At 53.3% G+C, this 91,275-nt stretch carries 81 protein-coding genes, 1 other RNA gene and 1 pseudogene (1 of these 83 cut by a window edge); 75 read left to right on the forward strand and 8 right to left on the reverse strand.

Annotated elements, in window-relative coordinates; translation table 11 throughout:
* From dnaG to rnpB, 6 genes are all read left to right on the forward strand, one after another.
* Positions 1-1,417: the 3' portion of a DNA primase gene (gene dnaG / locus K1558_RS24625; RefSeq protein ID WP_274528812.1), read on the forward strand. The gene continues 419 nt to the left of window position 1, outside the view; only the last 1,417 of its 1,836 coding nucleotides appear in the window; the start codon falls outside the window, past its left edge; the stop codon is at positions 1,415-1,417.
* 40 nt (positions 1,418-1,457) lie between these two features.
* A complete protein-coding gene (gene rpoD, locus K1558_RS24630) occupies positions 1,458-2,591 on the forward strand; it encodes an RNA polymerase sigma factor RpoD (RefSeq protein ID WP_238654605.1) in 1,134 nt (377 codons plus the stop codon).
* A 126-nt stretch (positions 2,592-2,717) separates the two neighbouring features.
* Positions 2,718-3,542 carry a hypothetical protein gene (locus K1558_RS24635; protein ID WP_238654606.1) on the forward strand — a complete coding sequence of 275 codons (825 nt, stop codon included), beginning with the start codon at positions 2,718-2,720 and terminating at the stop codon, positions 3,540-3,542.
* A gap of 5 nt (positions 3,543-3,547) precedes the next feature.
* A complete protein-coding gene (locus K1558_RS24640) occupies positions 3,548-4,315 on the forward strand; it encodes a tRNA (adenine(22)-N(1))-methyltransferase (RefSeq protein ID WP_238654680.1) in 768 nt (255 codons plus the stop codon).
* Entirely contained in the window at positions 4,291-5,406 is a 1,116-nt protein-coding gene (locus K1558_RS24645) for a Nif3-like dinuclear metal center hexameric protein (RefSeq protein WP_238654607.1), read from the forward strand. The genes K1558_RS24640 and K1558_RS24645 overlap by 25 nt, the downstream gene beginning before the upstream one ends.
* Before the next feature lie 62 nt (positions 5,407-5,468).
* An RNA gene (gene rnpB / locus K1558_RS24650) (RNase P RNA component class A) lies at positions 5,469-5,880 on the forward strand.
* Positions 5,881-5,985: 105 nt separating this feature from the next.
* On the opposite strand, the gene K1558_RS24655 is transcribed toward rnpB, so the two are convergent.
* Positions 5,986-7,200, reverse strand: coding sequence for an aminotransferase-like domain-containing protein (locus K1558_RS24655; protein ID WP_238654608.1), 1,215 nt, complete (start codon positions 7,198-7,200; stop codon positions 5,986-5,988).
* Positions 7,201-7,295: 95 nt separating this feature from the next.
* On the opposite strand from K1558_RS24655, the gene pdxR reads away from it, so the two are divergent.
* On the forward strand, positions 7,296-8,738 hold the full coding sequence (gene pdxR, locus K1558_RS24660; RefSeq protein WP_238654609.1) for a MocR-like pyridoxine biosynthesis transcription factor PdxR: 1,443 nt from the start codon (positions 7,296-7,298) through the stop codon (positions 8,736-8,738).
* 17 nt (positions 8,739-8,755) lie between these two features.
* Here the strand turns inward: pdxR and K1558_RS24665 are convergent, their stop codons facing one another.
* Entirely contained in the window at positions 8,756-10,624 is a 1,869-nt protein-coding gene (locus K1558_RS24665; RefSeq protein WP_238654610.1) for a S8 family peptidase, read from the reverse strand.
* 250 nt (positions 10,625-10,874) lie between these two features.
* Here K1558_RS24665 and K1558_RS24670 point away from each other — a divergent pair, with 250 nt between their 5' ends.
* The 12 genes from K1558_RS24670 (at position 10,875) to K1558_RS24725 (ending at position 21,452) form a co-directional block, all read left to right on the forward strand.
* Positions 10,875-11,372 (forward strand): YpuI family protein, encoded by a 498-nt coding sequence (locus K1558_RS24670; RefSeq protein WP_238654611.1) that lies wholly within the window; start codon positions 10,875-10,877, stop codon positions 11,370-11,372.
* 162 nt (positions 11,373-11,534) lie between these two features.
* On the forward strand, positions 11,535-11,759 hold the full coding sequence (locus tag K1558_RS24675) for a DUF1540 domain-containing protein (protein ID WP_238654612.1): 225 nt from the start codon (positions 11,535-11,537) through the stop codon (positions 11,757-11,759).
* Between the two features lie 13 nt (positions 11,760-11,772).
* Complete coding sequence (locus K1558_RS24680) at positions 11,773-12,180, forward strand: DUF5353 domain-containing protein (protein ID WP_238654613.1); 408 nt, start codon at positions 11,773-11,775, stop codon at positions 12,178-12,180.
* A 192-nt stretch (positions 12,181-12,372) separates the two neighbouring features.
* The gene (locus K1558_RS24685) at positions 12,373-13,089 is read left to right on the forward strand and encodes a lytic transglycosylase domain-containing protein (protein ID WP_238654614.1); all 717 of its coding nucleotides are present in this window, start codon (positions 12,373-12,375) and stop codon (positions 13,087-13,089) included.
* Positions 13,090-13,206: 117 nt separating this feature from the next.
* Positions 13,207-14,358 carry a cysteine desulfurase family protein gene (locus tag K1558_RS24690; RefSeq protein WP_238654615.1) on the forward strand — a complete coding sequence of 384 codons (1,152 nt, stop codon included), beginning with the start codon at positions 13,207-13,209 and terminating at the stop codon, positions 14,356-14,358.
* A 3-nt stretch (positions 14,359-14,361) separates the two neighbouring features.
* The gene (thiI, locus tag K1558_RS24695) at positions 14,362-15,618 is read left to right on the forward strand and encodes a tRNA uracil 4-sulfurtransferase ThiI (RefSeq protein ID WP_420800467.1); all 1,257 of its coding nucleotides are present in this window, start codon (positions 14,362-14,364) and stop codon (positions 15,616-15,618) included.
* Between the two features lie 94 nt (positions 15,619-15,712).
* On the forward strand, positions 15,713-16,372 hold the full coding sequence (locus K1558_RS24700; protein WP_238654616.1) for a TerC family protein: 660 nt from the start codon (positions 15,713-15,715) through the stop codon (positions 16,370-16,372).
* A 268-nt stretch (positions 16,373-16,640) separates the two neighbouring features.
* Positions 16,641-17,153 (forward strand): hypothetical protein, encoded by a 513-nt coding sequence (locus K1558_RS24705; protein WP_238654617.1) that lies wholly within the window; start codon positions 16,641-16,643, stop codon positions 17,151-17,153.
* 254 nt (positions 17,154-17,407) lie between these two features.
* The gene (gene typA / locus K1558_RS24710; RefSeq protein ID WP_238654618.1) at positions 17,408-19,252 is read left to right on the forward strand and encodes a translational GTPase TypA; all 1,845 of its coding nucleotides are present in this window, start codon (positions 17,408-17,410) and stop codon (positions 19,250-19,252) included.
* 156 nt (positions 19,253-19,408) lie between these two features.
* Positions 19,409-19,711 carry a YlaH-like family protein gene (locus K1558_RS24715; protein WP_238654619.1) on the forward strand — a complete coding sequence of 101 codons (303 nt, stop codon included), beginning with the start codon at positions 19,409-19,411 and terminating at the stop codon, positions 19,709-19,711.
* 81 nt (positions 19,712-19,792) lie between these two features.
* On the forward strand, positions 19,793-20,908 hold the full coding sequence (locus tag K1558_RS24720) for an LCP family protein (RefSeq protein WP_238654620.1): 1,116 nt from the start codon (positions 19,793-19,795) through the stop codon (positions 20,906-20,908).
* 91 nt (positions 20,909-20,999) lie between these two features.
* Positions 21,000-21,452 (forward strand): PNPOx family protein, encoded by a 453-nt coding sequence (locus tag K1558_RS24725; protein ID WP_238654621.1) that lies wholly within the window; start codon positions 21,000-21,002, stop codon positions 21,450-21,452.
* A 38-nt stretch (positions 21,453-21,490) separates the two neighbouring features.
* Here K1558_RS24725 and K1558_RS24730 read toward each other — a convergent pair whose 3' ends face one another.
* Positions 21,491-22,066, reverse strand: a complete 576-nt coding sequence (locus K1558_RS24730) for a YhcN/YlaJ family sporulation lipoprotein (protein WP_238654622.1) — start codon at positions 22,064-22,066, stop codon at positions 21,491-21,493.
* A 101-nt stretch (positions 22,067-22,167) separates the two neighbouring features.
* Between K1558_RS24730 and K1558_RS24735 the strand changes: the two genes are divergently transcribed.
* Together K1558_RS24735 and K1558_RS24740 are read left to right on the forward strand one after the other, a co-directional pair.
* A complete protein-coding gene (locus K1558_RS24735; RefSeq protein ID WP_238654623.1) occupies positions 22,168-23,499 on the forward strand; it encodes a PhoH family protein in 1,332 nt (443 codons plus the stop codon).
* A gap of 395 nt (positions 23,500-23,894) precedes the next feature.
* Positions 23,895-25,127 carry an extracellular solute-binding protein gene (locus K1558_RS24740; protein WP_238654624.1) on the forward strand — a complete coding sequence of 411 codons (1,233 nt, stop codon included), beginning with the start codon at positions 23,895-23,897 and terminating at the stop codon, positions 25,125-25,127.
* Here the strand turns inward: K1558_RS24740 and K1558_RS24745 are convergent.
* Positions 25,119-26,237, reverse strand: coding sequence for a coiled-coil domain-containing protein (locus K1558_RS24745; protein ID WP_238654625.1), 1,119 nt, complete (start codon positions 26,235-26,237; stop codon positions 25,119-25,121). The two genes, K1558_RS24740 and K1558_RS24745, sit on opposite strands and share 9 nt — an antisense overlap.
* 177 nt (positions 26,238-26,414) lie before the next feature.
* Positions 26,415-26,651: a DUF2626 domain-containing protein gene (locus K1558_RS24750; RefSeq protein ID WP_238654626.1), complete on the reverse strand. Its 237-nt coding sequence runs from the start codon at positions 26,649-26,651 to the stop codon at positions 26,415-26,417.
* A 343-nt stretch (positions 26,652-26,994) separates the two neighbouring features.
* Between K1558_RS24750 and K1558_RS24755 the strand changes: the two genes are divergently transcribed.
* The 39 genes and pseudogenes from K1558_RS24755 (at position 26,995) to K1558_RS24945 (ending at position 69,696) form a co-directional block, all read left to right on the forward strand.
* On the forward strand, positions 26,995-27,642 hold the full coding sequence (locus K1558_RS24755; protein ID WP_238654627.1) for an RsfA family transcriptional regulator: 648 nt from the start codon (positions 26,995-26,997) through the stop codon (positions 27,640-27,642).
* Positions 27,643-27,773: 131 nt separating this feature from the next.
* A complete protein-coding gene (locus tag K1558_RS24760) occupies positions 27,774-28,754 on the forward strand; it encodes a ketopantoate reductase family protein (protein WP_238654628.1) in 981 nt (326 codons plus the stop codon).
* Positions 28,755-28,760: 6 nt separating this feature from the next.
* Positions 28,761-29,147 carry a DUF3397 domain-containing protein gene (locus K1558_RS24765; protein WP_238654629.1) on the forward strand — a complete coding sequence of 129 codons (387 nt, stop codon included), beginning with the start codon at positions 28,761-28,763 and terminating at the stop codon, positions 29,145-29,147.
* 150 nt (positions 29,148-29,297) lie between these two features.
* The gene (locus K1558_RS24770; RefSeq protein ID WP_238654630.1) at positions 29,298-31,013 is read left to right on the forward strand and encodes a peptide ABC transporter substrate-binding protein; all 1,716 of its coding nucleotides are present in this window, start codon (positions 29,298-29,300) and stop codon (positions 31,011-31,013) included.
* A 226-nt stretch (positions 31,014-31,239) separates the two neighbouring features.
* Positions 31,240-32,172: an ABC transporter permease gene (locus K1558_RS24775; protein WP_238654631.1), complete on the forward strand. Its 933-nt coding sequence runs from the start codon at positions 31,240-31,242 to the stop codon at positions 32,170-32,172.
* Positions 32,173-32,175: 3 nt separating this feature from the next.
* Positions 32,176-33,126 carry an ABC transporter permease gene (locus K1558_RS24780; RefSeq protein ID WP_274528823.1) on the forward strand — a complete coding sequence of 317 codons (951 nt, stop codon included), beginning with the start codon at positions 32,176-32,178 and terminating at the stop codon, positions 33,124-33,126.
* Positions 33,125-33,337: pseudogene (locus K1558_RS24785) on the forward strand (peptide ABC transporter ATP-binding protein); the annotation flags it as partial. The gene K1558_RS24780 and the pseudogene K1558_RS24785, both read left to right, overlap by 2 nt.
* A 70-nt stretch (positions 33,338-33,407) precedes the next feature.
* Complete coding sequence (locus K1558_RS24790; protein ID WP_238654632.1) at positions 33,408-34,340, forward strand: ABC transporter ATP-binding protein; 933 nt, start codon at positions 33,408-33,410, stop codon at positions 34,338-34,340.
* A gap of 176 nt (positions 34,341-34,516) precedes the next feature.
* Positions 34,517-36,148, forward strand: a complete 1,632-nt coding sequence (bshC, locus tag K1558_RS24795) for a bacillithiol biosynthesis cysteine-adding enzyme BshC (RefSeq protein ID WP_238654633.1) — start codon at positions 34,517-34,519, stop codon at positions 36,146-36,148.
* A 55-nt stretch (positions 36,149-36,203) separates the two neighbouring features.
* Positions 36,204-37,475 (forward strand): adenosylhomocysteinase, encoded by a 1,272-nt coding sequence (locus tag K1558_RS24800; RefSeq protein WP_238654634.1) that lies wholly within the window; start codon positions 36,204-36,206, stop codon positions 37,473-37,475.
* Positions 37,476-37,680: 205 nt separating this feature from the next.
* Entirely contained in the window at positions 37,681-38,118 is a 438-nt protein-coding gene (gene mraZ, locus K1558_RS24805; RefSeq protein ID WP_238654635.1) for a division/cell wall cluster transcriptional repressor MraZ, read from the forward strand.
* Between the two features lie 40 nt (positions 38,119-38,158).
* Positions 38,159-39,112 (forward strand): 16S rRNA (cytosine(1402)-N(4))-methyltransferase RsmH, encoded by a 954-nt coding sequence (rsmH, locus tag K1558_RS24810; protein WP_238654636.1) that lies wholly within the window; start codon positions 38,159-38,161, stop codon positions 39,110-39,112.
* Positions 39,113-39,135: 23 nt separating this feature from the next.
* Positions 39,136-39,531, forward strand: a complete 396-nt coding sequence (locus tag K1558_RS24815) for a hypothetical protein (RefSeq protein WP_238654637.1) — start codon at positions 39,136-39,138, stop codon at positions 39,529-39,531.
* Between the two features lie 140 nt (positions 39,532-39,671).
* Positions 39,672-41,813, forward strand: coding sequence for a penicillin-binding transpeptidase domain-containing protein (locus tag K1558_RS24820; RefSeq protein WP_238654638.1), 2,142 nt, complete (start codon positions 39,672-39,674; stop codon positions 41,811-41,813).
* 93 nt (positions 41,814-41,906) lie between these two features.
* Positions 41,907-43,835, forward strand: a complete 1,929-nt coding sequence (locus tag K1558_RS24825; protein ID WP_238654639.1) for a stage V sporulation protein D — start codon at positions 41,907-41,909, stop codon at positions 43,833-43,835.
* 51 nt (positions 43,836-43,886) lie between these two features.
* Entirely contained in the window at positions 43,887-45,374 is a 1,488-nt protein-coding gene (locus K1558_RS24830; RefSeq protein ID WP_238654640.1) for a UDP-N-acetylmuramoyl-L-alanyl-D-glutamate--2,6-diaminopimelate ligase, read from the forward strand.
* Entirely contained in the window at positions 45,371-46,783 is a 1,413-nt protein-coding gene (locus K1558_RS24835) for a UDP-N-acetylmuramoyl-tripeptide--D-alanyl-D-alanine ligase (RefSeq protein WP_274528828.1), read from the forward strand. Before K1558_RS24830 ends, K1558_RS24835 begins: the two co-directional genes overlap by 4 nt.
* 16 nt (positions 46,784-46,799) lie before the next feature.
* A complete protein-coding gene (gene mraY, locus K1558_RS24840; RefSeq protein WP_238654641.1) occupies positions 46,800-47,765 on the forward strand; it encodes a phospho-N-acetylmuramoyl-pentapeptide-transferase in 966 nt (321 codons plus the stop codon).
* Positions 47,766-47,768: 3 nt separating this feature from the next.
* The gene (gene murD, locus K1558_RS24845; protein WP_238654642.1) at positions 47,769-49,190 is read left to right on the forward strand and encodes a UDP-N-acetylmuramoyl-L-alanine--D-glutamate ligase; all 1,422 of its coding nucleotides are present in this window, start codon (positions 47,769-47,771) and stop codon (positions 49,188-49,190) included.
* Between the two features lie 49 nt (positions 49,191-49,239).
* On the forward strand, positions 49,240-50,337 hold the full coding sequence (gene spoVE, locus K1558_RS24850; protein ID WP_238654643.1) for a stage V sporulation protein E: 1,098 nt from the start codon (positions 49,240-49,242) through the stop codon (positions 50,335-50,337).
* Between the two features lie 5 nt (positions 50,338-50,342).
* On the forward strand, positions 50,343-51,458 hold the full coding sequence (gene murG, locus K1558_RS24855) for an undecaprenyldiphospho-muramoylpentapeptide beta-N-acetylglucosaminyltransferase (RefSeq protein WP_238654644.1): 1,116 nt from the start codon (positions 50,343-50,345) through the stop codon (positions 51,456-51,458).
* Between the two features lie 180 nt (positions 51,459-51,638).
* The gene (murA, locus tag K1558_RS24860; protein ID WP_238654645.1) at positions 51,639-52,922 is read left to right on the forward strand and encodes a UDP-N-acetylglucosamine 1-carboxyvinyltransferase; all 1,284 of its coding nucleotides are present in this window, start codon (positions 51,639-51,641) and stop codon (positions 52,920-52,922) included.
* A 67-nt stretch (positions 52,923-52,989) separates the two neighbouring features.
* Positions 52,990-53,754 carry a cell division protein FtsQ/DivIB gene (locus tag K1558_RS24865; protein ID WP_238654646.1) on the forward strand — a complete coding sequence of 255 codons (765 nt, stop codon included), beginning with the start codon at positions 52,990-52,992 and terminating at the stop codon, positions 53,752-53,754.
* A gap of 350 nt (positions 53,755-54,104) precedes the next feature.
* Positions 54,105-55,367 carry a cell division protein FtsA gene (gene ftsA / locus K1558_RS24870; protein ID WP_238654647.1) on the forward strand — a complete coding sequence of 421 codons (1,263 nt, stop codon included), beginning with the start codon at positions 54,105-54,107 and terminating at the stop codon, positions 55,365-55,367.
* A gap of 64 nt (positions 55,368-55,431) precedes the next feature.
* Entirely contained in the window at positions 55,432-56,565 is a 1,134-nt protein-coding gene (gene ftsZ, locus K1558_RS24875; RefSeq protein WP_238654648.1) for a cell division protein FtsZ, read from the forward strand.
* Between the two features lie 130 nt (positions 56,566-56,695).
* Entirely contained in the window at positions 56,696-57,616 is a 921-nt protein-coding gene (locus K1558_RS24880) for an Rpn family recombination-promoting nuclease/putative transposase (RefSeq protein WP_238654649.1), read from the forward strand.
* A 298-nt stretch (positions 57,617-57,914) separates the two neighbouring features.
* Positions 57,915-58,871 (forward strand): sigma-E processing peptidase SpoIIGA, encoded by a 957-nt coding sequence (spoIIGA, locus tag K1558_RS24885; protein ID WP_238654650.1) that lies wholly within the window; start codon positions 57,915-57,917, stop codon positions 58,869-58,871.
* A 20-nt stretch (positions 58,872-58,891) separates the two neighbouring features.
* Positions 58,892-59,614, forward strand: a complete 723-nt coding sequence (gene sigE, locus K1558_RS24890) for an RNA polymerase sporulation sigma factor SigE (protein WP_036690190.1) — start codon at positions 58,892-58,894, stop codon at positions 59,612-59,614.
* Positions 59,615-60,156: 542 nt separating this feature from the next.
* The gene (locus K1558_RS24895; RefSeq protein WP_238654651.1) at positions 60,157-61,542 is read left to right on the forward strand and encodes a radical SAM protein; all 1,386 of its coding nucleotides are present in this window, start codon (positions 60,157-60,159) and stop codon (positions 61,540-61,542) included.
* A 46-nt stretch (positions 61,543-61,588) separates the two neighbouring features.
* Positions 61,589-62,794, forward strand: a complete 1,206-nt coding sequence (locus tag K1558_RS24900) for a hypothetical protein (protein ID WP_238654652.1) — start codon at positions 61,589-61,591, stop codon at positions 62,792-62,794.
* A 29-nt stretch (positions 62,795-62,823) separates the two neighbouring features.
* Entirely contained in the window at positions 62,824-64,494 is a 1,671-nt protein-coding gene (locus K1558_RS24905; protein WP_238654653.1) for an ABC transporter ATP-binding protein, read from the forward strand.
* A gap of 124 nt (positions 64,495-64,618) precedes the next feature.
* Complete coding sequence (gene sigG, locus K1558_RS24910; RefSeq protein ID WP_036690188.1) at positions 64,619-65,401, forward strand: RNA polymerase sporulation sigma factor SigG; 783 nt, start codon at positions 64,619-64,621, stop codon at positions 65,399-65,401.
* Between the two features lie 164 nt (positions 65,402-65,565).
* A complete protein-coding gene (locus K1558_RS24915; protein WP_238654654.1) occupies positions 65,566-65,910 on the forward strand; it encodes a YlmC/YmxH family sporulation protein in 345 nt (114 codons plus the stop codon).
* A 77-nt stretch (positions 65,911-65,987) separates the two neighbouring features.
* Entirely contained in the window at positions 65,988-66,842 is an 855-nt protein-coding gene (gene pgeF, locus K1558_RS24920; protein WP_238654655.1) for a peptidoglycan editing factor PgeF, read from the forward strand.
* 2 nt (positions 66,843-66,844) lie between these two features.
* Entirely contained in the window at positions 66,845-67,540 is a 696-nt protein-coding gene (locus K1558_RS24925; protein ID WP_238654656.1) for a YggS family pyridoxal phosphate-dependent enzyme, read from the forward strand.
* Positions 67,540-67,983 (forward strand): cell division protein SepF, encoded by a 444-nt coding sequence (locus K1558_RS24930; RefSeq protein ID WP_238654657.1) that lies wholly within the window; start codon positions 67,540-67,542, stop codon positions 67,981-67,983. The genes K1558_RS24925 and K1558_RS24930 overlap by 1 nt, the downstream gene beginning before the upstream one ends.
* Positions 67,984-67,990: 7 nt before the next feature.
* Positions 67,991-68,260 (forward strand): YggT family protein, encoded by a 270-nt coding sequence (locus K1558_RS24935; protein ID WP_274528839.1) that lies wholly within the window; start codon positions 67,991-67,993, stop codon positions 68,258-68,260.
* 4 nt (positions 68,261-68,264) lie between these two features.
* Positions 68,265-69,047 carry a YlmH family RNA-binding protein gene (locus tag K1558_RS24940; protein ID WP_238654658.1) on the forward strand — a complete coding sequence of 261 codons (783 nt, stop codon included), beginning with the start codon at positions 68,265-68,267 and terminating at the stop codon, positions 69,045-69,047.
* A 163-nt stretch (positions 69,048-69,210) separates the two neighbouring features.
* Positions 69,211-69,696 carry a DivIVA domain-containing protein gene (locus tag K1558_RS24945; protein ID WP_238654659.1) on the forward strand — a complete coding sequence of 162 codons (486 nt, stop codon included), beginning with the start codon at positions 69,211-69,213 and terminating at the stop codon, positions 69,694-69,696.
* Between the two features lie 103 nt (positions 69,697-69,799).
* On the opposite strand, the gene K1558_RS24950 is transcribed toward K1558_RS24945, so the two are convergent.
* A complete protein-coding gene (locus K1558_RS24950) occupies positions 69,800-70,237 on the reverse strand; it encodes a hypothetical protein (RefSeq protein ID WP_238654660.1) in 438 nt (145 codons plus the stop codon).
* Positions 70,238-70,348: 111 nt separating this feature from the next.
* On the opposite strand from K1558_RS24950, the gene K1558_RS24955 reads away from it, so the two are divergent.
* The 12 genes from K1558_RS24955 (at position 70,349) to K1558_RS25010 (ending at position 86,388) form a co-directional block, all read left to right on the forward strand.
* Entirely contained in the window at positions 70,349-71,323 is a 975-nt protein-coding gene (locus K1558_RS24955; protein ID WP_238654661.1) for a CgeB family protein, read from the forward strand.
* A gap of 161 nt (positions 71,324-71,484) precedes the next feature.
* Positions 71,485-72,258, forward strand: coding sequence for a glycosyltransferase family 2 protein (locus K1558_RS24960; protein ID WP_238654662.1), 774 nt, complete (start codon positions 71,485-71,487; stop codon positions 72,256-72,258).
* 41 nt (positions 72,259-72,299) lie between these two features.
* On the forward strand, positions 72,300-73,724 hold the full coding sequence (locus tag K1558_RS24965; RefSeq protein ID WP_238654663.1) for a CDP-glycerol glycerophosphotransferase family protein: 1,425 nt from the start codon (positions 72,300-72,302) through the stop codon (positions 73,722-73,724).
* Positions 73,721-74,740, forward strand: a complete 1,020-nt coding sequence (locus tag K1558_RS24970; protein ID WP_238654664.1) for an SDR family NAD(P)-dependent oxidoreductase — start codon at positions 73,721-73,723, stop codon at positions 74,738-74,740. The genes K1558_RS24965 and K1558_RS24970 overlap by 4 nt, the downstream gene beginning before the upstream one ends.
* A gap of 11 nt (positions 74,741-74,751) precedes the next feature.
* Complete coding sequence (locus K1558_RS24975; RefSeq protein ID WP_238654665.1) at positions 74,752-75,726, forward strand: NAD-dependent epimerase/dehydratase family protein; 975 nt, start codon at positions 74,752-74,754, stop codon at positions 75,724-75,726.
* A complete protein-coding gene (gene pseC, locus K1558_RS24980) occupies positions 75,713-76,912 on the forward strand; it encodes a UDP-4-amino-4,6-dideoxy-N-acetyl-beta-L-altrosamine transaminase (RefSeq protein WP_238654666.1) in 1,200 nt (399 codons plus the stop codon). Before K1558_RS24975 ends, pseC begins: the two co-directional genes overlap by 14 nt.
* Positions 76,913-76,928: 16 nt before the next feature.
* A complete protein-coding gene (locus K1558_RS24985) occupies positions 76,929-78,728 on the forward strand; it encodes an N-acetylneuraminate synthase family protein (protein WP_238654667.1) in 1,800 nt (599 codons plus the stop codon).
* Positions 78,718-79,830 (forward strand): UDP-2,4-diacetamido-2,4,6-trideoxy-beta-L-altropyranose hydrolase, encoded by a 1,113-nt coding sequence (pseG, locus tag K1558_RS24990; protein ID WP_238654668.1) that lies wholly within the window; start codon positions 78,718-78,720, stop codon positions 79,828-79,830. Before K1558_RS24985 ends, pseG begins: the two co-directional genes overlap by 11 nt.
* Before the next feature lie 2 nt (positions 79,831-79,832).
* Complete coding sequence (pseH, locus tag K1558_RS24995; RefSeq protein WP_238654669.1) at positions 79,833-80,390, forward strand: UDP-4-amino-4,6-dideoxy-N-acetyl-beta-L-altrosamine N-acetyltransferase; 558 nt, start codon at positions 79,833-79,835, stop codon at positions 80,388-80,390.
* Positions 80,383-81,435, forward strand: a complete 1,053-nt coding sequence (gene pseI, locus K1558_RS25000; protein ID WP_238654670.1) for a pseudaminic acid synthase — start codon at positions 80,383-80,385, stop codon at positions 81,433-81,435. Before pseH ends, pseI begins: the two co-directional genes overlap by 8 nt.
* A gap of 1,161 nt (positions 81,436-82,596) precedes the next feature.
* Entirely contained in the window at positions 82,597-85,689 is a 3,093-nt protein-coding gene (ileS, locus tag K1558_RS25005) for an isoleucine--tRNA ligase (protein WP_238654671.1), read from the forward strand.
* A 387-nt stretch (positions 85,690-86,076) separates the two neighbouring features.
* Positions 86,077-86,388: a DUF5665 domain-containing protein gene (locus K1558_RS25010; RefSeq protein ID WP_238654685.1), complete on the forward strand. Its 312-nt coding sequence runs from the start codon at positions 86,077-86,079 to the stop codon at positions 86,386-86,388.
* 3 nt (positions 86,389-86,391) lie between these two features.
* On the opposite strand, the gene K1558_RS25015 is transcribed toward K1558_RS25010, so the two are convergent.
* Complete coding sequence (locus K1558_RS25015) at positions 86,392-87,120, reverse strand: TraR/DksA C4-type zinc finger protein (protein WP_238654672.1); 729 nt, start codon at positions 87,118-87,120, stop codon at positions 86,392-86,394.
* Positions 87,121-87,359: 239 nt separating this feature from the next.
* Between K1558_RS25015 and lspA the strand changes: the two genes are divergently transcribed.
* The 3 genes from lspA to K1558_RS25030 all read left to right on the forward strand — a co-directional run bounded on the left by lspA (position 87,360) and on the right by K1558_RS25030 (position 90,142).
* Positions 87,360-87,863: a signal peptidase II gene (gene lspA, locus K1558_RS25020; protein WP_238654673.1), complete on the forward strand. Its 504-nt coding sequence runs from the start codon at positions 87,360-87,362 to the stop codon at positions 87,861-87,863.
* The gene (locus K1558_RS25025) at positions 87,856-88,788 is read left to right on the forward strand and encodes an RluA family pseudouridine synthase (protein ID WP_238654674.1); all 933 of its coding nucleotides are present in this window, start codon (positions 87,856-87,858) and stop codon (positions 88,786-88,788) included. The genes lspA and K1558_RS25025 overlap by 8 nt, the downstream gene beginning before the upstream one ends.
* Before the next feature lie 100 nt (positions 88,789-88,888).
* A complete protein-coding gene (locus K1558_RS25030) occupies positions 88,889-90,142 on the forward strand; it encodes an LL-diaminopimelate aminotransferase (RefSeq protein WP_238654675.1) in 1,254 nt (417 codons plus the stop codon).
* A gap of 301 nt (positions 90,143-90,443) precedes the next feature.
* Here the strand turns inward: K1558_RS25030 and K1558_RS25035 are convergent, their stop codons facing one another.
* Positions 90,444-91,007 (reverse strand): GNAT family N-acetyltransferase, encoded by a 564-nt coding sequence (locus K1558_RS25035; protein WP_238654676.1) that lies wholly within the window; start codon positions 91,005-91,007, stop codon positions 90,444-90,446.
* Between the last annotated feature and the right edge of the window lie 268 nt (positions 91,008-91,275).

Consider the following 91,275-nt stretch of genomic DNA (forward strand, 5'->3'; position numbering starts at 1 on the left):
CACGGAATACGGCACAGCTGCCATGGATTATCTAAGAGGCCGGGGGTTCAGCGACAGAATGATAGACCAGTTCCAGATCGGTTATGCACCTGACCGCTGGGACACACTGCTGCAGTTCCTGGAGAAACGCAGCTTCGATCTCGCCGAGATGGAGAAGGGCGGGCTGCTGTCTGCCAGGGGAGAAGGCAAGGGATATCTGGACCGCTTCCGCGGCCGGGTGATCTTCCCGATTGCCAACCGGATGGGCAAAACCATTGCCTTCGCCGGACGTATTCTCGGAGACGGACAGCCGAAGTATCTGAATTCCCCGGAGAGCCGGCTGTTCAACAAGAGCCGGATTCTGTACAATCTGCACCAGTCCAAAGCATCCATCCGCAAATCGCGGCAAATCGTACTGTTCGAGGGATACGGTGATGTCATTTCGGCCTGGGAAGCAGGTGTGCATAACGGGGTGGCAACAATGGGGACATCGCTCACCGAGAGTCATGTGGCACTGATGAAGAGCCTCGGGGATGAGATTGTTCTTGCTTATGATGGAGACAAGGCTGGACAAGCTGCCGCAATCAAGGCAATTCCTGTGCTTGAAGAGAGTGGTCTGCGCGTTAAGGTCGCGCTGCTTCCAAGCGGAATGGACCCGGATGAATTCATCTCCCGGCATGGCGGGGAACGGTTCAAGGAACAGGTGATTGACTCCGCAGTGTCATCCATCAAATTTAAGCTTATATATCTCAAAAAAAACCATATACTCCTAGAGGAAGACGGCAAAATTGCCTATGTCAAGGAGGCGCTGGAGGTTATTGCCGGGCTCCATTCTTCGACGGAGCGGGAAGTCTACCTGCGCGAAATCTCCTCAGAACTGGAACTGTCTTATGACAGCCTTAAGCAGGATTGCAATTTACTTCGGGCCTCCATGCAAAAAAACAACCCCGAAGGGGATAATAACGATAAAAGGTGGAATAATGGTAGGCATAAAAAAGGGCAAGTGCAGACACCTACACTGCTGCCTGCTTACCATGTTGCGGAACGGCGTCTGTTATCGCTGATGATTCAGGACCCGGAAGCGGCAGCCTATGTAGGTGAACGGCTCGGGGAAGAGTTCAATATTGATGATCATGCGGCAATCGCCGCTTATCTATATGCTTATTATGCGCAAGGCAAACCACCCGGCATCAGCCGGTTTCTGTCATCGCTTCAGGATGACCGTCTGGAGAAGACCGCAACAGCCATCTCCATGATGGATACCCCTCCGGACTGGAGTCCCCAGGTTCTGGACGATTATATTCGTGAAGTGCGGAAGTATCCCCTGCAGCGCAAAATTGAGCTTAAGCGTGAAGAGATGATTCAGGCGGAGAAATCTGGTGACTTTTTGCGTGCAGCACAAATAGCAAGTGAAATTTTAGCCCTAGAGAGACAATGAGCAGTTGACAGGATGTACCTAGGGAGGAGGGAGTCGAATTATGGCGAACGATCAGCACACTGAACTGGAAGCGGAATTTACTCTGGATCAGGTTAAGGATCAGCTTATTGATCACGGCAAGAAAAGATCATCACTGAATTACAAAGATATTATGGAGAAGCTATCGCCGTTCGATCAGGATCCCGAGCAGATGGAGGAGTTCTATGAACAGCTCAGCGATCTGGGGATTGAGGTTGTCAATGAGAACGATGAAGAGGTGAACAGCCTCCGGCCCAGCGATGATAATGAGGATAAGGAAGGCGATGATTTCAGCTTCGACGACGACCTCTCGCTGCCTCCGGGCATCAAGATCAACGACCCTGTACGGATGTATCTGAAGGAGATCGGCCGTGTGCCGCTGTTGTCGGCTGACGATGAGGTTGAGCTGGCCATGCGGATTAAGAACGGTGATGAGGAAGCCAAACGCAGACTGGCGGAAGCGAACCTGCGGCTCGTGGTCAGTATCGCCAAGCGTTATGTCGGCCGCGGCATGCTGTTCCTGGATCTGATTCAGGAAGGCAATATGGGTCTGATCAAAGCGGTAGAGAAGTTCGACCACAATAAAGGCTTCAAATTCAGTACGTATGCCACCTGGTGGATTCGTCAGGCCATCACCCGTGCGATTGCCGACCAGGCGCGGACGATTCGTATCCCTGTGCACATGGTGGAGACGATCAATAAGCTGATCCGGGTCTCCCGCCAGCTGCTGCAGGAACTCGGCCGCGAGCCGTCGCCGGAAGAGATTGCGGCGGAGATGGAGCTTACGGTGGAGAAGGTCAGAGAGATTATGAAGATTGCCCAGGAGCCGGTATCTCTGGAGACGCCGATCGGGGAAGAAGACGATTCGCATCTCGGAGATTTCATTGAGGATCAGGAGGCGCTTGCGCCTGCGGATGCAGCGGCATATGAGCTGCTGAAGGAACAGCTGGAGGATGTGCTGGACACGCTCACTGAGCGTGAGGAGAACGTGCTGCGTCTGCGCTTCGGACTGGATGACGGCCGTACGCGGACGCTGGAGGAAGTGGGCAAGGTGTTCGGCGTAACCCGCGAGCGGATCCGCCAGATTGAAGCCAAAGCGCTGCGCAAGCTGCGCCATCCGAGCCGCAGTAAGCGGCTGAAGGATTTCCTCGAATAGATCTTACAACCGGACCTTCTGCTGCATAGTGGCAGGAGGTCTTTTCTGTGATGAGGGTTAACCCGGTCATAGAGACTGGTATGTCTGAGACAGAATGAAGTCCAGTTCCGGAAAGAGGGATGCCGCTTGAATCTGGAGAAGCGTGACACAATATTAAGAGAAATTCAGTATTGGAGAAGAAGCAAGCTGCTGCCGGAGCAGTATTGTGACTTCCTGACCAACCTGTATGATGACGAGGCAGACCTGAAGGACAGCAACCCGGTCTCGCTGCGGAATCTCCAGCAGGGCAGCGTCAAAGTCTGGCTGTTTGGTTTTGGAATAATTTCCTTGATTTTCTTGATCAGTCTTTATTTTAGCGTTTTTCCCTGGCCTTTGCAACTGGCTACGGCCCTCTGTGTCCTCATTGTGTGTTACGGTTATTCGGCCGTGTATCTGGACCGCAACAAGATGATCAGTCTGATGCTGGCCGGAATCGGGAGTGTGCTTACCCTTGGCTTCGGCCTCTGGCTGATCTCTCTGCATGAGCTGGATCCCGGCTTATGGAGGCCGCTGCTTATTGCGTTCTGCGGCCTGTTGTGGTGTGTACTCGGGTTCTTCCTGCGCATGGGACTTCTGCATTTCTGCGGATATGCCTTCTGGGCACTGCTCTATGCGGGCTTCTTCGGCCAGGAACGGCCGGATGCTTCGATCCTTGAGCTGGAGCTGCTCTGGCTTCCGCTGTGTGTGCTGATGATCTGGCTGAGCTGGCTGCTGTATCACCGGGTCAGCGGGGTCTCAGGCGTGTATCTGGGAGTCGGTGTCTCGCTCTGGCTGATGCCGGAGGTGGATGCGCTGTGGCTCCGCTCCGGGTTTCCGGAATGGACTTCGCTTGTATTAATCCTGAAGGTTGCGGTGGGCCTGGCGCTGCTGTTCCTCTTCAGAAAAAAATGGATAACGTGGGTGGCCTCATGAACAACATCAAATTATCAGACCGGCTCCAGCTGCTGCTGGAGCAGGTGCCCGAAGGCAGCAGACTTGCCGATATTGGTTCAGACCATGCGCTCTTGCCGGTAGCTGCCGTGCAGAGCGGAAGAGCTGCATCCGCTATTGCCGGAGAAGTGAACGCCGGCCCGTATGAAGCAGCGATCAGAGGAGTAGCGGAAGCGGGCCTCAGCAGCCGGATTGCGGTCCGGCGCGGTGACGGGCTTGAAGTACTGGAGCCCGGGGAGGCGGATTGCATCACCATTGCCGGCATGGGCGGGTCGCTGATTGCGGCGATTCTGGAACGCGGGCAGAAGCTCGGGAAGCTGGCGGGAGTGATGACGCTGGCTCTTCAGCCGAACGTCGGCGAGGATATCCTGCGCCGCTGGCTGCTGGGCAGCGGCTGGGTGCTGACTGCAGAGCATATTCTGGAAGAAGACGGCAAGATCTATGAGATACTGACGGCTGTACCGGAAGGCGAAGCAGCACGGACGAATGAAGAGCTGTACAGCAGCCGTACCCTGTTCGGCGGCAAGGTGGAATGTGATCAGAACCTGCTGCTGCAGATGGGACCGTGGCTGCTGCAGTCACCGAATCGGGTGTTTGCGGCGAAATGGCAGGGAGAAATCTCCAAGCTGGAAGGGATTCTGGCGGCGCTGGCCCGTTCAGAGCTGGAAGCGGCCGAAGAAAAGCGCAGCAAGGTGATGCTGCAGATTAAGCGGATCAGGGAGGTGCTGGAATGTTTGCCAAAGGACAGACTGTAGTCGGATATATGGAGCAGCTGGCCCCGAAGCATCTGGCGGAGGAATGGGATAATGTCGGACTGCAGATAGGCACTCTATCGAAGGAGATTACCGGTGTGCTGGTCGCGCTGGATGTCAATGAGCAAGTTGTGGACGAAGCGGTGGCTAAGGGCTGTAACCTGATTATTGCCCATCATGCGGTGATTTTCCGGCCGATTAAGGGCATCCTCACGGATACGCCGATGGGCCGCCTGTATGAGAAGCTGATCAAGCATGACATTGCCGTCTATATCAGCCATACGAATCTGGATGTGGCCGAAGGCGGAATGAATGACTGGATGGCAGAGGCGCTCGGCATTGAGAACGGTGCGCCGATTAAGGACATTCATACGGAGCAGCTGTCCAAGCTGGTCGTGTTCGTGCCGAAGGATCATCATCAGAAGGTGCTGGACGCCATTCTTAACGCCGGGGCAGGCCACATCGGCAATTACAGCCATTGCAGCTTCAATATCGAAGGCTACGGCACCTTCGTTCCGCAGGAGGGGACAGACCCTTATATCGGTAAGCCCGGTAAGATGGAGCGGGCAGAAGAAATCCGCATCGAGACGATTGTGCCGGCACCGATCCGTAATAAGGTCGTCCAGGCGATGCTGAAGGCTCATCCGTATGAGGAGGTTGCCTATGATCTGTATTCCATGGATCTCAAAGGACGCAGCCTGGGACTGGGAAGAGTCGGGAAGCTGAAGGAGCCTACTACGCTGGAAGCATTCATCGAAACGGTCAAGTCCGGGCTGAATGTGCCTAGTGTGCGGGTGGTCGGAGAATTAGACCGCCCGATCCGCAAGGCTGCGGTGATGGGCGGGTCCGGCGCCAAGTATTACAGCAGCGCCATCTTCAAAGGGGCGGATGTGCTGGTCACCGGGGACATTGATTACCATACTGCCCAGGATGCGTACCTTGCCGGCATTGCTCTAATCGATCCGGGCCACAATGCGGAGAAGATTATGAAGGAGAAAGTAGCGGAGTATCTCGCCGATAAGCTGGCTGCGAACAAATACGGCACCGTGGTTCATGCCTCGCAGCCTGATACCGAGCCCTTTCAATTCCTGTAAATGTAATGATTAGCTCTTGTGCGGGCGGGTACATCTCTGTATAATATACAATGTTGTATCGGAAAGTTTGACAGACAATCGCCGGTATACGTAAGTATACGGGAGGAAAGTCCGGGCTCCACAAGGCAGGGTGCTGGATAACGTCCAGTCGGCGCGAGCCGAAGGATAGTGCCACAGAAATGGACCGCCGATGGCCGCCTGCGGGCGGCACAGGCAAGGATGGAACCGAGGTGTAAGAGACCCCGAGGAACGCTGGTGACTTCGTTCCTGGTAAACCCCATCTGGAGCAAGACCTAATGAGACGCAGCGTCTTCTTCACGGAAGCCGCAGCCTTCGCCTGAGGCGTGTCTAGGTTGGTCGCTGGAGCCATACAGTAATGTATGGCCTAGATAGATGATTGTCGCTTATGGTGGGAGGGTAGTTCCCGTCTGAACCACAACGAGCACAGAACCCGGCTTACGGCAAACTTTCCTAACTGACAACACTGAGCTGATAAGTATAGTTATATTATCCAATAGAGGGGTGTCCCGGAGGCCATAATTATGGCTTCCGGGACACCCCTTCTTGTTCTTCACAGATTTATAGCGCTTGAACAGACTCCTCATAACGGGATAATGCGGTCCCGAGCCGCTGCACTGCCAGCGGCAGCTGCTCCGGCCGGGTGTGGGTGAAGTTGAGCCGCATGGCATTGCGCTGCGGCTGCTCCGGGTAGAACACTCCCCCGGGAACGAAGGCCACGCCCTCTTCCACGGCCAGCGGCAGCAGCTCTGCGGTATCAATGCCGGGGGACAGGCTCAGCCACAGGAACATGCCGCCGCGCGGTTCAAGGAAGCTTACGTCTTCACCGAAACGGGCGGTGAGCCCGGCCGATAGCAGCTTCATCCGTGACTTGTATTCACGGCATATCATCCGGATATGCTGCTCCAGGTCGAAGCGGAGCAGCAGCTCGTGCAGGGCGCGCTGGTCTATGCCGCTGGAATGCAGGTCGGCGGCCTGCTTGGCTCTGGCGATGATCTTGACCAGCCCGGCAGGGCCGGTGAGCCAGCCTGTCCGCAGGGCAGGGGCCACAATTTTGGAGAAGGTGCCGGTATAGACTACACAGGGCTCAGCGCCCAGCTGTCTGTCGAGCGCGGACAGAGTAGGCGGGGAGGTTTCTGTTGCTTCATCGAAGGTGATCTCGCCATACGGATTATCCTCCAGCAGCAGTACACCGTATCTCCGGCACAGGGCGACGACTTTCTCACGGCGGACCTTGCTCCAGGTTCCGCCTGTCGGATTGTTGAAGGTGGGAACAGCATACAGCAGCTTAGGGCTGCAGGAGCGCAGCAGTTCCTCCAGATGCTCCGGCACCATCCCTTCCTGATCGCTGTCCACCACCCGGATATCCGCGCGGTAAGAGCCGAGCACCTGGAGAGCCGCCAGGTAGGTCGGAGCCTCTACCAGCACGGTGTCACCCGGGTCAAGCAGAACCCGGCAGAGCAGGTCGATGGCCTGCTGGGAGCCGGTGGTCAGGATCATTTCCTCCGTGGAGACGTTCATCCCCTGCTGCCTGAGTCTGGCGGCAATCTGACCGCGCAGCGGAAGGTAGCCCTCCGTCAGTCCGTATTGCAGCGCGGACGGGTCACTCGACAGTACACGGCTATAAGCCTCACGGATGGCATCTGCCGGAAATAATTCTTCGCCCGGCAGTCCGCCTGCCAGGGAGATGATGTCCTTGCCCTGGGTAAGTTTGAGAATATCGCGGACGGCGGACGATCCCAGGTGGTTTGTCATTTCTGCAAATCGAATCTTCATGTTCATGCTCCCCGCTATTGATGATTTTTGTAGTATCATAACGGTATAGCTGTATAACAGTAAAGCGGTGAATATAACAGTCAGGGGGAAGCAGCATGCACATCGAAATCAACCGCAGCGGCGGCGGGCAGACGCTGCCGCTGCAGATCAGCGGGACGATTGCCGAGCGGATTACCTCGGGACTGCTTCAGCCGGGAGCCCGGCTTCCGTCGGTAAGAGGGCTGGCATTGTCCCTGAAGGTCAGCCAGGTGACTGTAAGCAAGGCTTATGCCGACCTGGAGGCACGCGGGCATATCCTCTGCAGCCAGGGCAGGGGCTGTTATGTGGCGCAGCGGGAGCAGAACGTCCGGGGAAGAGGCGCGGGCTGGCAGGACAGCTACGACGACTACTTGCCGCGGGCTCAGCTCTGGCGGAATTTCGATGTGTCCGAGGTGGAGTATCCGTTTCATCTGGCAGCCATTCACAGCAGTCTGCTTCCGCTTGCGCCGATCGGGGCCACGATGGCGTCGCTGGTCAGGGAGCAGCCGGAGCTGATGGCGTCCTACGGGAACTTTCAGGGCGATGCAGAGCTGCGTGAGGTGATGCGACAGCATCTGCAGAGCCGCGGCATCCCCCTCGGCTCCGGTGATCTGATGATTACCAGCGGTTCCCAGCAGGGGATCGATCTGGTCGCCCGGACCTTCGTCGGGCCGGGGGATACAGTTTATCTGGAAGCGCCAAGTTATACCGGGGCGATTGATGTGTTCGCCGGGCGGGGGGCGGAGATGGTCTTTGTTCCCATGGACGGGGATGGAATGAGGGTGGACAAGCTTACCGCGATGTGTGACCGGAAGCCGCCGAAGCTGATTTATACCAATCCGACCTATCAGAATCCGAGCGGGGCGACCATGAGCCTAACGCGAAGACAGCGGCTGCTGGAGCTTGCCCGCAGCTACCGCTGTCTGATTGTCGAGGATGATCCCTTCAGCGACCTGTATTTCCGTCAGCCGCCTCCGCCATCCATCAAATCAATGGACACAGAAGGACATGTCGTCTATATGAAAAGCTTCAGCAAAGTTCTTGCCCCCGGCAGCCGCATCGCCTGTGTAGCCGCCGGAGGGAATATCCTCTCCAGGCTGATTGCCGCCAAGTCGGCAAGTGATCTGGGCAGTCCGCTGCTGACCCAGCGGGCCGTATTGCCCTTCATCGCCCGCAAGTATGACGACTACGCTGCGAACCTTCGGAACGCGCTGCGCCTCCGCCAGGAATCGGCTGCGAAGCTGCTGAAGCGTTATGCCCCGCCGGGCGTATCCTGGCAGCTGCCCGGCGGCGGGCTGAACCTGTGGCTGGAGCTTCCGCCCGCCGCGGAGATCGGCCGGCTGCATGTATTGGCCAAGCAGGAGGGCATCTCGTTCCTGCCGGGTAATGTCTGTTATGCCGGGGACAAGCCCTCCCGGCATATCCGGCTGTGTTATTCGCAGCTCACCTCCGAAGGGATGGAACGCGGGCTGCGGCAGTTCCTGCTGCTGCTGGAACGGTATCTGCAACCCCCGGATTAATCTGGCTGCACTGCCGCTTAAGGCATCGATTTCAGCTGCTTCCCGACATGCTGCGGGAACAGCTGCAGCGGAACTTCTCCGCCTCCGGCGGCCTGCAGCGTGCGGTAGATATCCACCTGGCCCCAGCCGTAATACTTGTCATGCCCGGCAGCGCCGAGATCCACGGCATTCGAGGTAAGCAGCTCGGTGACCTCCTTGTTGGTCAGCGCCGGATTCAGTGAGCGCACCAGCCCGGCCAGTGCCGCCACATGGGGGCTGGCCATTGAGGTGCCCGATAATGCCGCATACTGGCTGTCGGGGTAGGTGCTGGCAATGCTCTCTCCCGGTGCCGCAACATCAATATAGTCTCCGTAGTTGGAGAAGGAAGCCCGCTCTCCAGAGGCATTGGTGGCGGCAACGGCAATGACCTCTTCATAAGCTGCGGGATAGCCGGGACGCTCGGTGTTATCATTTCCGGCAGCAGAGACAATTACTATGTCGCGGTCATAGGCGTATTTAATAGCATCATGCAGAAACTGCGAATCGGCATAGTTGCCGAGACTGAGGTTAATCACCTTGGCCCCTTGGTCAGCAGCCCAAATAATGCCCTCGGCTACGGAGTAGGTGGTCCCTGCCCCGGAGTTGTCGAGCGCTTTGACCGGAAGGATTTTGTTGTACCAGCTGATTCCGGCCACTCCCTCCTGGTTGTTGGTCAAGGCTCCGATAATCCCGGCGACATGGGTGCCATGACCCACATCGTCATCCGGCGCTCCGCCGCTGGAAATTGCGTTATATCCGGCTAACAGACGCCCTTTCAGGTCGGGATGATTGGCCTGTACACCGGTATCCACTACAGCTACCGCCACATCCTTGCTGCCCCTGGACAGATTCCAGCCTTGTCCGGCTTCGATGGCCGGAAGGTTCCACTGGTAGGTGGAGAAGAGCAGGTCATTGGGGGTAATGACATTCGCTCCGGTATTTTCGCTGACCGTATCATTGGTTAAATACATATAGTGAGGCTCTGCATACAGCGGATGCCACTTGTAGTTGAAGTACGTTTTGAGCTGGGAATAATTCATTTTGTCCGAGCGGAAAATATAGGCATACCCCAGCTTGCGCGGCTGCTTGCAGCGGATATCGGCGGTGATGGTCTGAAGCTGGGCCGGCGTGGGATGCCCGTTCTGGAAACGGACCACAATCTCATTCTCGTAAAAGTGGCTGGCCTTTTCATTGTCATGTCCGGTCTTGACCGTGATATCCTGCAGCGTATCGGCATGAACAGACTCAATACGGTATTTGCCTTCCTTCGGATAGGGAATCAGCCGCAGGTTCTTCAGCTGATGCTCCGCTACCTTGTCCAGAATCTTCTGGTTGATCAGAGCGATAACACCAAGCTGCCCCTCCCGGTCTCGCTGGGCTACGAAATAATATTTCCTGCTGCCGATGATAAACGAAGGCGATTCGTAGGACTGATGCCCGCGGATGGCTGATTTGGCCATCTTGAGATGCTTTAGCAGCTGTGCATTCTCCTGGTCGGTTCCTTCGGGAAGCGAAGATTTATACGTAGTGGTCTTATGGGTGCGGAAATCGACCAGCATCAGCATATTGATATGCCCGTGACCCTGCTGCAGGCTGGAAGCATATGCTGATAGTGCCTCCGGAGAGGCGCCGTGGGCGTTCACAAGCATTGCGCTTAAGTGCCGGTTAACATCCACCCGGTTCAGCTTGTCGGTGGCGGTTACATCCTGGACAAGAGCGGATTTTTTGAGTATTTTCTCCTGGGAGGGATTGGGCACAGAGGCGGGTTTAATTGTACTTGCGCTTTCGGGCCGCAGGGCAAAGGTCAGCAGCAGTACCGTGAATGCGGCAGTGACCAGACCGGCGACCGTTAGATTTTTACGTGACATGAGTACCGCTCCTTCATCGCTTTATAATCCCTGTTAGGGTTAGAAGAGAGCGCAGGATTTATGCATTGCAGAAAAGGATACCGCCGTCCTTGGATTTATGTTAATATCAGAAAGTAAGCGCCTTCTGAGGCTTGTCCCGTTAGGGTGGAGGCATATGAGAATTTGTGATACTATCAAGAGAGTACAACTGAAATGTCTTGCTGTCGTTAACGACTACCAAAGCAGGGAACAATAAGGGGGAGCAACCGCCATGTCAGCAGCCAATCTGCAGAAATTGTGTGAATCGACGAGAGAAAAACTGAAATCCGTAATCGTAAAAATGGAGCTGTTCCTGAACGAACATGCACTTCCGCAACTGGTTACCGAAGAGGATGAAGAAACGCTGCACTTCTATCAGGGCTTCCTGTCCGATCTCCGCCATCTGCTGGTGTTCTCGGAAATGTCCTATGAGAAGCTGGGGCTTGCTCTGCGCCGTGCAACCTTTGATGAAGCCTTCGCGCATAAAGCGCTATATAATGTATATCATCACGGAGTCAATAATTTCTTCTATCCCAAGAATGAGAGTTACTCGGAGGACGGACGCTACGCCTATACAGGGCAGGATGCGATCCGTTTCCGCAAGAAGCCTGTCCGTCCGGCACGCGACATTATTATGGACATCACCAAGGTCTATGAAGAGCTGCGCGATGATCTGACCTATTACGAGAATGATTATTTGACAGAGAAACGGATGCAGAACCAGATATAGCTATTGAAGCTCAAGCGGGTTTATCCGCATTATGCGTTCCGAATAAGACCAGGCCAGTCATGGGAAATGACGCCTGGTCTTTTTTGCGCCGACATCAACTGGAAACCGCCGGCCGCATACAGAGCAGCGCAAAGGGCATAATACAAGCCGAGGTGATCATTTATGACAAACGCCAAACCGCTTGTAAGATGCAGTGTAAGCAACTGTCATTATTGGGGAGAACAAAACCTGTGCCGCGCCGACGAAATTGTAATTGAGATCGACAAGCATTCCGGCAGCCACTATAAGGAAGAATATGCCGAAGAGCTGACAGCGGCCGGGAAGCATCATGACCATGCCGGAACCTCATCGGCAACCTGTTGTCTGACGTTCAAGCCGAACGCCTGAAGGAGGAGGGCATATGGACAATCCGAAGGATGAACCCAAAGTGGACCGTTCAGCCCGCAGAAAAGTTACCCTGCGCCCGCGCAGCAGGGTAGATTATCCCCGCCGGGACCGGAGCCATGAGGAGGAGTATGCTGCCGAGATCAGCCCGGTGATGCAAGGGCAGGCCTTAAACCGCCGGGAAGAGAGCGGGCAGAACACTCATGACAGCGCGAAGGAAGCGGATGACCGGACCATCGGCTATATCGGCCTGGGCTTCGGTGTAGTGTCGTTATTCGTCTGGTCGATTATTATGGGGCCGATTGCTGCCATACTCGGATACTATGCTTATGCCAGAGGTCAAAAAAGCGCCGGTGCCTGGTCAATGGGGCTGGGTATTGTATCTACCCTAAGTTATTTTGTCCTGATTCCTTTTGCCCGTTAGAGCAAGTGATTCCGTAATATGATTTCTCAAACAGGCTCTCAGACCTAAAGTTGCAGGTCTGAGGTCTGTTTTTTGGCCTTGGCAGCTAGTAATTGCTACGGATTAATAGTAAAATTAAGCCGAATTTCAAATTTAAATAGAATGTAATGCGATACCATATAAAGAATGATTCAGGAAAGAGGGAATGGAAGCATGGCGATGGATGCCGCAGCTGCCTCAGTGTACGGTCAGTTGAAATGGGTCGATCTCAGAAGTTCTAGCATCAAGAATGACAACGGTAAGGTCTCATCCGGAGTCAAGGGCTCGTCATCAGCGGAATTCACCGCCATGCTGCAGCAGGCAGCTCAGCCGGTATCTGCTCCAGTGGGCAGTCGTATAGGAACTGCTGTTGGGATAGCGGATGTCACTTCACCCCCTAATCTGCTATGGCAGCACTTAGGCGCAAGTCCTGAAGCGCAGGAAGGCATTTCCGGGGAAATAACGCAGACGGTGCCAACCGATTACGAGGAGCTGATTCAGACGGCCAGTGCGAAATATGGCGTGCCGGTTGATCTGATTAAGGCGGTAATCGATACCGAATCCTCGTTTAATCCGAATGTTGTATCCTCTGCTGGAGCGAAGGGGCTGATGCAATTGATGGACGGGACAGCGAACGGACTTGGCGTGTCGGATCCGTTCGACCCGGCGCAGAGCATAGACGGAGGGGTGAGGTACCTCTCTTACCAGCTGAAGCGTTACGACGGGCAGGAGAAGATGGCGCTGGCTGCGTATAACGCCGGACCGGGACGGGTGAATAAGCTGGGCGTCAGCAATGACGCAGAGCTGATGGCGAATCTCGCCGCGCTGCCGCAGGAGACGCAGCGCTATATTGCCAAAATAGAACGCGCGCGGGCCCAATACGCGCTATAATATAAAGGATCAGACGGATCTCTGCGTTAGCCGCTTGAAGGCGGCTGCAGCCGTTTGGTCCTTTTTGCCACGATAAGGCTTATATATTCCGCTATACGAAAAGGAGAACGCCGATATATGCTGTATTGGGATTATGCCGCGGCTGCTCCTCCTTATGAAGAGGTCGTGCAGACGCTGGAACAGGTCATGAGAACGCACTTCGCCAATCCTTCGTCCCTGCATCGTGGGGGCGAAACGGCGAACGGGCTGATTAAGCGGGCGCGGGAAGTATGTGCGGCTGCGCTTGGCGTGCTGCCGCAGGAGATTATATTCACCTCCGGAGCCACGGAGAGCAACAATATGGCAGTTAAAGGGGCTGCATTGCAGCTTCAGGGCAGAGGCCGGCATCTGGTGACTACAGAGCTGGAGCACCCTTCGGTCTACGAGAGCTGTCTGCAGCTGCAGAAGCTGGGCTGGGAGATAACCTGGATTGCCCCGGACAGTAAGGGTGTAGTTGAACCGTCCAAGGTTGCTGCTGCTGTGCGGCCGGACACGGTGCTGGTTAGTGTCATGCATGTGAATAATGAGATCGGTACAGTGCAGCCGCTGCGGGAGATCGGAGAGCAGGTCAAGGCGGTCAACAGCCGTACGCTGTTCCATGTGGATGGCGTGCAGGGCTACGGCAAGCTTGAGGTGGATCTGAAGGGCTGGCAGGCAGACCTGTACAGTCTGTCCGCGCATAAGCTGCGCGGGCCGCGAGGAACGGGAATCCTCTATATCCGGGAAGGAGTTACACTGTTTCCGCTGCTCACCGGAGGTTCGCAGGAGCAGCAGCACCGTGCCGGAACCGAGAATGTTCCGGGAATTGTGGCTTCTGCCAAGGCAGTGCGTATGAGCGGAGAACAGCGCCATGTATTCGTGAACCGGATAGCTCCGCTTAAGAAGCGGCTGGAAGATACGATTGCAGCCATCCCCGGGCTGGTGCTGAACAGCCAGCCGGACGGAGCGCCGCATATCGTACATTTCTCTTACCCCGGCATGAAGGGTGAAGTGCTGGCCCGCAAGCTGGAGGAGCTGGGCATGGCCGTCTCCACTCGTTCAGCGTGTTCTTCACGCCTGGCCGAGCCGAGCCGGGTGCTGCTGTCTATGGGCAGGGATACCGCCGCTGCGCTTGGCGGGATACGGATCAGCTTGGGGGACAGCCATACCGAGAAGGATGTTATGGAGCTGGGACAGGCGCTGCATGCAGCGGTTCAAGCGCTGAAGATCGCAGAAGGAGGCATGAAATAACGAATGACAACAACAGATATGAAATACGCAGATATGCTCCTGCTGCGCTTCGGGGAATTCACCCTGAAAGGCAAAAACCGCAGCCGGTTCGAGAAAACCGTACTCCGTCATGTCAAGGAAATGGTCAAGCCGTATCCCCAGGTGAAGCTGGGCCGGGAATTCGGCCGGATCTATGTGGAGTTGAACGGGGAGCCGGCTGGCGAACTTACAGAAGCGCTGAAGAAGGTGTTCGGAATCGCTTCGGTCAGCCCGGTGAAGGTTGCCCGCTCGGAGCTTGCAGATATTCTGGCCGTCAGCCACTCCCTTCTTCACAAGATCGCCCCCCCGGCAGGAAGCCGCTTCAAGGTTAGTGTCCGCCGGGTGTGGAAGGACTTCCCGTATGGCTCCATTGAAATGAACAGGCTGGTCGCGTCGCCGCTGCTTCAAGGCTATCCCGGCCTGCTCGTGGATGTGAAGTCACCGGATCTGGAGCTGAAGATTGAGATCCGTGAAGGGCAGACCTATATCTTCTGCGAGCAGATCGAGGGTGTCGGCGGCTTCCCGCTGGGCACGAACGGCAAAGCAATGCTGCTGCTCTCGGGCGGCATTGACAGTCCGGTTGCAGGCTGGTCGGCCATGCGCAGAGGGCTGGCGGTGGAATGCGTCCATTTCTACAGCTATCCGTATACCAGTGAGCTGGCCAGGCAGAAGGTTGTAGATTTGACGCGGGTCCTGTCAGGGTATGCCGGGGAAATTACGCTGCATCTGGTGCCGTTCACTGAGGTGCAGACCTCCTTCAGCGGGATCGGGCAGGATAACCTGATCATTACGCTGATGCGCCGGGCGATGCTGCGGATTGCAACTGTGCTCGCCGAGCGGGAAGGGGCGCTGGCCCTGGTCACCGGCGACAGCCTGGGCCAGGTCGCCAGCCAGACGCTGCCAAGCATGAACGTGATCGGCCGTGCGACCGAGCTGCCTCTGCTGCGTCCGCTGGTGATGATGGATAAGAGCGAGATCGTCGAGCTGTCCCAGCGGATCGGCACGTATGACTTGTCTATCCTTCCGTATGAAGATTGCTGCACGCTCTTCGTTCCGAAATCCCCGACTACGAATCCGAATCTGCGGATTGTGAATAAGATCGAAGCAACCCTGCCCGGATACCAGTCCCTGCTGGATGCGGCGGCTGCGGCGACCGAGACAGTGCGGATTACGCCTTACGGCCATGAGAAGCCTGCCGATCTGATTCCGGTCCAGTCCGAGGTCCGGGAAGAATGGTTCTAATCGAGGCAGCCTCCAAATAATCCGGACAGGAAGCATAGCTTGTCACTCCCCGACATACATGTAGTACATGGGGTTCGGGGAGGAGCGAAGTTAGATGGATTCTTTACTGCTGCTTGGCGAAATACTAATGATCAATCTGGTGCTCAGCGGGGACAACGCGATGGTCATCGCAATGGCCAGCAAGAATCTCCCGGAGAAGCACAGGAAGCTGGCTGTCTGGTGGGGGGCCGCCGGTGCCGTAGCGCTGCGCTGTGTTCTAACGTTTGCAGCCGTGCTGCTGCTCAAGATTCCCTATATTGAAGCCGGAGGGGCCCTCCTGCTGCTCTGGATTTCCTTCAAGCTGCTGCTGGAGGAAGAGGGGGAGCTGCGAATCGAGGGAAGCGCAAGCATCTGGAAGTCTGTGCGGACTATTCTGCTGGCTGACTTCGTGATGAGCCTTGACAATGTATTGGCGATTGCGGGACTAGCCAAAGGGGATCTGGCCCTCATCGTCATCGGGATTGCCATCAGCATTCCGATTGTAGTATGGGGAAGCGGCATTATCGTCGGCTGGCTGCACCGTTTTCCTGTATTGGTGTTCATCGGTGCTTATATACTGGCGTACACGGCGGGCAATATGCTGCTGCAGGATGCCAAATTCGGCCCGGTTATCTCTTTCCTGCTGCCATCTCTTCATTCGATGCTGCCCCTTCTGCTGGGAATTATTGTTGTCATCACCGGGATGGTTAAGCGCAAGTCCGTATCTGCACATTAATACGCGGCAATACTATAGGCTGCAGCACCTGCCGGAAGGCGGGGGCCGCAGTCTTTTTTTGCAAATAGAAGAATTTAGCCGTTTCCGCTTGGTACATAGATGAACCTGGTACCCGGAAGTGCTGCCACTGCGTTCCAGGGTGTGAGAAGAAGGATGGTGTTTTATGCGCTTATCAGATAAAATGAAAGGGAATCCTGTCGCCGAATTTGTCCGATTAATGAGACAAGGGCCAGTGAAAAGACACGAATTGTGAAGGGATAGGTGAAAGATGTCTTCCAAAAATGACATGAAACTGGGTGTGTTCATCGCTGCCGCCGGCCTGGTGATTTTGTTAGGCAAGCTGGGGGTATTCGGTTTTCTTGGCCGCGCCTTATGGCCGCTCATTCTGCTGATTCCCGGTCTGATTCTGCATGTGCTCTTTTTCACCCGCCGTGCTTCTGCATCAGTACTTGTTCCTGCGGGTATACTGACGGTGTACGGCCTGCTCTTCGGATTATGCAACACCTGGGGCTGGGGGCTGATGAGGCACTTATGGCCTGTGCTCCTGCTGGGGATTGCTGTCGGATTATATGAATACTCGCTCTATGCCTCACCCCGCTCCGGCGGGTTAACGACGACCGCTGTGATTCTGGGCTTACTCAGTATCGTGCTGTTTATCTTCACCTCAATGGGGACCGGGGCATTGTATCTGCTTGGGGCTGTGCTTGTAGCTGCGGGACTCTGGCTGATGCTGGGAAGAGGCAGACGGGGAAGCCGCAAGAAGTGGAACGGCGGCTGGTAACCAAGGGTGCGAAACCGGAGTTGACCGGGCTTTTGGCCCTCCAGAAGCAGACATAAGTAGGATTTAGCAAAATTAAGCGCAGTTGGCAACGTTTTTTTCAGAAAAATACTTGCTTTTCATAGTGCTTTCACTATACTATTAAGGAATGTTGGAGCGTCGGCTTTCTGCCTGGCGCTTCTTTTGTGAGACTGCCGTGACATGCTATAAATTTGAACATTCTTAATTTGATTAATGAGAGGATTTGGATACAAATCATGCATTCAAGAAAAGATATCCGCAACATTGCGATCATTGCCCACGTTGACCATGGTAAAACAACACTCGTCGATCAGCTTCTTCAGCAGTCCGGGATTTTCAGCGCTCACGAGCACCTGCAGGAACGGGCCATGGACAGTAACGATCTGGAACGGGAACGCGGAATCACCATCCTTGCCAAAAATACAGCAATTACCTATAAAGAATTCCTGATCAACATCGTAGATACCCCGGGACACGCCGACTTCGGCGGTGAAGTGGAGCGGATCATGAAGATGGTTGACGGTGTACTGCTTGTGGTGGATGCCTATGAAGGCTGCATGCCGCAGACCAAGTTCGTTCTGCGCAAGGCGCTGGAGCAGAACCTGACGCCTATCGTTGTGGTCAATAAGATTGACCGTCCGGCCGCACGTCCGAAGGAAGTTATTGATGAAGTGCTGGACTTGTTCATTGAGCTTGAAGCCAATGATGACCAGCTTGAATTCCCGGTTGTTTATGCTTCTGCGCTTAACGGCACATCGAGCATGGACGCTGAGAAGCAGGATGACAATATGCTTGCACTCTACGAAACGATCGTTGAGCATATCCCGGCTCCAACCGAGAAGGTAGAAGAGCCGCTGCAGTTCCTCGTAACCTTGATGGACTACAACGAATATCTGGGCCGTATCGCCATTGGCCGCGTTAACCGCGGTGTAATTAAGCAAGGCCAGTCCGTTACAGTCATCATGCGTGACGGTAAGAGCAAGACAGCCCGGATTGAGAAGCTGTTCGGCTTCCAGGGTCTGAAGCGTGTCGAGACCGAAGAGGCTGGCGCAGGCGACATCGTCGCGATTGCCGGTATTAAGGATATCAACATCGGTGAGACGATTGCTGATCCTCAGCATCCTGAAGCGCTGCCGGTGCTGAAGATCGATGAGCCGACCATGCAAATGACTTTCCTCGTGAACAACAGCCCGTTCGCCGGTAAAGAAGGCAAATGGGTAACCTCCCGCAAGCTGCGTGAGCGCCTGTTCAAAGAGCTGGAGACCGATGTCAGCCTGCGTGTGGATGAGACGGATTCTCCGGATGCCTTCATTGTATCCGGCCGTGGTGAGCTTCACCTGGGGATCCTGATCGAGAATATGCGCCGTGAAGGGTTCGAGATGCAAGTATCGAAGCCTGAGGTTATCGTCAAAGAAGTCGACGGCGTCAAAATGGAGCCGCTTGAGCGTCTGATGATTGATGTCCCTGAAGAAAGCATGGGCGCAGTTATGGAAAGTCTGGGCAGCCGCAAAGCTGAGATGGTGAACATGATTAACCACGGGACCGGCCAGGTTCGACTGGAATTCCTGATTCCTGCACGCGGCCTGATTGGCTACAACACCCACTTCCTGACGCTGACCCGCGGCTACGGGGTCATGAACCATGCCTTCGACAGCTATGCGAAGCTGATTGGCGGACAGGTTGGCGGACGTCATCAGGGCGTACTGGTGTCCAGTGAGACCGGAACCTCCACCTTCTATGGCATGATGGGTGTGGAAGACCGCGGAATCCTGTTCCTGGAGCCGGGTACGGATATCTACGAAGGTATGATCGTGGGTGAGCATACCCGCGATAACGACATTATCGTTAACATCTGCAAGGAGAAGGCGCTGACTAACGTGCGTTCTGCCACAAAGGATGAGACCGTCAAAATGAAGACTCCGCGTCTGTTCTCGCTCGAAGGCGCGCTGGAGTATCTGAATGATGATGAATATTGTGAAATCACTCCAAAATCTGTCCGTCTGCGCAAAAAGATCCTGAATAAGGGCGAGCGTGAGCGCGCAGAGAAACAGCGTAAGGCCGCACAAGCGAGCCAGGCTTAAGAGTCTATTCCAGCCGCCGGGTGTAAGTACCCGGCGGCTTTTTGCTGCTTCCGGCCGGGCGGCAGATCTTTCAAATTGCAGGGATTCTTAGCAGTACAAATCGGCTGCGGATGGTATAATGTAAGCGATACTATTATCCGGGAGGAGTAACGGGCTATGCAGAGCTGGTTCGCTGAGCATCCAATTATTGCTTACATTGTTATTTTCGTTCTACTGACGTATGTGTATAACCGCGTATTTCGCGTCAATCAGAAGCTGTCCCTCGGTAAAGAGATTGTGCTCTATCTGATGATGGCGGCAGGCTCAGGAATGCTGCTGATCTTCCAGCATGACAAGCTGCCGATCATTCAGTGCCTGCTGGTTGCGGTCGGACTAATGCTGCTTGTCCGCGTCCGCTATCTGGCGGAGGCCCGGCAGAAGCGGAAGGCTGCGGCTGCCGAGGCTGCGAAGCGGCAATAGGCGCAACTTTTAGCAGGCAGGGTCGTCTAATTGATTAGACGTTATCCGCTTTTACCTGAATGCAAAGGAACTAGATCAATTATGAATACAAGCAAGGGCAGCCTGCCCCCCCGGAAGAACGGGCGGCCGGCCAACACCACTCAGAGGCAGCAGGTCAGAGCCGCTGCTAAAACAACGACTACAAGTTCTACAAAAACTAAAAAAAAGCCTAAGAAACGCGGGTTCTTCGCCCGGCTGATGCGGGTGCTGCTGATTATCACACTGATAGCCGTGTTCGCAGCGCTGGGCTACGCAGGATATTTATACTGGAAGGTGGATCAGGGCGGCTTCGGCGTGGACCAGCCGGTTCAGGCTGGGCATTCTGCCTCCGAGAAACCGCTGAGCATCCTGCTGCTGGGAACGGACAACCGTCCGAAGCATCCGTCCAATCTGACCGATGTCATCATGGTCGCGGCACTGAATCCGGAGACCAAGTCGGCCACCGTTGTGTCCTTACCCCGAGACACCTATGTTGAGCTGGACGGCTACAAGAAGACGAAGATCAATGCCTTCTACTCCCGCTTCAAGAGCAAGGAGAAGGAATCCGGCGTACTTGCCAAGGATCAGATGAAGAAGATGATGGGCAAATATCTCGGGATTGACGTCGATTACACGACAGTGCTGGATTTCCAGGGCTTCCGGGATATCGTAGACGAGTTCGGCGGGGTAGACGTCAATATCAGCGCCAACATGTGCTACACGGACAGTGTGGATGGCACTAACATTAATCTCAAGAAGGGTCAGGCCCAATTGGACGGGGACAAGGCTCTGGACTATGTACGCTACCGCAAATCCAACTGTAAGCCGGCGACGAAGCCGTCGGACGATTTTGAACGCAACAAACGCCAGAATGAGGTACTGACCTCTCTCGTCTCGCAAATGCAGTCCTTGGGCGGGGTGCTGAAGATCGGCCGGGTGCTGGATGCGGTAGACGATAATCTGGAGAGCGATATCGAGAATGCGCAGATCAAGAGTCTGATCGCCACCTATTGGGACATTCCCAAGGAGAATATTGAATATGTGCCGGTCACCGGAACCTGGCGGAGTCCCTATGTATATATTAACGATAAGGAGCTTGCAGCAGCCAAGCAGAGTCTGCAGAACCGCCTATCCGGTGTGCCTGCGCAATCTGCTTCGGCAGACTCCGGGCAGCCCTGACCGGGGACAATCAGGAAATTGAATGCAAGTTTTGTCCTGTGCTATAATATAATAAATTGAATGTATTCATGCGTCCTAGGGGGCTGTTACTATGTCCGAAGCCGTTGCTCAGCTTAATGAAACTCTGCTAGCTATGCTGCAGTCGGAGACGTTTGTTCTTCTGAACACAGTGGATGCTGAATCCGGAGGCCCTACATCGACGGCGATCTCCTGGATCTATGCCGTGAGTCCGTCTGTAGTGCGGCTGGCTATTGACCACCGCTCCAGACTGGTGAACAACATGAAGGTGAACCCGCGTGTGACCATCACTGTCTTTGGCGAGGGTACGGTCCATGCGATCAACGGTCATGCTGCAGTGAGACTTGATCCGCTGCCGGATGTGCCGTTTAAGATGTGCTGTTTTGATGTGGAGATTGAAGCAGTCCGCAATGCGCTGTTCTACGGCGCCCACCTGGAATCTGCTCCGAAATATGCGAAGGTATACGATGCGCGTGCAGCTGAGAAGCTGGACGGACAAGTGTTTGCCGCCATGCAAAAAGCCTAGTGAAGCCACTAGGCTTTTTGTGTCCCTGAAGTCGTTTGCTACCTTGTATTGCCCTGCGGCTCGATATCCTCCGGCAGCTGGGGAATAATCCGGCCGATGATGTCAGCCATCTCGGAGGCGAACCCGGATACTGGATGGCCCTTGCCTATGTGCTTACCCATTTCGGCCAGCCTGCTGTTCAGATCCATATCGGCAGTGACCAGCACTCTCATCCCTTTCGGGTCCTTGCGGATGGCTTCAGCTACTGAATATTTCACACTTCCGACTCTGGAACGGGTAAGGGCGCCATCGACGTCAATGCCGACTACAGCCAGCTTGTTGATCACAACACAGTGGGCACCGTTCACCCCTGGAACTCTCAGGGCCAGCTGTTCGAAATGATCCTTAAGTGCAACATCACTTTTGCCCCCTGCGTCTGAAGGTTGTACCGGCCCGGCTCCAGATTCAAGGTCCGGCCGGCTATCGTCCGACAAGGTCTGCACCCCGCGGTTCCCCTGGCTGTTTAAAGTGCCAGCTGATTGTTTATCCTGAGGAGAGGGTGATGTCTCTTTATTAGCGATACCGCAGCTTGTCAGCAGCAGCAGTACCAGCAACAGACACATTGATTTTCTCATATGTGCGTACTCCTTTCAGCCTACTGTAGTTAATCTTAGCTTGCCCTTGCTGAAAAGAGTTATGTATGACCAATCAAACCAGGCGCTGTGGAGGGGATAACATGAAAAAGATATTCGTACTGGACACCAACGTGCTGCTGCACGATCCCAACTCGATTTTTGCTTTCAAGGCGAATGAAGTGGTCATTCCTGCCGTAGTCCTGGAAGAAATCGACTCCAAAAAGCGTAATGCCGATGAAATCGGCCGCAACGCCCGTACCGTGTCACGATTGCTCGACGGCCTCAGGGAGCTGGGCCACCTGCACAGCGGTGTGGTGCTGGACCATGGAGGTACGCTGAAGGTGGAACTGAACCACCGCAGCTTCGTTAAGGTGCAGGAAATGTTCGGCGAAGTCTCCAACGATAACCGGATATTGGCTGTAGCGCTCAATTATCTCCATGAGGAGAATGAGAAGGCGGAACCCCGTCCTGTGGTACTTGTCAGTAAAGACGTACTCGTCCGAATCAAAGCGGATGTGCTGGGGATAACCCCGGAGGATTACCTGTCCGACCGTACCGGAGATTTGAATGAGCTCTACTCCGGCTGCCAGTCGCTGATGGTCCATCCTTCGCTAATTGATGAATATTATAGCCACCGCTTCCTGAACCTGAAGCAGCTGGCCTTGTCTTACCCGCTGTATCCGCATGAATTCGCTATTCTGAAGGATGAGATGGGCAGCGGCAAGTCCGCCCTGCTCAAGGTGAACAGCGATGCTACGAAGCTTGAGCCGCTATACCTTGGCAACGATGCCGTATGGGGGATCAGCGCGAGAAATGCCCAGCAGCGGATGGCGCTTGAGCTGTTGCTGAATGATGAGATTCCGCTGGTTACCATTACAGGCAAGGCCGGTACCGGCAAGACACTGCTGGCGCTGGCTGCCGGATTGTTCAAGGTAGAGGATGAGCATAAATACAAGAAGCTGCTGATCGCCCGCCCGGTGGTGCCGATGGGGAAGGATATCGGGTATTTGCCGGGAGAGAAGGATGAGAAGCTCCGTCCATGGATGCAGCCCATCTATGATAACCTGGAATTCCTGTTTGATACGAAGAAGGCAGGCGATATCGATAAAATATTGATGGGTCTGGGCAGCATTCAGGTCGAGGCGCTGACCTATATCCGCGGCCGTTCCATCCCGTCGCAGTTCATCATCATTGATGAAGCGCAGAACCTGTCGCGCCACGAGGTGAAGACCATCGTCTCCCGTGCCGGTGAAGGCAGTAAGGTCATCCTGATGGGCGACCCCGAGCAGATTGACCATCCTTATCTGGATGCCGCGAGCAACGGGCTCAGCTATATCGTGGAGAAGTTCAAGCAGCAGGGCATCAGCGGACATATCACGCTTGAGAAGGGGGAGCGTTCGCATCTGGCCCAGCTGGCTGCGGATCTGCTGTAACCTGCTGAAACCAACTACCATTAAAAGCCGGGAGCTAACCACTCCCGGCTTTTGTCTGCCTGCCCCTTACGGCGGGAAGGAAGTTGACTGTGGTTAACTGAAGCCATAAGGCACAGCACCGGAGGGGAATTTTGGAACTGTAGGAGCGGGAGCGTCCGCCTTTGTATTCGGATTTCAACCGCGAACAGCGGTACAATTGAAGAAATCTGGAGACAACAGCGGCCGGAAGTCCAAACATTCACTGTAGGTGCGGATACTGCCGGGCTTGCTACAATGTTCCTCAGGTACTTCCATTCCGCCGTTTCCTTCTATTATAAGAGAACGGTTTCACAGATCGCAGACAAGCCCGTCCAGGTCTGCTAAAATAGAAGAAACTGCCGAAGGAGAGAGAGCCTGTGCTGAAACGCAAAAATTACTGGCTGCTGTTTGCCGTTCTGCTTCTGTCGCTGACCAGCTTGTCGCCAAGCATGGAGCTCAATACAGACCGCGGAGCCTATCCGCCGAGACAGCCGCCCGACCAGTCGGAGCGTCCTCCTTCAGGTGAAGCCGGGGAGGTCCAGAGCCTGACCATCCGTGTCTTCCTGAACAGCAGCGATTTCAGTGTCCTGGAACAGATCAGCAAGAATTATTCCTTATCTACCGGCGTGAGCGTGCGGTTCAAGAATACCGGGACGGAGGATGAAGCCTCGCAGATCCGGCAGGAATTAACGGTCGGAGCCAGTCCTGATATCATCATGCTTGACGGGCATAGCATCTATGATCTGGCGTCGCGCGGGTATCTGCTGCCTGTAGATATCTATCAGAGCGCTCCGGGAAGTACGCCGCTGGCCATGCTGATTCCGCAGATTCAATGGAATGGATATAACTGGGGGGTACCTCTGGACATCGATCCTTATGTTCTGGTCTATTCCCCGCAGCGGCTCGCCGGGCTGGGCTTAACGGAAGCGCCGGCCAGTCTGGAGCAGTGGAATATGCTGCTGGCGCAGCTGAAGAATGAACCGCAGAAGGATACATATCTGCTGGCGCTGGATACACAGAATCCTTACGGAGTGTCCGCTGTGCTGCAGAGTATGGGGAGCGGACTGCAGTCTGCCGGGCTGGCGCAGGCCCAGTGGATCGAAGCGGTGCGCAGCAGGTTTTATCTGACCAGCCGGCATAACGAGAACATCTGGGAGCTGCTGCAGGATGGGAAGCTGGCAGTGGCGGCCGTGCCGCTCTCCGAATGGAAGGCGCACGGGAATTCGACACTTGCAGTGCAGACACCGGGGAAGCAGGAGGGATTAGCAGGATACGAGAGGATGAACAGCCGCTTCTTTGCCCTTCCGGCTCAAGCCGGGAACCCTGAAACAGCTGTTCAATGGCTGGCATATGTCACTTCACGCAGCGCCCAGCTGGAATGGCTCAAGAATACGGACCGCCTGCCTGCGCTGGATGAGCTGTACCGCTCGAACCTGCCGGAGCTGGAGCATCTCCCGGTGCCGGCCGGATGGTTCCTGGCAGAAGACAACGCCCCCCGGGCAGGCTCGGAGGGCGGATGGAAGGCCAAGGCGGAAGCTATGCTTCAGTTACTAACCGGCAAGCTGGATGCGGCCGGGTATGAAGCGGCTGCTGCGGCATCCTCAGAATGAGAGGGACAGCTTCACATGAAGCACGCCTTCGGTGCTGGATACTTCAGTGGCCTGCAGGAATGAGACAATCCGGGACGGATAGAAGCCCAGATCGAATTCTTCCTCCAGCGCCTGGCGGGTGGTATCAGGCAGCTGCAGCCCGTTGAATACAACATCATCCACATGGAACATCAGCCCGTTGACCGGCTTCTCCTGTATCGTATAGTGGCCGGTCAGGGCGAGCGATAATCCCCCGCTTTTACCGGTAGCCGTAATTGAATTGTCCTGGAAGACAAACCGGAAATCCTGGAACAGCTTATTCTGCGAGACCAGGAAGCTATTCAGATCCTCCTCCGACAGCGCCAGATTATAAGTCATCCCCTTGCGGACCAGCACCCCGTCACGGCCCTGGACATACTCCGGCAGATGCTTCATGGCAGAGGCCAGGGCTTTGAAATATTTCTTCACTTCATGCAGTCCGATATTCTCCCAATACTTGCCGAATTCCTCCAGCAGGCGCTCCATACTCGCAGGGTCGGTGCTGGCCTGAATCCCGCCTTCAATCTCTTCATTCAATGCAAGCACACGCTTCTGCTGCTCCTCCAGAGCGGCTCTAAGCTCAGCCAGCTCCCGGCTGCTGCGCTGGGCGGCGGTAAGCGTGCTGTTCAAATCCTTATACTGTGTCTCGTATTCCTTCAGTGTCCGGCGGTCCTGACCCATAATGATCTCATAATAATCCGCCAGTGCAAGAATCCTGCTGATGCTTTTGGCCGAGAGGAAGGCAGCCAGAAGACCGTCCCGTTCACCCATATAATAAGCCCTGACTACAGCACCTGCGCGCTCCCGCGTATCTGTGATGCTGGCTTCTTTGGCAGCGGCCTGCTTGGTAAGTTCGGCCACCTTGGCCTCCAGCGTCTCTTGCTCTGCTGTAATCCGGACGATCTCACGTTCAATTTCAGCCGAGGACAATGTCTGCTCCAGCAGCTTGCGGGTCTCCTCATTATCCGGCATGGCAGGCGGAGGGACACCGGGCCCGGCAGACAGATATACCGTAGAGGCGGGCTGGGCAATGATGCAGATAAGAATGATTACTGCTGCGAATAACCGGCGTAAGGAACTCTGGGATAACAACACACCACCACCTTGGACAGAGTTAACAGGTATGTACTAATCTTATGATTCAGCCTGTAAAAATATCATACCCTGTTTCGGCCCCGGCAGAACTACAATTCTGCAAACAAAAAAACGGAGAGGGTCTCCGGGGCAGGGAGAACTATCCGTTTCATCCTATAATATGCGTATTATGCTTTAGAGCGGCAAGCCCATCTCGAAAATCGTCCAATAGCTAAAGCCTGTAAACGTAACAATCATATATCCCCAAAACAGCAGGATGTAGGTTCTTTCGGTAAATTTCATGTAGCCCAGAATCACAAAAAAAGCGGTCTGTAAAAAGAATAACAGCGCCATCTCCGTAAGATCTCCGGCAAAAGCCATCAGTCCAATGACAAGTGTGAAAAAGCCCAATACGCGAAACATGCGGTCCAAGAGAGGGTCCCCCTTCCAGTATGAATCCGGCTACAGCTCTTATCATTCATTATAGCGGCTCTCCAAAACACTGTAAACGAATTCATCAAAAAAATTACAAAAAATAATAAAAAATATGATTTTTATAATTGACACAAGCCATTCTCTCGGGAAAAGAGAAATTATAGCAAAGGTAGTATGAGCTGCGGACAATTTGGAAATACAAATTAGTATCAAATAGATTCTATGAACTCTAATAGAGGCATAGAAATGGAGTAAGCAGCTTTTATCCTATTCACTGCCCGGCAAAGCTGCCGGTTCTGAAGATGGTTATTTCAAGATGTTGTTAGGAGGGTTAGGCTTTATGACAGCCGTTAGACAGGATGCATGGAGTGCGGAAGATGATCTGATATTGGCAGAAATCACGCTGCGTCATATCCGGGAAGGCAGCACACAGCTTGCTGCTTTTGAAGAGGTGGGTGAAAAAATCGGCAGAACCTCCGCAGCCTGCGGGTTCCGCTGGAACAGCTGTGTCCGCAAAAGCTATGAGGATGCCATTGGGATTGCTAAAAGCCAGCGGCAAAAACGGAGTTATCTGAAGAAACAGCCCGCATCCCGGGGGGCGCAGGTGGCCGGACTTGTTCTTGGAGACCTTGAAGAAGACTACAGCCGCAGCGAAGGCATGAGTGAGAACAGTCTGTCCATTGATGCAGTAATCCGGTTCCTTAGGCAGTGGAAGGGGACCTTCCAGGAGGCCGGCCGCCAGCTTAAGATGCTGGAGCGCGATTTGCGCGAGAAGGAAGACGAGCTGGCCGAGCTTAGAGTGGAGAATGAACGTCTATCCAAGGAAGTGAATCTCGCACAGAGCGATTACCGTGTGGTCAATGACGACTACAAGGCACTGATTCAGATTATGGACCGTGCCCGCAGACTGGCTTTCCTCAATGAAGAGGATGAAGAGAAAACCCGCTTCAAAATGGATGCAAACGGAAACCTGGAGCGCATTGAATAGAAAATCACTCCTGCCAGGCCCTGCAACGGTGCGAATCTGCACAGTTTTGCAGGGTTTTTTGTTTTGCATTGAAGCGGACGGGCAGGATATAATTAGGAAAATTATTGGAGGGCGGCAGGAGGCATTGCGTCATGATCATTGATATTATAGGTGCGGGCTCTTTGGGGTTATTGCTGGCCGGCCGGCTGATCAGCGGGGGAGCAGTCTTACGGATCTGGTGCCGGAGTGAAGAGCAGAGCCGGGCTTTAACAGAACATGGGCTGACCATCAGCTATGAAGACGGCACCGCTTCATTGACCGTTGGCGGAGGCAGCTTCTCTGCTGGGACGGTGAAGGAATACACTCAGCAGCAGCTGACAGACCCCGGGGATGTTACGCTGATCACAGTCAAACAGAAGGTGCTCCATCAGGATCTTCCGGAGATTCTCCGGCCGCTCCGCGGCCTGAATCTTACAATGATAGGCTTCCAGAACGGCTGCGGACATCTCGAATTGCTCCAGGAGCTGCTGCCGGCATCCTCCATCTGGGCGGCAGTTACAACAGAAGCGGCTAAGAGGAAAACATTAACAGAGGTTATTCATGCCGGCAAAGGGGAAATATGTATAGGGAAGAACAGCCGGTCATTAGACGGGACAAAGCTGAACGAGCAGAATTCTTGGCCCGCCGCAGTAATAAGTTTCATTGATGCTCTGATCACAGCAGGATTTGACGCCTCTCTGTCGAAAGAAGTGGATACCATCATTTACCGGAAGCTCATGATCAATGCTCTGATTAATCCCCTGACCGCCGTCTGGCGGGTCCGAAACGGCGAATTGCTGGACTCCCCCGGACGTATGCAGCTCATGAAGGAGCTGTACACTGAGGCAGCCCGCATTTATGAAGCCTGCGGGATTCCCGCCGGACCTCAGCTGTGGGATGCCGCTCAGGAAGTGTGCCGGGCGACCTCGGGGAATATTTCCTCCATGCTGGCCGATGTGCTTGCTGCAAGGGAGACGGAAATCCGCTGGATTAACGGAAGCATTGTGGAAATGGGACGGCGGCAGGAGATTGACGCTCCGCTGCACCGCTGGATCTGCGGTCTGGTAGAAGGCATGACTGTGAGGGAGGGGTGAGGCTGTTTGGAATTTCTCCGGAATTCGTTCGGCGTGTTAAGCGTTATTCCGATTGTTCCTTTTTTAATTGTATATTTCGTAGGAATGGGGCTCAATCAGGACAAGAGAAAAATAATGATGCTGGCGATGGACGTAACCACTTTATTTTTGCTGCTGTCCGTTTCAGGCTTGTTCAATATTATTTTTGACTCCACCTTCGGCTTCTTTCTTATACTATTAATTGTATTAATATCCGCCGGACTGATTGGAGGGGCACAGAATCGGCTCAAAGGAAAGGTGGACGGACAGCGGTTGCTCCGGGCCGTATGGCGGCTTTCATTCTTTTTTTTAGGTGCCGGTTACGTATTATTTATGATTGTAGGCCTCATTCAATACATATCACAAGCGATGTAATGTTCCACTGCTCCGGTGAAGCGTCAACGTCACAAAATTTTAAAGAATTAAAAAAAAGTCGTTTTCAGAAAATATTGCTCTAGATTTTTTTGACCACTGGTTGTATAATCATAAACCATATACCACATTCTATTTAGGGGGAACTGCTAGATGAAGAAGAGTAAAAGTCTATTGCTTATGTTGGCATTAGTCTTGGTGATCGGCACAGTGCTTGCAGGCTGCGGCGGCAACAAGAACAATGGCAACAGCGGCACCAATGCAGCGGCGACGACTGCACCCGAGGGCAGCACCAACACAGGATCAGGAGATGAGAAGCTGGCTGCTGACCAGACACTCAGAGTTAACCTGACTGCAGAACCACCTACGTTTAACCCGGCACAAGCGCAAGACAGCCAGGCTAACACTGTGCTGAAGACGATGTATGAAGGCTTGACCCGCATGAATGATGAGACTGGCCAGGCTGAGCCAGGTATTGCCGAGAAGTGGGATATTTCCGCTGACGGTCTGGTATATACCTTCCACCTGCGTGATGCGCAGTGGAGCAACGGTGATCCGGTAGAAGCTGCTGACTTCGTCCGCGCATGGAAGATCGTGCTCGATCCGAACACAGACCCTACTGCACCTTATGCTTACCAATTGTACTACCTGAAGAATGGTGAAGAATACTACACTAAGAAAGTTACAGATTTCAACGAAGTAGGCGTTAAGGCTGTAGATGCCAAGACTCTTGAAGTTACGCTGAAGGCTCCAACTCCTTACTTCCTTGGACTTCTGTCCTTCTATACTTATTACCCTGTGCACAAATCCGTTGAAAGTAATCCTAAGTGGGCTACAAGCAAAGACACTATGATCACTAACGGTGCGTTCACGCTGACAGAGTGGACTACTGGTCAATCTCTGCAAGTAAGCAAGAACGACAAGTACTGGGATGCTGCTAACATCAAGCTGAGCAAGATTGACTTCTCCCTGATTAACAGCGGAGCAACTGAACTCCTGAGCTACAAGAACGGCGAACTTGACCGTGCAGGCGCACCGCATGGTGAACTTCCGCAGGAACAGATTCCAATCGTTCAGAAAGAACTGCCTAACGAATTCCAGAGAAAAGGTATCGCAAGTACCTACTACTATGAATTCAACATCACTGAAAAACCGTTCGACAACGTTAAAATCCGTAAAGCCCTGGCTATGACTGTTAACCGTCAGGCTCTGATCGACAATGTAACCCTGGGCGGACAGATCCCTGCATTTGGCTTCGTACCTCCTGGTATCGCCGGTGCTGACGGTGAATTCCGCAATGCAATCAAAGACGATTACTTCAAAGAAGATGCAGAAGAAGCTAAGAAGCTGCTGGCTGAAGGTCTGGCTGAAGAAGGCCTGACTACACTGCCTCCGGTTGAACTGTCCTACAACACAAGTGAAGGCCACAAGAAGATCGCTCTGGCTGTAGCTGATATGTGGAAAAAAGCTCTGGGTATCACTGTTAACACTGTGAACCAGGAATGGGCTGTATTCATCGACAACCGTCAGAACCTGAACTACCAGATCGCACGTGCAGGCTGGACTGCGGATTACAATGATCCAATGACCTTCCTGGATATGTGGGTAACAGGCGGCGGTAACAATGATACTGGTTACGCTAACCCTGAGTACGATAAGCTGATCCAAGAAGCAAAAACAAGCTCCGACCTGGCTAAACGTCAAGAGCTGTTCGCGAAAGCGGAAAAAATGATCATTCAGGATGACATGATCCTGATTCCGTTCTACTATTACACTAACAACTCCCTGACTAAAGAGTACCTCAAAGGTGTAACTCTTGACTTCAGCGGTGCAATCGACTTCACTCGTGCTTACCTGCTTGAGCACTAAGATAGCCAGAACCTTCAGTTGGAATAACTGAATAGTGATCTTCTGAAGGTAGGTTTACACTTCGGGATATATATGTGGAATTCCATATATATCCCTTTTTTTTGCATTTCCGGCCTTTTGTTAAACATTTCACGAACTTACAAAATAAGAAATTAGACAAATGGTCAATTTTTTCATAAAATCTAATTATGTGTCTCAAAAATAGTCAAAGGAGGTGTTGATGGGGATGGTTCGTTACATTGCCAATAAGTTTTTCTATATGCTTGTTTCGCTGTTTGTGCTGATTTCAGCGACTTTTTTTCTGATGAAAGCTATTCCGGGGGACCCGTTCACTTCTGAAAAGAAGGTTCCGCCGGAAATTAAAGCGCGTTTATATGAGCAATATGGATTGGACAAGCCGCTCTATCATCAGTATTTCAAGTATTTGGGTGAAATCGCCCAGGGTGATTTGGGTGTGTCCATGAAGCGGCTGAACCAGGATGTAACCCATTTGATCGGGCAAACGTTCTCGGCGTCTCTGAAGCTGGGGGTTATCGCAATTATTGTGTCGGTTATTGTCGGAGTCTTTCTCGGCATGATGGCGGCACTCTATCACCGCAAGTTTATAGACAGTGCAGCCATGGTGCTGGCGGTGCTGGGGATTGCGGTTCCGAGCTTTGTAGTCGCCTCGCTGCTCCAGTATGTGTTCGCCTACAAGTTTCATATGTTCCCGGTCTCCGGGTTTAAGGGGCCCATGTATTACTTCCTGCCTGTAACCGCACTCTCGGCACAGCCGATAGCCTTCATAGCGAGGCTGACGCGTTCGAGTATGCTGGAGGTGCTGAATGCAGACTACATCAAGACGGCTAAGGCCAAGGGTCTGAGCTGGGCTGCGATTCTGAGCCGCCACGTGCTGCGCAACGGGATTCTGCCGGTTGTCACCTACATGGGGCCAATGACGGCTAACATCGTTACCGGTTCGGTCGTTATCGAGCAGATCTTCGGTGTCGGCGGGATCGGCAAGCAGTTTGTCGAAGCCATTGGCGTTCGCGATTACACTGTCATTATGGGGATCACTATCTTCTATGGTGTACTGCTGATGGTCGCACGCTTCATCACGGATATTGCGTATGTATTTGTAGATCCGCGTATCAAACTAACTGGCGGAAAGGAGGGCTAACGATTGGCTTCTGACAAAAACCTGGTTCCGCAGCATGCGGACCTGACACCTGATGATTTCCGTAAAGTCGGCATTGATGAACGGAAGGCTGAGGTCATTCAGCGCGAGAGTCTCTCCGCCTGGCGGGATTCCTGGGAGCGTCTGCGCCAGAACAAGATGGCCATGACCGCACTGGGCGTGCTTGGACTGATCGTACTTGCAGCGATTTTTGCTCCAATGTTCTCTAAGTATAACTACTACTCAAATGACTTGCTCGCTACTAATAAGCCCCCTTCATTATCCGACCATTGGTTTGGTACCGATGATCTGGGGCGTGACATCTTCGTCCGTACCTGGTACGGCGCACGGATCTCGCTGATTGTCGGACTTGCCGCCGCGGCGATTGACCTCTTCATTGGGGTGATCTACGGCGGAATTATGGGTTACTTCGGCGGACGTGTAGACAACATCATGAATAAGATTTCGGAAATTCTCTACTCTATCCCTTACCTGCTGGTAGTTATCCTGCTGCTGGTGGTGCTTGAGCCGAGTCTTGGTACAATCATCCTGGCACTGACGATTACGGGCTGGATTACCATGTCCTGGATTGTCCGCGGGGAGATTATGCAGCTGAAGAACCGTGAATTCGTATTGGCCTCCCGTTCGATGGGTGCCGGGTCGAAGCGGCTGCTCTTCAAGCATCTTTTGCCGAATGCTGTAGGACCTATTATCGTAACAATTACATTGTCTGTGCCGAACGCCATCTTCGCTGAAGCGTTCCTGAGCTTCCTTGGTCTCGGCGTACAGGCTCCTGTAGCTTCACTGGGTTCGATGATTAATGACTCACTGACCGGCTGGCTGTATTATCCGTGGCGCTTCCTGTTCCCGGCTATTCTGATCAGCTTAACGATGCTGTCCTTCAACATCTTTGGTGACGGTCTGCGCGATGCGCTCGATCCTAAGCTGAAGAAATAGAATGGAATCCATTCGCGGTAAAGATATTGGCATGATACTTCAAGACCCGATGACTTCTTTGAACCCAAGGATCAAGGTGGGGAACAGATAAACCGAAGTTTTGATCACACTATCGAATATGTCAGCGGCCGAAGCGGAAGAGGTTGAAATGCTGAAGCTGGTGGGCATTACAAATGCGGAGGCCCGCGTTAACCAATATCTCCACGAATTTTGCTGGTGAAGGCTGGGAGATCTTTAAGAATTCCCTGCCTAAGTATAACCAAGAAGGAGGTGCAGTCCGCATGAGTAAGAATTTGAGCAAGAACCTGATTGAAGTAGAAGGCCTTAAGAAGTATTTCAACGTAGGCAAAGGAAGAGTGCTTAAGGCTGTTGACAATATTAGCTTCTCGATCCGTGAAGGTGAAACCCTGGGAATGGTAGGGGAGTCCGGCTGCGGCAAGACGACTGCAGGCCGTACCGTTCTCCGCTTGTATGAGCCGACTGCAGGAAGCGTGAAATACCAGGGAACCGATATCTACAAATTATCGGGCGGCAAGATGAAGGCGATGCGCCGCGATATGCAGATGATCTTCCAGGACCCGTATGCCTCGCTTAATCCGCGGTTTACAGTATCTGATATTATCGGCGAAGCACTGGATATCCATGGTATGGCCGGAAGCCGCCAGGAACGCAAGAAGCGGATTGAAGAACTGCTGGATATGGTAGGCTTGAACCACGATCATGCCACCCGGTATCCGCATGAATTCTCCGGCGGCCAGCGCCAGCGTATCGGGATTGCCCGGGCGCTTGCAGTGAATCCGAAGTTCATCGTCTGCGATGAGCCGATCTCTGCGCTTGACGTTTCCATTCAGGCACAGGTCGTCAACCTGCTGAAGGAGCTGCAGGACCGTCTGGGATTGACGTATCTCTTCATTGCCCATGACCTGTCCATGGTCAAGCATATCAGTGACCGTGTGGCTGTAATGTATCTGGGTAAAATGGTGGAGCTCGCAGAGAGCGAAGAATTGTACGCGAACCCGATTCATCCGTACACCAAATCCCTGCTGTCTGCTATTCCGGTACCGGACCCTGAGGTGGAAGCGAACAAAAAACGCATTCATTTGCATGATGAGCTGGGCAGCCCGATCTATGCTGCCGGCGAGAAATCCAACGACAGCGATTATGAACTGGTTGAGGTGTCCAAGGGACATTTCGTCGCCAGACAGTTTGCTTAATCTTAATAGTGACAGTCACCACAGGCGGGAGCGATCAGCTCTCGCCTCTTGCTTTCAACATGCCGGTGGAGACATTTCTTTGACGCCGCACCCAACATTGGATACAATCATAAAGGGTTGTTTACTGAATATGATTTACATACAGCAGGAACATGGAGAACTGGAGGCCACTAGATATGAATGTTGTACCTGAACCACTGCCGGGCGGATCTGCGCTCGCCGGTGACTATATACATCAATATGAAAGAGTAGGACATTTGTATGGCGGTGACTTCCGCAGCCGGGAGAGCCGGGCGGAGCGCGCTGAATGGCTGGACCGTACCGGCAGCCTACGGGCTGACCGGGCGGAGGTTGCTGCAGCCTTACGCGATTATAATGGCAAGCACAATGCCCATGAGGAGGTCCTCCGCTCGATTGAGCTATTGGAGCAGCCTGATACCCTGGTGGTGACAGGCGGCCAGCAGAGCGGCTTGTTCACCGGTCCGTTATTTGTGGCCTATAAGGCCATTACGGTGATTCAGGCGGCCCGTGAGGCCGCAGAGCAGCTCGGACGGCCTGTTGTGCCGCTGTTCTGGATTGCCGGGGAGGATCATGACTGGGATGAGGTCAATCATACTTATGTACTGAACCGCAGCGGCGAAATCTCCCGCATTAAGCTGGATCGCGGCGACGGGCCGCGGTCGCCGGTCAGCCAGATCAGCGTGGATGCCGAAAGCTGGCAGCAGGCTGTGGAGCAATTGGATGGACTGCTGCAGGACAGCGAGTTCAAGCCGCAGCTCATGGAGCTGGTTACCGCTGCGGCGGAGAGTGCCGGGAATATGACGGAAGCCTTTGCCAAGCTGATGGGCTCCTTGTTCGGGCAATTCGGCCTGATCTTGCTGGATTCAGCCGATCCTGCCCTGCGCAGGCTGGAAGCGCCGATGTTCACTTCTATTATAGAGCGCAATGACGAGCTGGAGGCAGCCTACCTGGCAGCGGCTGAACAGATTACCGCCAGCGGATATGAACTGCAGGCCGATGTGACGCCAGGCAATGCGAATCTCTTCTATATACATGAAGGTGCACGCCTGCTGCTCCATAAGGAGGAGGGACAGTTCACAGACCGGAAGGGCACGGTATCCTTTTCCCGGGAAGAATTGCTGAAGCAACTGGAGAATCACCCTGAACGGTTCAGCAATAACGTGCTGACCCGCCCGCTGATGCAGGATTATCTGCTGCCTGTACTGGCTACAGTACTTGGACAGGGCGAAATCGCCTATTGGGCTATTCCGCAGCAGGCCTTCCGGGTGCTGGACGGGCAAATGCCGCTGATTCTTCCGCGGATGTCTTTTACAGTAATAGAAGGAACGCTTAAGAAGCATATGGATAAATACGGCCTGACCTTCACGGATGTGCAGGGGGGCCTGGACAATAAACGTAAAGAGTGGCTGAGCGCCCAAGACGAGCTAAGGCTGGAAGACCGGTTCGAAGAGATCCGGACGGTGTTCTCCGGAATGTATGAACCGCTGATTGAACAGCTTGGCAGCATTCAGGCGGGTCTGCTGAAGCTGGGGAACAATAACAAGGATAAGATTCTTGATCAGATTTCCTTCCTGGAAGCTAAGGCGCTTGACGCGCTGGAGAAGCAGAATGAAGCTGCGCTGCGCCAGTGGGAACGGATCGAGCTGTCGCTGATACCGCTGGGTAAGCTGCAGGAACGTGTATATAATATGATGTACTATCTTAACCGTTACGGACTTGGATGGCTTGAGGATGTAATGGCTGTGCCCGCCGACTTCAGCGGAACACACCGTATCATTTATATGTAAGAAGCAGTGAAATGCAGGCAGGCTGACTCAAAATGTTGAAGGAGGGTTTCATTCTATGAGTTCATTATCCAAGGAAAACAGTATTGTCGCTGATATGTCCCTTGCGCCTGAGGGCCATCTCAAAATCGACTGGGTCCGCCAGCATATGCCGGTGCTGAACCGCATCCGTGAGCAGTTTGAAGCGGAGCAGCCGTTCAAGGGACTGAAGGTATCAATTACGCTTCACCTGGAAGCGAAGACGGCTTATCTGGCCAAGGTGGTTCAGGCCGGCGGTGCTGAAGTAACGATTACCGGCTCCAATCCATTGTCCACACAGGATGATGTATGTGCTGCACTGGTAGAGGACGGCATCACCGTATTCGCCAAGTACAATCCTTCTCCTGAAGAGTTCAAGGCGCTGAACATCAAGGCGCTGGAGAGCAAGCCGGATCTGATTATTGACGACGGCGGGGACTTTGCGACACTGCTGCATTCCGAACGGCCTGACCTGATGGAGAACATCCGCGGCGGAGCGGAAGAGACTACTACAGGGATCATCCGGCTGAAGGCGCTGCAGAAGCAGGGAATGCTGAAATTCCCGATGGTGGCAGTAAATGACGCTTATTGCAAATATTTGTTCGACAACCGCTACGGCACAGGACAATCGGCATGGGACGGCATTGTTCGCACGACAAATCTGATTGTGGCCGGCAAAACCGTAGTTGTGGTCGGGTACGGCTGGTGCGGTAAAGGCGTAGCGATGCGCGCTAAGGGACTAGGTGCGAATGTTATCGTCACTGAAGTGGATGCGATCAAAGCGGTAGAGGCCCATATGGACGGGTTCCATGTGATGCCAATGCTGGAGGCGGCGAAGCAAGGAGACTTCTTCGTTACCGTTACCGGCAACCGGTATGTGATCCGCGGTGAGCACTATGACGTCATGAAGGACGGCGCGATTCTCTGCAATGCCGGGCACTTCGACGTGGAAGTGAATAAGCCGGAGCTGGCTGAGCGTTCGGTGTCCCAGCGGACGGTGCGCAAGAATATCGAAGAGTATCAGCTGAAGGATGGACGGAAGCTGTATCTGCTGGCTGAAGGACGTCTGGTTAACCTGGGAGCGGCAGATGGCCACCCGGCGGAGATTATGGATACGACCTTTGCCCTGCAGGCACTCTCGCTGAGATATGTGAATGACAATTACAAGAATATTGGCGTCAAAGTAGAGAATGTTCCTTACGAGCTGGATGAGCAGGTAGCGCGCTTCAAGCTGGAGAGTCTGGGCATTGCCATCGACAGTCTCACGCAGGCTCAGGTGGATTATCTGGACAGCTGGAATCTGAACGACTAAGCATAAGGATCTATATGAGCCCGGAGCCAGTCAAATGGCCCGGGCTTTTGCGTGTTTTCAGGCAGAATAGAGTGCCGCTTGACAAGAAGAAAAAATTACCTTCGCGCGGAAGAAGGTTTTTGATTTTTAATGGCGAATCTATTATGCTTAGGTGGTGAAAAGTGGGGCAAAGTGGGGAATCGGGATTCAGGGGTGGGAGTAGCTTATGTTTATGGGGGAATACCAGCATACCATCGACGATAAGGGCCGGATCATTATCCCGGCCAAGTTCCGTGACATGCTCGGCGCTTCCTTCGTGGCGACCCGCGGCCTGGACTCATGCCTGTTTGTTTATCCCATGGAAGAATGGGGAATCATGGAGCACAAGCTCAAAAGCCTTTCACTGATGAAATCGGATGCCCGTGCCTTCAGCCGGTTCTTTTTCTCGGGAGCGACTGAATGTGTATGGGACAAGCAGGGCAGGGTGAATCTGCCGGGGAATCTGCGGCAATACGCCAAGCTCGACAAGGACTGTGTCATTCTGGGCGTTTCAAACCGGGTGGAGATCTGGAACAAGCAGCTTTGGGAGCAGTACTACGAACAGTCAGAGGAATCGTTCAACGAAATCGCCGAGAAGCTGGTGGATTTCAATTTTGATCTATAACACACACACAATCGGAATTACTGCCTTGGAGGGATGCAGCTTGTTTCACCACATCACGGTGCTTAAGGAAGAAGCGACAGAAGGGCTGCACGTCAAGCAGGATGGCATATATGTGGACTGTACGCTCGGGGGAGCCGGGCACAGCTCGCTGATTGCCTCCAGGCTTAGCGGCAAGGGCCGTCTGATCTGTCTGGATCAGGACGACTGGGCGCTGAACAATGCGAAAGAGAAATTATCCGGCTACGGAGACAAGGTGGTGACCGTCAAGACCAACTTCCGTGATCTGGAGGCTGTGCTGAAGTCGCTGCCGTTCGTCCCGCAGGTGGATGGTGTTCCGCAGGTGGACGGGATTCTGTTCGATCTGGGGGTCTCCTCTCCGCAGTTTGACGAAGGGGAACGGGGCTTCAGCTACAATCATGATGCTCCGCTGGATATGCGGATGGACCAGTCGGCGAAGCTCACCGCGGCGGATATCGTCAATACCTGGAGCGAGCAGGAGATTGCCAGGGTGCTTTTCCAGTATGGCGAAGAGAAGTTCTCCCGGCGGATTGCCCGCAGGATTGTGGAGCGCAGGGAAGAACGTCCAATTGAGAGTACCGGGGAGCTGGCCGAGCTGATCAAGGAAGGGATTCCTGCAGCGGCCCGGCGGACGGGCGGCCATCCGGCCAAACGGAGCTTCCAGGGACTGCGGATCGCCGTCAACGATGAGCTGGGGGCGTTCGAGGAAGGGCTTCATGCCGCTGTGCGCTGTCTGGCGCCGGAGGGAAGGGTCTCGGTCATTACCTTTCATTCGCTGGAGGACCGGATCTGCAAGCAGATTTTCAGCAGTTACCTGAGCCGTTGTACCTGCCCGCCTGACCTTCCGTACTGCGTATGCGGGGCCGAAGGCACTCTGAAGCTGATCAACCGCAAGCCCATTGTACCCGGAGAAGAAGAGCTGGAACAGAATTCGCGTGCCCGTTCAGCTAAGCTGCGTATTGCAGAGAAATTGTAAATGACGATAAAGGAGAATCAGAGATGGCTTATACCCGCGGAAACCTGGCAGTGCAACCTAAGAGGAAACAAGAGGCAAACCCGCTCTATCGTGAGAAGACAAAAGTCGTCACCAGGCGCAGAGTCCTGCCGCTGCAGGAGAAGCTTTTGTACATGCTGACGCTGGGAGCCTTCGTGCTGGTAGCAGCCTCCCTAATCTGGCGTTACGTCCATATTTACGATTTGAACCTGCAAGCCCAGAAGCTGGACACCGAAATTTCCAAGAACAAGAAACAAATTGCCACCTATCAGATGGAGAAGCAGAAGCTTGAACAGACGATCGTCCAGAGAGCGCAGGAGATGGGGTACGTGATTCCATCCGTTGATTCTACAATCTATGTGCCGATTAGCAGCCAGGCTACTGACAAGGCCGGTAACTAACCAGCGATGAACGGCAATCGCAATACTAGAAGCTGTGAGGGTTCCTTATGGTCAAAAGAATAAAACTTCGCACACTGTTTATAGGAGGGTGTATTACCCTCTTTTTTCTTGTTTTGGTCGCAAGGGTATTCTGGATCCAGGTGCTTCAGCGTGAGAAATGGCAAGAGGCCGCAGCCGAGCAATGGGCGCATACGTCTATTATCAAGGCAGTCCGCGGGGTGATCTCTGACCGCAACGGCAATGTCCTGGCCAGCGATGTTCCCGCTTATACGGTGGTGGTGAACCCGAAGGTCATTGCCGAGAAGAAAATCGGTGAAGAGGTGATTCAGGGCCTGCATGAGCTGCTTGGCAAGCCGGTGGATGAGCTGAAGAAGCTGGTAGAGGCCAAGGATAAAGATGGAGAGTATCTGAAGAACCGGGAAATCCGCAATGAGGGCTGGAAGATCGACCAGGAGATGGCCGATAAAGTAAAAGCTTTTGTAGATAAGCTGAAGAAAGAGCATGATACGCTGGAAACCGGAGTCGGCCTTGTCCGGGAACAGAAGCGTTACTATCCGAAGGATTCGCTGGCAGCCCATATTCTGGGCTATACCGACAGGGACGGCAAAGCGGTAATGGGTCTGGAGAAGTCGCTGGATCAGCAGCTCGCCGGTGTTGACGGCAAGCTGTATTACCAGAGTGATGGTATAGGAGTCAAGCTGCCGGATTCCAAGGATACGTTCCAGCCGGTGGTAAACGGAAGCAACTTCAAGCTGAGCATTGACAGCACGATTCAGCTCTATATTGAACAGGCGATGAAGAAGGCGTATGCTGAGTACCGGCCGAAATCAATCAGTGTCATTGCTGCCGATCCGAACACGATGGAGATTCTGGGGCTGGCGAATATGCCGACCTTCAACCCTAACGAATACTATGATCTCAATCAGGACGCTGCGGGCTTCTTCAACCATGCGATCATGACGAGATTCGAGCCGGGGTCCACATTCAAGATCGTTCCGCTGGCCGGTGCGGTGCAGGAGAAGCAGTTTGATCCGAATGCAAAAGTCCATTCGGGATCTATCCGGATTAAGGGATACAGCAAGCCGATCTATGATATGAACCGGGCCGGATACGGCACAATCACCTTCCTTGAAGGGGTCAAGCGGTCCAGTAACGTGGCCTTCGTCAAGTTCGGTTACGAGTTGCTGGGTAAGGACAAGCTGCTGAAGTATATCAATGATTTCGGTTTCAGTGAGAAGACAGGGATTGATCTTCCGGGAGAGATCACCGGGCTCGTCAACCCGGACCCGAACCGGGCGGTTGAAAATGCTACCCTTGCCTATGGGCACGGCAAACTGCTGGTGACGCCGATTGAGCAGCTTACCGCTATGGCGGCGATTGCGAACGGCGGCAAGTTGCTGGTGCCGCATGTGGTGAAGGAGGTTACCGATCCAAATACTGGCAAGACCACGGTGACCCAGCCGGAGGTTGTGCGTCAGGTACTCTCGGAAGCTAGTGCCCGTGAAACAGGCAGCTATCTGGAGCAGGTTGTGGCTGATCAGCAGATCGGAACAGGGAAACATGCCTTCATCGATGGATACCGGGTTGCGGGCAAGACGGGGACAGCCATCAAGCCTGACGGCAAGGGCGGGTATGACCGGGATAAGGTGCGTTCCTCCTTCCTGGGGTATGCACCGGCCAATGACCCTAAGATTGTTGTATTCGTAACGATTGACGAGCCTGCCGATGCGGTCGGCGGCGGTAAGGCAGCAGGTCCGGTCTTCAAGGAGATCGTGTCGCAGGCGCTTCCTTATATGGGCGTGCCTAAGGCAGGCGATGTCGCCAATCCTGACAGCAAGAAGACGCCGAAGGCTCAGGCTGTGGTCCAGCGTAAGGCGCCGGACCTCACCGGCCAAACCGTAAAGGCTGCCAGACAGCAGCTCATTAATCAGGGTTTTGATTTTGAAGCGGTAGGACAAGGAGCAAATGTGGTCAGCCAATATCCCGAGAAGGATACCCCGCTTACTGCAGGGCAGCGGATCTACCTGATCAGCGAGCAGGGAGAGAACCTGACGCTTCCTGATCTGCGCGGCCAATCCCTGCGCGATGCGCTGGAGATCCTCAACCTGCTGAAGGTGGGAATCTCCGTCAATGGAGAAGGTTATGTCACGGAGCAGACTCAGACCAAGAATAACGGTAAAACCCAGGTTGCGCTGAAGCTTAGCCCGCTTAATGCGTATGGGGAGAATATTCCTGTTGCCATGGCGGGTGATACCAGCGATGAAGAGGCCGGGAAGAAGTAACGGCACCTCCGGGCTTGTTCTAACCCCTGTTTGTCCCGAATAGTCATGAAGATAAGAGATCATGTCTATACGAGCGAAAGCGGGGAGAACGCAATGAAGGTATCAAAGGTCGTAAGTCGGCGGAGAATGCTGTGGACGCTGCTGGGACTGGGCGTATTGTTCGGTGCGCTGGCTGTGCGTCTTGCCTATGTGCAGTTAACCCAGGGGGAGAAGCTGAGTGCCAAGGCGGAGGATTCCTGGCGGCGGAATATCCCCTTCACCGCGAAGCGCGGGGAGATTCTAGACCGGGAAGGCGTGGCACTGGCCTATAATATCAGTTCACCTACGGTGTATGCCATTCCGGTACAGGTGAAGGAGAAGGAACAGACCGCGAAGCAGCTGGCTCCGCTGCTCGGCATGACCGAGGAGAAGCTGACGGCGCTGCTGACCCAGAAGAAAGCCTCAGTGAAGCTGCAGCCCGGCGGCCGCAAAATTACGATGGAGCTTGCCGCGAGCATCCGTAATTTGCAGCTGCCGGGCATCGTTGTCGCTGAGGACAACAAACGGTACTATCCGTACGGTGATCTGGCGGCCCACATTCTGGGCTTTACCGGCATCGACAATCAGGGGATTACCGGCATAGAGAGCATCTACGACAAGCTGCTGCAGGGCAGCGCGGGCAATATCTCCTATCTGTCCGATGCCGGGGGAAGGCTGATGCCCGGGTCCTCGGAGAAGTATACGGCGCCGCAGGATGGGCTCAGTCTTCAATTAACCATTGACAAGCAGATTCAGTCTATTATGGAGCGCGAGCTGGATCAGGCGATGGTGAAGTATCAGGCTCAGGGAGCCTGGTCTATCGCTATGGACCCCCGCAGCGGCGAGATTCTGGCAATGGCCAGCCGGCCGGGCTACGAGCCCGGAGCGTATCAGGAATATGACGCCGAGGTGTATAACCGCAATCTGCCGATCTGGATGACGTACGAACCGGGCTCCACGTTCAAGATCATCACCCTGGCGGCTGCGCTGCAGGAGGGCAAGGTGGATCTGCAGCATGAGCATTTTTTCGATCCAGGCTATATTGAGGTCGGCGGCGCGAAGCTGCGCTGCTGGAAGAAGGGCGGGCACGGGAGCCAGACCTTCCTGGAGGTTGTGGAGAACTCCTGCAACCCCGGATTCGTAGCCTTGGGCCAGCGTCTGGGCAAGGATACATTGTTCAAGTACATCCGCGATTTCGGCTTCGGCACGAAGACGGGGATTGATCTTAACGGGGAAGCGAACGGGATTCTGTTCAAGCCGGCCCAGGTGGGACCGGTAGAGCTGGCGACAACGGCATTCGGCCAGGGGGTATCCGTGACCCCGATCCAGCAGATTGCTGCAGTATCGGCGGCGATTAACGGGGGGAAGCTGTATACCCCGCATGTAGCCAAAGCCTGGATCAACCCGGACACAGGCAATGTGGTCTCCGAGACTGAGCCGGAGGAAGTGCGCCAGGTCATCTCACCGGAGACCTCGGCGAAGGTGCGTGCTGCCCTTGAGAGCGTAGTTGCCAAAGGCACAGGCCGGCCGGCCTTCATTGACGGCTACCGTGTGGGCGGCAAGACAGGGACAGCACAGAAGGTTGTCAACGGACGATATTCTCCTACGGAGCATATTGTATCCTTCATTGGCTTTGCGCCGGCGGATGATCCGCAGATTGTGGTCTACACCGCTGTTGACAATCCCAAAGGAATTCAGTTCGGAGGTGTGGTAGCGGCTCCGATTGTCCAGAATATTCTTGAGGATTCTCTGCTCTATCTGAAGGTTCCGCAGCGCAAGGACCAGCTGCCGAAGACCTACAAGTACGGAGAGACTCCGATTGTAACCGTGCCGGATCTCACGGGAGCGACCGTTCAGGACATTTATGAGGACCTGAACATGAATTTCATGCTGGTACGTTCCGGCACCGGCAATACCGTAATCAACCAGGCGCCCAAGCCGGGAGCGCGGGTGGAGCAGGGCTCCACGATCCGGATCTATATGGGCACCTCCAGTGAACCGTGAGTGATAATGGGTTGAACTTGATATGGATTAAACACAGAGTGAGGGATTGCTATGAAATTAAAAGAACTTTCTTCCTGTCTGGCCGCTGCCCGTCTATACGGGGAGGGTGAGATTGAAATTGCGGATCTGCAGGTGGACTCCCGGAAGGTGAAGCCGGGCGATCTGTTCATCTGTCTGCCGGGATTCACGGTGGACGGCCATGATTATGCGCCTCAGGCTGCGGCAAGCGGTGCCGTTGCCCTTGTCTGCGAGCGGAAGCTGGATATCGACCTGCCGCAGCTCGTAGTCGATGACTGTCGGTATGCCATGTCGGTTCTGTCTAACGCCTTCTTCGGTTCGCCCAGCAGCCGGATGAAGATGATCGGCATCACCGGCACCAACGGCAAAACAACGACCTCTTACCTGATTGAACGGATTATGCTGGATCACGGAGTGAAGACCGGACTGATCGGCACGATCCAGATGCGCTATGACGGGCAAAGCTACGGAATGTCCGGAACGACCCAGGAATCACTTGAGCTTCAGCGCACCTTGCAGCAAATGGCGCTGAAGGGGGTCCAGTGCTGTGTGATGGAGGTCTCCTCCCATGCGCTCCAGCAGGGTCGGGTGAAAGGGACGGACTACCGTACAGCGGTATTTACGAACCTGACCCAGGATCATCTGGATTATCACCATACGATGGAGGAATACCGCGCCGCCAAAGGTCTGTTCTTCTCCCGTCTCGGCAACGTGATCTCTCCGTGGAAGGAAGAACGCAAATACGCCGTGCTGAATGCGGATGATGAAGCGTGCAGTTATTTTGCCGCCCAGACTGCGGCGGAGGTCATTACTTACGGGATCGACAACCCGGCGAATGTCCGTGCGTCACAAATATCGGTTACCGCCAAAGGAACCTTTTTCCATGTGGAGACGTTTAAAGGGGCAGCCGATATTTCGCTGCGGATGGTCGGCAAGTTCAACGTCTATAATGCGCTCGCTGCCATTACGGCTGCGCTGCTGGAGGATGTGCCGCTTGAAGAAATCAAGGCCAGCCTTGAGGCGGTTGCCGGCGTGGACGGACGGGTGGAAGCTGTAGATGAAGGACAGGATTTCGCAGTGATTGTGGACTATGCACATACACCGGATGGTCTGGAGAATGTGCTGAAGGCAGTCACTGAGTTCGCAACCGGCAAGGTGATCACCGTCTTCGGCTGCGGCGGGGACCGGGATAAGACCAAGCGTCCGCTGATGGGCAAGATCGCCGCCAAGTATAGCGATAAGGTGATGGTTACCTCCGACAATCCCCGGACCGAGGACCCGCTGCAGATTCTGCAGGATATTGAGGCCGGACTGCATGAGGACGGGGTTCCACAGGAGCGGTATGAGATGATTGCCGACCGGCGCGAAGCCATTACAAAAGCTATTGAAATGGCAAGCCCCGGCGATGTAGTATTGATTGCGGGGAAAGGTCATGAGACCTATCAGCTGATCAAGGGAGTCGTGCATGATTTCGACGACCGCATCGTTGCCAAAGAAGTGATAAGGGGCCGAAGCTATTGATTACAAAAGCGCTAGAAACTATCGCGGTAATGTGCGGGGGAGAATTGTCCTCTGCACAGGATAAGAATATAGAGATTACGGGGGTCGTTACCGATTCGCGCAGCATTTCGCCTGCCTGCCTGTTCGTACCGCTGGTAGGGGAACGCTTCGACGGCCACGCCTATGCCGCAGCTTCCTTGGCTGCCGGAGCCGCTGCCACCCTCTGGCAGCGGGACAAAGGTCCGGCTCCTTCCGGGAGCGGAGTGATTCTGGTCGAGGACACGTTAGCGGCTCTGCAGCAGCTGTCGTCCGCCTATCTGGCCGAGATTGCCCCCCGGGTGGTGGCAGTAACAGGCAGCAACGGCAAGACGACGACCAAGGATATCATCACAGCGCTGCTGGAGACCCAGTTCAAGGTGCACAAAACGCAGGGGAATTTCAATAATCACATCGGCCTGCCGCTGACGGTTCTCTCCATGGACCATGATGTTGAAATCGCGGTGCTGGAGATGGGCATGAGCTCGCGAGGGGAGATTGCCTTGCTGTCCCGGCTGGCCGCTCCTGATGTGGCCGTGATTACCAATGTGGGGGAATCCCATCTGCTCCAGCTTGGCTCGCGCAAGGAGATCGCTAGGGCGAAGCTGGAGATTGTGGAGGGACTTCAGCCGGGCGGGCTGCTGATCTATAACGGGGATGAGCCGCTGCTCGCCGAGGTGCTGGCGGAGCCTGGCTTCCGTGTGCCTGAAGGTCTGAGAACCTTCCGCTTCGGGCAGTCTGAGGATAACGGTGATTATCCGACCGGCGTGATGGCACATGGCGGGGGCATGACCTTCACCTCGCATCTTCATGCGGAGCCTGCACTCACACTGCCGCTGCCCGGGCAGCATAATGTGATCAACGCGCTCGCTGCGCTTGCCGTCGCCCGGCATTACGGGGTGAGCGCGGAGAATATGGCGGAAGGCTTAAGCGGCCTTAAGCTGACAGGCATGAGAATTGAACTGATCGAGGCGGCCAGCGGTATGGTCATGCTGAATGATGCCTATAATGCCAGTCCGACCTCTATGCGGGCCGCTATCGATGTACTGCAGTCCATGAAATGCAGCGGCCGCCGGATCGCGGTGCTGGGGGACATGCTGGAACTTGGGCCGGATGAGGTGCTGTTCCACCGGCAGATCGGCCAGTATCTCGATCCTGCGCTGACGGGTGAGGTCTATACCTACGGGGCGCTTGCTGCCCATATTGCCGAAGCTGCGGCTGAGCGGTTCGGGGACGGTCGTGTGTTTGCTTTTAACGATAAGGAAGCCTTAATCAATGCCTTGACTGCGAAATGCACCATGAAGGATATTGTGCTGTTCAAGGCGTCCAGGGGCATGCGGCTGGAGGAAGTGCTTCACCGCCTGATGGATTATGCTGTAGACGATTCAAACTAATGGAGGGGGTGTACCCATGGATTATCAATTACTTCTGCTGACGATTGCTGTGTCCTTTATCCTTGCGGTCATTGCCGCTCCGCTGATTATACCGCTGCTGCGCCGGCTTAAGCTCGGACAGCAGGTTCGTGATGACGGACCCCAGACCCACCTGAAGAAGGCGGGAACCCCTACGATGGGCGGGGTCATCATCATGGTGGCATTCACGCTGTCTTTTCTGAAATTCTCGGTCATCAATCCGGACTTCTATGTGCTGCTTGCGGCCACGCTGGGGTACGGGCTGATCGGCTTCCTCGATGATTATATCAAAATTGTCTTCAAACGCTCGCTCGGTCTGACCGCACGCCAAAAGCTGCTGGGCCAGCTGCTGGTCGGAATTCTGCTCAGCGTGCTGCTGATATCGGCAGGCCATAACACAGGCATCAGCGTTCCGGGAACATCCGTCAGCTTCGACTGGGGTCCCTGGTTCTATTATCCGTTCATTGTTCTGATGATGATGGCGGTCACCAATGCCGTGAATTTCACGGACGGAGTCGACGGATTGCTGTCTGGGGTAAGCGCGATTGCACTGGCCGCGTTTGCGGTGGTTGCGATGCAGGCAACTTCCATTGCCGCCGGTGTCTGCGCTGCTGCAATGATCGGCGCGGTGCTGGGCTTCCTTGTATTCAACGCCCATCCGGCCAAGGTGTTTATGGGTGACTTCGGCTCCTTCGGGATCGGCGGCGCAATTGGCGCTATTGCTATTGTGACCAAGACCGAGCTGCTGTTTGTAGTGATCGGCGGGGTATTCGTTGTTGAAATGCTGTCGGTCATCCTTCAGGTCGCTTCCTTCAAAACACGCGGCAAGCGGATCTTCCGCATGAGCCCGATCCATCATCACTTTGAGCTGGGCGGCTGGTCGGAGTGGCGCGTGGTGGTCTCCTTCTGGGCGGTAGGCCTGGTGCTGGCCGCTGCTGGACTATATCTCATCAAGGGGTTGTAACGAATGAAACATCCTGATCTGTACCGTGATCAAGAAGTGGTCGTCCTGGGGCTCGCCAAAAGCGGCGTCCAGGTGGCCAAGGTGCTGCATGAACGCGGTGCTGTTGTGACGGTCAATGATAGAAAAGAAAGAGATGAGAGTCCCGAAGCTTCCGAATTGGAATCTTTGGGAATTTCTGTTATATGCGGCGGACACCCGGAGAGCCTGATCCATGAAGGTGTACAGCTTCTGGTCAAAAACCCCGGCATCCCCTATAGTGCTCCGCCGGTGCAGCAGGCGCTGGAGCAGGGCATTGAAGTGGTTACCGAGGTGGAGGTGGCCTACCATCTCTGTGCGGCCCCGATGATCGGCATCACCGGCTCCAACGGCAAGACCACTACAACGACCTGGGTGGGCCATATGCTGGAGGCAGCCGGGATGCGCCCGATTGTGGCCGGTAATATTGGAACACCGCTCTCCGAGGCCGCACAGGAGGCTGACGCAGACAACTGGATGGTGGTCGAGCTGAGCAGCTTCCAGCTGAAGGGCACGGTGGATTTCCGGCCCAAGATCGCCGCCTTGCTGAATGTTGCGGAGACCCATCTTGACTATCATGGGGGCATGGAGGACTATGTAGCCTCCAAATCCAAGCTGTTCGCCAATCAGGGACCGGAGGATACCGCTGTGCTGAACTGGGATGATCCGGTCTGCCGCGAGCTGGTTCCTTATGTCAAGGCCGGGATTCTGCCCTTCTCGATGACCGAGGAGCTCGTTCAGGGCATCTTCGTCCGGCCTTCCTTCGTTCCAGGGACCGAGGATGAACAGAAGCGGGTAATTATCTACCGGGATTACACGGAGACAGAGACCGAGATTGCCGCTGTGGATTCCATCGGTCTGCCCGGCCGCTTCAACGTGGGCAATGCGCTGGCGGCCTGCGGCATTGCCATAGCTGCAGGTGCGAACCCGGCGGTGTTAGGCGGGGTGCTCGCGTCCTTCCGGGGCGTGGAGCACCGGCTGGAATATGTAGCAGACAAGGCGGGAGCCGCCTACTATAACAACTCCAAAGCTACCAATTCCAAAGCTACGTCGATGGCGCTGGGCTCCTTCCGTCAGCCGGTCATTCTCATTGCCGGCGGCCTGGACCGCGGCTCCGATTATATGGAGCTGGTGCCTGTCCTCGGCGGGAACGTCAAGGCGCTGGTGGCGCTTGGCCAGACCCGGGACAAGCTGGCCGCTGTGGCGGGCCTTGCAGGAGTAAAGACGGTGATCTCCGTCGATAATGGGGATAGCGCCGCCGCCGTGCTGCAGGAGGCCGTGCGGGAGGCAGCGGCCCTGGCGGAAGCGGGGGACGTGGTTCTTCTGTCGCCTGCCTGTGCGAGCTGGGATATGTTTACCTCCTATGAGGAGCGCGGGCGTATTTTTAAAGAGGCGGTGCATAACCTTTAAGTAGGGGGGTGGATAAGCCCCTACTACGGATGCAAGAGGTGTGCTCCTGATGAACAAATCCCGTCACGCGCCCGACATCTGGCTGCTGCTTGCTATACTGGCTTTACTGGCTATCGGTATGGTAATGGTATACAGTGCCGGGTCTGTTCTGGGCTTCCGCAATTATGGTGATTCGTTTTATTTTGTCAAAAGGCAGCTGCTGTTCGCAGGTCTCGGCCTCATCGCGATGTTCATTACGGCCAATACCGATTATCTGGTGCTGAAGCGGTTCGCCAAGCCGGTGCTGATCGCTTGCTTCATCCTGCTGGTGCTGGTGCTGATTCCCGGCATCGGCGTGGTGCGCGGCGGTGCGCGCAGCTGGCTGGGGATCAGTTCCTTCGGTATCCAGCCCTCCGAGTTCATGAAGATGGGGATGATTCTCTTCCTGGCGAAATGGCTCGGGACCGAGGAGTATGATATCTCCGGCTTCTTCCGCGGGCTGCTGCCGCCGCTTGCGCTGATCGGCTCGGCCTTCGCGCTGATTATGCTTCAGCCTGACCTGGGTACAGGTACGGTCATGTTCGGCGCGGCGATGATGATGGTCTTCACGGCGGGCGCACAGATGAAGCATCTGCTCTCTCTCGGCGCAATGGGGGTGGCCGGCTTCGCCGGACTCATTGCCGCTGCGCCTTACCGTCTGCAGCGGATTACAGCCTTCCTTGATCCCTGGTCCGATCCGCTGGGCGCCGGTTACCAGATTATTCAATCGCTCTACGCGATTGGTCCCGGCGGTCTTGGCGGATTGGGACTGGGAATGAGCCGGCAGAAGTACAGCTATGTGCCGGAGCCGCAGACTGATTTTATTTTCTCAATATTAGCCGAGGAGCTTGGGTTTATCGGGGGGCTGGCTGTGCTGCTGCTGTTCCTTGTGCTGATCTGGCGCGGGATGAAGGTAGCCATGAGCCTGCCGGACCGGTTCGGCAGCTATCTCGCCGTAGGCATCGTCTGTATGGTGGCGGTTCAGGTGGTCATCAACATAGGTGTAGTAATCGGCCTCATGCCGGTAACCGGCATTACCCTGCCGCTGATTAGCTACGGCGGGTCATCGCTGACCCTTATGCTCACAGCCCTTGGCATTCTGCTTAATCTATCCCGTTATGCGAGGTGAAAGACATGCGTGTAGTACTTAGCGGCGGCGGCACGGGAGGACATATCTATCCTGCTGTAGCCGTGGCCAGACAACTGGAATCCGAAGATGCGGATTCAGTCTTCTTGTATATCGGCGGCAAGCGCGGTCTGGAGAGCAAGCTGGTTCCCCAGGAGAATCTGCCGTTTCAGGCGATTGATATTACAGGCTTCCGCCGCAAGCTGTCCATTGATAATGTGAAGACGGTCATGCGTTTTCTGAAGGGGGTCAAGACCTCCAAAGCGCTGCTGCGCGAATTCAAGCCCGACGTTGTGGTCGGCACCGGCGGGTATGTATGCGGACCTGTGGTGTACGCGGCCTCCAAGCTGGGGATCCCGACCCTGATTCACGAACAGAATGCGATTCCCGGACTGACCAACCGGTTCCTTAGCCGCTATGCCGATACGGTTGCGGTGAGCTTTGAAGGTACAGAACCCGCTTTTCCCGGCGCAGGCAATGTAATCTATACGGGCAATCCCCGGGCCACCTCAGTCATGAAGGCCAACCCGCAGAGAGGCTTCGCTTCCCTCGGTATTCCCGAAGACAGCACAGTGGTGCTTGTAGTAGGGGGGAGCGGGGGCGCCAAGGCAATTAACCGTGCGATGATTGAAATGGCACCACTTGTGGGTAAGGGTAATGGTGTGCATTATGTCTATGTTACCGGAGAGTCTTATTTCGAGGAGACACGCAAGGCAGTCCGCGAGACGCTGGGGGGCTTGCCGAACTGGCTGCATGTTCTCCCATATGTTCATAACATGCCGGAGGTGCTGGCCTGCACTTCGCTGATCGTCAACCGGGCTGGCGCCTCTTTTCTGGCTGAGATTACCGCACTTGGCATACCCTCTGTACTCATTCCGTCGCCCAATGTAACCAATAATCATCAGGAAGCGAATGCCCGGGCGCTGGAGCGCGAAGGGGCGGCTGTGGTGCTGCTGGAGCAGGATCTGAGCGGCGGGGCGCTGTTCACAGCGGTCCAGAGCATCATCGGGGCGGACGTGGTCCGCAGCCGCATGTCAGAAGCTTCCAGACGCCTCGGCAAAAGGGATTCCGCTGCGCTGGTCGTAGGCGAGCTCCGCAGACTGGCTGCAGGCCGCAAGCGCTAGATTCCGGGCTTACGTTGTCACACTCACGCTCCCCCGAACATAGGATGATCCTATAATCGTGACAATCACCCAGAGCACTTCCGGTGCCGGGGGACGGGAAGCGGAGCTCCTCCCGCCCGTATCCGGGATAGGGGGCAGGAAGTGCCGTGGTGGGTGAGCGGTAATCTCGGAGGTGATACATTGGACAAATTGGTGATTGAGGGTGGAAATCCCCTGTCAGGCACCATACGTATCCATGGAGCAAAAAATGCGGCGCTGCCCATTCTGGCTGCTAGCCTGCTGGCCGAAGGAGTTCACTCACTGCATAATGTGCCGAAGCTGCTCGACATCGAGACGATGCTGGATATCCTGGGACGGCTGGGCTGCAGGACAGTCCATGAAGAGGAGACGGTGACGGTGGACACCTCCGTACTCCTGACCTCGCATGTTCCGGAGGATCTGATGCGGCAGATGAGATCCTCTATTTTTCTTATGGGGCCGCTGCTGTCCAGATTCGGAGAAGTGACCATCTATCAGCCGGGCGGCTGCGCCATCGGGGAACGCAAAATCGATCTTCATCTGCAGGGGCTGAAGCTGCTGGGGGCAGAGATTGAGGAAGCGGGCGGCATGATATGCTGCCGGGCCGCGAGACTGGCAGGCTGCGATATCCATCTGGATTATCCCAGTGTAGGCGCTACAGAGAACATCATGATGGCTGCGGCGATGGCCGAGGGGACAACAACCATATCGGGGGCGGCCAGGGAGCCGGAAATCCAGGATCTGCAGAATTTCCTTAACGCTATGGGTGCGCAGATTATCGGCGCAGGCACGGACACGATTACAATACAGGGTGTCCGGAAGCTCCATGCCTGCAGCTATGAGGTGATTCCTGACCGCATCGTTGCCGGGACGGTGATGATCGCAGCAGCTGCTACGCGGGGCAATGTGACGCTGACTCATACCAATGCGGGACACTTAACCTCCCTGATCCACATCCTGAGGCGTGCCGGTGTTCAAATCACAGTGTGCAATGATATAATTAATATCAGCTGTATGGGGCGTCCCCGTGCGGTAGAGAGAATTGTAACTTCCCCGTATCCGTCATTTCCTACAGATCTGCAATCACAGGTTATGGTCCTATTGTCCCTGGCGGACGGATTCAGTGTCATCAAAGAAACCGTATTCGAAGGACGCTTCAAGCATGTGGAAGAGATGGCCCGGATGGGTGCCGATATTTCTATTGATTTGAACCGGGCGTTCATACGCGGAGTGCAGCGGCTGTACGGGGCCACGGTAGAAGCCACTGACCTGCGTGCAGGAGCGGCCCTGGTCATCGCCGGGCTTGCCGCTCACGGAACGACCATTGTGGAGCAGGCGCATCATATCGACCGCGGATATGACGGCATTGAGATTCTGTTCCAGAAGCTGGGTGCCAGCATCAGCCGCAAAGTGCCTGTACCGGACCCGCTCGATTTGGCCAATTAAAGCTCCCTGTCTCCTTCGGCTCTGCCGCGAAGGAAGGAGACAGGGCCTTATTATCGGAGATATGAGAATGCCAAAAACGCGAATCCCTCTTTTGAAAGAGGACAAGCCTAGCAAAAGAAGAAACCGCAGAATGATTATGATCCTGCTGCTGCTGTTTGTGGCACTGCTGGCCGTAATCTTCTTCCGTTCGTCGATCAGCAAGATTACAGCCATTAACGTCGAAGGGGATAAGTATACGGCCAGGGAGAACCTGTTGGCCGCAAGCGGTCTGAGAATCGGCGGACAGTTCTTCGCGGTCTCTTCGGATACTGTGGAGCAGGCGGTGAAGAAACTGGATACGGTCGAGGAAGCCCGGGTCGAGAGGAAATTCCCCGGCGTGGTTACGATCAGCATTAAGGAGTACCCGGCAGTTGCCTATGAACTGGATCAGGCGGGTGTGCTGGAGGCCATTCTGTCGAGCGGGGCGGCGGTATCTGTAACGGATACCGGAATCGCTGTAGAGAAGCCGATCTTGACCAACTGGAAGGCCGGCGATCCGTATAAGGCCAAGCTGTGCCAGGCTCTGGCCAGTATTCCGAATGAGCTGACCAGCGATATCTCGGAGATTGTGCCGTCCCCGACACCGTCATTTCCTGACCGGATCAAGCTTTATACCCGTTCGCGGTTTGAGGTGATCACGGCGATCTCTCTGCTTAAGAATAAGGTAGGCTATTTGAACCAGGTGATCGAGACGGAGGAACCGGGACTCATCAGAATGCTGGAGGCGGATTCCTATGTTCCGTTCCACAAAGAGACCGTAAACCCGGAGGATGAAACGGACACACAAGAGTAAATAGTCCCTACTAATAGAGCATAAAAAATGCTACAATCAGTTTTACGGGCATGAAGCATTATCCCTCTTTTTTCTGCGGATTTTTTGAGAAGAAATCCTGATAGAATGCCTGTTTCTCCTGATTCTCTGCGCGGAGCGGCAGGCCATGCTGTTTAAGAATTGAAGGCTGGGAACTGCATGTGAAAAGCTTGTCATATACTTCCACTCAAAAAATTTGTTGAAAAAAGAGGGAAAGGATTAGGGATGTTGAATATGTACAGAAGATGTTTCCCGGGACCGGGAGCAAGTCATGCTTAATATCTATTTATTATCACAATTTATTATGATTATAACAGGAGGTGCCATAGGGCTTGAGCAACAATGACATCATTGTTAGTTTGGACATCGGTACATCCAAAGTTCGGGCAATCATTGGGGAAGTTACTAGTGGGACCTTTAATATTATTGGCGTTGGATCTGCTGATTCGGATGGAATCCGCAAGGGAGCGATTGTAGACATCGATCAGACTGTGCAGTCGATCAGAAGCGCCGTGGAACATGCGGAACAGATGGTCGGCATTCAAATATCCGAGGTGTATGTCGGGATATCCGGCAATCACATCGGCCTGCAATCCAGCCATGGCGTAGTTGCTGTCCAGAATGAGGACCGTGAGATCGGCGAGGATGATATCGACCGTGTGATCAAGGCTGCTGAGGTCATTGCCCTGCCGCCAGAGCGCGAAGTCATCGATGTTGTCGCCAAGCAGTATATCGTAGACGGGCTTGAAGGCATTCAGGACCCGCGCGGAATGATCGGGGTTCGCCTTGAAGTGGAAGCTACGATCATAACCGGTGCCAAGACACCCATACATAATCTGCTACGCTGTGTGGAGAAATCGGGTCTGAAGGTTAAGGATCTCGTCCTTATGTCTCTCGGGGCCGGCGGATTAGCGCTCTCCAAAGATGAGAAATCAATGGGGGCTGTACTGGTCGATATTGGTGCCGGACAAGCTACGATAGCCGTGTATGAAGAAGGTTCCCTAAGTGCGACCTCCACGATTCCGGTCGGCGGAGAATTTGTTACCAATGATATTGCGTACGGACTCCGTACGCTGACGGACCAGGCCGAGAAGGTCAAGCTGAAATACGGCTGTGCCTGGATTGACGACGCCGCTTCTGATGTCGTCTTCAAAGTTCTGCGCATCGGCAGCAATGTCGAGAAGGAATTCAATCAGGAGGATCTGGCAGCGATTATTGAACCGAGGGTTCAGGAGATCTTCCAGCTCATCCGCCAGGAGGTCAAGCGGCTTGGTTACAATGAGCTTCCGGGGGGGTATATACTTACGGGTGGTACCGTCTCCATGCCGGGTGTGCTCAAGGTCGCCCAGATGGAGCTGGCAGCATCAGTACGTATTGCCGTGCCTGATTATATTGGAGTCCGCGACCCTGGCTTTACGGGTGGTGTAGGCATTCTTCATCATGTTGTGCGCAGCTACCGCGGACGCAGCAGCGGACCAAGCGCAAACAAGAAGAACGTTAACCGCAACAAGCAGAGCGCAGCACCGGTACAGGATACTTCTAAGAAGCCTGGCCTGGTGGAACGTCTGAAGAATATGTTCAGCGAATTCATATAAGTGTAGGTCCAGATATACTTGGACTGGCCATCCAAGCACTACTCGAGGGGGAGATGGAAACAATATGTTGGAATTTGATTTTGAAATGGAGAGCTTGGCGCAAATAAAGGTCATCGGCGTAGGCGGCGGCGGAAGCAACGCAGTAAACCGGATGATCGAAAATGGCGTTCAGGGTGTTGAATTCATCACAGTGAATACAGATGCCCAAGCGCTGCATATGGCCAAATCGGAGCATAAATTACAAATCGGGGATAAACTGACCCGCGGACTTGGTGCAGGAGCCAATCCTGAGGTAGGCAAGAAGGCGGCTGAGGAGTCCCGCGATCTGATCTCTAATACGCTTAAGGGTGCGGATATGGTCTTCGTCACCGCAGGAATGGGCGGCGGCACCGGAACAGGCGCAGCGCCTGTCATTGCCGAGATCGCCAGAGAGTGCGGGGCGCTGACCGTTGGGGTCGTTACCCGTCCGTTCACCTTTGAAGGCCGGAAGCGTGCCAACCAGGCAGAGCTCGGCATTGAAGCACTGAAGGAAAAGGTTGATACGCTGATTGTAATCCCGAATGACCGGTTGCTGGAAATCGTAGATAAGAAGACTCCGATGCTGGAGGCCTTCCGTGAAGCAGACAACGTGCTCCGCCAGGCGGTACAAGGCATCTCTGACCTGATTCAGGTTCCCGGCCTGATTAACCTTGACTTTGCCGATGTGAAGACAATCATGACCGAGCGCGGCTCTGCGCTGATGGGCATCGGGATTGCCACCGGCGAGAACCGCGCCTCTGAAGCAGCCCGCAAAGCGATTATGAGCCCGCTGCTTGAGACCTCGATTGAAGGAGCCCGCGGTGTTATTATGAATATTACCGGCGGCTCTAATCTCTCGCTGTATGAGGTTAATGAAGCGGCTGAGATTGTTACCGCAGCTTCAGATCCTGAAGTGAATATGATCTTCGGGGCCATTATTGAAGAGAGCATGAAGGATGAGATCAAGGTTACCGTTATTGCTACCGGCTTCGAGCACAAGCCTTCTGGTGTAGCTCCTGTACGCCGTCCGGCAGCCAGCAGTAACAGCAGCACCGGCAGCAATGAACCGGCAGCAGACAAGAATAATACGAACCTTCGTCCATTCGGCAACCAGACTAGCTCTGATCAGCTGGATATTCCCACCTTCCTGCGCAATCGCACACGCGGTAACAACGATTAAGCATCGTTGGTAACTTAGAACTTAACCTTTGGGTATACGGAAGCACCGTATCCTGCAGATTGAACAATCTGCGGGTACGGTGTTTTTTTGTGTATCACGCAGTATAATAACGGTAACGGGAGACGATGACATGGAAATGCTGGACCCCCGGGTGGACTTTGTATTTAAGCGGATCTTTGCAAGCGAGAGCAATAAGGATGTATTGCTGGCTTTTCTGAACCGGATCTTCATGGATGCCGGCGACCCGCCGCTTGAAGAAGTGGTGCTGCTTAACCCTTATACAGACAAGGATGACCCGCTGGATAAGCAGGCGATCTTTGATATCTGGGCGAAGACTGCAGGCGGTAAGCTGATTAATATTGAAATGCAGCTGTTCAACAAATATGATATAGAGAAACGTACTTTGTATTATTGGAGTAAGCGGTATGCCGGTCAGCTTCAGGTCAGCGGCAAATATATTGATCTCAATAAATGCGTGACGATCAATATTCTGAACTACAAGGTACTCCCCAATGAACACACGCACAGTGTATTTCATTTGCGGGAGGATGTAACCGGAGCGCCGCTCACGGACGATATCGAAATCCATTTCCTGGAGCTGCCTAAGCTGAACCAGCCGGTTATTCCCGGCGAGGCCGGGTTGGTTAACTGGCTGCAGTTTTTGAAGGGAACTCATTACTCAGATTGGGAGGTGTTGCAGATGAATGAGCCAGCGTTGAGGAAAGCCATGGAGACCCTAGAATTTCTGAGCCAGGATTCGGAAGCCCGCCGGAAGTATGAGGACCGCCAGAAATTCCTGCTCGACGAAGCTTCTCAGCGGGATGGTGCGCAGCGGGAAGGGTTTGCTAAAGGTCTGGAGGAGGGCATGAAGGAAGGCATGAAGGAAGGCATGAAGGAGGGTATGAAGGAGGGCTTGAAAGAAGGCTTAGCCAAAGGCGAGCTTGAAGCCAAACGGAAGATTGCCAAAAGGATTCTGGAGATGGGAGTAGATATTGCGTCTGTTCAGAAGGCGACCGGATTATCCGAAGAAGAGTTGAAATCTATGATGTGACAGGAAATTCCAAGTGAAGTCAGCCATTTCAGGCTGGCTTTTTTTGGTGGATTAGAATTTATATGTTTTGGGGTCCCCGCAAAGTACCTGAGTTATCATCGAAGCTAAAGCCCCACTTTGTGGGGTTATTTTGCGCGCGATTCTCGCATCAGCCCATAACTCGACAAAAAAACCGCTGGAACGCCCCCCATGTTTAGACAGACTTTGGATGCGGGAGTTCCTATACTAATCTTATCGTCTAAAAAGAGAGCCTGCACCCCGGCCTCGACAATCTTTCGTTTGCAGGCAGGTGAACGCATTGGTAGTGTATATTGATTTGATCTTTGCCGCCAATCTGCTGATCGACGGAGTTCTCTTATGGCTGACAAGCTGGCTGGTCAAGCAAAAGGTGGCCTGGTGGCGCCTGGCGCTGTCTGCATTGACGGGTGCGCTCTATGTTGTCATGATGTTTGTCCCGGAGCTGTCCTTTATGTACACCTTTCTGATCAAATTCGGATTGTCGGTATTGATGTTATGGATAGCTTTTGGCTTTAGAAGTCTGCAAAGCTATCTTCGTGCATTCGGGGCATTCTATATGATTAATTTTGCGGCAGCGGGAGGGATCATAGGCGCTCATTATTTGCTGCAAAGCTCTGGTGACATCTGGAATGGCATGATCTTTACCTCTTCGGGAGGCCAAGCTCACCGCCTGAAGATCGGTTTCTGGTTCGTCCTTGCCCTGCTTCCGCTGGTGCTGCTGCTCTTCCGGCGGACTGTTGCTTCCCGCAGGCACAGGGAGCAGCTGGATACTTATATTGGCGAAGTCACGGTGGAGATTGACAGCGTGACGGTCACCTGCCCCGGACTGCTGGACACCGGCAACCGGCTAAGTGATCCGCTGACGAGGATGCCGGTTATGGTGATGGAGGCCGCACTGTGGGAGAACCATTTGCCGGCCTCCTGGAAAGGAAGGCTGACCCAGACGGGGGCGGATGCCCTTGTTCTGGAAACGGACGGGCAGTCTTTTGCCTGGCAGGACAGAATACGGCTGGTGCCGTACAGGGGGGTGAACCGCGCCGCCTCCTTCATGCTCGCGTTGAAGCCGGATTTGGTAAGGATCCAGCTTGGCGGCGATACCTTCTGCCACACCAGAGTGCTCATCGGGCTGGACGGCGGGACACTGGCAGGAGACGGTGCGTACCGGGCAGTCATTCATCCTGATCTGACCCTGAAGGAGAACGCTGTAGAAGCGCCGGCTGATAAGGTAATGGGGTAAGTAACCTATTAGGAGGAACAATAATGGTCAAATTCAAGCTTGTGCTGCAACTGCAGTATTACCGGATGCTGTTTCTGCTGGGACTCAAGAGCCAGGAAATCTATTATATCGGCGGCAGTGAAGCGCTGCCGCCCCCGCTGACGCGGGAGGAAGAGGAATTCCTGCTCCAGCGGCTCTCCAGCGGCGACGCCGCCGTCCGGGCGATGCTGATTGAGCGCAATCTGCGGCTGGTGGTCTATATCGCCCGGAAATTCGAGAACACCGGCATTAACATCGAGGACCTGGTGTCGATCGGCGCCATCGGGCTCATTAAGGCCGTTAATACCTTTGATCCGGAGAAAAAAATCAAACTCGCCACCTACGCCTCGCGCTGCATCGAGAATGAGATTCTGATGTACCTGCGGCGCAACAGCAAGACCAGGAGTGAGGTTTCCTTTGATGAACCGCTGAATATTGACTGGGATGGCAATGAGCTGCTGCTCTCGGATGTGCTGGGCACGGAGAATGATACCATCTACCGCAACATCGAGGAGCAGGTAGACCGCAAGCTGCTGCAGAAGGCGCTGGAGAAGCTTAGCGAACGGGAACGGCTCATTATGGAGCTGAGGTTCGGCCTGCGCGGCGGGGAAGAAAAAACACAAAAGGATGTAGCCGATCTGCTCGGCATCTCCCAATCCTATATTTCGCGCCTGGAGAAAAGAATTATCAAGCGGCTGCGTAAGGAGTTCAACAAGATGGTGTGAATTATTGAAAAAAGAATAATATAGCCGTCAGAAGAACAGAACGACAGTAAGAACAATACTTAACACCTTCATAATTCCTGCAATAGGAAGGCTGAAGGTGTTTTTTGATAAATGTACTTTAATATAATGATTACTAAAATAAGGTAATTAAAAAAGAATATGTTCACCAAAAGTACTCATAAAGTGAAAATAATAATATTGATACAAATAATATACAGGGATATAATGTAAAAGTAGTCATAATAAATAGAGAGGAGAATTAATATGTCTGAAATTTCTGTAAACTCTGTGACACCAAACTTCAACAGTTGTACAGTAGCTTGTTTGGTTTGCGTTGGTACCTGTGTGGGTACTGGGCCGCTTGCTCCTGTTGGAAGTCTTGCAGGAGCCATTATAGCTTCTGAGTCACTCGACTGGGCAAATCACAATGTCTAACGTATTTAGAAATTAAATTTTTAAATAATCCACTTATACTTTTATAAGTGGATTATTTCACAAAGTGAATGGGGAGGTAAGAACCAGAGAATATCTGGGTATAGCCTATGAGAAGAGGAATGATTTTTTCAACCAGCCGTAATAACTATTTCTATGATGATACAACCGGAAACGTGGAATTATATAATGGAAATCTTGATAATGAAACAGAACTTGTAATACAAGGCTCTGAAAGTTACGTACACGAAGAAGTTAGCTTAGAGACTATTGAATACTACTTACATAAAGAAGCAGCTAAAATGTTAACCTTGATTGTGAGTGAAGATTGTAACTTTAGATGCGAATACTGCGTGTTTTCCGATAATTATGCTATGACGAGAGAACACACGAAGAATAGTATGAGTAGTGAAGTGGCTCTAGAGGCAGTAAGTAAATACTTGAACCACTTCAAAAACTACAACGGACGAAATTTATTGAGTATTCCGAAGATATGTTTTTTCGGAGGAGAACCCTTGATGAATTTTGGCTTAATTAAAGAGGTTGTGAAGCATGTCCAGAATATTTATGATGGAAATATTATCTATATGACCACAACAAATGGTTCTTTATTGTCAAAATCCAAAATAGATTTTATGGTTGAAAATAACTTTTACATATCCGTAAGCCTTAATGGTTACCGTGAGGAACATGACCGGTTAAGAGTTTATATTGGAAATAGGGGTACATACGATGATATTATTGCGAATCTTCGCTATATAAAAAATAATTATTCAGAATATTATCAAAACAACATTTCCTTTATCAATATTTATGATACCGGGACCAACTTGGAATTGCTTAAGGAGTTTTATGCTTCAGATGAGCTTTTTACAAATAAACTATCCAAACTATCACCTGTAATTGATATTGGTACGGATTGGTATGAGCAATACAGCAAAGAAGAAAAAGATGAATTTAACATTGGAGTTAGTAAAATAATTAAGGGATTTCTTTCAGATATTAAAGAAGGATGTCGCTCTGATGAAGTTTCAAGATCAATCTTCAGAAGTAACTTTTTTAATGTTATGAACAGGCCAATTAATGTCCCATTGAAAGACACAAAATTTCCTTTCTTGCCTTATACTTCAACCTGTATGCCAGGGATGAAAGTTATCGTTGGAGTTAATGGTCTGATTCACTGTTGTGAAAAAATTAACGAAAAAATGCCGATAGGAACAGTTGATAGTTGGATTGATTCTCGAAAAATTCGTAAGATTGTTAACGATTACAACGAAAGTTTTGGCCCACACTGTATTAATTGTCCAATCCAGAGAATGTGTGAAGTTTGTTATCAGCATTTCCTGGATGCAGACGGAAAATTCGATTTAACCAAAAGAGAAGCAATTTGTAACAGAACGATTGATCAGAAAATGAAGATTCTTACAATTATTTATGAGCAAATGGAAGATGGTCTTGAATTCAATGATCTGTTGTCGGCAATCACACAGCGGTAGCGTTATTTTGATAAATTTATTAACTTGATATGGATGGGTGAGAAAGATGAAATCTTATTTTAATTTACATTCAGCAACTGAACTGGTTAGAGGTTCGGAGAGAGCAGTTTTATATGACTTTAGTAAAAATAAAATATATCAAATAGAACCGGTTGAAACGAAAATTCTAATCAGCATATCTCAAGGAACTGAACTGCAATCCATTGCAGAGAAATATGGTGAGGACAAAACAAATGTCTTCGTTTCTCAACTAAAAGGAGAAGGTTTAGGAAATTACGACTCCTCATTTATTCCTAAAGAGACATATCGGGAAGGTGTTATTGAATCGGGTAGCCTTGAACAGACAGTCCTGTCTAATATTTATTACGAGCTTCCTTGCGGTTGTGATTATGCATGTGACCATTGTGAGCAAATGAAGGTGAACTCATGTTTATGTTGTAAACTTAGCGGAACGCAACAAACCGATTGGGGAAAGATAACACAGGCTATATTAGATACATTTCAGTTTGTGGAAAGTAATATTTTCCTGCATGGTGGAAATCCTCTGTCAGAATGGGATAAAACGAAAGAATTGGTTTCTTTGTGTAGCATAATTAAAAGGGAGACTCAACAAGTCTATCTGATCGCTCCCTATGGAGATACTGACCCACTATTTGAAGAAAAGTTATCCTTCCTTTTAAAAGAGGGCATTGTTCCTATTATTAATATTTGTGTTGAAGAAAACAGTGTTCATAACGTTCTAGATAAAATAATGTTCCTAGAACAAATGACTGAGGTGAATCGAGCCCAATTGATTGTCAATTTACTGGTGGATTACAACCTGTTAGAGCATGATTTGTTAGCAGCCTTTGCTGACATACGGGGAATTACCATTACAAAATCAATTATACTGAATAATGAAGAATCTAAGTTCGATAACAGAAAGCACTATCATCAAAATAGTGTAAACTTCAAGAACTATAAAAATGCTGATTTATTCCATCCTTGTTTAAAGGGAACGGTAGCTATTACATCGCAGATGGAAATTTTACCTTGCCCAAGCATGAAAAACGACGTACTTGCCTCTTATTCCAAGCGAAATTTTAAAAATTTGTTTCAGGATTATTTGCTTCTTGATTCATACTGGAAAATGCCATTGAAAAAGTTGAAGCAATGTGGAAAATGTGAATACAATAGGTTTTGTTTGGATTGTAGAGCGGTTGAAGCTAAAGGAACAGATGAAAAAACCAAGTACCATTGCTCCTATAACTAAACTATATCTGAGTGTATTCGGAGAAAATTATGAAAACAAAGAAAAAGTTGAGGGAATATTATTTTTTAGGAGCAATTATAAAACAACGCATAATCCTTCTAATTGTCGGCTTGCTGTTCCTTCTTTGTGTTTCCTTGTTTAACATGCCCATTCCTGAATTAATGGGTAGAATTGTTAATCTGTTTACTGGAGAAGAACCTGCCTACCATAAACTATTGATGCTTTCCCTCCTGATCTTAGGTTTACATTTTTTGAAAACTATAAGTTCTTGGGCTGGGAAATATCTGTTATCAAAATATAGCGTAGAATTATCAAGCAATCTTAGAGTGTACATGATCAACCGGATCATCGGTTTTCCAATGTCTGTGCTGAATAAATATGAAAAGGGATATGTATTTTCCAGAGTAAGTGAAAGTTCCAATGTATCTAATTTGTTTTCCCCATCGATGATAAGTATAGTAATTGGCTCTGTTGACTTTATTTTTTCCATGTATATGCTGTTTAACATTGAATATAGATTAACTTTTATTGTCCTGCTTTTTATTCCGCTATTTTATGTAACCAGTGCGTATTTCTCAAGAAGAATTAAAAAAATAATAAATGACACTAACGAAAAATCGGGACAAGTTTCATCGGAAATGTTTGACACACTAAATGCCCTTGAAGAGATAAAATTATTAAACAAAAAACATATACAATTAAGAAAAATACGGACTGCTTCAGATCAATTAGTAAAGTCTATGGTCTCAATGAATAATAATCTTAATTTATACTCAGAAAACATAGTATTCTTTTCATCGGTTATAGGCACCATAATTTTGTATTTATCTGGCCTGCTCATATTTGATACGAAACTAACTGTCGGAGGATATGTTTCCTTTTCAGGATACCTTTCTCGGTTATTAGGATACATGCAGATGTATTCGTCAATCGGCTTAACGGTGCAACCTATTTTGGTATCACTCCAGAGGATCAAAGATTTTCTAAATACAAAAGATGAAGAAGAAGGTAGGACTGAAACGATCACCTCTCCTATAGAAAGAATTTCATTCCACAATGTTTTTTTTCATTACGATCAAAACTGTGAAGTTCTGGACAATATCAGTTTTGATATCATGAGAAATGAAAGGGTTTTATTCAACGGAGCAAATGGGGCTGGAAAATCTACGATTATAAAAATGTTAATGGGTCTTTATAATCCGACTGAGGGGTTAATTACAATAAATAGTAAAGATCTGTCAAGTATTAACCTTAAAGATTTAAGAAATAAAATTGCTTTTGTTTCCCAGCATGTATATCTTTTTAAAGATACGGTATTAAGAAACATCCTTGAAGAGGAGAATGATCAGAAGGAACAAGAATTGTATAATTTTATTGAGTTATATGATTTTCCAAGAAGCGTAAATGAATTATTGAATGTGGAGGTTGAGAATGGCGGGGCAAATTTATCGGGCGGTCAAAAGCAACTTATCGGATGTTTACGCGCAATTCTTACTGGGAAAGAGGTAATTATACTCGATGAACCGACTTCCAATATGGATCTGGAAACGAAAAGATGTATTATGAATATTATTGAAAATTACACTGCTGTTAACATTTTTATTGTGATTTCACACGATAAGGATTTCGATTTTATATCTAAAAAAATCGTTGTTAAGACAAAAGAAAAAGAGGAGAAAGAGCTTGCGGCTAGTGTTTGATAACCGGTGTTTTATAAATATAAAAGTTAATAAAAATCAAAATTGGGTTTTGTTGGTCAAGGAATAAAATGGCCTGCCGGGGAGATAATGTACAGTAATGTTTCTCCTTGGGAGGTTAATCATCATGACCCGAAATAAAGTCGAGATTTGCGGTGTGGACACCGCCAAGCTGCCGGTTCTCACGAACGTGGAGATGCGGGCATTGTTCACTTCGCTGCAGCAGCAGGGCGAGCGATCCGCCAGAGAGAAATTGGTTAACGGCAACCTTAGGCTGGTGCTGAGCGTCATTCAAAGGTTCAACAATCGTGGAGAGTTCGTGGATGATCTGTTTCAGGTAGGCTGCATCGGACTCATGAAAGCCATCGATAATTTTGACTTATCGCAGAACGTCAAGTTCTCTACCTATGCGGTCCCGATGATCATCGGGGAGATCCGCCGTTACCTGCGGGACAACAACCCGATCCGGGTATCGCGGTCTCTCCGGGACATTGCCTATAAGGCGCTGCAGGTCCGTGACAGCCTGACGAACCAGAATTCGCGCGAACCGACGATCTTTGAGATTTCCGAGGCGCTTGGCGTTCCGAAAGAGGATGTGGTCTTCGCCCTGGATGCGATCCAGGACCCGGTATCCCTGTTCGAGCCGATCTATCATGATGGCGGGGACCCGATCTATGTGATGGATCAGATCAGCGACGACAAGAACAAGGATGTCTCCTGGATTGAAGAGATTGCCCTCCGGGAAGCGATGCAGCGGCTCGGGCAGCGCGAGAAGCGGATTCTATCGATGCGGTTCTTCGAAGGCAAGACGCAGATGGAGGTCGCTGACGAGATTGGGATTTCCCAGGCCCAGGTCTCACGGCTTGAGAAGTCGGCGATCCAGCAGATGCAGAAGCATGTGAAGTCCTAACCCACACAGCAGATGAACGGGATATTCCGGAGGGCGGCAGCAGCGGCAGTCCGGGATATCCTTTTGTATGTAAGGAAGTGCACGGGCACTTGTGAATAGAGTCATGCGGCCAAGCCTTGGGGACATATACTGAGCTATAGGTCTGAATGTACAGGGGTGGCAGGATGAATGAAGAATCGGCGGGAACAGGGAGAAAAATGAAAATCTCCGATTTTCAAACCAAGGATGTCATCAATATTGTGGACGGCAAGCGGCTCGGCCAGATCAGTGATCTGGAGCTCGATCTGCGCAGGGGAGTGATCGATGCGGTAATTGTGCCGGGCTACACAAGGTTCATGGGACTGTTCGGCGGCGGTACTGATCTCGTCATTCCGTGGCGGAACATCGTCAAGATCGGGGCAGATGTTGTACTCGTGAAGCTGGAGGAGCCCCGCAGCCCCCAGGGGCAGGAGGAGCGGGAGCTGATGTATCTCGAACGTCCGGACCGCAGTGAACGGCGCACTTATTGACCGGGTGCGTCTTTTTTCTGCGGAAGCGGGTAAATCATAGCGGGAAAGGTATGTTACACTTAGACGGAGGTGAAGAGATGGAACCGTTTATGAAAATTGAATCCGTACCAGAGCTGCTGCATTTGGAGCCGTGGCGGGAGCAGTACGGTCAGATCACAGCAGGGTTCACGGGCAGAGCAGGCGGCACAGGGAAACAGCCGTATGACAGCTTCAATTGCGCCCTGCATGTCGGCGATGATCCGGGGGATGTGCTCAGTAACCGGAGGCTGCTGGCCGCAAGCCTCGGTTTCCGGCTGGAGGACTGGACCTGCGGGGAACAGACCCATGGTACTGATATAGCTGTAATTACAGAGCAGGACCGCGGCAGAGGCAGTCTGGACCGGGCTTCCGCCTTTCAGGCGACAGACGGGCTGCTGACCAGTGTGCCGGGGGTGCTGCTGACCTCCTTTTATGCCGACTGTGTTCCGCTGTTCTTCTATGATCCGGCGCATCAGGCGGTTGGTCTGGCCCATGCGGGCTGGAAAGGAACCGTAGCCGGGATAGCGGCAGCGATGGTGCAGCGGATGGAACTGGTCTATGGAACCCGTCCGGAGGAGATAAGAGCTGCAATAGGTCCTTCCATAGGTGAATGCTGTTATGAGGTAGACGATGTTGTAATGGATCATGTCCGCCGGATGGAGACCGGGCTGAAGCCGGACACGGAGGCAGGGACGCGGAAATTATATAGACGCTCGGCGAAGGACAGCAGCAAATCGATGCTGAACTTGAAAGAAATGAACCAACGCATTATGATAAAAGCAGGAATATTGCCGATTCATATCGAATGTACAACTTGGTGTACAAGCTGTAACAGTGATCTGTTCTTCTCCTACCGGAAGGAGAACGGGGTTACCGGAAGAATGACGAGCTGGATTGGAATAAAGGAGCGTTGAATTTGGCCTCACTACAGGAGAGAAAAGCCATTGTCTTGGAGCGTGTTGCACAAGCCTGTGCGGCCAGCGGCCGGGATGTAAGTGAAGTCAAGGTGATTGCGGTTACGAAGTACGTATCGCTGAATACGGTTGCCGCATGTCTGGAAGCCGGACTGACCGAGATCGCGGAGAGCCGCTGGCAGGATGCGGAGCCCAAATGGAAAGCGCTTGGCGACCAAGGAACCTGGCATTTCATCGGGCATCTGCAAACCAACAAGGTGAAGGACGTTATCGGTAAATTTCAATATATCCACTCCCTGGACCGGTTATCGCTGGCCCGGGAGCTGCACAAGAAGGCGGATGCCGCCGGGCTGGATGTGAAGGTGTTTCTGCAGGTGAATATTTCCGGGGAGGACACGAAGTTTGGTCTGGCGCCGGAAGCGGTAGAAGAGTTCCTGCGGGAGATTGCCCCGCTGAGCCGCGTGAAGGTCATCGGACTAATGACCATGGCTCCTCACGAGGAAGACCCTGAGGCGACCCGCCCGGTATTCCGCGGACTCCGTGAGCTGCGTGACCGCCTGAATCTGCTGGGCCTGACACCTGAGCCGATCCGGGAGCTGTCGATGGGCATGTCGAATGACTTTGAAGTAGCGATTCAGGAAGGGGCCACCCGGGTGCGTCTGGGAACGGTATTAGTAGGTCATGAGGAGGGAGATTGATGGGCGTGATGAACCGGTTTATGAGTTTCTTGGGCTTGCAGGAGGAAGAGGAAGTTGTGGAACGGGAGCAGATATCCCGGGATGAGGATGAATACGAGCCCGCCCCTGTAGAAACGCGCAAAAATCAGCGGAGCAACGTCGTCAGCATCCATTCACAGAAGAATGTTAAGGTAGTGCTCTATGAGCCACGTTCGTATGACGAGGCCCAGGAGATTGCCGACCACCTGCGTTCCCACCGCACCGTAGTCATCAACCTGCAGCGGGTGCGCAATGATCAGGCGATGCGGATTATCGATTTTCTGAGCGGAACTGTTTACGCGCTGGGTGGAGGAATTTCTAAGATTGGGGGCAATATATTTATGTGTACCCCGGACACTGTGGAGATCCAAGGCTCCATTACAGAGATCCTGAGCGACGAACAAGATTACAACAAAATGAGGTGATCAGGCTTTGAACGAAATATCTTCAATTATTAACATCCTATTCACAATTTACTATTACATGATTTTTATATATATTCTTATGTCCTGGCTGCCTAATCTGCGGGAGAACTTTATCGGCGAACTGCTGGGCAGGCTCGTGGAGCCGTTCCTTGCACCGTTCCGCAAGATTATTCCGCCGTTGTTCGGGACGATTGATATATCACCATTTATAGCAATCGCCGTTCTAAGGTTTGCGGTGATTGGGCTGAATTCCCTAGTAGCCATGGCCTTCGGCTAATCCGATGAAGAATGAAATTTACGGGCATTTCCACCCGGACGAGCGGCAATTTGTGGACAAGGCCTGGGAATGGGTTACGAATGCCGGAGAATACCATGAGACGAAGCTGACTGAATTCCTGGACCCCCGGCAGGGCTATATTCTGCAGAGCCTGGTGAACCGCCATCCCGATGTCATTGTACGGTGGGAAGGCGGTTCTTCGGATGCCGAGCGGAAGCGGGCCCTGGTGGCTCCGGATTACCGTGATCTGACAGAGGAGGATATGGGGCTGCGTGTGCTGTCCATCACCTCGGGCGAGCAGAAGTTTCTCTCGCTGGAGCACGGGGATTATATGGGCGCGATCCTTGGGCTTGGCATCACGAGAGGCAAGATTGGTGACATTCATGTGCTGGAAGACGGCTGCCATGTGGTGGTGGCTGCTGATATTGCAGAATACCTGTCCATTCACCTGACCGGGGTGCACCGGGTGAATGTCAGTACAGAGATTCTGCCGCTCTCTGCACTGCGGAGCCGTGAGGTGAAGCTGGAGACGATGGAATTCACCGTGGCCTCGCTGAGGCTGGACGGAATTGCTGCGGATATGACCCGGCTGAGCCGGAGCAAGATTCTTGTTCCGATTAAGGCCGGACGGGTGCGGGTGAACTGGAAGGTGGAGGAGGACCCCTCGGCTCCGCTTAAGGCGGGGGATATGGTGTCGATCCAGGGCTTCGGACGATTCAAGTTGCTGGAGGTTAGCGGGCTTACGAAGAAAGGCCGTTACCGGATTTTAACAGGCAAATTTGTCTGAGGCCTTTGCAGGATTACAGCCCTCCTTGTCGAAATTGATAGTCTCAGGGGATGCCGATCATGCAGCGGCTCCGGCGCAGATACTGGCCGTTCAATGATTGACTTCAGGACAGAACCATCGCTCAGGGACCATTGATGTCCGAAATTTCTAGGAGGTGCACCACATGCCATTAACACCGCTCGATATACATAACAAGGAATTCTCCCGGAGAATCCGCGGTTATGACGAAGATGAGGTCAATGAATTTCTGGATCAGGTGATTAAGGATTACGAGAGTGTGATCCGTGAGAACAAGGAACTGCAGAACCAGCTGTTATCCCTCCAGGAACGCCTGGATCATTTTGTCAATATTGAAGAGAGCCTGTCCAAGACGATCCTGGTGGCCCAGGAGGCTGCCGATGATGTCAAGAACAATTCCAAGAAGGAATCCCAGCTGATTCTGAAGGAAGCCGAGAAGAACGCGGACCGGATCATCAATGAAGCGCTATCTAAATCGCGCAGAATAGCGATCGAGACCGAGGAGCTGCGCAAGCAGGCTTCCATCTACCGCACCCGCTTCCGTACGCTGCTGGAGGCTCAGCTGGAGCTGCTGTCCCAGGATGACTGGAATGCGCTGGAGAGCCGCGAGGTCACTGAGAATCTGCTTTGAGCATAGGACGGGATTAACTTGAACTCTATACACTAGCTGCATACAAAACTCCTTAGCTGAAGGTCGGTCAAGACCTCGGCCAAGGAGTTTTTTGGTGTGCACGCTAGACGGGTACGAATACTTTGCCTGTAATGTGGGTAGGGCCACCCAAATTAATTTCGCCAAAGAGATCCTCCAGGTTGGAGGCAAAGACTTGAAACGCATAATAGCCTTCAGGCAGATCGGTAAGGATCGTCTGGAACATGGTTGTCATCCGGATAGGATCATCCTCATCGGAGGGGATGGCGGATTGTTCAGCACTGCCTACGAGGATTCCATTCAGACGCAATTCAAGCAACAGTGTGGGCTGAACGGGTGGTGTAGCAAACACGTTCGTAACTAACCAGCCAACCGTTGTAGTGAGCTCTACAAAATTGTTTGGAGAAGAAATAGGCATACCGAATTCTAAAATCAGGCGTTGGGTCCCGTCGATTGGAATGGTAGATCCAAACGATAGATTGGTATCGACACTCCTGGCAAATTCAACTAGGGTATATGGCATTTTTTCACCTCCCCGTGATGGCATAGTTCCATCCTATGTTTTGAGTGAATATTATGTTAGAGACAACATCCTATGACTTGGAAAAATACCGGAACTTATGGTGGTGAAACTATGAATATTCTATTGATAACTTCAGGCTTTCAGGGTGTGTATTCTTTTTTTGAACAGCGGATTGCAGGGGCCCTGCAGAAGGCCGGGCATCATTGTGCATCGTTCCAGCCGGGCAGTGTGCAGAGTGTATTCAGGCTTAAGCAGCAACTCCGGCAGCCGGATTTCATTCTGCTCATGGCCGGGGTGAGGACCCCGAAGGCTGTGCTGGAATTCATCCGGCAGTCGGGGGTGAAATCGGCTGTCTGGATGACCGAGGACCCCTATTACATGGATTGGACCGTGCCGATTGCCGGTTATTTCGATTACATCTTCACCATTGAGGAGGCAGCACTGGAGCATTATAAGGCGCTGGGCCATTCCCGTGTCTATCATTTGCCGCTGGGCACAGATCCTGCTCTCTTTGCTCCTTCGCCGGTCTCCGCAGAGTTTGAAAGTGACCTATGTCTGGTGGGCGTGCCTTACCGAAACCGGATTGAGCTGATAGACGTCTTGCTGGCAGACACAGATTATCACATTCAGCTCGTAGGCAGGGGGTGGAGCAGGTATGTTCAGGAGTGGAGCCGGCATTCGGGGCCAAGGATCGGCCTGGTCAATGCCTGGGTCAAGCCGGAGACGGCTGCGAATTATTATAACGGCGCGAAGATTGTGCTGAATATTCACCGCCTATCTGACGAGAGATATAACCGCAACCGCATGGGGGTGGCAGCCCAGAGCATCAACAACCGCACCTATGATACAGCCGCTTGTGCAGCCTTCCAGCTTACAGACTACAGAATCGGGCTCGGCGGACAGTTTGAGGAAGGAACAGAGATCATCTCCTACCAGAATAAGCAGGATTTCCTGCAGAAGCTCCGCTACTATATGGACCACGGACAGGAGCGCAGGCAGATTGCCGAAGCGGCGAGGCAACGGGTACTGGGGGCACATACCTTCGAGCACCGCATTCAGCAGCTGCTAGAGACCATTCAAGATTAATAGACGGATTTCCCGGACGGACTAAACGCCTGACAGCTCATTCTGTCTGGCGTTTTTTGCCATGTCCTTCTGTCCCTCATTTGAAAAGTTAGTTTACTAACCTATAACGTTTCAAGGAAGGAGACATATGATAGCAAGTAAACAGCGAAGGAGGGACCCAATTGCCAAAAGTTACGGTCATTATGACCAGCTACAACAAGGCCGCATATATCGCAAAGTCCATTGAATCCATACTGAACCAGACGCTTACCGACTTTGAATTCTATCTGATGGATGATAACTCGAATGCAGAAACTCAGAAAGTAATAGAGCCCTATCTCCAAGATAAGAGAATCAAGTTCTACAAAAGCGATATAGAGACGCTGGAGCAACGGGTGGAGAAGGTCCGGTACGCTGCGCTTATCAACCAGGCCCTGCATACGGCAGAGGGTGAGTATATCTCTTATGCCACCGATGATAACTGTTATAGAAATACCAGACTGGAGCGGATGGTAGATTATATGGAGCAGCAGCCTGAGGTGATGATTGCCTACTCGGCATCGCTGGTCAATTATTTGAATGAACACAATGAAGTAACCAAAACCCTGCTTAGACCGGCGAAGAAGATTGTCCCGGTAGCCCCTTGCGTCATCGATCACTGCTCCATAATGCACAGAAGCGCCATTCTCCCTGTAATCAAGCAGAAATTTGGCTCCTACTGGGATGAGAATCCCGAATTTTACCGGATTGGCGACGGCCGTTTTTTCTGGCGGCTGAATCAGTTCTGGGAGTTCCATCCCATTGACGAGGTGCTGGATGATAACTATATCACCGAATTATCCATTCACTATCAATTACAGCATCAGGAGAAAAGCCGGTTCATTCAGCTGCTTCCCGAGCAGCGGACCTGCAAGGAACTAAGAGAAAGCTTAAGATCCATGCAGCAAAAGAAATAGAGGCGCTGCACCAGCGCGCAAGTAAAGGAGGGACGAACGGATTGTCTATCTATCTGGAAAATTATTGGCCGCTCTATAGTGAATTCATCCAGGCAACAGAGGAGCTGAAGTACAGGAATATCCCGCTCGGGCTCATGGTCAATTTCTATCAGCTCATTGATGATGAGCTTAGGAGCGAAATGGGAAGCACCACCTTCCGGCAGAAATTGAAGCACCCCGGTATTGACGAGCAGCAGGAGATCCAGCCTTTTTTTGAGAGACAGCTATCACCGCTCTATCAGCCTGTGAAGTCCAAACTTGAAGGAAAAATACTGATTAATCTGGATTATATCCGAATCTCTGAAAAAACGATCCGTGAGCATTTCAGTGGGGATCAGGCCATGATTCTGTCCCGTTCCCGGGCCACTGAGCTGTACGGAATCCCTAATATCTACAGTCTGGACTATAAGGAGGATTCCCGGTCTGTCTCTGAAGAGCTGATCCGCCAGGCTGCCCGCATCTTCGCCGCTTATACAAACCACCCTGCCTTCAGCAACACCTTCTTCTGCCAGACCTTCATTCAGCGGATTCCTGCGATCATTGACGCTATTGAAATGGTCTGTAATCTGTACCAGCAGATTCCGGTAGCTGCTGTAATGGTAGGGACGACAGAGGATGTAGTCAGCCGGGCTCTGGCCGTGGTGGCGGGGATGAAGGGAATCCCCACTGTGTGCCTCCAGCATGGCATTCTGATGGGCGAGGAAGCATTCATGCCTGTGTTCACCAGCTACATCGGCATCTACGGGCAGGTGGAGCAGGACTGGTACCGGGAACGGGGAGTTGCAGCAGAGCAGATCGTGATTACCGGACATCCGCGGTATGATGACATTTTCACTGCTGAGCCTGCTGCAAAGAAAACCTTCAGAGAGACCTACGGGCTTGATCCGCACAAAATTACCCTGCTGTTTGCCACAGGACCCGCGCTGGATGAAACCAAGGTCCGGGAGCTGCTCACCGAGCTTGCTGCACAGCCGAGGTTTCAGCTGCTGATCAAACCCCATCCCTGGGAGCTCTCCAAGAAGCGGATAGCACTCTACACAGAGCTTGCTTCCATCTATGCCAATATCCATGTGGTGACTGATAAAAAGGCGGACACACGTGCGCTGATAATGCATTCGGATGCTATGGTAGCCACCGTCTCGACTGTTGCTCTGGAAGGCTTGCTGTTCGGCAAACCTGTGTTTGTCTACAACTTCATCCAGGCCAACCGTGAATATCTCTACTATGAAGCCCTTGAACGGTATACCGGAAAGGAGCCGTCTGAATTAACCCGCATCATTACCCGCTATTATGCCAGCAACCTGGAGAAGATGAACTACCGGGCTGTTAAAAACAGATTCCTGGAGCAAGCCTATCAGATCCGCCATTCCGGCAGGTTATTGGCCGATCTGCTGCATGCTCTAATACATGGGAGAGCGACGCTATGACAAGAGAGAACAGAAATTTCTTCAGAAACAAAAAAATTCTGGTCATAGGCGGAACCGGCACGATTGGAAAAAGCATTGTAAAGCACCTTCTGGAGCAGGAGCCGGAAGCCGTCCGTGTTCTCAGCAGAGATGAATACAAACAGTTCCGGCTGCAGAATGAAGTGAACGGTCAGGAGAAGCTAAGCTGCCTGATTGGCGATGTCCGTGATTATGAGCGCGTGCTGGCAGCGATGGAGGATATGGATTACGTATTCCATACGGCAGCGATGAAGCATGTATCCTTCTGTGAATCCAACCCGTTCGAGGCTGTGCTCACGAATATTGTCGGCACCCATAACGTCATCCGGGCCGCTAAGCGGCAGAAGGTGCAGAAGGTCGTGTTCACCAGCACCGATAAGGCCATTTCACCGACGAATAATTATGGGGCTACGAAGCTGTCGGCGGAGAAGCTGATCGCTTCGGCGGATACCTTGGGGGGGCGGGGGCGGACGGTATTTTGCACGGTACGTTTTGGCAATGTCATGGGCTCCCGGGGCTCTGTGATCCCGTTGTTTGTGAAGCAGGCCCGGGAAGGCAAGGCCATCACCGTAACCGATCTGTCGATGACACGGTTCATGATGACACTGGAGCAGGCGACGAAGCTGACTGTCCAGTCCCTTATCATGGCCAAGGGCGGCGAGACGTTTATTCTGAAGATGCCCGTGATCAGGCTTAAGGATCTCGCTGAGGTGGTGGCCGAGGAGGCACCGAAGAAGTTCGGGACCCGGGCTGCGGTGGAGATTGCCGAGATTGGCCTGAAGCCGGGGGAGAAAAGGTACGAAGAGCTGATGACGTATGAGGAATCCTTAAATGCTTTTGAGCTGCCCGATGTCTATATTGTCCCTTCTCCCTATGCCTCCCGCCAGTCTTACCGGCAGGCAGGCCGGCCGGAGCCGGGCACCTACAGCTCAGAGGGAGCGGTGCCGCTGACGAAGGAGCAGGTGAAGGCACTGGTGCTGGAACAAAATCTAATCTAATGGAGGCTATTATGAATATACTCGTAACCGGCGGTACAGGGTTCATTGGCAGATGGGTGGTCGGACGGCTGTTACAGGATGGACAAAGAGTATGGGTCATCGATAATCTGGCGAACTCCTCTCTGGATAATCTGAAGGAGTATGAAGCAAATGAGCATCTGCAGAAGGTTCAGGTGATGGACCTTAAGGACAGAGCTGCCTTGCAGCAGCTTTTCCGGGAGATCTCCTTCGATCTGTGTTACCATCTGGCAGCCAGCATTAATGTGCAGGACAGTATCGATGATCCGGAGACTACGTTTAACAATGATACGTTAGCAACCTTTTATCTGCTGGAGGAATGCCGCCGGCACCAGGTGAAAATGGTGTTCATGAGCACCTGCATGGTCTACGCCAGAGCCGGCAGTGAGCAGGGGATTGATGAGCAGTCACCTATACGGCCTGCCTCTCCGTACGCCGGTGCCAAGATTGCCGCAGAGAACATGGTATTGTCCTATTACTTCGCGTATAACCTGCCGGTAGTGGTCGTCAGACCGTTTAACACGTATGGACCCTATCAGAAGACAGGCGGCGAGGGCGGCGTGGTGGCGATCTTCATTCACAGCAAGCTGAAGGGCGAGCCGCTGAATATCTATGGTGACGGCACACAATCGCGGGACTTGCTGTATGTGGAGGATTGCGCCGATTTCGTGGTCCAGGCAGGCTACAGCGATAAGCTGAATGGAGAAATTGTGAATGCAGGCACGGGGGAGGATATTACGGTCAATCAGCTGGCAGCGCTCATTGCAGATGGGCAAGCCCCTGTGAAGCATGTGACCCATATCCATCCGCAGAGCGAAATCCAGAAGCTGCTATGCAATTACGGCAAGGCGGAGCAGCAGCTGGGCTGGACCCCGAAGGTAACGATAGAAGAGGGGATCCGGAAGACGGAGCAATGGATTGTTGAAACCTTTCACCGGAAGGAGCCGTTCCCACATGAAGAAAAATAAACTGGCCATCGACGGCGGTAAGCCGGTACGCGCCCACTATCTGCCTTACGGCAAGCAGGTGATTGACGAGGAGGATATCGCCTCGGTGGTGAAGGTGCTGCAAAGCGATTATCTGACCAGCGGCCCGGCGATTGAGCAATTTGAGGCAGAGATCGCCGCCTTCACCGGCGCGAAGTATGCCGTCGCCTTCTCCAGCGGCACAGCGGCACTTCATGGAGCCTGCTATGCAGCCGGAATCGGAGCAGGGGATGAGGTGATTACCACCCCCATGACCTTTGCTGCGACAGCCAACTGTGTGCTGTATCAGGGAGGTGTCCCGGTATTCGCCGATATTGACCCGCAGACGTATAATCTCGATCCGGCCCGGGTCAGGGAATGTATTACAGAGCGGACGAGAGCCATCATTCCCGTTCATTTCACAGGCCAGCCGGCAGATCTGGATGAGATTCTGCAGATTGCCCGCGAGCATAATCTGATCGTCATCGAAGATGCGGCCCATGCGCTTGGGGCTGAATATAAGAATACCCGTATAGGGTCAATCGGGGATATGACGATGTTCAGCTTTCATCCTGTAAAGCATATAACAACGGGAGAAGGCGGAATGATCACGACCAATAGCCCGCTCTATTATGAGAAGCTGCTGCAGTTCAGAACCCATGGCATCACCAGGGATGAGCGCCGTTTAAGGGAGAATCACGGCCCCTGGTACTATGAAATGCAATTCCTCGGATACAACTACCGGATTACAGATATCCAGACCTCACTCGGCATCTCCCAGCTGCGCAAAATCGGCGGCTTCATCGAGCAGCGTAAGCAGCTTGCCGCCTTGTATACGAAGGAGCTGGGCGGCGTCCAGGAGCTCATTCTTCCCCGGCAGCTTCCGGGCGCTGCGTCAAGCTGGCATCTGTACATTGTCAGACTCCGGCTCTCCCGGCTGTCGGCAACGCGGAGAACGGTTTTTCAGGCGCTGCAGAAGGAGAATATCGGAGTCAACGTCCACTACATTCCGGCCTACCTGCATCCATATTACGAGAGCCTTGGTTTCCGGAAGGGATTATGCCCTGTTGCTGAGAGCTGTTATGAGGAATTCATCACCCTCCCGCTATATGCCGGTATGGAGACCCAGGATGTCATGGACGTGGTGGCGGCGGTGAAGAAGGTGATCAGCCACTATTCTATAAAGTGAGACAGGAGGGATTGAAGTGGCTAATGTGAACGTGATTGCCGAAATCGCGAATGCCCATATGGGCGATCCCGGACGGCTGCGGGAGCTGATCGTGGCTGCTGCGGACAGCGGCGCGGACGGTGTGAAATTTCAGTGGTTCCATTATGACAGCCTCGCCACACCGGACTTCAGCTATTATCAGCTGTACAAGGATTTGGCGATCGGCAAGCAGGTATGGAGTGATTCGGTGCAGCTTGCCCGAAGCCTGGGCCTTAAGATCTGGATCGACCTCTACGATGAATGGGGGGCCGTCCTGCTGGCTGAGCTTGCCGATCAGGTGGACGGGGTGAAATTGCCGACAACCGTACTGCAGTCCGGCCCGCTGATTGAGGTGCTGAAGGACTTCGGCAAGCCGTTAATTATCGGTGTAGGGGGCTGGTATGAGAAAGAACTGGATGACCGGTTGTCCTATATCAGAGGCCACCATGAGGGGCCGGTTATTCTCATGCACGGTTTTCAGGGCTATCCTACAGACCCCCGGGATTCCAACCTGAGCCGGATCGCCCACCTGAAGCATAAATACCGGCTGGAGGTCGGATTCGCCGACCATGTGGATGGCGGTGATCCCCTGGCAGTAGACCTGCCGGTGTATGCCTATCTGCTGGGCGCTGATGTGATTGAGAAGCATATCACCTTGAACCGTGCGGCCAAAGGCACAGACTACTATTCATCGCTGGAGCCGCAGGAATTCAGACTGATGGTAGAGAAGCTGCGCAGAGCCGAAGAGGTGCGGGGCAGCCTGGAGATCCGCCAGTCGGAGCGCAAATATCTGGAGGACTCCACCCTGAGAATTGTCTCCGGCAAGGAGCTCCGGCCGGGGGAGCTGATCAGCAAAGGTAACATCCGCTATAAACGCTCCTCTGTACCGGAGGCCTTCCTGGCGCAGGAGGCTGAGGTCTCCTTCCCCCTGATTGCCAAGTCAGTTATTCCGGCCAATACCCCCATTACTCCAGTAATGGTGAAGGTGCCTAAGGTATGTATCGCCGTGATCTGCCGGTTGAAGTCGACCCGGCTCCGCCGGAAGGCGCTGCTCCCGATTCACGGAATTGCCTCCATTGAGAGGTGTCTGCTTAATTGTCTGGCCATCCCCGGCAACTACGAAGTGGTCCTGGCCACCTCGGATCTTCCGGAGGATGCACCGCTGACGAAGTTCACCCTGAATAACCGGGTGAAGATCGTTACCGGTGATCCCGACAATGTTGCGGCGAGACTTCTGAGTGCCGCGGAAGCGACTCAATCGGATATTGTAGTGCGGGTTACAGGCGATTCTCCGGCAGTCTCGCCGGAGATGATGGCTTATATGATCGGGCAGCATCTGCAGAGCGGAGCTGATTTCACCTGTGCCAAGGAATCGACCGTAGGCACCGTAGGGGATGTCTATACGGTGGAAGCCCTCAGACGGCTGCTGCAGTATCCAGATCCGCTTACCCATGCCGAGTATCTGTCCTTCTATTTTCTGAATAATCCCGGGCACTTCAATATCAATGCTGCGTTCTTGCCGGAAGAGTGGGTGCATCCCGGCTGGCGGCTAACCCTGGATGAGAGAGCGGATCTGGAATTGCTTGAGCATATCTATCAGACGCTGGACATCGGGGCCAGAGCGCTTGCCTTCAGTGAATTGCAGGCGTATCTGCTGAACCATCCGGAGGTTCTGGAGATGAACAGGGGAATACAGCTGAAATGGCGGGATGATACCCGGCTGGTTCAGGAGCTGAATGCTGCTACTACGTTAAAGAAGCCTCCATTACCTGTAAGAGGAGCGTCGGATGATGCATAACGGACCTGTGACAGAGGTATCCCGTCCTATGCAAATCTTCATCCGGGCGGATTCCTCCTATCAGATGGGAACGGGGCATGTGATGCGCTGCCTTACCCTAGCCGGTGAGCTTAGGCAGAGAGGGGCGGAGGTCACGTTCATTTGCCGTGATCTTCCCGGTAATCTGGCTGGATATATCCGAAGCAAGGGCTATGCGGTAGAGCTGCTGCCGCAGCCTAACGATCCTTCCTATGCGGCATTCTGGCTCCAGACGGACTGGCGAACCGATGCGCTGGAGACGGTACAGCGGCTTACGCTGGCCTCGCCGGCCCCGGCGGATTGCCTGATCGTTGACCATTACGGCATTGACCGGAGATGGGAGCAGGCCTTGAGCCGGCATGTGCACAGGCTGGCAGTGATTGACGACCTGGCCGACCGGCCCCATGAATGCAGCCTGCTGCTGGATGCGAATGCGTCCGGTGCCAGGGACCGGTATCAGGGTCTGGTCCCGGACAGCTGTGTGAAATTAACGGGTACGGGGTATACCATCCTCCGGCCCGAATTCCGCTCGGCGAAGCAGCGGCTGGCGGAACGGGACGGGAGGGTTGGCCGGGTGCTGGTGTTTTTTGGCGGAACCGATCCGACAGGTGAGACGCTCAGAGCCTTGCAGGCGCTGCAGAACCCGGCCTTTGCCCATTTGCACCTGGATGTGGTCCTAGGCGGTATGAACGGCAGGAAAGAGGCCATTGCGACAAGATGCAGTGCGATGCCTAATGCAGAGTATCATTGTCAGATTGATTATATTGCTGAACTGATGCGGAAGGCGGATCTGTCCATTGGGGCGGGCGGGAGCACCACCTGGGAGCGGTGTTATCTGGGCTTGCCCTCCCTGACCATTGTGACGGCGGATAATCAGCGGGAGATTACCGCTCTGGTGCATGAACAGGGCGCAGCCTACTCTCTGGGGGAGACCTCTGACGTTACTGTTCAGGCTATTGAGCAGGGGCTGCACTTCATGCTCGCCCATCCGGCTAAGGTGAAGGAGATGTCGGGCAAGGCGCTTCAGCTTATGGGAGAGGACCGGTGGGATGAGGTCATTACGAGAATTATAGGAGGGAACTGACGATGGCAGACCTGGTTGATTACAAGCTGAATTCACTCCGTCAAGAACACAGCAGCCTGGTATGGGAATGGCGGAATAGCGGCCATATCCGGCCTTTTATGAACCATGACCGGCTGATTCCGCTGGAAGAACATTGTAAATGGATGGATTCCACATTACAGGATGCCGGCAAGCTGGTGAAGGTATGCTTTTATCGGGAGAAGCCTATAGGTCTTGTTCAATTCACACAGTTGGACCGCCTGAATGGTACCTGTGATTGGGGCTTCTATATCGGCGATCAGAGCAGTCCGCGAGGTTCGGGGAAGGCGATGGGCATTCTGGCACTGGATCTGATCTTCGAGGATGAGCAGATGCGGAAGGTAAACGCGCAGATCCTCGAATTCAATCAAAAGAGTCTATCCTACCACCAGCGGCTGGGATTCGTGGAAGAAGGCCGGTTGAGCAGACAAATTGCCAGACCCCACCGTTACGCCGATGTGGTGCTGATGGGTCTATTCCGGGAGCAATGGGAAGCACGCAGCACAGCGCTGAAAAAGGAGGCGGCAGAGGCGAATGAATGACATCACCATCGGTAACCGGCATATTGGCAGCGGGCATCCGCCCTTTATCATTGCGGAAATGTCCGGCAACCACAACCAGTCTCTGGACCGGGCGCTTGAACTGGTCCAGGCAGCAGCCGATGCCGGTGCACATGCGTTCAAAATCCAGACCTACACACCAGAAACTATGACTCTTCAATCGAAGCAAAAGGATTTCATGATCTCTGATGCCAACGGTCTGTGGACCGGCAAATCCCTGTATGAGCTCTATCAGGAGGCATATACGCCGTGGGAGTGGCATGAACCGATTTTTGCAGCCTGCCGGAAGCGCGGGATGATCCCGTTCAGCACTCCCTTCGATGAGATCTCGCTCGAATTCCTGGAGAAGCTGGGTGTGGACTGCTATAAGATCGCTTCTTTTGAGAATATCGATATCCCTCTGCTTAAGAAGGTGGCAGCCAAAGGCAAGCCGATGATCATCTCTACCGGCATGGCTTCACTGGGCGAGATTGAACAGGCGGTCGAGGTCATCACCGCAGCGGGCTGCAAGGAGTACGTTCTGCTGAAATGCACCAGCAGCTATCCCGCATCGCCCGAGAACTCCAATCTGAACACCATTCCCTACCTGCGGGATGTCTTCCAATGCCAGGTCGGCTTATCCGACCATACCCTAGGCGTGGGAGCTGCTGTCGCCAGTGTCGCGCTGGGCAGCACCGTCATCGAGAAGCACTTCACCATGGACCGTAAGGAAGGTGGGGTAGATTCCGCCTTCTCCCTGGAGCCCGAAGAGTTCGCTGCGCTGGTGCGGGAGACCGATACCGCCTGGAAGGCCCTCGGCGGAGTCGCTATCGGCCCGACGAAGGCGGAAGAGAAGTCGCTTCAGTTCCGCCGTTCCATCTATGCTGCCAAGGATATCAAGGCCGGTGAAGTGCTGACACCTGAGAATATCCGGGTCATCCGTCCGGGATATGGCCTCGCCCCTAAATACTACGAAATGCTCCTTGGCAAACCTATGAAGCGGGATCTGCCTATGGGGACTCCGCTGAGCTGGGACCTGCTGCTGTAAACCCGTATTGACAATTGCTGCAAAAACGTCTATAACTAGAACATATCTGTATCTATTGAACTCAAATTCGATGACGGGATAAGTACGTTAAGGTAACGTTCTCCAGAGAGTCGGCGGTTGCTGCGAGCCGATTGTTCACGCCTTGCCGGAAGATCCTCCCCTAGAAGCTATGCTGAAGCGCTGCATGCGTGTGTAAGCTCTGCCGTCTGCCGGACGTTATCCCGGACCCGCCGGTCTCTTGTTGCCTGCGGACTGAGATTGTACTGAATGCACGCCTATGCGGTGAGCGTTACGTGCAAATTAGGGTGGTATCGCGAGCGCTGTCTCGCCCCTTTGGGGGCGGGGCTTTTTTGTTATTGTGAGCTAACCCCCTAAATCCCCCTTCCAAGGGGGACCCCAAGGGCTGGCCGCCCTCTGGACACCCGCAATAGGTGCGTATCGAGGTCGGAGGGGCGTCGGCGGAAGGGAAAGGATTCTGTTTGCGGAGGGAGCGGCCCTTCTTAGGCTCCCCTACGGGAACGCCTGCGGGGCCTTAACTGCGGTAACGGCGGGCCCCCGCCCACTCGCAGGGCGGGCAAGAGCAAACGGCTGCCCCCGCCCGGTCTGCCCTTCGGGTTCGCGGGGCGGGTGGCCAAGAGCTAAGGGCGAGGCCCCCGCCCGGTCTGCCCTTCGGGTTCGCAGGGCGGGTGGCCCAAGAGCCAAGGGCGAGGCCCCCGCCCGGTCTGCCCTTCGGGTTCGCAGGGCGGGTGGCCCAAGAGCCAAGTGCAGGCCCCCGCCCGGTCTGCCCTTCGGGTTCGCGGGGCGGGTGGCCAAGAGCTAAGGGCGAGGCCCCCGCCCGGTCTGCCCTTCGGGTTCGCAGGGCGGGTGGCCCAAGAGCCAGGGCCCTTATCGCAGTTAAGGCCCCGCAGGCGAACCCGTCAGGGCAGCCTAAGAAGGGCCGGTCCACCCGCCGAAGTAATCCTTTCCTGTCCGCCGCCCCCTCTCCCAGCACGATGCACTTGTTGCAGGTGTCCAGAGGGCGGCCAGCCCTTGGGGCCCTCCCTTGGCGAAGGGAGGGTTTGGGAGGGATCGAAAAGCTTTTAAAAGAAGTTTATGTTTTGCAAAAACAGGCTCGGATGTAATCCGAATAAGGTTTAAGACTAAACGGAGGGATTGACCATTATGCTTAAGGTAGATGTCAAAGAAAAGGCCCGGGACAGAGATGTCCGGATCCTGAAGAAATGGAGCGAGGAGAACACGTTCCGCAAATCGATGGAGAACCGCGCGGGACGTCCGAATTATGTGTTCTATGAAGGACCGCCGACCGCGAACGGGGTGCCGCATATCGGGCATGTGCTCGGCCGGGTCATCAAGGACTTCATCGGCCGGTATCAGACCATGAAGGGCTTCCGCGTCATCCGCAAGGCGGGCTGGGATACGCACGGCCTGCCGGTGGAGCTGGGCGTGCAGAAGAAGTTGGGTATCTCTGGCAAGCAGGATATCGAAGAGTACGGCGTGGAGAAGTTCATCAAGGAATGTAAGGAAAGTGTCTTCGGCTACGAGAAGCAGTGGCGCGAGTTCACGGAAGCGATCGGCTACTGGACGGACCTGGATCATCCATATGTAACGCTGGACAATACTTACATTGAAAGTGTATGGAACATCCTGGCGACCGTGCATGACAAGGGCCTGATGTACCGCGGCCACCGGGTCAGCCCGTACTGCCCGAGCTGTCAGACGACGCTGAGCTCCCATGAGGTAGCGCAGGGATACAAGACCGTTAAGGACCTGAGTGCGACGGCCAAGTTCAAGCTCGACGGCAGCGGGGATTATGTCCTGGCCTGGACGACTACGCCTTGGACGCTTCCGGCGCATATGGCGCTGGCGATGAACCCGAACATGGAGTATGTACGTGTGCAGCAGGAAGACGGCGTCTACGTACTGGCGAAGAATCTGGTGGACGAAGTGCTGAAGGGCGAGTACACGATTCTGTCTACCCATACTGGTGCTGATTTTATCGGCCAGAGCTACACGCCGCCATTCGGTTATATCAAGGCGGAGAAGCATAATGTAATTGTCGGGGCTGCTTTTGTCACAGACTCCAGCGGTACAGGGATCGTTCATATGGCTCCGGCACACGGGGAAGACGACTACAAGAGCTGCCGCGAGAACGGCATCAGCTTCGTCAATGTAGTGGATGCTTCCGGTAAGTATACGGATGTTGTCAGCGATTTTGCCGGACGGTTCGTTAAGGATTGTGACCTTGATATCGTGAAGGTGCTGTCCGAACGCGGACTGCTCTACCATAAAGAGAAATACGAGCACAGCTATCCGTTCTGCTGGCGCTGCGATACGCCGCTGCTCTATTATGCGACAGACAGCTGGTTTATCCAGACCACAGCGATCAAGGATCAGCTGATTGCCAATAACAATAGTGTGGACTGGTACCCGGACCATGTGCGTGAAGGCCGCTTCGGCAAGTTCCTGGAGGAGCTGGTCGACTGGAATATCAGCCGTAACCGCTACTGGGGCACGCCGCTGAACGTCTGGGTCTGCCAGGAGACCGGCAAGGAATTCGCGCCGCACAGCATCGCCGAGCTAAGAGAGATGGCTACCCAAGAAGTGCCGGAGGATATCGAGCTGCATAAGCCGTATGTGGATAACATCAAGCTGCGCAGCCCGTTCAGCGAAGGTGCCGTCATGGTGCGCACCCCGGAAGTAATCGATGTCTGGTTCGACAGCGGCTCGATGCCGTTCGCCCAGAGTCATTATCCGTTCGAGAATGAGGAGCGCTTCGAGGATCAGTATCCGGCGGATATGATCTGCGAGGGAATCGACCAGACGCGCGGCTGGTTCTACAGCCTGCTGGCGGTATCGACCCTGTTCAAGGGCAAAGCGCCGTACAAGGCGGTTATCGCCCACGGCCACATTTTCGATGAGAACGGCCAAAAAATGTCCAAATCCAAAGGAAACGTCATCGACCCGTGGGAGATCATGAACGAATACGGCACAGACGCCTTCCGCTGGGCGATTCTGTCCGACAGTGCGCCGTGGAACAATAAACGGTTCTCGCGCGGTCTGGTCGGGGAGACGAAGTCCAAGGTGGTGGATACCCTGGTCAACACGCATGCCTTCCTGACGCTGTATGCCGGTATCGACGGCTATGACCCGGCGGACCATCCGTTCAAGGTGTCGGAGCATAAGCTGGACCGCTGGATTCTCTCCCGCCTCAACAGCCTGATTCTGCTGGTGGACAAAGGGCTGGCCGTGAACGACTTCGTGAATACCTCCAAGGCGATCGAGAACTTCGTGGATGAGCTGAGCAACTGGTACATCCGCCGTTCCCGTGACCGGTTCTGGGGCAGCGGGCTGGGCGAGGAGAAGCTGGACGCTTACCGTACCCTGACGCATGTTCTGCTGACCACGGCGAAGCTGATGGCTCCGTTCACTCCGATGCTGTCCGAGGATATCTTCACGAACCTGGGCGGCGGAGAGAGCGTGCATCTGGCGGATTACCCGGCAGCGGATGAGCAACTGATCGATCTGGGTCTGGAAAAAGACATGGAAAGCGCCCGCGGCATCGTCGAGCTGGCCCGCAACGTCCGCAACGAGAGCGGCATCAAGAACCGCCAGCCGTTGTCCGAGCTGATTGCCTCCATCGATGATGACTTCAACGTGGCGGATTATGAAGAGCTGATCAAAGATGAGATCAACGTGAAGCGCATTGTGATCGAGCATAGCGACAGCGGCTTCGTCGACTTCACTCTGAAGCTGAACCTGAAGGTGGCGGGCAAGAAATACGGCAAAAATGTCGGCTTCCTGCAAGGCTTCCTCAAGGCAATGGACAGCGACGCGACCCGCAAGGCGGTACAGGAGGGCGTAGTTGCCATTGTATCCCCTGACGGTGAGGAGCTGCAGATTACAGCCGAAGAGCTGCTGGTTGAGAAGCAGGCCAAACCCGGCTTCGCCTCCGCTTCAGGCTACGGGCTGACGGTCGCTCTGAACACGGAAATCACACCGGAGCTGGTGCAGGAAGGCTGGGTCCGCGAGGTCGTGCGCGTGGTGCAGGATTACCGCAAACGCCTGGATCTGCCGATCGACAAGCGGGTAGCGCTAACCCTGAAGGTCGATGATGAGCTGCAGGCGGCGCTGACTGCCTTCGAGCAGGTGCTGCGTGAGAATGTACTGGTGACTTCCGTTGCGTATGACGGAGATTATACCTATGAGATGGTGGATGCCGGCGGTAAGAGCATTGGCATTCATATCGGCGCTTAAGGAAATATATCGACCTGCATGACTTGCCCTGCTCTGGTGTATACTAGCCGCAAAGACAAGGCTTCTACGGGTTAGCTGCATAACAACGAGCCCTGTGCTTGAAGAGAGAGACTCTCTTTGACAGGGCTCGTTTGTTGTGCGGGCGACCAGAGAATCAGGAGGTGCAGGAGCATGGGCAGAGGGGACGGGAATTCTAAGGTACCGCAGACGGAGAAGCCTGAAGCGCCGGGCCGGATTTCCATACGGACAACGGACCCAAGCAGCAGGAAGCAGGATGCGCCGCAGGAGCGGCTTCAGATTCAGCAAACCGCTGGAAGCGGGGCAGGAACACACCCTCCAGTGGACCATCCACAGCCGCCAACTCCTCCACACCCGCCTGTTGATGCGCTGGACGGTATTTCGCAGGAGGAGAAGCTGAACGCGCTGTACCGGATGACAACAAGCCTGGCCCAGCAGATGGAGAAGTCCCGGATCTCGGAGTATACCGAACTGCTGTATTCCCCGTTCAAGCTGATCTGGCTGAATATCCTTTCCGGAGCGGCCAGAGGGCTGGGGATTGCGCTGGGATTTACCTTTTTTGCAGCCACGATTATTTATATCCTGCAGGTGCTTGGGGCACTGAATCTGCCGATTATCGGCGATTATATCGCTGACATTGTGCGGATCGTCCAGCATCAGCTGGAGCTGAAGACGTTCTGAGATTTACCGCCGCTCTTTTCTCGTCGGGTCCAGCAGATAGTCGCCTTCCTCATCGTCCATGTAATGGCGGTAGCTGTTGCCTTTGATAATCATCAGATGATTGCCGGAAATATCGGTGGCCACGAAGTTCTCCCACGGCTCCACGAACCCTTCGGTTTCGTCCGCTTCAATCTCCATATCATTGTAGGAATCGATGTTGTTCCCTTCCGCCATGGCCGGCGAATCTGAATTACCCCAGCTCTCAACAATCTGCCAGGCATCTTCGCCGTCGAAGCCGTTCTGATCGTCCCGTTCATCCAGACTGGTGCGGCCAAAAGGCGGTGACAGCAGCTCCTCCTCCGCCGGCCGGGTGAATGGGGCGCTCTGGCGGGGGGCGTGCTCCTTGGTGAAACGGGTGGCGGGAAGCGCGGACAGACGCTCGTAAGGAATCGGTTCGCCGCTGGCGGCACAGATGCCGTAAGTTCCTTCATCCATGGCTTTTAGCGCAGATGCAATATCGTCCAGCTCATGCTCGTCCCGCTCCAGCAGGGAGATATCCATGGAACGGTGATACAGCTCGGTAGCGGCATCCCCGGGATGGTTGTCGATTTCGGACAGCTCCCCGGTGTTGTCCCTCATGGACTCCTGCAGCCCATATTGTTCGTTGTTGCTCAGCCTGTGCTTGATTTCCTTCTGCTGCTGCAGCAGGGTGGTACGCAGCGCGGAGAGCTGCTGTGGTGTCAGATGGCTCATTGCTGGTGCACTCCTTTCGGTGGCATTGCCGCAGGTGTGGAGACCGGCGGGCCGTTTCTTCTACCGATAGCTTGGCCTGTGCTGTGCTTTTTTAGCGATGGAAAATAGTGCACGGATCTTACCCTCTGCATACTCATGCAATAGACGGTATCTTGAGGCCTGTGCTACAATATACAAGTCTTTATACAGTATTCGTACCGCATTGCCGCGGGAAAAATAGGAACGGAGTGACAACTTCAGTGGTGTACTTTCTGATTGCGCTAATTGTATTTCTGATTGACCAGGGTACCAAATATTTGATTGCGACAAGGCTGGAGCTCGCAGAGCAGATTCCGGTGATTAAGGATTTCTTCATTATTACCTCCCACCGCAATCGTGGAGCTGCTTTCGGCATTCTGCAGGGACAGCAGTGGTTCTTCATTGTAATTACGGTAATTGTGGTGGCCGGTATCGTATGGTATCTGAATAAGACCCGCAAGACCCGCAAGCTGCTGCCAACGGCGCTGGCGCTCGTCCTTGGGGGGGCAGTCGGCAACTTCCTGGACCGGATTCTGAATGGTGAGGTTGTCGATTTCCTGATGTTCAATTTCGGCAGCTATACGTTCCCGATCTTCAACGTGGCGGATTCCTGCATAGTGATCGGGGTCGGCCTGATTATTCTGGATACGCTGCTGGAAGTGAAGGGCGAGCAGGAAGTCATCGAGGTGAAGGAATCACCGGAAGTCAAAGAAGGGAATGAATGATTTGAATCAGGACGACGTCACCGAATGGACGGTTGCCGTAGAGAACGCCAAAGAGCGTATCGATAAATACATTACAGAGTCCTGGGAGGACGAGGTCTCGCGTTCCCAGGTTCAGCTATGGATCAGCGGCGGGCATGTTACCGTGAACGGCGCACCGGTCAAGGCGAACTATAAGCTGTCGGAAGGAGATAAGGTACAGGTGACCGTGCCTGAAGCTGAAGCCACCGACCTGACTCCGGAGAATATTCCGCTGGAAGTAGTCTATGAGGACAGCGACGTGATTGTGGTTAATAAGCCGCGCGGCATGGTCGTGCATCCGGCAGCGGGACATCCGTCCGGCACACTGGTCAATGCGCTGATGTATCATTGCAAGGACCTGTCCGGTATCAACGGCGAGATCCGCCCGGGCATCGTCCACCGGATTGACAAGGATACCTCCGGTCTGATTATGGCCGCCAAGAATGACGCCAGTCATGCCTCATTGGCCGCTCAGCTGAAGGAACATAGTGTAACCCGCCGCTATATTGCCGTAGTGCACGGGAATCTGTCCCATGACAAGGGGACGGTAGACGCACCGATCGGGCGTGATCCGCATGACCGCAAGCTCTATACCGTAACGGAGAAGAACAGTAAGCATTCCGTAACCCATTTCAATGTGCTGGAACGGTTCGGGGATTGTACGCTGCTGGAGCTGCAACTGGAGACCGGACGGACGCATCAGATCCGTGTCCATATGAAGTTCATCGGACATCCTCTGGTCGGCGATCCGGTGTACGGGCGCAGTAAGGGAACCACCATGAACGGACAAGCTCTTCATGCGGCGGTACTGGGATTTGTGCATCCGGCTACAGGCGAATACAAGGAGTTCAGTGCACCGCTTCCTGCAGATATGGAAGATGTTCTGTTTACACTGCGCAGCAGATAAGTGCAAATCAATAGAGTATAAATCCATGGTACATCGGCCGGAATTGCTTCATATTTAGAGCATGGTTTCACAATTTAGGCCAGGAGATGAGAAGAAGAATATGAGTATTGAACAATATCAGAATACCTTCATTCAGACGAATTTTGCAGACCGCATCGGCGGCGAACGATATGGCAAGGACACCTCCATCTACAAATTCGAAAAAATCAAGCGCGCCAAAGCCTCCGCGAAGCAGGATTTCCCTAACATCGAATTGATCGATATGGGCGTAGGCGAGCCGGATGAGATGGCGGACGAAGGTATCGTTGCCAGACTTGCCCTCGAAGCTGCGAAGGAAGAGAACCGCGGATACTCGGATAACGGTATTCCTGAATTCAAAGAAGCCGCAGCAGTATATCTGAAGGAAGTATTCCAGGTGGACGGAATTGATCCTGTAACCGAAATTGTGCACTCCATCGGCTCGAAGCCGGCGCTGGCCATGCTGCCGTCCGTGTTCATTAACCCGGGCGACATCACGATTATGACCATTCCGGGGTATCCGGTGCTGGGCACCCACACCAAATATCTGGGCGGACAAGTCTACTCTGTAGAATTGAAGAAGGAGAACAACTTCCTGCCTGATCTGAGCTCCATTCCAGAGGATGTAGCCCGCAAGGCCAAACTGCTCTATCTGAATTATCCGAACAATCCTACCGGAGCAAGCGCAACGCCTGAATTCTTCAGCGAAGTGGTAGCCTGGGCTAAGAAATATGACGTAGTCGTCATTCACGACGCGCCTTACGCGGCCCTGACTTATGACGGCGTGAAGCCTCTGAGCTTCCTGTCCGTACCGGGTGCCAAGGATGTCGGCGTTGAACTGCATTCCCTGTCTAAGTCCTATAACATGACCGGCTGGAGAATCGGCTTCGTTGCCGGCAACCCGCTGATCGTGAAGGCGTTCAGTGATGTGAAGGACAACAACGATTCCGGCCAGTTCATCGCCATTCAGAAAGCCGCCGCTTACGGTCTGGCGCATCCGGAGATCACTGAAGCGATTGCCGCCAAATACTCCCGCCGCCACAATATGCTGGTGGATGCCCTGAACAGCCTGGGCTTCAAGGCCGAGAAGCCGAAGGGCTCCTTCTTCCTGTATGTCGCCGCACCTAAGGGCGTCAAGGGCGGACGCCGTTTTGAATCCGGCGAAGACTTCTCGCAGTTCATGATCCGCGAGAAGCTGATCTCCACCGTGCCTTGGGACGATGCCGGTGCGTTCGTGCGCTTCTCCGTTACCTTCGTCGCCAAAGGCGAGGAAGAGGAGAAGCGGGTCATTTCCGAAATTCAAAGACGCCTGAGCGACGTTGAATTTGAATTCTAAGATGTAGGTAGTGAAGAAGCCGCTGCGGAGAAATCTGCGGCGGCTTTTTTGAATTGTGCGCCGCGATAGGGCGAGTGGGCTAAATGTAATCGAAAAACCGATCACAATTGGACTGGGCACGCGGCGTAGGGCCAAATATAATCGAAAAACCGATTACAATTGGACTGTTTGCGCCGCATAGGCTAAATGTAATCGAAAAACCGATTACAATTCGACTGGGGGCGCTGCGTAGGCCGAATGTAAACGAAAAACCGATTACATTGCGCCGTGAGCTGGCGGGCGGCCCGCAATGACTGCCACTCTAACCCTTCCGGTAAGCGACCCGATGAAAAGCATTAATATACCGGAACAGCGCGTCCCCATCATCCGGCACATCCGTATTTCCGGTGAGCGGCAGCATCATCGCCTGATACGGCTCGGGCACCACTCTATAATGATGAACATAGGAGGTCAGCACAAACCCATTCTTTTCCCAGAACCGGATGCGCTCCTGATGAGCCTCCGTAGTCCCCGACTCTGCTTCTATAATGATTCCTGTGACCCCGTGCTCCTGCCTGGCCCAATCTGTAATCTGCTCCACCATCCAAGTTCCTACACCCGACCCACGTAGTTCCCGGTCAACCGCCAAGTAATCAATAATTAGGATACGGTCCGCAGCCTGCTCCACCAGCCCGGTCACCGCCATCGCAACCACTTCCCCCTGATGCACACCCGTATGTAAATAACCAATCCCCCGGTCCAGCATACTGCGGAGTATCCCTTTAGTCTTAGCACCGCTCGGAAAAGCTTCATGATAAACCCGCTCCATCCGCCTCCACAGGGCCTCATCCCACTGCTCTATAGTAGTAAACTCATATTCCCGCATTCGCCTTCACCTCCAGATGTTTATCATACCAAATCCCTGCCCCCTAACCAAAATAGGGGGTAGGAAGTGGCACTATCAGCGCAGCGACATAGTGCCCCCACAACCTGCCCCTCCCCCTCGGTGGGATGGCAAGCCCTGTTTGTTGCACCGTTTAGGTGGAAGCGGCGGAGGGGATTTTGGAACTGTAGGAGCGGCAGCGTTCGCCTCCCTCCTTATGATTCAGTTTTCTTACTCTAGCTCGCTAATTCGCAGGATTTCATTCGTTATG

The sequence above is a fragment of the Paenibacillus piscarius genome, from assembly GCF_022234545.1.
Classification (GTDB): domain Bacteria; phylum Bacillota; class Bacilli; order Paenibacillales; family Paenibacillaceae; genus Paenibacillus_AQ; species Paenibacillus_AQ piscarius.

What these genes read in the sequence shown, in the direction of transcription:
- K1558_RS24770 (WP_238654630.1), top strand. Translation starts at nt 29,298, where the DNA reads ATGAAGAAGAGTAAAAGTCTATTGCTTATGTTGGCATTAGTCTTGGTG.
- bshC (WP_238654633.1), top strand. Translation starts at nt 34,517, where the DNA reads ATGAATGTTGTACCTGAACCACTGCCGGGCGGATCTGCGCTCGCCGGT.
- K1558_RS24755 (WP_238654627.1), top strand. Translation starts at nt 26,995, where the DNA reads ATGACAGCCGTTAGACAGGATGCATGGAGTGCGGAAGATGATCTGATA.
- K1558_RS24930 (WP_238654657.1), top strand. Translation starts at nt 67,540, where the DNA reads ATGGGCGTGATGAACCGGTTTATGAGTTTCTTGGGCTTGCAGGAGGAA.
- K1558_RS25015 (WP_238654672.1), bottom strand. Translation starts at nt 87,120, where the DNA reads ATGAGCCATCTGACACCACAGCAGCTCTCCGCGCTGCGTACCACCCTG.
- mraZ (WP_238654635.1), top strand. Translation starts at nt 37,681, where the DNA reads ATGTTTATGGGGGAATACCAGCATACCATCGACGATAAGGGCCGGATC.
- K1558_RS24880 (WP_238654649.1), top strand. Translation starts at nt 56,696, where the DNA reads ATGGAAATGCTGGACCCCCGGGTGGACTTTGTATTTAAGCGGATCTTT.
- typA (WP_238654618.1), top strand. Translation starts at nt 17,408, where the DNA reads ATGCATTCAAGAAAAGATATCCGCAACATTGCGATCATTGCCCACGTT.
- K1558_RS24690 (WP_238654615.1), top strand. Translation starts at nt 13,207, where the DNA reads ATGCTGTATTGGGATTATGCCGCGGCTGCTCCTCCTTATGAAGAGGTC.
- pseG (WP_238654668.1), top strand. Translation starts at nt 78,718, where the DNA reads ATGATGCATAACGGACCTGTGACAGAGGTATCCCGTCCTATGCAAATC.
- K1558_RS24955 (WP_238654661.1), top strand. Translation starts at nt 70,349, where the DNA reads ATGAATATTCTATTGATAACTTCAGGCTTTCAGGGTGTGTATTCTTTT.
- K1558_RS24645 (WP_238654607.1), top strand. Translation starts at nt 4,291, where the DNA reads ATGTTTGCCAAAGGACAGACTGTAGTCGGATATATGGAGCAGCTGGCC.
- ileS (WP_238654671.1), top strand. Translation starts at nt 82,597, where the DNA reads ATGCTTAAGGTAGATGTCAAAGAAAAGGCCCGGGACAGAGATGTCCGG.
- pseC (WP_238654666.1), top strand. Translation starts at nt 75,713, where the DNA reads ATGAAGAAAAATAAACTGGCCATCGACGGCGGTAAGCCGGTACGCGCC.
- K1558_RS24800 (WP_238654634.1), top strand. Translation starts at nt 36,204, where the DNA reads ATGAGTTCATTATCCAAGGAAAACAGTATTGTCGCTGATATGTCCCTT.
- rpoD (WP_238654605.1), top strand. Translation starts at nt 1,458, where the DNA reads ATGGCGAACGATCAGCACACTGAACTGGAAGCGGAATTTACTCTGGAT.
- K1558_RS24715 (WP_238654619.1), top strand. Translation starts at nt 19,409, where the DNA reads ATGCAGAGCTGGTTCGCTGAGCATCCAATTATTGCTTACATTGTTATT.
- K1558_RS24915 (WP_238654654.1), top strand. Translation starts at nt 65,566, where the DNA reads ATGAATGAAGAATCGGCGGGAACAGGGAGAAAAATGAAAATCTCCGAT.
- K1558_RS24730 (WP_238654622.1), bottom strand. Translation starts at nt 22,066, where the DNA reads ATGAGAAAATCAATGTGTCTGTTGCTGGTACTGCTGCTGCTGACAAGC.
- K1558_RS24705 (WP_238654617.1), top strand. Translation starts at nt 16,641, where the DNA reads ATGTCTTCCAAAAATGACATGAAACTGGGTGTGTTCATCGCTGCCGCC.
- K1558_RS24685 (WP_238654614.1), top strand. Translation starts at nt 12,373, where the DNA reads ATGGCGATGGATGCCGCAGCTGCCTCAGTGTACGGTCAGTTGAAATGG.
- pgeF (WP_238654655.1), top strand. Translation starts at nt 65,988, where the DNA reads ATGGAACCGTTTATGAAAATTGAATCCGTACCAGAGCTGCTGCATTTG.
- K1558_RS24970 (WP_238654664.1), top strand. Translation starts at nt 73,721, where the DNA reads ATGACAAGAGAGAACAGAAATTTCTTCAGAAACAAAAAAATTCTGGTC.
- K1558_RS24655 (WP_238654608.1), bottom strand. Translation starts at nt 7,200, where the DNA reads ATGAAGATTCGATTTGCAGAAATGACAAACCACCTGGGATCGTCCGCC.
- K1558_RS24945 (WP_238654659.1), top strand. Translation starts at nt 69,211, where the DNA reads ATGCCATTAACACCGCTCGATATACATAACAAGGAATTCTCCCGGAGA.
- K1558_RS24900 (WP_238654652.1), top strand. Translation starts at nt 61,589, where the DNA reads ATGAAATCTTATTTTAATTTACATTCAGCAACTGAACTGGTTAGAGGT.
- murD (WP_238654642.1), top strand. Translation starts at nt 47,769, where the DNA reads ATGAAACATCCTGATCTGTACCGTGATCAAGAAGTGGTCGTCCTGGGG.
- K1558_RS24775 (WP_238654631.1), top strand. Translation starts at nt 31,240, where the DNA reads ATGGTTCGTTACATTGCCAATAAGTTTTTCTATATGCTTGTTTCGCTG.
- ftsZ (WP_238654648.1), top strand. Translation starts at nt 55,432, where the DNA reads ATGTTGGAATTTGATTTTGAAATGGAGAGCTTGGCGCAAATAAAGGTC.
- thiI (WP_420800467.1), top strand. Translation starts at nt 14,362, where the DNA reads ATGACAACAACAGATATGAAATACGCAGATATGCTCCTGCTGCGCTTC.
- K1558_RS24790 (WP_238654632.1), top strand. Translation starts at nt 33,408, where the DNA reads ATGAGTAAGAATTTGAGCAAGAACCTGATTGAAGTAGAAGGCCTTAAG.
- K1558_RS24865 (WP_238654646.1), top strand. Translation starts at nt 52,990, where the DNA reads ATGCCAAAAACGCGAATCCCTCTTTTGAAAGAGGACAAGCCTAGCAAA.
- K1558_RS24825 (WP_238654639.1), top strand. Translation starts at nt 41,907, where the DNA reads ATGAAGGTATCAAAGGTCGTAAGTCGGCGGAGAATGCTGTGGACGCTG.
- K1558_RS24700 (WP_238654616.1), top strand. Translation starts at nt 15,713, where the DNA reads ATGGATTCTTTACTGCTGCTTGGCGAAATACTAATGATCAATCTGGTG.
- K1558_RS24895 (WP_238654651.1), top strand. Translation starts at nt 60,157, where the DNA reads ATGAGAAGAGGAATGATTTTTTCAACCAGCCGTAATAACTATTTCTAT.
- K1558_RS24675 (WP_238654612.1), top strand. Translation starts at nt 11,535, where the DNA reads ATGACAAACGCCAAACCGCTTGTAAGATGCAGTGTAAGCAACTGTCAT.
- K1558_RS25030 (WP_238654675.1), top strand. Translation starts at nt 88,889, where the DNA reads ATGAGTATTGAACAATATCAGAATACCTTCATTCAGACGAATTTTGCA.
- mraY (WP_238654641.1), top strand. Translation starts at nt 46,800, where the DNA reads ATGGATTATCAATTACTTCTGCTGACGATTGCTGTGTCCTTTATCCTT.
- K1558_RS24760 (WP_238654628.1), top strand. Translation starts at nt 27,774, where the DNA reads ATGATCATTGATATTATAGGTGCGGGCTCTTTGGGGTTATTGCTGGCC.
- K1558_RS24735 (WP_238654623.1), top strand. Translation starts at nt 22,168, where the DNA reads ATGAAAAAGATATTCGTACTGGACACCAACGTGCTGCTGCACGATCCC.
- pseH (WP_238654669.1), top strand. Translation starts at nt 79,833, where the DNA reads ATGGCAGACCTGGTTGATTACAAGCTGAATTCACTCCGTCAAGAACAC.
- K1558_RS24905 (WP_238654653.1), top strand. Translation starts at nt 62,824, where the DNA reads ATGAAAACAAAGAAAAAGTTGAGGGAATATTATTTTTTAGGAGCAATT.
- K1558_RS25035 (WP_238654676.1), bottom strand. Translation starts at nt 91,007, where the DNA reads ATGCGGGAATATGAGTTTACTACTATAGAGCAGTGGGATGAGGCCCTG.
- K1558_RS24725 (WP_238654621.1), top strand. Translation starts at nt 21,000, where the DNA reads ATGTCCGAAGCCGTTGCTCAGCTTAATGAAACTCTGCTAGCTATGCTG.
- K1558_RS24830 (WP_238654640.1), top strand. Translation starts at nt 43,887, where the DNA reads ATGAAATTAAAAGAACTTTCTTCCTGTCTGGCCGCTGCCCGTCTATAC.
- K1558_RS25025 (WP_238654674.1), top strand. Translation starts at nt 87,856, where the DNA reads ATGAATGATTTGAATCAGGACGACGTCACCGAATGGACGGTTGCCGTA.
- murG (WP_238654644.1), top strand. Translation starts at nt 50,343, where the DNA reads ATGCGTGTAGTACTTAGCGGCGGCGGCACGGGAGGACATATCTATCCT.
- K1558_RS24975 (WP_238654665.1), top strand. Translation starts at nt 74,752, where the DNA reads ATGAATATACTCGTAACCGGCGGTACAGGGTTCATTGGCAGATGGGTG.
- pdxR (WP_238654609.1), top strand. Translation starts at nt 7,296, where the DNA reads ATGCACATCGAAATCAACCGCAGCGGCGGCGGGCAGACGCTGCCGCTG.
- K1558_RS24720 (WP_238654620.1), top strand. Translation starts at nt 19,793, where the DNA reads ATGAATACAAGCAAGGGCAGCCTGCCCCCCCGGAAGAACGGGCGGCCG.
- K1558_RS24940 (WP_238654658.1), top strand. Translation starts at nt 68,265, where the DNA reads ATGAAGAATGAAATTTACGGGCATTTCCACCCGGACGAGCGGCAATTT.
- sigG (WP_036690188.1), top strand. Translation starts at nt 64,619, where the DNA reads ATGACCCGAAATAAAGTCGAGATTTGCGGTGTGGACACCGCCAAGCTG.
- K1558_RS24815 (WP_238654637.1), top strand. Translation starts at nt 39,136, where the DNA reads ATGGCTTATACCCGCGGAAACCTGGCAGTGCAACCTAAGAGGAAACAA.
- K1558_RS24950 (WP_238654660.1), bottom strand. Translation starts at nt 70,237, where the DNA reads ATGCCATATACCCTAGTTGAATTTGCCAGGAGTGTCGATACCAATCTA.
- K1558_RS24680 (WP_238654613.1), top strand. Translation starts at nt 11,773, where the DNA reads ATGGACAATCCGAAGGATGAACCCAAAGTGGACCGTTCAGCCCGCAGA.
- pseI (WP_238654670.1), top strand. Translation starts at nt 80,383, where the DNA reads ATGAATGACATCACCATCGGTAACCGGCATATTGGCAGCGGGCATCCG.
- spoVE (WP_238654643.1), top strand. Translation starts at nt 49,240, where the DNA reads ATGAACAAATCCCGTCACGCGCCCGACATCTGGCTGCTGCTTGCTATA.
- K1558_RS24665 (WP_238654610.1), bottom strand. Translation starts at nt 10,624, where the DNA reads ATGTCACGTAAAAATCTAACGGTCGCCGGTCTGGTCACTGCCGCATTC.
- K1558_RS24670 (WP_238654611.1), top strand. Translation starts at nt 10,875, where the DNA reads ATGTCAGCAGCCAATCTGCAGAAATTGTGTGAATCGACGAGAGAAAAA.